Genomic DNA, 115,343 nt, shown 5'->3' with positions numbered 1-115,343 from the left:
CAGGACTCCAGCGAAGCCCTGTCTGCAAGTGAAATCATAAAAAGTGAATTAATGGCAGACGTGGAAATTCCTGAAGAATTCCGTGACAAGTATTGCCATGAAGATAGCCAATCTATCATTATACCGGCACATCCGCTTCAGGCAGAGCATCTTGTCGAAAAAGATGAGGTCAGGCGATTAATCGAGTCGGGTCAGCTTATCCATGCAGGTCCGCTTGGGAAAAAGTTTACCGCAACTTCTTCATTCAGGACGGTCTATAGTGCCTCATCCCGGTATATGTATAAGTTTTCAGTGCCGGTCAAGATCACGAATTCATTACGAGCGAATCTGCAAAAAGAATTGGATCGCGGTGTGGAAATAGCTAGACTGATGGATTCGAAATTGGGCGGTGATCTCAAACAACACCATCCGGCCTTCCGTGTCATAAAGGACCCTGCGTACTTAACGATTAAAACAGAAGAACATGACTCAGGCTTCGATGTAGATATAAGAGAAAATCCTTTCTTTGAAGACGATAAACAAACCAGTCTGATTGCCGGCCTTTGCCAGGATAATGCCTTTGGAGCACCTTCCAGGCTCTCAGCCATCATCCATAAATTGGCCATAGATGAAAACCGGCCGACAGAAGAGGTGAGCATCGATTGGTTCACTAGTTATCTGTCCATGACCGTAAAACCAATGCTTTGGTTATTTGAAAAATATGGAATCGTCCTGGAGGCCCATCAGCAAAATTCCATCATCCAGCTTCAAAACGGGTACCCTTCCACATTCCATTACCGTGATAACCAAGGATATTATTATTGCCAATCCAAGGTGGACCGCTTGTTTAGCATCCTTCCCGAGCTTAGCAAAAAAAGCTTCACCATATGTTCCGATGAAGTTGCTGAAGAAAGACTGCAATACTATTTTTTCTTCAATCATTTATTGGGATTGATCAATAATTTCGGTACAGAGGGATTGGCATCCGAAAAGGAACTATTGCAAATCGTTCAGGAACAATTGGAATCGATCAACGCAATGAGCGATGATGAAGGGCTGAATCGAGTTGTTTCCAGGCTGCTCCAAGAAAGAAAACTGCCTTGTAAAGCGAATTTACTGACACGTTTTCATGACTTGGACGAGCTTGTAGGCTCACTTGAGACACAATCCGTCTATACGATCATCGATAATCCATTTGCGCAAGGGGTCTTGGCTGTCAATGAAAAATAGTTATGAAGAAATGTTGAAAGACCATAAACAATTACTATCATTTGTCAAAGTTGAATTTGATCGGGATATCGATATGTTGCATGGTTGGATGCACGAAGAACATGTGATACCCTATTGGAATTTGAATTTCACTAAGGAAAAATTTGCGCTCCATTTACAAAAGGCATTGGCTGATTCACATCAAACACTCTATTTAGGCTGCCTCGATGAAACACCAATGAGCTATTGGGAGTCGTATTGGGTAAAAGGCGATATCATTGAAGACTATTATGAGGCCGAGGAGGGTGACCAGGGAATTCATTTGCTCATTGGCAATCCTGGATACCTCGGAAAAGGACTGGCTTTGCCATTTTTACGGTCGATGGTGAAATACCAACTCCTCACTTCCCATACCAAAAAGGTGATGGCCGAACCGGATATTAGAAATGAAAAGATGATTCATCTGTTTGAAAAATGCGGGTTCACACCAATGAAAGAAATTGAACTTCCAGATAAGACCGGTTTGCTTATGGCTTGCACGCGTGAGAACTTCGAAAGGAAGTGGAAATATGGAGAAGCAACGATTTACCTATGATGTGATCGGGATCGGGATCGGTCCTTTCAATCTTGGGCTAGCCGCCCTATTGGAGAAAACTCCAGAACTGAATGCTCTCTTTTTTGAAAGGAAGCAGGAGTTTAATTGGCATGAAGGGATGCTGCTTGAGGGGACGACGCTGCAAGTCCCGTTCTTCGCTGATCTGGTCAGCATGGCGGATGTGACAAGTAAATATAGCTACTTGAATTATTTACAGCAGCATGACAGGCTTTATCATTTCTACTTTCTTGAAAAGTTCCTGATCCCGCGGAAAGAATATAACGACTATTGTCGCTGGACTGCCAATCAGCTCGATACCTGCTGCTTTGGAAAAACGGTGGAATCGATAGAGTATAGAAACGATCAAAAAGAGCCCGTTTACCGTATACACGTAAGGGATGAACAAACCCGGCAGGTAGAGGTGTTTCATAGCCGTCATGTGGTACTGGGTATCGGAAGTGCCCCGGCGGTGCCTGCTGCATTTAGTCCATTCATAGGAGAAAGCATCTTGCATTCTGCCGATTATTTGCGGAATAAGGAAAGGATCCTGAATAAAAAATCGATAACGGTGGTCGGTTCGGGCCAGAGTGCAGCCGAGGTGTTCGAGGATCTGTTGAATGAGCAAGAGAATCATGGGTACCAGCTGAACTGGTATACAAGGTCAAAAGGGTTTTTCCCAATGGAATATTCAAAACTAGGTTTGGAATACTTCACGCCGGATTATCTCGATTTCTTTTATCGTCTGCCCCAGGAGAAGAAGGATGAAATCCTGCCGAAGCAGGACCTCTTGTATAAGGGGATCAGTGCGACGACGATTGCATCGATCTTCGACAAAATATATGAGAAATCGATTGGAAATGCCGAACTTGCCATTGAACTTAGGGCCATGACGGAAGTGTCAGCATTAAAACCTTCCGATCGTGGATGGACATTGAAATGTCATCAATGGGTCGAAGAAAGCGATTTTAATGTGGATACTGAGGCGATCGTATTCGGAACAGGGTATAAATCAACCGTCCCGACCTTTCTTGAAGGAATGGAAGACCTTCTTGTCCGAGATGAGCTTGGCCGTCTGGACATAACCAAGGACTACCGGATTGGTACGACTGTCCCGACTTCCAATCACCTTTTCATTCAAAACGGAGAGATACATACGCATGGTGTAGGTACACCGGACTTAGGGCTGGGGGCTTTCAGGAATTCGATTATCATTAACCGAATAGCGGGCAGGGACGTATATCCAGCTGAACCAAGAGGAGCTTTTCAATCATTCCGTGTAAAAACGCCGGTCACGGCCCATTAAATAGAGTGAAGGGGAGTCAGTGTATGCAATTCATAAATGAAGTGGAAAAGGCGGCTACGAAAAAAAATTGGTCGATCGTAAACCGAAACCTGCTCGCCAAAATGATTTCCGAATATATGTATGAGGATATGATCCATCCAGTTCTCTTGATCGAAGATGCAGCAGGAAACTTATATGAGCTGAAAATAAATGAAGATCTATCGTATCGATTTTTAGCGAGGCCGCGCCTATTCGATAGCTATGAAGTCCAGGCTGATTCGATTTCAGTCTATGAAACCGCAACTGGAGAAGCTACACAAGCGGATGATGCGATTCAATTCATTTTGGATCTTCAGCCGCTAATTGGAATGACGGCAGAAACAACCGGCCATTTGATTAAAGAATTCAATCATACATTGCTGGCCGACCTGCAATTGCTAGCCAAACCAGGACAAAGCGCTGATGAGTTGGTCGAGCTGGACTATGCATGGCTTGAGGGAGAAATGAGCGGGCACCCTTGGATCGCTTATAATAAGGGGAGAATTGGATTCGGTTATGATGATTATTTGAAGTTTGCTCCGGAAAACCAGGAGAAAATCCAGCTATCATGGATTGCCGTCCATAAAACAAGAGCCGCTTTCAATTCAATCAAAACCTTGGACTACAAACAATTGATGGAAAATGAACTGGATATGGAAACCCGAAAGGATTTTTCCGATAGATTGGCAGAGAAGGGCTTAGAAGAGAAAGACTATTATTACCTGCCGATTCATGAATGGCAATGGAAGAATGTCATCATCCAGAATTTCACCGATGATTTGGCCAAGGGGCTGATCGTGGCATTAGGTAATGGCCCTGATGAGTATCTGCCGCAGCAGTCGATTCGGACCTTCGTTAATCTGTCCAATAAGAATAAGCACCACGTCAAGCTGCCAATGAGCATATTGAATACGCTCGTCTATCGCGGATTGCCAGCAGAACGTACGGTCATTGCACCAAAGATCACGGAGTATATTAAGAATATTTACGACAATGATCGTTATTTAAAAGAAGAATGCAAAGTGGTGCTTCCCGGTGAAATCGCCAGTCTGAATGTCGATCATCCCTATTTCTCCAGGTTGAAAAATGTACCCTATCAATATTTAGAGATGCTGGGCGGCATTTGGCGGGAAAGCATTTACAGTTATATGGAGGAAGGCGAGAAGCCGATTACGTTAGCGTCGCTCCTGCATGTGGACCAAGAAGGCAAGCCGTATGTGGAAAGTCTGATCGAAAAATCAGGGGTAACCGCTGCAGAATGGACGGACCAACTATTCGAAGTCATCCTTTCTCCGTTATTGCATTTCATTTATCAATATGGTGTCGTTTTTTCGCCACATGGCCAAAATACGATTTTAGTATTGAAGGATTACAAGCCGCATAGGCTGGCAATCAAGGATTTTGTCGATGACGTCAATATAAGTGATCAGCCGCTTCCTGAATTGAGCGAACTTCCTGATGATCTAAAAAAGGTTTTAAGGTGCGAGCCGCCTGAAGGACTTGTTCAATTCATTTTCACGGGACTCTTCATTTGTCACTTCCGTTATTTGTCCACGCTCCTGATGAAAAGGAAATTATTGAATGAGAATCGCTTCTGGGAAGGCGTCACGAAAGCGATCCTTGCACATCAGCAAAAGTTCCCGCAGCTGCAGGACCGTTTCGACCTATTCAATTTCTTCGCCCCGAAATTAACAAAGCTCTGTTTAAACAGGAACAGGATGCTTCAATATGGATACAGTGATGGTGAAGATCGACCGCACGCATCAGAGTACGGATATGTCAATAATGCTCTGTACGAAAAGCTACCTGCCAAATCCATTTAATTGTTGCTAAGCTGGCTCAATTTCATTGAGCCAGCATTTTATTTTGTTATTTTTCGGCAGAGGGTGATAGTCTTGTTCTGCTTATTGATAGAAGAAGAATCGTTCAAACATGACGTGCCTGATGATCACCATCTTTTGAGTTAGTCCTGCGATATGGTTCCGATTACCTAAAAAATATCTTAACAATAAAGCTTGCCGTGCAGATAGATTGGTGATAAGCTATTTGTGTAAACGGTTACAGAAAATTATTGAGGTGGATATAGTGGCAACTATTCGGGAGGTTGCAAAGGAAGCAGGCGTTTCCGTGGCAACGGTTTCTAGAGTCATGAATGGCAGCGGGTACGCACATGAAGACACAAAGAAGGTCGTCATGGCGGCTGTTGAAAAGCTGAATTATAAACCGAATGAAGTGGCAAGGTCCCTCTATAACCGTAAATCCAAATTGGTGGGCTTGATCTTACCGGACATTACGAATCCTTTCTTCCCGGAAATGGCAAGGGGTGTCGAGGATTACTTGCAGCAATTTGGCTATCGGCTGATATTCGGAAATAGCGATGAGAAGAGAGATAAGGAAATAGAATATATCGACACCTTTCTACAGAATAATGTAGTGGGCATCATTGCTTCGACAAGCGAAGAAGCCAATGAAAATTTTGACAATCTGGAAATTCCAGTCGTCCTTCTCGATCGGACGGCAGAGAACTTGCCAGCCGTTTATTCCGACCAAAAGACGGGCGGCAGGTTGGCAGCACGGGTATTGCTCGATAGGGGCAGTACAAATATCGTCCTGATCAGGGGACCCGTGGAAATAAAGCCTGTATATGAACGGTACACGGCTGCAATGGAGGAATTGACACAGGCGAAAGTGAATGTACAGGTCATGGACTCGTCCCTCACTCTACAAGGAGGACAAGTATGTGTGCGGCAGCTATTCGAGCAATATCCAGAAACGGATGGAATCATCGCTTGTAATGATATTGTCGCAGCTGCGGCCCTTCAGGAAATCTTGAAACGGGGAATCCGGATTCCGGAGGAGATTCAATTGATCGGCTATGATGATATCGCCTTCACGGCCTTATTGCACCCGCCGTTATCGACCATTCGCCAGCCTGCCTATGAGATGGGGGCGCAAGCTGCGGAAATGTTGATTAGGAAAATCAATCAGGAAAAAATAGAAGAAACACATAAGAAGCTGCCTGTTTCTTTTGTGGAAAGACAAACAACGAGAAGAAAGGTGGAAAAGCCGTGATCAAATTGGCAGTAGTGGGAAGTTCATCGATGGATCTGGTGGTGACATCAGCAAAGCGTCCAAAAGCAGGGGAAACGGTTTTAGGAGAATCCTTTATCACGGTCCCGGGTGGAAAGGGAGCGAATCAGGCAGTGGCAGCAGCCCGCCTTGGTGCGGAAGTATCGATGATTGGATGTGTAGGAGATGATTTTTATGGGGAAATCATTTTAGAAAACCTGAAAAAGAATGGTGTAAATACGGAGTATGTGGAACCGGTTACAGGTTCTGCCTCAGGTACGGCACATATCATCCTTTCGGAAGGCGATAACAGCATTATTGTCGTGAAAGGGGCAAATGATTTCATTACTCCCGATTATGTCCAAAAGGCGCAAAAAGCCATCGAGGAAGCGGACATCGTCATGGTCCAGCAGGAAATACCCGAGGAAACGGTCGAATACCTGGCTGAGCTGTGCAAAAAGCTCCAAAAAAGACTGCTATTGAACCCCGCTCCCGCCCGCAAGCTAAGTGAGGATGTGATTCAACAGGCAGCATTCCTGACGCCTAATGAACATGAGTTCGAAATACTTTTCAATGGGAGAGATCGAGCGGAAGTCCTGACGGAGCATCCCAATAAATTATTCATTACGGAAGGAAAAAATGGTGTCCGATATTTTGACGGCCATGAAGAAAGGGTCGTTCCTAGCTTTGTAGTGGAAGCGGTGGATACGACAGGTGCAGGCGATACATTCAATGCTGCCTTTGCGGTGGCCGTTGCAGAAGGCAAAAGCTATGATGAATGTTTGATTTTCGCCAACCGGGCAGCGTCCATTTCCGTGACGAAGTTGGGGGCCCAAGGCGGCATGCCGGTTAGGGCGGAAGTCGAAAGGGGCCTTGAAGCATGAAGAGGCAAGGAATCATCAATAGTTCGATAGCCAAGGTCCTTGCCGACCTTGGTCATACGGATTATATAGTTGTAGGTGACGCCGGTCTGCCGGTGCCGCCGGGAGTCATCAAGATAGACTTAGCCTTGACGCCTGGAACCCCATCGTTCCAAGCTGTCGTGCGTGCCGTTCACGAAGATATGGTCATTGAAAAGGTCATCGCCGCCACTGAGGTGATAGAGAAAAATCCAGGCCAGCATCAATATATGGTGCAGCAGTTCGGCGAAGCGATCGAATATGTTTCACACGAAGATTTCAAGAAGCTGTCAAGTAAAGCGAAAGCCGTCATTCGGACGGGGGAGACGACGCCGTATTCGAATTGCATTCTGCAGTCTGGAGTATTCTTTTAAAGAAAGAGGTGAAGAGCCATGCAAATCGAAATGAACGACATATATAAGGCATTCGGTCAAAACAAGGTATTGGAGGGCGTTCATTTTTCGTTGGAGGCTGGAGAGGTACACGCGCTCATGGGGGAAAATGGAGCAGGGAAATCAACCTTGATGAACATTTTGACTGGTCTTCATAAGCAGGATCAAGGAACGATCGTGATTAACGGCAATGAAACCTCATTCAAGGATTCCAAGGAAGCAGAAGAAGCGGGGATGGCCTTTATCCGTCAGGAATTGAATATTTGGCCGGAAATGACCGTGCTGGAGAACTTATTTATCGGCAAGGAACTGGTAAATAAGTTAGGCGTCCTAAAGACGAAACAAATGAAAGCGCGTGCAAAAGAAGTTTTTAAAACACTTAATATTTCCCTTCCCTTCGATAAGGAAGCCGGCCTTTGTTCCGTAGGTGAACAGCAAATGATCGAAATTGCCAAGGCGCTGATGACGGAGGCCGAAGTCATCATCATGGATGAACCGACCGCTGCGTTAACCGATAGGGAAATCGAAAAGCTATTTGAAGTGATGAAGGGCTTAACCCAAAAGGGTGTATCACTTGTTTATATCTCGCATCGGATGGAAGAAATATTCGCCATTTGTGACCGGATCACCGTTATGCGTGATGGTAAAACCGTCGATACGAAAAGAATCGTCGATACGAATTTCGATGAAGTCGTACAAAAAATGGTCGGACGGGAGCTGGAGGATCGGTTCCCCCATCGTGATGCAAAGCTTGGCGAGGTAGTCCTTGATGTAAAAGGATTGACGAAAAAAGGGATGTTTGAAAATATCAATTTCGCAGTCCGGCAAGGCGAGATAGTAGGTGTAGCCGGATTGATGGGAGCAGGCAGAACGGAAATCATGCGCGCCCTTTTCGGTGTCGACCAAATAGATCGCGGGGAGATTACCGTTGAGGGCAAGAGGGTTTCCATTCGAAAACCGACGGATGCAGTGCGGCACGGTTTGGCTTTCATTACGGAAAACCGTAAAGAAGAGGGGCTGATCCTCGACTTTTCAGTAAGGGAAAATATCGGTTTGCCGAATTTGAAGAGCTTTGCACCAAGCGGACTCGTAAAAACGGACGATGAGAGAAATTTTGCAGATATGATGATCAAACGGCTTCACGTGAAGACTTCCTCTGCGGAAACGATCATCGGCAACCTATCCGGGGGCAATCAGCAAAAAGTGGTCATCGCGAAATGGATCGGCACCTCCCCGAAGGTTTTAATTATGGATGAGCCTACGAGGGGGATCGATGTTGGCGCAAAACGTGAAATTTATGAATTGATGAATGAACTGACGGAGCGGGGAATCGCCATCATCATGGTTTCGTCTGAGCTTCCGGAAATCGTGGGGATGAGTGATAGGATCCTTGTAGTGCACGAAGGTGCAATTGCTGGAGAATTATTAAAGCAGGAAGCGACACAAGAAAAAATCATGGCATTGGCGACAGGGGGGAACTAGGATGAAACTTGAGGCTACAGGAAAAAGCGGGATCTGGCAAAAATTCGGGCCGTTACTCGCCTTGGTTCTATTATTTATCGTAATAACCGTATTAAATCCATCATTCATGGAACCGAACAATATTTTGAATCTATTGCGTCAAACCTCCATCAATGCACTTATTGCATTCGGGATGACCTTCATCATACTGACAGGCGGCATCGACTTGTCCGTCGGTTCGATTCTGGCACTGTCCAGCGCGCTTATGGCTGGCATGATGGTTTCGGGAATGGACCCGATCCTTGCCATATTGGTAGGTATATTACTTGGTGCAATTATGGGTGTAATCAATGGAATTCTCGTATCAAAAGGTAAAATGGCTCCTTTCATCGTTACATTGGCTACGATGACGATTTTCCGAGGCCTGACGCTCGTCTATACGGACGGGAAGCCGATCACGGGTATTGGTGACTCGGTCGCGTTCCAAATGCTTGGGAGAGGGTACTTCCTAGGCTTGCCGGTACCGGCGGTCGTGATGATCATCGCGTTTTTCATCCTATGGTTCCTGCTTCACAAAACATCATTTGGCCGCAAAACGTATGCCATTGGCGGAAATGAAAAGGCTTCCCGTATTTCCGGGATCAAAGTCGATCGCGTGAAGGTGGCCATATATGGGCTGGCAGGTACGATGGCAGCCATTGCCGGTGCGATCTTGACCTCGCGTCTGAATTCGGCACAGCCAACGGCGGGGCAATCCTATGAAATGGATGCCATCGCAGCCGTGGTGCTCGGCGGGACAAGCCTATCAGGCGGTAAAGGCCGATTGTTCGGCACGCTCGTGGGGGTCCTGATCATCGGTACCTTGAATAACGGAATGAATTTACTTGGTGTATCCTCTTTCTACCAGCAAGTGGTGAAAGGTGCAGTTATATTAATCGCGGTCTTACTTGACCGTAAAAAATCATAAGCAGGGGTGTAATTTATGAAAAAAATCGTATCGATCATCATGATCCTATCATTAATGGTCTTGGCTGCATGCTCAATGGATTCGGGTCTGAAAGATGATAAAAAAGAAAAGAAAGACTCTGTAAAAGGATTGAAGATCGGTGTCAGCATTTCAACTTTAAACAATCCTTTCTTCGTTTCATTAAAAGATGGGGTTGAAAAAGAGGCAAAAGAAAAAGGCATGAAAGTCACTGTTGTTGATGCCCAGGATGATACGGCTAAACAAATCAGCGGAATTGAGGATTTAATCCTGCAAAAGGTGGATGTCCTTCTTGTAAATCCAACAGACTCAGCGGCAATATCTTCAGCCGTTCAATCTGCAAATGAAGCTGGCATTCCTGTCATTACGATAGACCGCTCATCCGATGAAGGCGATATCGAAACATTCATCGCCTCCGATAATGTCGCTGGTGGGGAAATGGCCGCGGAATACCTAGTCAAGGAGCTTGGCGAAAAAGCAAAGGTAGTGGAGCTTGAAGGTGTATCAGGAGCGTCAGCAACTCGCGAACGCGGAAAAGGCTTCCATAATCTTGCGGACAAGCAATTGGATGTCGTGACAAGCCAGACGGCAGAATTCGACCGGACAAAAGGCCTTAACGTAATGGAAAATATCCTGCAAGGCAATAAAGATATCCAAGCGGTATTCGCTCATAATGATGAAATGGCATTAGGTGCCATTGAAGCGATCAAGGCAGCAGGCAAAGATATCATCGTGGTTGGCTTCGATGGCAATGATGATGCATTGAAGGCAGTCGAGAACGGTGAACTACAAGCGACAATTGCCCAGCAACCTGCCCTTATCGGCGAAGAGGCGGTTAATGCAGCGGAAAAGATCTTGAAAGGCGACAAAGTGGACGAGACCATTTCCGTACCGCTGAAATTAGTCACGAAAAAATAAAAAAACAAATTTTGAGAGTGCCGGAGCTAATCCGGCGCTCTATTTTTGAGAGGTTTTCTGCGTCTCGGAAACGCTGCATACGTGTCTTTCAGATGCCGCTGGGCCTACTAACGCTTAGTAATTTCATAAGGGCTATATGATGTGAATGTACATTCCTATGTGGGGAGAATGAGCGGGCGCGGTGAAAAGACGGACATTATATTGCAAAAGTAAAGCGGCCCATGTGCAGGACCGCTTCATGATTTAGCTTAAAGCTAGAGTACCCCTTGAGTAAGCATGGCATCCGCCACTTTAAGGAATCCAGCAATATTGGCACCAACAACCAAGTTACCAGGCTCACCGTATTCTTCTGCGGCTTCTATACTGTTTTTATAGATGTTTTTCATGATGCCGTGTAATTTTGTATCGACTTCTTCAAACGTCCAAGGCATCCTGGCACTGTTTTGAGCCATTTCAAGGGCAGACACAGCTACTCCGCCTGCATTTGCCGCTTTTGCAGGCCCAAAAAGAATGCCATTATTAAGGAATACATCAATTGCCTCAAGCGTTGAAGGCATGTTGGCACCTTCACCGACTGCTTTCACATTATTTTTGATCAATAGCTTTGCCGCTTCTTCATCAATTTCATTTTGTGTGGCACAAGGAAGGGCGATATCACAAGGTACGGACCAAATGCCGTAGCTGCCTTCATTGTATTCAGCTTCCGGATGTGCATGGACATACTCACTCAACCTTTTTCGGCCCACTTCTTTTAAATGTCTAATCGTATCAAGGTCCAGGCCATTTTCATCATAGATGTAGCCATTGGAATCACTGCAAGCAACAACCTTAGCTCCCAGTTGTGCAGCTTTTTCCATTGCATAAATGGAGACATTTCCAGATCCGGAAACGACAACCGTGCTGCCATGGAATTGTAAGCCTTTGTCCTTAAGCATCTCCTCGACGAAGTAAACCGTCCCATAACCAGTCGCTTCGGTACGGGCCAAGCTTCCGCCGTAGCTTAATCCTTTTCCGGTTAAAACTCCAGCATGGTAGCTGCCTTGCATCTTTTTATATTGACCAAAAAGATAACCGATTTCCCTGGCGCCGACCCCGATATCTCCAGCTGGTATGTCTGTGTCCGGCCCAATATAGCGACCGAGTTCCGACATGAAGCTTTGGCAAAAGCGCATGATTTCCGAATCTGATTTGCCTTTCGGATCGAAGTCCGACCCGCCTTTTCCTCCTCCAATCGGCTGGCCTGTAAGAGAGTTTTTAAAGATTTGCTCGAAACCAAGGAACTTTATGATACTTGAATTGACTGTGGGGTGGAAGCGCAGACCGCCTTTGAATGGACCGATTGCACTGTTGAATTGAACACGAAAACCACGATTGACTTGGACATTGCCTAGGTCATCGACCCAGGAAACGCGGAAGTTGATCATTCTTTCGGGTTCGACCAATCTTTGTAATATTCCATTTTTCATATATATGGGGTGTTTTGCAAATACGGGGACAAGTGAAAGGAATATTTCTTTGACCGCTTGATGGAATTCACTTTCATGTGGATTACGCTCCTTAACCTGTGCGTATACGTGCCTTACATATTCTTTTGCTGCCTGTAATTCTTCATGATCGACTGTTAGTGAAGTTGTCATTGATTTCGCTCTCCTTATCGGTAATTGGGACATCTGATAGTATAAATGAATGAATGAAACGATCTGCCTTTGGGTGATTCTTTCATGATATACCTAAAAATCGCAACGAACAATCTGAATATTAGATCGATTATTACCTGTTTTGATATGAAAGATGGAGCTTAAAGTGAAAAAATACACATAGAACATATACTAGAATAATACAAATCATGATATTACTTGGTTAAAACCCTACGAAAATCATACAATTGTAAGCGTTTTTATTTTATTAGTATATAAATACATCTTACATTGTCTGAAAATTCATGTTATTATACGGAAAGTAGCCAGTGAGTTGTGAATCATTGATCACAATTGATATTGTTGTTTTTATTTATAAGGTAAATTCAGATAAATGATAAGGAGTGAATATAGTGAGCAGGAAAGCATATATCAACGAGCGAATGTACAAAGCCTCAACAGGAATAGCTAACGCCGTATTGGTTACATTAGGGATCGGGTTATTGTTCGAATCGGTAGGCGGGTATTTAGGGTGGGAGGTCTTCCTTGCCATAGGCGGAGCCGCAAAGGTCTTGCTTGCGCCTGCGCTGGGGGCTGGCATCGCGTATCAGCTTGGCGGGAATTCGTTAATTATTTTTAGTGCCATGGCTTCTAGTGCCGTTGGCGGCGCTGCAATTCACAGAACGGCCGAGGGGGCGTTCACGATCGCTACGGGGCAGCCGTTAAGTGCCGTCCTGGCAGCAGTAGTGGCAACGTATGTAGGTAAGCGGCTAATCGGCAAAACAAAGTTGGATATCATGGCCATCCCATTGGGGGCGGTTCTAGTCGGCGGAGTGGCTGGATATGGCTTGGCTCTAGTCACGACGCCATTCCTAACATGGTTAAGCGGTCAAATTACCGCTGCCGTCGGTGGGTCGCCTTTAATCGGCTCCATGGTCATCGCTTTGGTATGGAGCATTTTATTGATGACCCCGGCGTCATCCGCGGCGCTTGCGATCGCCCTGCAATTAGATCCCGTTTCCAGTGCGGCAGCTTTAATCGGATGTACCGTACAGTTTGTCGGATTCACTGTCATGTCTTATAAAGATAATGATATGGGCGGGTTCCTGGCCCAGATGGTCGTTACGCCAAAAGTCCAGTTTCCTAATTTAATCAAAAAGCCATTATATGTCGTCCCGCCTTTCATTGCGGCAATCATTTGCGCCCCGATCGCTACCATGGCATTTGATTTTCAGGTGCCGTATGAGCTTGGAGGGATGGGGTTAAGCTCAATGATTGCCCCGATTGCCATCATTACCGGGCAAGGATTGTATACGTTCTTGGTTTATGTCGCAGTCGGCATGGTCTTGCCAGCCGTGATCACCCTTGTCCTGCATCGAGTATTGAAAATGATGGGTAAAGTGAAACCGGGCGACCTGCATTTAGAGGTATCATGAGCAAGGATTTTCGTGAAGCCAGCCCGTGTTACGGGCTGGTTTTTATTTATAAAGCGATTAGGGTAAAATGGAAAGGAAAGCATTTGCATAGATAGGATGATAAGGATGGGAAAAGAAATAGATATAAAAGTGAAAGCTAAGTTTGCAAGCAAAATCGGCAAGGGCTTTCCGTTGATCGCTAAAGAGTCGATCGCCAATCTCGATGACCTCCAGGAAGAGGGGTCTCTAGTACGTCTGGTCGATGAGAATAAGCGATTCCTGGCAAAGGGATATTACGGGAAACAAAATAAGGGCTACGGCTGGGTATTGACCAAAAGCGAAAATGAAAAAATCGACAAAACCTTCTTTAATGGAAAAATCGGCGCGGCCGTTGAATTCCGTAAACCGTATTATGACGATCCCGAGACGACCGCTTTCCGATTGTTTAATGGAGAGGGCGATGGAATTGGTGGTTTAATCATCGATCATTATGACGGTCACTATGTCATCAGCTGGTATAGCAAAGGGATTTATTCGTTTAAAGACACCATTATCAAGGCATTGCAGGATACGGTCGAGGTCAAATCGATTTATCAAAAGAAACGCTTTGATACGAAGGGGCAGTATGTCGATGAAGATGATTTCGTCATGGGTGAACAACCGGAATTTCCCCTTCTTGTTAAGGAAAATGGAGTCCAGTTCGCCGTTTATTTGAATGATGGCGCGATGGTCGGTGTCTTCCTCGATCAGCGCGATGTCAGACGGAAAATCCGCGATGAATACGCAAAAGGAAAAACGGTGCTGAATATGTTCTCCTACACGGGGGCATTTTCCGTGTTTGCCGCTTTGGGCGGTGCGATTAAAACAACAAGCGTCGATCTTGCGAATCGGAGTTTACCGAAGACGATCGAACAGTTCGGCGTGAACGGAATAGATCCTGAAACACAGAACATCGTGGTGATGGATGTATTCAAGTATTTTAAATATGCAGTGAAGAAAGAGTTGAAATTCGACTTGGTCATCCTCGATCCGCCGAGTTTTGCCAAATCGAAGAAGTTTACGTTCAGCGCTGGCAAAGACTATACGAATCTATTGAAGGACACCATTGCAATTACTGAAGACGACGGGTTCATCATCGCTTCGACTAATTGCAGCACGTTCGACATGAAAAAGTTCAAGAGCTTCATCGATGCAGCCTTCAGGGAATGTAACGGGAAGTATGAAATCGTCGAGCAATTCTCATTGCCGGCTGATTTCAAGACAAGTCGGGAATATAAGGAAGGCAACTATTTAAAAGTGGTCTTCATCAAGAAAATCATGGGTTGAAAAAAAGGGCAATCACCGCTCATTTAGAGCGGTGATTGCCTTTCTTCATTGTTTCATGTGGAACGGAATCAACATCATCCTGTCATGTGCTGGGCGTTTCATTTTTCAGTCCGTTCGCAAAACCGAAAGAAGGGTCTTTGCGAATGCTGGCAGCGATGAAAAACTGGGCGGCATAATAGGTAAGCATGATCAGTGGACCAGAGAAGGCAATGACGTCGATGAATTTGTTCCAAGCTAGGATGGAATCGGAAATCACAAACAGCATCCCGCCGATGATTGCAACGGCATTTCTGGTCATCATCGCCGTCCAGCCCATGAGCGAAATGACCGTCACATAACCGATTACAGGGATGATGAGGCCATTTTCACCCGTTTCTATCAAGGAAAGGATAATTTGCCGACAAATCACGGTCGAGTAAGCGGCAATCGGCAGAATCGTTGCGAATCGAAGCCAGGAAAAGTTCCATGATTTCAGGAAGGCCGCAATATAGAAAAGGTGGCCGATCAAGAAGGCGGAAAGGCCGATAAGAAACCAAATCAACAAGCCATCTCCAATCAGGCAAAAGAATAGTCCAAGGAGGATCGGAATTTGATATCGATTCCCTCGTCCTCCTTTTTTGCTCGCATAAAGCAAAATCAATAACATCGGAATCACTTTACAGCTGATTTTCAGAAGCAATGGCTCTTCAGGTATGACGAATATATAGGCTAGTCCCGTAATAAGGATCGCCGCAGGCAACCACTTCGTTAACATCGGAATCCCTCCTTTACAGTTACATTCTATGCATCGGCATGGAACACCTTGCTCCAAAAAAAAGACGCCTGGAAAACCAGGCGTCCATTCGATCATAAGGCCGATTCTTCTTTAATGAAAGCTTGCTTTAACCAGTTCTTGCCCTCGACGAGCCGTGACACGAGCATGGCACAAACTGTGTTTCCTGTTGAGTTCAACAGTGTAGCAGGTGCATCGATTATCGTCGATATAACGGCAATGATCGGCAAAACTTCAACCGGGAAGCCGAATACGCTGAGAATCAGCATTTCCCCGATCATCCCTCCTCCAGGAATGGCACCCATGACAGCACCAACCAAAAAGGCAACGGCAAGGATGCTCAATATGCTTGAAATGCTGGTCATATCCTTACCGAATAAGCTGAATAGGAATACGATTTTCAGAATTCCGCCAAATACGGACCCATCCTTATGAGTGTTGGCTCCGAGTGGAATGACCGTTTCCGCAATATCCTTTGGCACGCCCATTTTCTTGACTGATTCCAGATTGACTGGAATGCACGCGGCACTGGAGCACGTAGCGATGGCTGTAATTGATGGCGCCAAGGCATTTTTCCAAAATAATTTAACGCCATCCTTCCCACCTGCGATAAAGGCATACAAAGTGAAGAAGCCAAAATAATAAATTAAAGCTAAGACGAGATAAAGAACGAAGGTACGGGCATAGCCCTCCAAAATCTGCGGCCCGAGCTGTCCGATGATCGTCGCAAAATAAGCGCCAAGTCCAATGGGTGCATAGTACATGACGATCTTCACGACCTTCATCATGACAGCCGTTCCAGCTGTTAAAAATTCGGTGATCGGTCTAGCCTTCTCGCCGACAAGTGCAGTCGAAAGTCCAATTAATACCGAGAAAACGATAAGCTGGAGCATATTGCTCCTGGAGAACAGTTCGGGAAAATCGGATACGGTTACAGTGTTGACCAGTTGACTGAAGAAAGAAACATCTTCAACCTTTTCCTCAGGGGAACTGTTTTCCATCAATTCTTTGATGGCTGTCGTATCTGTGCCCTCCAAAGGGTTGATGATGGTTGTCCCAATGAATCCAATCACGGCAGCCAATGCGGCTGTCGTCAGGAAAACGATCACGATGCTGCCCATGATTTTTCCGAGGCGGTTCATTCCACTCATATTGGCAATGGCCGAAGCGATGCTGAAAAATACCAAGGGAACGATGATCGTGAACATCAGATTTAGGAATAAATCTCCCAGCGGTTGGATGACCGAGGTTTTCTCACCGAAAACGACGCCTGCTATCCCACCGATAATGATGGCAGTGAGTAGGATCAATGAGGATCGATAGTTTTTAAAAAAGCTCTTCATGAAAAAATCCGTCCTTTCAGGATGAAGATAATCAATAAAAATATACTTCATTATCAACTTTAGATGAAGGTTTGACAATATATTTTTAAAGGAAGGAATGTTAAAAGCCGAAACGCAATACATAATAAGAAGAATGGATGAAAAGCGTGGGTAAGGAGGAGTAATATGACATTTTTTGATGTGGAAGAGGGTGTCCGGCTATTTTATGAAGAAAAGGGGCAGGGCCGGCCAATCATTTTTATCCATGGAGTATGGATGAGCAGTCGCTTCTTTACAAAGCAACTTCCCTACTTCTCCCAAAATTATCGCACGATATTGCTTGATTTAAGAAGTCATGGAAAATCAAACCAAGTTCATTACGGAAATACGGTTTCCGTATATGCAAAGGATCTCCATGCGTTCATTACTGAACGGGGATTGAAGGATGTCATCCTTGTCGGCTGGTCGATGGGGGCTTTTGTTGTCTGGGATTACCTGAAGCAATTCGGCGGGGGGAATGTCCATTCAACCGTGATCGTCGATGAGCTGGCTTCTGATTTTAAATGGCCTGACTTTGATATTGGTGCTTTTGACATTGGCACATTGATCGCCTTCATGACGGAGATCCAAACGAATCGCACGCCTTTTTTACAAACCTTCCTATCCTCCATGTTTAAAAACGAATTATCCGCGGAGGATGCAAATTGGATGCTCGGGGAAGTAACGAGAATGCCTGAATCCATTGCCAGCAGCATTCTATTCGACCAATCAATTGTTGATTATCGTGAATTCCTGCCCCAAATTACCGTTCCCACGCTTCTTTGTTTTGGAAGGGAGGAAAAAGTGATTCCTGTTGCTGCAGGGGAGCATTTGCATGAACATATCCCGGATTCCCAACTCGTAATCTTCGAAGATAGCTGCCATTGTCCTTTTTTGGAAGAAAGCGATTTGTTTAACAAAACCGTCGATGACTTTATTCAAAAAGGAATGGGAAGGGCTGGAGGATAAGCATTTTCCCGTTTCCGATGGCTAAGAAATTCGGGGGTGCGAAAGGAAGCGTATCGCTAAGCGGGATTTTCGCACCTTCCGTAACGATCAGGAGCTGATTACAGTGGAAGGCAAAAGTAAAAGGACCGGTCCGGTTCAATGCCGAATACGATCCTTGAAAGTGGTAGCTAAAGTTCACTTTTAACAGTGGGCCTTTATCATTCGGCAATGCTGGATGGAGCGGATTCCTGCCCATATTCATTAACGGCTGTTACATAATAATGAGCTTTTGAGGCATTTTTATCTACATAACTTTTACGTTCGTACTCCGAGATGCTTCCAATGTGCATGAATGTCCCTCCAGGCACTTTTTTGTATATCCGGTAGCCAATAATATTTCCTTCTCGTACGGCATACCAGGATAACAAATCACCGCTTATTTTTACGTTCGTTGGTGCATCTGGCAGCTTCGCTTCATTTTCAAGCTGCATCGCTTCTTCTTCCTTTAATTCTGCATATACGACCAATCGTTCCTGATGCGTGCCTTTTGATCGGTCGAAGGTGCCTGTGCATGTAATTAAGTTCAAATGGCGCCCTTTGCTATATCCGAAGATTTCGTTAAGAGGGGCTTTGTCCCGTGGGTAGCTTTGTTTCTTTTTCACCACAAATGTGAGTTTTGTTCCTTGTTTGTCCTTAACCGTAATTTCATCGCCTTTTTCGAGGTCTTTCAAATGATAAAAAATGGCGGGTCCTGTCTTGCTGTCTACATGCCCTGCCAATACTGCATTCCCTTTCACCCCTGGTTTTGACCCGGGTTCAAACCAAGCGACACCGTCTTCAGTGGAAGGGGCATCCATTTGCCCTGTTTCCAATAAACCGACTTGCTCGATTGAAGCATTCACATCAATGGAAGGAATGGCTATATTCGTTGGGATAATGCCAGTGAATTTTTTATTGAGCGGTTTTTTTTCTGTCTTATGCTCCTTTAATACCGTGAATTCTTCTGCAAGTGTGACGCGGTTTTTTAAATTTTCCTTTTGTATTTCTTTAACTTGTTTCATATCCTGCTCTTTCGTTTCTGATGCTTGAACCATTAATTGTTTCACATAAATCGTTCCACTTACTAGAATAATGGCTATTAAGATAAAACAAGCGAAATGAATTAGTTTATTCATATCATGACCTCATTTCAATCACTCAATTTGAAAAAAAAAGAGAGATTACACTCTCTTTTTTTCATTATTATATAGGGTAAGGAAAATTTGGTATTTCTTATTTAGACAGTTTTCTTTTACGTACGACCACTATTGCCATTAACGCGGCTAATGAACCTAACGCTGTCCAAATGACCGTTAGTGGGTTCGTTGTTTGTTCGGAAGCACCGCCCATGCCCGTTTTAGGCATATCGGATGGCATCGCCGTTCCGGCAAACTTGTCTGGGTTTTGCTTTACAATCGCATCGCCAAGCGCTTGACCGACACCAAACATTAATTTGTACCCTTCACGGTATGTGTCATAGCTTCCAGCATAGTCGCCCGCTACATATTGTTCAAACGTTTTGATGACAGTATCTTCATGCGCTTTAACCGCTTCTTGAGCTGCCAAAGTTGGCAGATTCTCTCCTGTTGCACGACCTAGGAATGTACCAAACTCTTGTGCAAATTTATGGAGCTTATCTTTTGCGGCCTGTTCGCCTGCTTTATCGTCTTTTATTTGTGCACTTACGAATTCAGCTTGGGCATTGATGTGATCTCCCTGCCAGATTTTTTCGAATTGGGCGGCACCTTCATCACCATATACGGAACCGATCGCTGCTTTGAAATCAGCTGTATTGGCATTTTCAGACCATCCAATATAATCATAGTCCTTTGCCCCTTCGAAGCCTTTTTGCATGCCCATTGTTGCTAAAGCAAAGTGTTCAGCTGCCAAACTATTCAATGTAGACCGTAAATCAGCGGCAGGTGTGTCCGCTTTTGAATTTTCAAATTTATCCGGCATTTGCGTTACAATGGAAGTGGATAACGCTTTACTGATGTCGAACATATGTTGGAAGCCTTCACGATATGTTTTGGCAGCACCTTCATAATCGCCTTCTACGTAGTCTTCAAATGTTTCTTTTACTTGGTCTTCATGCATGCGAAGCGCTTCTTTGGCTGCAGCTTCAGGTAGTTTACCTTCAGTCGCTGTACTTAAAAACTTGGCAAATTCGTTTACGAATTGTTCCACTTCTTTATCTACTTCAGCCATGGCAGCTTCATCATTATCCTTTGTCGCTTTCACAAAATCATCTGTATAGTTGTTATGCTCCCGGAAGATTCTCTCAAATTCAGCTGCGCCTTTCTCTCCATAAATGGAGGCAATGGCTGGTTCCATATCGACTGCATTTTGATCCAGGGCCTTGAATGCTTCGTCTGCATCTTTAGAGCCTTCGTAAGCCGTTGTCATTGCTGCTACTGCCAATGTGAAGTGCTCAGATAATAAGTAGTCCAGGTCAGCCCGTAAATCGGCTGCCGGTGTCACCGCCGTTGGTTTCATTTCTGCAGCACTTACGTTGGCCATCGTTGGCATTAGTAGTGAAGCACCTAATACAGGAATAATAAATTTTTTACTCAATCTCATTTTATCCACTCTCCTCATTCATAATGTTTCACTCCGTTTTTCTTTACACCTAATAAACGGGGAGAGGGATGGGTTTGGATCACTATTTTTAAAAATAAATTTTTATTTTCTATTTTCTTGGTCTAAAGAACAGGTTTTTTCGCCTGTTATAAGGAGGAGAAAGGGGAGGATTCAGTCAGCTGGATTAATGAAAACCGTACTATTCCTTATCTCTAATTTCTTCTAAGATCTCTATTACACGGCTATTTTGTTTTTCTATATTCTTTAATCTTTTTTCAATGATATTTGAAGAAAAAAATACGATTAGTATAAGAGCCATTCCAATTAGAATTTCCATATTTCCCTCCTTTGAAATCGAAGCCAATGCTTGAAGGATATGTATATACTTACTGTATAAAAGCTTATCACTTTCAAAAAATCTTGATTAACAAGTAAAAAAAGAGAAATTAATAGTAGTAAATAGATGGAATGCGGAAAATGAGTCCACTTAAACCCATCTTTATTTTACTACAATTATCCAAACTGAACCTTTGTAAGAGAGATTTGTTTCCATTGCTTCCGGAAGCTCTCAATTTCAACAATTTAAGTGATTTCAGCATGCAATAAAGGGAATACTGGAACTAATGCAAGTCCTGCAGGAACATTTTTATATCCTTTTCACGGGAATTGGGCTATTATGAGGTGGATTTAAGCTGGTAAGTTCGTGATTCTTAGAATGAGAGAAACTTACAGGGAAAGTGATGGAGAGGATAAAATGGATGAACAGTTGCCATACAATGAAATTATAGATGTTTGTTTACTTGCGGGGAAAATCATGCTCCAGAACGGGGCGGAAACCTCACGTGTGGAAGATACGATGGTCAGGATTGCTGCAGCGTTTGGATGTGGGGATTCACACAGCTTCTCGACCCCTACGGGAATCATTTTTTCCTTGGATGGCATGCACCCGGCTTCCAAATTGATCCGGGTTTCCACGCGATCTACGGATTTACACAAGGTAACCTTGGTCAATAGCATTTCCCGGAGCATTTCGAGCAAGGAAATGACACCAGCGGAGGCTTTTTTACGGTTAAAGGAAATTGAAAGGGCGGGAATGGGTTATCCCCTTTGGGGCCAGATCTTTGCTGCCTTCATAGCGAGCGGATGTTTCTTGATCATGTTCCAAGGACAATGGAATGACTTCATCTGGTCCTGTATAGCGGGTGGCATGGGCTTTTCCTGTCTGCTTTATTTACATAGGTTACTGGAGGTTCGTTTTTTCGCTGAATTCATTGCCTCATTAGTGGTGGGCTTGGCGGCCATATTCTTTGTGTACATTGGCGTAGGAAGTCACTTGGATACGATCATCATTGGTGCGGTGATGCCGCTTGTTCCAGGGCTGTTAATTACGAATGCAGCCAGGGATTTAATCGCAGGCCATTTAGTTTCGGGTCTATCCAAGGGAGCCGACGCAGGTTTGACTGCTTTAGCGATCGGGGCAGGAATATCGGCTGCGTTTGTTTTCTTATGAGTTTTGGGGAGGAGAAAGGATGTTAGCACAGCTTATAACAAGTTTCATTGCCTCTGCCGCCTTTGGAGTCATCTTTAATGTACCGAAAAGTTCATTGTTCCAGTGTGGCTGTGTAGGGATGATCGGATGGATCTTATATTATTTCTTGGTTGAAAATGAGATAGACAGCATCATAGCGACTCTTGCCTCTGCCTTTGTCGTAGCGGTCATCAGTCAATATTTTGCTAAAAGGTTTAAAACACCGATCACCATATTCAATGTATCGGGAATCATTCCCCTCGTGCCGGGCGGCCTGTCTTATAATGCCATGAAGCATTTTGTCGTGAATGACTTTTATGTAGCGGTTCAATTGGCCGCTAAGGTTTTCATGCTGGCGGGAGCCATAGCGATGGGACTGATCTTTGCGGAAGTGATGAACCAACTGGTAATCAAGTACAATAGAAGAAAGATGAGATTAAGAAGGTAGGCAAAAAAGAGAAAGGAGAGTTGAGCTCCTTTCTCTTTTTAATATTTTAAAATAAGATTCGCACTTACAGAGGATCTTTCATTCCCGTGTTGGCCGTCACCAGGATCTCGTCATATTTTTTGGCATCGGCTTTCTTGCTTGACAGCAATGTTCCGGCGATGGCGGCGATGAAGCCGATCGGAATCGAAACGATGCCTGGATTGGCAAGCGGGAATACTGGGTCGCCTACGAATATGGCGGCTCCCTCGATGGGTGACCAGACATTGGGGCTAAGGAAAACAAGAATCAAGGAACTGGCCAGCCCGACGACCATCCCCGTAACAGCGCCGGCGGTGTTAAAGCGTTTCCAGAATACCGTGAAGATGATGATGGGCAGGTTGGCACTGGCAGCGACTGCAAAGGCAAGGGATACAAGGAAAGCGACATTCATGTTTTGGGCAAACAAGGCAAGGATGATGGAAAGGACCGACACCCCGATTGATGCCCAGCGAGCCGCAACGACTTGTTCTTTGTCCGTGGCCTGGCCTTTGCGAATGATATGGCCATAAAAATCATGGGCAAAGGCAGAGGCAGCCGATAGAACGAGTCCGGCCACAACCGCCAAGATGGTAGCGAAGGCAACTGCAGACACGAAGGCGAACAGGAAGTCGCCTCCGATGGCATCGGCAAGCAGCGGAGCCGCCATATTGCCGGCAGCATTCGCCGCGATGATTTTGTCATAACCAACAAAGGCCGCGGCTCCAAATCCAAGGAAAATGGTCATGATATAAAAGATTCCGATGATCCATGTGGCATAAACGACGGACTTCCTGGCAGTGATGGCGTCTTTTACCGTAAAGAATCGGATGAGAATGTGAGGCAGTCCCGCTGTACCGAGGACGAGAGCCAAATTAAGGGAAAGGGTATCCAATGGATCCTTGAATTTATTCCCCGGATTGAGGAAATCGCCCCCTAAAGGGGTTGCTGTTTTCATTTGCTTGAACATCTCGATCACACTAAAGTCGAATTTAGCCAACACGATCAGCGAGATGATGAACGTACCTGCCATCAATAATACGGCTTTGACGATCTGGACCCAGCTGGTGGCCGTCATCCCGCCGAATACTACATAAACGGTCATTAAAATGCCTACGATGATAACGGAGTACAGATAATCGATTCCGAGTAAGAGTTTTATAAGGGCACCTGCACCGACAAGTTGGGCGATCATATAAAAAGTGGATATGGATATGGTGTTAAGGGCAGCGACCCCGCGCACCTTCTTTTCATTGAAGCGGGCAGCAATCATATCCGCCAGCGTATATTTCCCAAGGTTACGCAACGGTTCGGCCACGATATAAAGAACGACCAGGTAAGCGACAAGAAATCCTATGCTATAGAAAAAACCATCAAAACCGGACAGTGCGACCATCCCCGCGATCCCGAGAAAAGAGGCGGCAGACATATAATCGCCTGCAATCGCCCAGCCGTTCTGCCAACCAGACAGGCTGCTGTCCGCCGTATAAAAGTCGGCGGTCGTTTTTGTGCGCCGAGAAGCAAAATAGGTAATCACCAATGTTAAGCCGACGATGAGTAAAAATAGTATAAATGCGAGCATATTCATGATTATTTCACCCTTATCCTTTCGCTTCTTTAACGATTTTTTCAACCAATTCGTCAAAACGGGCCGCTTTTCTGGAATAAAGGATGCACAAGGTCCAGGTCATGATGAATTGGGCAAAAGCAAAGACCCATGCCCAGCTGATGTCCCCGAATGCATTGGAGTTAAGAACTTTCGAATAGGAAGTAAGGATGGGTAAGGTGAAATAAAAGACCATGAAAAAGATGGATAGCGGGACGATGAAATTGCGTTTTTTCCTCAGCAGCTCTTGAAAAGAATGGGTTTGGACGATTTTGCTGTAGTCTGCGGAAGCGCTTACTTCCGCTTGTTTTGCAATGGAATCGTTTGTTGCCAAAGTGGTTCCCCCTTCATTCATTCGAATTTGGTGTAGATTTCCAATTTTTGTGGTACCAGCCTTTAGTATATATTTATCTGAATATATTGTAAATTCAAAATTTACAAATCGTCCCTTTTTCATTCGACATCAAAGACCGGAAAAAGTCGGCCAATGGCCGGAATATCGGTGAAAAAGGCCGGATTATTCCATTACGATAAAACGACCCTTAAGGAAAAATTAAGCTTCGTTAGCGATACTTCTTTCAGCAAAGGAAATCTGAAGGGAGAAAAATGATGAAAAAGTGGATGATGCTAAGCGCGGTATTGGTGCTAGCCATTGGGGGTTCGTTTTGGTTTTTCATGAAGGAAAAAGCGGAGCCAGCTGTGGCTAAGTCGGTGACGGCCCAGGTTGAAAAGGGAGACCTTGAAGTCGAGATAAGTGGTTCGGGTTCTGTTGCTGCAATCAATAGTGAGGACGTCACTTCCTCGGCCGCAGCCGAGGTGGATGAGGTGCTTGTAGGGAAAAATGAATTGGTTGAAAAGGGTGATGAGCTCATTACCTTCACGGATGGAAGTGACCCGGTAACGGCCCCATTCGATGGTACGGTAACCACGTTGGATGTAGAGGCGGGCGACAGAATATCAGGCAGTGATGTGGTGGCACATGTTACGGATTATAAAAAATTGAAAACAACGGTCAGTGTGGATGAATTGGATATTCCAAGCGTCAAAAAAGGACAAACGGTCGAGATAAAAGCGAGCGCCTTCGAAGATGAAACGTTCACGGGGAAGGTGACCAGTGTATCAAGGGAGGGTACGTATGAAAATGGCGTCTCTTCATTCGATGTCACGATTCAAATCGATAAGCCTCGCGATATTAAAATTGGGATGTCGACCGAGGTGAGCATTTTGACGAATCGTGCGAAAGATGCCTTATATGTTCCAATTGAAGCAGTCCAAATGGATGGTGATCAGAAATATGTCAGTGTCCAGGAGGCTGGTGCAACGGATGCGGTAGCCAGTTCAAAGACGTTGGTCGAGACTGGAATCAGTAATGATAGGTATATTGAAATAACTTCTGGGCTGGAAGAGGGACAGGAGGTTTCGTTACCGATAACGATCTCCAATGAAAACCGGACAGGCAGCGGCTTCAATGGAATGAGGGGCGGAGGCGGAATGCCAAGCGGCGGGGAAATGCAAATGCCAAGCGGAGGCGGAATGCCAGGCGGTGGCGGAATGCCGAGCGGCAAGGGAGGTCAGTGAAATGGTGAAACCCATCATCAAAATCCAAAATATGTCCAAATCATATGAACTGGGCGGTGAAACCGTTAAGGCGCTTCAGGATGTATGTCTTACCATCGATAAAGGCGATTTCATTTCCATCATCGGTCCATCCGGATCAGGGAAATCGACGTTCATGAATATGATAGGGTGCCTCGATAAGCCTGACACAGGTGAATATCTTCTTGACGGAAAAGAAGTTGAAAAAATGAAGGATAATGAGCTAGCGGCAATTCGCAATATTAAAATAGGGTTCATCTTTCAAAATTTCAATCTGTTGGCGAAGTTGACAGCGCTGGAAAATGTCGAGCTTCCCCTTGTCTATAGAGGAGTGAGCGTGAAGGAAAGAAAAGAGGCCGCCGTTGCCTGTCTGGATAGGGTAGGCCTGGGTGACCGGATGAACCATTTGCCGAATCAACTTTCCGGCGGACAGCAGCAAAGGGTGGCAATCGCAAGGGCATTGGCGGGCAACCCTCCCGTTTTATTGGCGGATGAACCGACGGGGGCACTTGATAGCAAAACAAGTAAAGAAGTGCTGCAGATGCTAAAAGATTTAAACGAAAAGGGGCAAACCATCATCCTTATCACCCATGACATGGAAGTGGCAAAGGAAGCAACTCGTGTCGTTCGGATTCAGGATGGACAGCTTTTTGAAAGCGGAGGTGATTGGATTGAACTTGAGCGAATCGATGAAGATGGCCATACGCTCTATCAAAACCAATAAGGTCCGTGCTTTTTTAACCATGCTTGGCATCATTATCGGCGTTGCCTCCGTCATTGTCCTGGTTTCGATTGGGCAAGGGTCCTCACAGTCCGTTCAAGATGAGATAAATAGCCTGGGAACGAATTTATTGACGGTAAGTGTCACGGATACGGATTCAGTGGAGCCGACGGAGGACACGATTGATCAGTTTAAGGAACTAGACGGGATAGCCGGTGTGGCGCCTGTGGTCACTGGCCGCGTTTATGCAAAAAACGGTGAAAATTCGGCCCAGGTCTCCATGACAGGTGCCACTTCAGCTTATTTATCGGTTCGGGACCTTGAGCTTAGTCAAGGGCGATTTTTGACGGACCTGGAAACGGAATTACGCTCCAAGGTCGTTATCCTAGGGTCTGATACAGCAAGCACGCTTTTTGAAGATCAAAACGCGGTGGATCAAAACGTTCTTATCGGCGGTGTTTCCTATCGAGTGATCGGTGTGCTGAAATCAGTAGGAACCTCCATGGGCTCGAGCGGCGATGATGTAATCATTGCACCGATCACCACTGCCGAACGGGCGACGGGCAGCACGACGATCGGGACCGTTTATGTAAAAGCCAAGAACGAGAACATCGTGGAACGGGTCATGTATCAAGTGCAAGGTGTGATGACCGCTTCATTTCCTGGCCAAAGTGATAATTATTCCGTATCCAATCAAGAGGATTTGATGGAAACAATGAGCTCCGTATCCGATACGTTCACGCTCATGCTTGGCGGCATTGCCAGTATATCGCTGCTTGTGGGCGGGATAGGCATCATGAATATCATGCTGGTATCCGTCTCGGAAAGGACGAAGGAAATCGGGATCCGAAAGGCAATCGGGGCAAACCGGAAATCGATCCTTCTGCAATTTTTAATTGAAGCGGTCGTCTTGAGCTGCCTAGGGGGATTGTTGGGAGTGGCAATTGGATTCGGAATCGCAAGGTCGATTTCAGATTTTTCAACATTAACGATTAGTTATTCATGGTCGGTGACAGTGTTTGCCTTCTTATTCTCGATATTGATCGGGATTGTCTTTGGCGTATTCCCTGCCAATAAGGCATCGAAATTGAATCCAATCCAGGCACTGCGGCACGAGTGAACATACAAATTATAAAGAAAGCGGCTAGGAATATGCCCGCTTTCTTTTGTATATGAAAAAGGATAAAATCAACATAAATAGCAAGAGAAACGGTCAGGGGGGACTCTTCATGAAGATTTTGGTGGTGGAAGATAATGCTTCATTATTGGAATCGATCCGGCAAATTTTGGCGGATGAATATGAAGTCGATACGGAGACTAACGGGGAGGATGGGCTGTTCATGGCCCTGCAAGGCATTTACGATATCATTTTATTGGATGTGATGCTTCCGGGAATGGATGGCTTCGAAATCGTCCGAAACATCAGGGAAGCAAAAATCGATACAAGCGTTTTGTTTTTGACGGCAAAGGATGGTCTTGAGGATCGTGTCAGAGGGCTTGAGATGGGCGGTGATGACTATTTAGTCAAACCGTTCCAGGCACCGGAGCTTAAGGCAAGGATTCGTGCCCTCCTTCGCCGAAGCGGCATCATAACGCTTTCGCAGCATGTGAAGTACCGTGGAATCGAATTGCTGGAAAAAGAAAAGGATATTTCGGTCGATGGGAAGGTCATCAAGATGACCGTGAAGCAGTACGAACTATTAGAGTACCTCATTCAAAACAAGGGGAAAATATTGACCCGTGAGCAAATTTTTGACCGTATTTGGGGATTCGACTCGGATACGACGATTGCGATAGTCGAAGTGTTCATCCATCATCTCAGGAAAAAGCTGGAACCTTACAATTACCATAAGGACATTCAAACCGTCAGGGGCATTGGTTATATGCTCAAACAACCATAAGGGGATCATTATGTTCCAAAAAACAAGACTTCAACTAACATTATTGAATTCTATCGTCTTTATTGTCTTGATAGCCATATTAAGCCGAACGATTTATTTTTATACGGAAAATCAAATCTATAGGGATGTCAATGATTCGCTGAAAAAGGATTACAGGGGCTTCATCAATGGGGGCATGCCCGGAGGCCGGCCGCAAGGCGAGTTTCTCTTGGGACCGGGTCCGAGCGTCATCGTATGGGGACCTGAAGATACGATCATCGAGCCTAGACTTAGCGTGGACGATTACTTCAAGGTCAATGAATCGAAATTCCACCCTGAAAAATTTGACGAGATCGAAGAAATCCCGGCGAATGGCTACACGTATCGCGCCCTTTCCACCAAGGTCGATACGGATTATGGGGAGTTGATCGTACAATTCATCAGGAATGTCGATTCCGAAAAAGATATGCTCGATCGCCTGCTGCTCATATTGTTTGTTGGCGGGGGCATTGGCAGCTTGGTGGCAGTTGGGGCCGGTTATCTATTGGCAGGACGGGCCCTTATTCCGGTAAAACGCTCATGGGATCAACAGCAGCAGTTTGTTTCGGATGCTTCGCATGAAATCCGCACACCGCTTGCCGTCATACAATCAAGGGCTGATTTGTTATTCCAATCACCGAACGCGACAATCGAGGAAAAAGCCGTCGATATATCGATCATTTCAAAGGAAGTCCGCCGCCTGAATAAGCTTGTTAACGGACTTTTGACCTTGACCAGGACCGATTCGAATCAGGTGCAGGTGAATAAAGCGAATTTTTTTCTCGACGACTTACTTATGGATATCGTGGAACAGTATACTGATATAGCTTCTTTTCAAGAAAAAACCATCATCAGCCATGCTCCTGAACAGGTGGTGTTTCATGGGGACAAAGAAAGGATGCATCAGCTCTTGGTGATTCTGGTCGATAATGCGATGAAGTTCACGGAGAAAGGCGGGGAGATTTCGCTTTCCTGCATCAAGAATGCAGCGTCGATCATCCTTGCCGTTGAAGATAATGGAATAGGAATGCCACAGGAAGAACTCCCCTTGATTTTTAACCGGTTTTATCAAGTGGAGCAATCTCGTTCAGCAAATGAGGGCTCCGGTTTAGGGCTATCCATTGCCAAATGGATTGTACAAGCACATCAAGGGAACATCAAGGTTACGAGTGAACAGAATGTACGCACTCGTTTTGAAATCATTTTTCCGAGAAACCAAAAGAAAATGTAAGACGGCTGAAATATCTAACCCATTCCGTGTTGCTTAAGGAAAAATTAAGGGTCTTTTTAGATAATGTCTATCAGTAATCCATTTCTTTTGGCAAAGGAGAATCATCAATGGTGAATAAACTTGGTAAAATGCGTTTTTTAATTTCGATCGTGGCATTTTTTCTTTTAATCGTTCAAGCGGTAATGGGGATCATGATGTTTGTCGACAGTAGCGACAATGTGCCCATGAATGGCCAAGCGATGGCGGGGCAGCCTGCGGATCGCGGCACGGGGGCATCTGGAGATTCGTCCAAGAGCAGTGAATCCGCAGGTGAGGCTGACGAAACCGCACCAAATGATGCAAGCGGCAATTTGGGGACGCCTCCACAAGGGTGGGCTGATGGCAGCGGAACAAAAGAAGAGATGCCAGGCGGCGGAGGCTTCCAGCGCGGGAATTCTCTAGCTCGTGAATACATCGATTTTTATCAAGGGGCAGGCGGCTTGGCAACATCCATCATCATCCTTCTGATCGGGGGAGCTGGAATTGCGACGGCGATAATGACGAGAAAGACGGCAGCCTGAAAATGGTAAAGAAGTTCATAAACAGGGAGGCTCCTCGAGAAGGGACCTTTCTTTTTGTTTTGAGAAAATCACACATGTAACTAATTGCCATTTTTGAATGAGAAATAATGATTGCACTTCAAAATAAATTAGTTTAATATATAGTTCTAAAGAGGTACGTACAACTATTTTGGATGAAAGAGAAAACGTTTGCATAAATTTTTTGAGGGTACCCTACTATTAATGCACGAACATTAAATTCACCTTAGTGGAGGCAGAATATGAAATTTCTGATTGCTATTTTAGGACTGCTTATTGTTTTTGGACTAGCCTTATTAGTGAGTAGTGACCGGAAGAAGGTTAAAATTAAACCGATTATCTTCATGGTGATCATTCAGCTAATTTTGACTTATCTTTTATTGAATACGAAGTTCGGGTTAGTGATTATCAACTCGATTGCCGATGGCTTTGGAAAACTCCTGGAATGGGCAAATGAAGGGATTAGCTTCGTATTTGGCGGCATTGCAAATGAAGGAGCAGCACCGTTCTTTTTAAATGTTCTTCTTCCCATCGTATTCATCTCGGCATTGATCGGGATCTTACAGCACTTTAAAATCCTTCCATTCATCATGAAATGGATCGGTTTACTGTTAAGCAAGATAAATGGAATGGGTAAATTAGAATCTTACAATGCGGTCGCATCCGCAATTGTCGGACAATCCGAGGTTTTCATAACCTTGAAAAAACAACTTGGTGCCATTCCGCCAGCACGGATGTATACACTTTGTGCATCAGCGATGTCAACCGTATCGATGTCGATCGTCGGAGCATACATGACAATGATCGAGCCAAAGTATGTCGTGACGGCAATTGTCATCAATATGTTTGGCGGATTCATCATTGCATCGATCATCAACCCTTATACCGTTACGGATGATGATGATATCCTCGTCGTTGAAGAAGGGGCAGAAAAGCAGTCATTCTTTGAAATGCTTGGCGAATATATCATGGATGGCTTTAAAGTCGCCATGACGGTTGCAGCCATGCTAATCGGGTTCGTGGCATTGATTGCAGGGATCAACAGCTTATTCGATATGATCATCGGCATCAGCTTCCAGGACATCTTGGGCTATATCTTTGCACCATTTGCGTTCATCATGGGTGTTCCGATTTCGGAAACCGTGACGGCTGGCGGAATCATGGCGACAAAGCTAGTGACGAATGAATTCGTTGCGATGCTGAGCTTAGGGGATGCCGCAAAAACATTGAGTGACCGTACGATTGGAATCGTTTCCGTTTTCTTGGTTTCCTTTGCGAATTTCTCTTCCATCGGGATCATTGCAGGTGCAGTCAAAGGCCTGCATGAGAAGCAAGGGAATGTTGTTGCTCGTTTCGGGCTGAAGCTGCTATATGGTGCGACACTTGTCAGCATCCTATCAGCGATCATCGTCAGTGTGATCATTTAAGTACCACATCTTTGAATTGAAAGCGGATTTATCTTGAGAGGCACTTGGATATACTTCTAAGTGCCTCTTTCATATTTTGTTACAAGAATTTTATTGAAATGGAAGGGTATCGGCATACCGGCATATAATACATCTTGTCATGAAGGGAATGATGGTGGAAAATGAATGAGAATGAAACGGCCATTTTTGCAGGAGGTTGTTTTTGGTGCATGGTCGCTCCCTTTGATGAAACAGATGGAATTATTGAAGTGACATCAGGCTATACGGGAGGTATTGCTCCCAACCCGAGTTATAAACAAGTGATAGCCGGATCGACTGATCATGTTGAAGCGGTTCAGGTGATATTCGATCCATCGATCATTTCATATAAGGAATTAGTGGAGATATTTTGGCGCCAAATCGATCCTACAGATGACGGCGGCCAATTCACCGATAGGGGACAGCCATATAAGGCAGCCATTTTCTATCGTGATGAACGCCAGAAACGGGAAGCCGAGCGATCAAAGGAAGAATTGATGATGAGCGAACGGTTTAAAAAGCCGATTGTCACGGACATTTTACCATCGGGAACATTTTATGCAGCTGAAGAGTATCACCAACAATTCCATCGGAAAAATCAATTTCGGTATGCATTATATCGCAAAGGCTCAGGTCGGGAATCCTTCATAAAAGAAAATTGGCCTAAGGATAACGCCCATCTTAGAGATAGGTTGACCGAGACCCAGTATCATATCACCCAGGAAAATGGTACCGAGCCACCTTTTGATAATGCCTATTGGGATCACTTTGAAGAAGGCATATATGTGGATGTCGTTTCTGGTGAGCCTCTATTCTGTTCAAAGGATAAGTATGATAGCGGATGCGGCTGGCCGAGTTTCACGAAGCCCATCATGTCGGCAAGTGTCCATGAGAAAGTAGATGTAAGCCACAGAATGACCCGCACGGAGGTGCGCAGCAGGGAAGCCGATTCCCATCTGGGCCACGTATTTCCTGACGGACCAGGCCCCAAAGGCACAAGATATTGCATGAACTCCGCCGCCCTTCGCTTCATTCCAAGGATGGATATGGAAAAAGAGGGATATGGGGATATATTGTTGCTTTTTAAGATGAAATAACTTTTTTGAGATAGGGGAACGAAAATGGAAAAAGTAGACGGGATTTTATATCGGTATATCCTTGATCATTCATCAACGATTACGGATAAATGGCTGGCTTTAAGGGAAAAGCAGGTTGGTTCGATCTATTCCGTGGATACCGATGCGGAAGTGGAGGAGCTCCTGAGGAAACAAAATACGTTGACGATCAAGACCGTGACCAGTGCATTACTAGAAGATAAAAGTTCTTTTATTGAAAATATGGAGCATTGGGCGACTATGGTCGCTAAAAGCAGGGTTGAATCTGACACACCGATATACGAGGTATTGGAAGCGCTTAATAAAGTGAGGGAAACATACTGGGACTTCATCACTGACCATATGCTTAAGGATGATAATAAAATTCCGAAGGATACGATCATTCGCTGGAGCCGGCTAATTAACCAAGCATTCGATCAATTGAACCGTGAGTTCACTGAGCAGTATTATCTATTGACCCAAAAACGGTTGCTGGCTCAACAGGATTTGATCACGGAATTAGGTTCACCGGTCATTCCGATCGTTGACGCCATGGCGGTGTTGCCTTTGATAGGGGAAATCGATACCCATCGGGCAAAGGAAATCATGGATACGACTCCAAGCAAATGCATCAGCAAAAATATTTCTCATCTGTTCATCGATTTATCGGGGGTCACACTCTTGGATACGATGGTTGCCCAACAAGTCTTTGAATTGATAAGCACCCTTAAATTATTGGGCATACAATCGACCATTTCCGGAATACGTCCGGAGGTAGCCCAGACGTCGATTCAGCTCGGCCTCGATTTCAGCCAGGTATCGACCTATAGCACGTTAAAGCAGGCCCTTTCCAAGCAAGGGGTCAAACTATACGCTTGAAAATAAGCAAAGAACCAGTGCCCACGGGGGCCTGGTTCTCTTTTTTGATTACAGCTTGAATGAACTTTTCAATCCGACGATTTGGTTGAACACCAAGCGATCGGCTTTCGTAAGCTTGGTATCGACATTATAATAGCCATGCCTGAAGAATTGGAATTTATCCTGAGGCTGTACGTCTTTCATATTGGGTTCGACGAATCCTTGTAAAATTTCAATCGAATCCGGATTAACCCGCTCCAAGAATGATTTTTCTTCTTCATCTTCCGCTGCGGAATCCAAGATCAACGGTTGGTAATTGCGGAATTCCGCTGAAATCGCTTGTGAAGCCTCGACCCAGTGCAATGTCCCTTTTACCTTGCGTCCAGTGAAGCCTGATCCGCTTTTCGTTTCCACGTCATACGTGCAGCGAAGCTCAATGACGTTGCCGTTGTCGTCTTTTATCACTTCTTCACATTTAATGAAATAAGCGTGCTTTAAACGGACTTCATTGCCCGGGAAAAGACGGAAATATTTTTTTGGCGGATTTTCCATGAAATCGTCTTGTTCGATATAGATTTCACGAGAGAATGGGATTTTGCGCATGCCCATTTCCGGAACTTCCGGATTGACTTCAGCATCCAGCCATTCAACCTCGCCTTCCGGATAATTGGTGATGACCACCTTAAGCGGGTTCAACACAGCCATCGTCCGTGGGGCCTTCAGCTTTAAATCCTCCCTTACGAAATGATCGAGCATTTGGGAGTCCACGACACCGCTTGTTTTCGCGACGCCAATCTCTTGGCAGAATGCACGAATGGCTTCAGGAGTATACCCGCGCCTGCGCAAGCCTGAGATGGTTGGCATCCGGGGATCGTCCCAGCCGTCCACGAAGCGTTCGTCGACCAATTGTTTCAGTTTTCGCTTGCTCATTACGGTATTGGTCAGATTAAGGCGGCCAAATTCATATTGCTGCGGTTTACTTTCCATTTCACAATGTTCGACGATCCAGTCATAAAGCGGACGTTGATCCTCGAACTCAAGAGTACAAATCGAGTGGGTGACTCCTTCGATCGCATCTTCTATTGGGTGGGCAAAGGCATACATCGGATAGATGCACCACTTATTGCCGGTATTATGGTGCTCGGTATGGGAAATGCGGTAGATAACCGGATCGCGCAAATTGATGTTCGGCGAGCTCATATCGATTTTGGCACGCAGCACCTTTTCACCGTTTTCGAACTCACCGTTGCGCATCTTTTCGAATAGTTCAAGGTTTTCCTCAACCGTACGATTGCGGTAAGGGCTGTCTTTTCCAGGCTCTGTCAGCGATCCGCGATATTCCCGGATTTGATCGGCATTAAGGTCGTCCACGTATGCCAGTCCTTTATTGATGAGCAGCACAGCTCGTTTGAACATTTCATCGAAATAGTCGGAAGCGAAGAAAAGATTATCCCAATCGTAACCAAGCCATTTTACGTCTTCCTTGATGGAATTGACATACTCGATATCTTCCTTCAGCGGATTCGTATCATCGAAGCGCAGGTTCGTTTTGCCGTTGAAATCATCGGCCACCCCAAAATTCAAAATGATTGATTTGGCGTGCCCGATATGCAAATATCCATTTGGCTCAGGAGGGAAGCGTGTGATGATATGATCATGTTTTCCGGTCTCCAGATCATCTTTTATGATCGTTTTAATAAAATTCGAAGCGTTATTTTCCAACTGAATTCGACCTCTTTCATTTATATACTTCTTTTACTTTTACCTGTATATATACCATAAATACAGATATTTTTCCATGTTCGAGCCGGGAACAAGGTTTAGAGGCGCATTCTTAAACCATTCATCAAGTATATCGTTTTTGCCTCCAAAAAGAAAATATCCTTGAATCGTTCATTTTATGGGTCGAGTATGATCTTTACCTGGCAAATAAAATAAGCAATACAGGAACTTACGCCTGTATTGCTTATAATGATGTCCTGGCTTCAGGCCGGAAAATCGGCAATGAAGGACGAATTCTCCCTGCCAAATCAAAAGACTGTCGTTTGCAGGAATTCCTTTGTCCGCTCTTCTTTTGGGTTCGTGAAGAAATCTTTTGGCGGGCCGCTTTCGACAACCCGGCCATCATGCATGAAAACGATCCAGTCGCCAACATCACGGGCAAAGCTCATTTCATGCGTTACGACCACCATCGTCATGCCTTCCAGGGCAAGCTCCTTCATCGTAGTTAGAACCTCGCCGACCAGCTCGGGATCGAGGGCGGAGGTAGGCTCATCAAAAAGCAGGATATCAGGCTTCATGGCAAGGGCACGGGCGATGGCAACACGTTGTTTCTGCCCGCCTGAGAGTTTGCTGGGATAAACATCGGCTTTATCTGATAAGCCGACTTTGGCAAGCAATGCCTTTGCTTCTTCAATCGCCTGGGCCTTAGGCACCTTTTTAACATGAGTGGGTGCTTCAATGACGTTTTCAAGGACCGTCATATGCGGGAAGAGATGAAAATGCTGGAAGACCATTCCTACCTTCGCGCGGATTTCATTGATATCATGGGTGCCTGGCTTGACCTCGGTCCCCTCAATGAGGATTTGCCCGCTGTCTTTCTTCTCCAAGTAATTCAAGCAGCGAAGCAGGGTGCTTTTACCGGAACCACTTGGCCCGATCAGACATACCACATCGCTATCCAATACCTTCATATCAATATCTTTAAGAACATGCAGGTCGCCGTACGATTTATTTAAATTCCTGATGCGAATCATTTCTTTTTGTTCCATTTCAATTCCTCCTATCGATCACTGATGGACAGTTTCTTTTCGAATAAATTGACGACAATGGTCAGGAATGCCACAAGAATCAAGTAGTAGACCGCTACAATCAATAAATACGTCATCTCATCGAAGTTATTCGAGCCTAGAGTGGTGGCTACGTTAAACAGCTCATTCATGGAGATGAAGGCTGCTAGAGAAGAATCCTTCAGTCCGATGATGAATTGGTTGCCTAGCGGCGGCAATGCGCGGCGGAAGGCCTGTGGCAGGATGATTCTCCTCAATGCGAGTGAATTGCTCATTCCAAGGGAACGTCCGGCTTCCATTTGGCCTTTATCGATCGATTGAATCGTACCTCGCAATATTTCGGAGATATAAGCTCCGTTATGGAAGGCGAGGGCAAGAGACGCCGCCCAGAAGTCCGGCAATAAGAAGAGATTGCTGATACCGAAGTAGAGGATGAAGATTTGGACGATCAGCGGTGTACCCCGTACGAGGAATACATAAGCATCAGAAATCCAGGCAAGGACCTTTATATTGGAAATTTTTAAAAGTGCAAAAAGCAAACCGATGACGATCCCTACAATAATGGAGACTACCGTCAGTTCCAATGTGAGGAGCATGGCACGGATGAACACGTCCGACGAGCTAAATAATGTATCGAAAAAATGTGAAAAACTTGGCAATGTAATGACTCCCTTTCTATCATTCTTTATTCAGGCTTAGTAGTGATGTCCTCACCAAAGTACTTTTTGCTGATTTTCGCAAGCGTTCCGTCTTCCCGGAGGTTCTCTAGCGCCTCGTTGATGCGTTTAAGCAGCTGGGGATTGTCGCTTGGCAGGACGACCGCCTGCTCGCTGCGTTCGATCAATTGCCGGCCCTTGACATCGAAACCTTCCTTGGCTGCTTCCTTGCCGGTGACGAAGTCGGTGATGACGGCATCATGACGTCCTTCGCTCAACGCTTTAAGCGCGGTGATATCACTGTCATACGTTTTTACATGATTTGTATATTTTTCTGCAGTGGTTGCATATGTAGAGCCTTTCGAAGCCGCAACTTCCTTTCCCTTTAAATCATCAACCGTTTTAATATCGCTATCGGACCTGACGAAGATTTGGGGCCCCGAGTAATAATAGGGGGTCGAGAAGGCAACATGTTTACTTCGTTCTTCATTGATCGTATGGCTGGCAACCGCGGCATCCGCCCGGCCGGTTTTAACACCCTCGACGATCCCTTTGAATTTAATCCGCTTAGGGACTGGCTTAAGGTTAAGTTCCTTGGCAATGGCATCGCCCACTTCGATATCGAAACCTGTTACGGTCATGTCATCATTGACATAACTGAATGGCTTGAATTCACCTGAGGCAGCGAAAACAAACTGGTCCTTATCAATCAGCTTACTCCCATCCTCTAGCTGATCCTTTTCGGCACAGCCGGACAAAAGCCCGAGAATAACCAGTATGGATAGAATGAATGTAACGGATGATTTCATGATAATCTCATTTCTCCCTTCAAAAAAACTAATCGAAAGGTCTATACCCTTCCGAAGTAGTGGATAACCTTATTTTATCAAAAATATAAACTGAATATTCAAATACTTTGTGGTGTCATATGAGTTAAAGGAAGGGGGGCTACCTAAGAGGAAGGCCTATGATTTTAGAAGTGTTACTAAAGGGAAAACTAGTGACTTTAATTCATTTCATGCTCTTTGATTGTTTAAAAATGAAACCTAGTGTTCCAATGTTGGAACGCGTAAAAGTTTACTTATATATATAATTAATTCCAAAGAAGGTGACATTAGCACATATGAACCATTACATGAGTCGAGGATGTGTCTGGCTGGAAACGTAAGATTTTATAATTAAATAGGAGGATTATTATGAAGTTCAAAATTATAGGTATTATTATTTTAACCTGCATTATTCTTAGCCCGTTCAATACATTGGCGCAAGAAAGCTTGTCAGAAAGGAATACTATTATAAAAGAATTAGAAAAAAAGATTGCAATTTCATAATCCCCAGCATAGAACCTTGATCATTACTATTTATACCCTTAATAATCCAATTAAAGAGTTTATTAACAATAATAACTATGTTAGTAAAAAAAAGAAAAGGTAGGGGATTTATTAAATGGAAAATTAAGATAAATCATTGTAGGGAATATCTTCTTATTACGGGTGGTGAGATCTTGGCTGGTATTACTCCTAGTAGTTATTCTGAGGGCTAGAACAGCTACTCTTTCGTCAGGACTTACAGAACGTATTTGGAACCCAAGGGATTATCAGTAAAAATTAAAAGTGAAATTTTAGGAGGAAAAGAAATGAATAGAATATTGTTGTTATTGTTATCATCTTTATTATTTTTATCGTTGAAGATAGATGCTGTATTTGCAGAGGAAGAAGATTTCACTTATGATCCGTATCATACTTCGGAGGTTGATCCTTTTGATTATCTTGAGGGGGGAACTCCAGCGACACTAGAAGAAATGTCACCACTTCGCGCGATCCCGATGCCTAGAGCTTCACAAGACAAAGGATATAATATACCTGGTAATCAAGGGAAATTAACGTCTAACGTTTGGCGATCACAAATTGGACAAACTTCTGGAAACACTTTGCAATGGGATTATCAAGTTTCTGCAGTTTATTCAGGATCTAAAAAGGTGGAATCTATTAGAACAACTTGGAAAGCTTCTGCATCAATGAGAAATTCAGCGAATATATCATTAGGAATATCCGGCAGTGGAGTTAATACTGGTGGAGGTTCAGCATGGACTACTACTTCAACGAAAACTAAGTACTGGGAAAATAGCAGTGGAGCTAAGGAATCTCATATAGATCCAATGTAATTATTTCACCTAAAGGAGACTATAGAACTGGGACTATTTCAGTAACTAATACTACTAAAGTGAAATTATCAGGAGATAAAAAGTCTTATGAGATTTCAGCAGGAGCATAAAAAAATATACGTTGTATTATCTTTAACCATAGTAATTATTTTATTGTTTAGTTTTATTAAATTTAAGGGTTCTTTTGAAATGAAAAAATATAGAGGCGAAAAAAATATAGAAGAACTATATGTTTTGGATTATTGGGATCAAAAACTGAAAGTATATAATCAAGATACTTATAAGTTTATTAGATATTGGAAAGATACTGAAAATGAGTTTCAATATAATTTTAAAGAATATAGCGATGTTTTGACGAGTGGAAACAGTATAACAAATAATTTCTCGATTATTCGTTATACTGAAAAGGGAGTTAGGACATTATTAAAATTACCCGAAAACGAAGCGTTGTTTCCACTAACAATTGATGATAAAGATAATATGTATTTTTGTAGAATTTATTATAATGATGATAAAACTGAGAAAAAAAGAGTTATATCAAAGTATAATGAAAAGAGTAATCAATTGGATGATTTAGCTATTGATGTTGGTAAACTTATGGATGTTAGTGTTATAAAGAAAAAATTATTTTTTACTTCTTATAATGAAGAAAAACAAAAGTATGACTTGTATGAATCAAATTTAACAGAAAGAAATAAGATTGAGTTGATAAAAAATAATATAGATGGTTCCGAGATTTATAATATTAATGACGAATTGTTTTTAAAGTTTTCAGAGGGGAAATTAGTTTCAAATAAAGAGAAGGAATATCCTTCTGCAGAGATAACAATTGTTTATAAAGATTGGTTATTATTTTTGGACGTTAAAGAAGACAGTTCTCAAAACCTACGTATCTACTCAACTAATAACAAAAGGTATGTTTATAAAATTAAAAATTTAAAGGGCTATAACTTAAATGGATATACAATTACGATTTTTAAAGACGACTTTATGAAAAAAGTAGATTTAAAATCATTAAATTCAATATAGTTTTATTCTGATTATATAGGTACAGATACATGTAATAACTTATCATAGACCTTAGCGGATATGTTTTTGGGCATTAATCCTTGCTTTAGTGGACATATGCTCCATTGTTGGATAAATCGGCAAAAAAACAGTATCTTCAAGGGTTCATCAATGTCAGCTAATGCTTGTAATAGAATTTTACAGGTATCTCGGTCGTACCCTATCTATGACCTTCGAGTAAGTTCACTTAATCAATCTTATAAACACATATTAGCAAATTTAAAATCCATATTAACAGTTTTTCATTCTCTGTGGGTGAAGCGCTGATTTTTGCGCTTCATGGATGGCTAACCGGTGCGTTTGTTCACTAAGAAGAAGTAAAAAGTCAATTCCTTAACGTAAAGGAGATCGGCTTTTTACCTCTTTCGCTTTGGCGTAAAAATTAATAAAAATTAATAATGGTTTGCCTCATGGCCCCTTTAACCTATTATTCCAATGTTGGAACGCGTAAAAGTTTACTTATTAATATAATTAATTTTAAAGAAGATGATATGGGTGCATCTTAGTTGATCCCTTACAATGATCTTTGCCGAGGATGTTGGCCTTATTTAGAGAAAAAAGCATATAAAGAGGCTGCAAAATTACTTATTAAGATTGGTATTGGAGGAAACGTTGTAGGTCTTACTGCATTCTTATCATGGTATGGTGTGACTTGTGTTGGTAAATAAAGTAATACACATATGTAAAAAAGGAGTGTTACATTGACAAACAAATTAAAACTTACTTATATCGTATTATTCGTATTACTTCCTGTTTTATATCTAGTTAGTTCATTTATTATAAGGTATCTTCTACAGGGTGGAGAATTCTCATTATTATTTAGTGATAACTTCGGCATTCTAGGTATTTATTATGTTTTAGTCAGTATCATCTTTATGATAGCTACAAACATTAAAAATGTAAGTCTGAAAGATATGTAATCTAAATTGTATCTCATTTAAATGAAAAAAGGACAATTTCAAAACCAACCTTCTATATAATTGTTGATCAGCAGGACTTTGATTGGTTGTTCAATAGCGGCGTTGGTTCGAATAATGTTGCCACGACTAAAAAGCTGGTTGGCTCAAGTTTTGGAGTGCTATTGCCTACTTCCGCCTTGCTTTGGAGCATACTGGTTATTGTACCGTGTTCTTGCCATTAGTTAAATTTTTTAGATTTTTTATAAAAAAAAGGGAGGTCTACTGGTGGGAGATATTATTTGGCAAGTGTTGAATTTTGGAGGACTTTTGTTATTTATATATTTATTAGTTTTTGTGTTTAAAAAGGTAAGAGGTAAGGAGAAACAGAAATGAAGGAAAGTATGGATGTTTTGTAGGCCAGTTGCGCGACATTGTAGGTGTACGATTACGATACCTTTTACATAAAGATGAGGTAAATATATGCTGCTGCGGTACATAATAATATTTATAATAGGCTTCTTATCGACTTTCATTATTCAAGATGATTTTTTCAACCAGTATAACCTTATGCTAAATATATTTTTTAGAATTACTTGGGCGTTATTTTTCTTACTGATTATTTGGTTGCTGCAAAAAAATCAAAAGAAAAGCGATTTATGAGCCAGTTTATATTTTTTACTGTTAGTTATTTTAGCGATTTTATATTTAGTTTACTTTGCGATCATCATAAGTACTATAAAATTAAACTCTCTAACTATAAGTACTTTAACAATATCTTTCATTACTTATTTGTTTGTGGGATTCTATATGGCGGGAAATGGTTATTATATGGATGAACATCCAGATTATAACTTAGTGTTTCATGGTTATGGATTTCCGGATTTAATTTTATTGGCTTTCCCATATATATTTTTATCTTTAGCGGCATGTTTAGGTGAAAAAAAATAAATAATATAACAGCATAAAGACACGTCGTTAGCTATTTATATTTAAACTTCTTGCTGTCTCAAAAGGGTAGTAAAACCGGAAGAGAATAAATAGAGAGAGGCTGTAAATGCTGATTTAGCCTCATTTACAGCCTCTTTTTTAGATCTTCTTCCACTGTGAGTTACGGAAGTTCCGCCTCTACATCTCCAAACTGGATATTAATAGTTAGATTTTTTATTACGCTTTTTTCTTTTTACCAAATGGATAATGAAAGAAATTAAAGCAACCAATAATATGAATATAGTAATTTGATATCCTACATCAAACCAATTCACAATTGTTTCATTCATGTTATGCCTCCTCAATCATTGCATTAACTAGGTGATTTAAGCGTTTTCTAGATTTTTAGTCAATTTGAAGTCATTCCAGTACTAAATTCTTTAGGAGTTAAACTTTGTTCAGGGATTGATCTTAGATGGGTTAAAACCGAGGAATGTGTTTGATTTGTTTAAACGTTTACCCTGAAAAACCCCTGTGTTATCTTCTTTTTAATACAATAGCTAATATTAAAGAAAGCTGCAGTGAAATGATAATTAAAAAGGAGATAATAAATTGTTCATCTAAAGGCGCAACAAAGATAAAGATATAAAATAACAATACAGATACGAATAGAATGGATATGAAATAAATAATGGTTTGCCTCATGGCCCCTCCCTTTCTAACAACCAATCAATAAGACAGAGTTAATCCATATGGCCTTGTATCTGTTATACTAGTGGGTGTAATGGATAAACCGGCTGGATAAACGGACACAGTAGGTGTACCACCAACTCTTCTATGCCCATACTCTATTTTTATGTTTATTTTACCATTTTTAGATGTTGGAACATATACGTATTGTCCGATATACCCTTTATGCTTAGTTTTACTAGTAGAAGCTTTTAAATCATACGAACCAGCCACACCAGCACTTGGTTCCCAATTACTTGGAGAATATTTGATGGCATAATCAATCCATCGCCCATTTCCTTGTTGATCTTGGGAATATCTGTGTTGGTGTTGTGTTACTTTTCCTCCGCTAGTTGGTAAATAGAGCCCTGAACTTGAAGGGAAACCAATAGTCATCTTGTCAACTAAAGTATACGAAGGTGTCTTTAACCATTGAAAGTTACCGTACACATAAAATTTATCTTCTTTTGATCGATCACTAGTTACTTTATATACCGTTCCGCCTAGTTTTAACGTTGAAGCAGCGATAGTTGCAAATGGTCTAATTTGCACTTGACCAGGCTTGTTGAATTCTGGCAGATATATATCCATGATTTCTGATCCAGTATCAATAACTTGAGCTTCCTCTTCAATTAATTGTTTCGCAATTTCAACAGGTAAATCCTCGGCTTCTTCTTCAGTATTACCAACTTCATTTACAAGATAATCTAACTCTGTATTTGTTAGTCTCTCTTTGCTAACATTTGTACCATTTTCCTCGGCAAAGCCTTCTGTGGCAAAACCAAAAGAAAATAAAAATACTGCTACTATTGATAAATATTTCATTTATTCCTTCTCCTTTTTTCATTTCATACTACTATTCGGCCGATTGAGTTTTTCGATGAAAACCTCAACTTGTACTAAAATTAACATGAATATTGCTTTTTTGAATTCCAATATAGAGATGATAAATTCCAATTTTGAAACAATATCATTTAGTAAATATGGTATATATTTCGGAGAGGAGAGAAAAAGCTGAAAGGAAGAATTGATCAGCTATTTGTATGCAAGTTTCCTCCTATATTCAACTGAACGGCATGCTGCTGTTTGTATGAAAAATGTAGAATACATTGTAATGAGAAGCTGTATTTATGCTCGTATTGTTGGACCGACTTTAATTCTGCCCATGACATGAAGTATAATGTAGCAAAATAGTAGAAGGGCAGTTGGGAAAATGGTGAGCAACTTTGTGCAAGGGCAATTAGAGGAATTTCGCGAAAAAAATCAAGATAGGGGCCGTTTGATTATTAAATGTCCGGATCAGCCAGGGATCGTTTCGACAGTTACGGCGTTCCTTAAACAATATGATGCAAATATCGTCGAGTTAAGCCAGTATTCGATGAATCCTGAGGGTGGTACTTTTTTTACGCGGATTGAATTCGATTGCCCAGGATTAAAGGAGAGGGCAGCGGAAATGGAATCGGCTTTTGAAGAGGTTTCGGCAACATTTTCGATGGAATGGACGCTTACGCATGTGAGTGATTTGAAGCGGACGGCGATTTTCGTTTCCAAGGAGCCGCATTGCCTGCTTGAATTGCTATGGGAATGGCAAAGCGGGGATTTGTTGGCCGATATAGCGCTCGTCATCAGTAATCATGAAGATACGAGACAAATTGTCGAATCGATGGGCATTCCTTTTTATTATATTCCTGCAAATAAGGATATTCGTAAGGAAGTGGAGACGAAGCAGCTTGGCCTTCTCGAGGAATTCAATATCGACCTGATTGTGTTAGCGAGGTATATGCAGATCCTGACGCCGGATTTCGTAGCGGCCCATCCGAATAAAATCATCAATATCCATCATTCCTTTTTACCTGCATTCATCGGGGCACGGCCTTATGAACGGGCATATGACCGGGGTGTCAAGCTGATTGGGGCGACCTCACATTATGTGACGAATGACTTGGATGAAGGTCCGATCATCGAGCAGGATATCGAACGTGTCGATCATCGTGATTCGGCAGGGGATATGAAGAAAATCGGCCGTTCGGCTGAACGGAGGGTGCTCGCCCGTGCCGTTAAATGGCATTTGGAGGATCGTGTCCTTGTCCATGAAAATAAAACGGTAGTCTTTTAAAGTGAAGTGCCCCCCTTGGCAAACCAAGGGGGGGTTTAGCATGGAAGAAGGGGTGTTTTAGTACGTGTATTCGACCCTTACGGAGGCAGTGATGTTCAATTCCCCAGGCTGGATCGGGGTGGCAGCCATTTTTGCAAAGGAACTCGACTGGTAAAGCATGGGAGCTGCCGTTTCGGATACCTCTTCAACCTGATTGGGGATGGGATTCAATGAGATTCCTATCGTTTGGGCCATGGAGAGCGCTTTTTCGTAAGCATTATTTAATGCGAGCGAAAGTGCTTGGTTATAGTAAGCTTCTGGATTTGATAAGGAAAAGCGAATGCTCGTGACCGTATTGGCGCCGCTTTTGACAGCTGTGTCAAGTAAACTTCCGATTTTTTCGATGTCGGTCGTTTGGACCTGGATGATATGCTGGACTTTATAATTCTTGAACAATTCCTTTCCATCGATATAATCATATTGCGGATCGATTCTGTATTCACTCGTTTTCATATGTTCTTCGGGAATGCCCGCGGATGTAAGGGAGGCGATGACATTCGCGATCGCTTGGGAATTGGCCTGCTGTGCCTGCTGCGGGTCCTCATTCTCCGTCATGACCCCAAGGGTGATGGTGGCTTGATCGGGAGCTGCTTGCAGCGTTTCCGAGCCGGAAACCTTCAATGTATGTTCATCATTGCGGGCAAAAGATTGTTGATTCATTATGACACCAGCCTTTTTAAAGAGATACATAACCCTATTGTACGAAGTATGGGCGGGAAACATGATTGAAATATCGCTGTCATTCCCGTTTGCTTGAAAAATTAAAAAAACACTCGGCCTGGACCGAGTGCGGTTTACTTATGGATGACTTGGACCCTGCCAACCTGGCCATCGGTCAATCTTACTTTTATTCCATGTGGGTGACTGCTGGAGTTGGTCAAAATATCCTTTACCGTTCCGTTTGTCAGTTTACCGCTGCGTTGATCAGCTTTCAGTACAATATCTACAGACGTACCTGGTGTAATATCTTTCCGGTTTTTACCGTTCATGCTCGATCCCATCCTTTTTGAGGTATTTGCAACGATTCGTTCATGCAGTAACTTCAGTATAAGGAAAACAGCGGGCCTAGTCGACCATTAGGTGAGGACCATTATTGTATTTTCTTCAAAGGCTCGACAGCTGGGCCATTCAGCACCTCTCCTGTGATGGAGAACCGAGAGGCATGGCAAGGGCAGTCCCATGTACGGTCACCGCTATTCCAGACAACCTCGCAGCCCATATGGGTACACGTGGAGTCGACGATATGAAGCTGGCCGTCATGATCGCGGTAACATCCCGCCTTGTCTCCGTCGACTTTCACGATCGCTCCTTCATCGATGCCTACATCCTCTGGAGTTTTTTGGATGACGGCCAATTTCCCCTTAATCATATGCTTCGCGACATCGGCATTGTCTTCGACCATATTCATCAAACCCTTTAAGCGGGAAGGGTTATACAAATCGGCATACCGATTGTCCTTTTGTAAAATATGGTCGGTCATGATCTTTGCAGCGATCGATCCATTGGTCATGCCCCATTTAGCATAACCAGTAGCAATCAGGACGTTTGGATGATTGGGGGTCACCGGACCGACGAAGGGAATCTTATCCGGTGTCACGATATCCTGTGCCGACCAGCGATAAGGAATATCCGTAACATCGAAATAGTTCGAGCTGAAGTCTTTCAAAGCTTCATAATGCTCGATCGTCGAGACTCCCTGCCCCGTTTTATGGCCATCGCCGCCGACAAGGATCAGCTTCTCGCCATCTTCCCCTTCCGTGTAGCGGAGGGAGCGTGAAGGGCTGTCGGCACAATAATACATGCCGCCGGGATACTCCTTCTCGGTCCTGATTGCCAGTACATACGACCTTTTTACATGCACACGGGCGAAATATAGGCCCGTTTCATCATTGAAAGGGAAGTGGGAAGCCACGATTACTTGCTTGCTTTTGATGCTATGTCCCGTATCAGTCAAGACGGTCGGTGGATCGCCGTCTTCAATTTTCATTGCCGTTGTATATTCGTGGATTGTGCCGCCAGCCTCCTGGATTGTGGAAATCAGCGCCTTTAAATATTTCAACGGGTGAAACTGGGCTTGATCCTTCATGATCACGGCAGCTCTACAAGGGATGGAGAACGGGATTTCATCGGTGTAGTCACCCCTGATGCCAAGCTTTTGATAGGCTTTCAGTTCTTTTTGGATTTTGTTTTTATATTCATCCGTATTCGCGTAAACATAGGCATCCTGTGCGGTCAGGTCACAGTCGATGGAATGTTTGGCGACCAGGTCTTTGATTAGCTGCATTCCTTCAGCATTCGCTTCATAATAAAGCTTGGCCTTCTCTGCTCCATGGTCCGTGATCAATTGATCGTAAATGAGGCCATGCTGGGCCGTGATTTTCGCTGTCGTGTGTCCTGTCGTTCCATTCAGGATTTTGCCTGCATCAATGAGTGTGACCTTTACCCCCTGTTTCGCTAGAAGGTAAGCAGAAGTGATTCCGGTAATTCCGCCGCCCACGATTAAGATATCGGTGGTGATATCCGAATCCAACTTAGCAAATGAGGGAAAATCCAATGCATTACGCCAATAAGGTTCCGGGAATTGAGGAAGATCTGTATTTTTCTCAGTCATGTAATTACCTCCATTACTCTCCAATAGTGAATTGTCCATTTATTACCATACCCAAAATCACTTTTTATACGCTTGTTTTTTGAAGGAGGGGGGAGATCTGGAATACATTATATGGGTGTTTACAAAAACGTATACAAGTAAACAAAAATAGATAGATTGTACACTAATATGTAAACATGTTTACAAACATGTACACATGGCTATATATAAGGTGTGTACATATTTGTTCCTATTGTAAACAATTTGAAAACATTTCGACAAATATAGCTACAACTAATGAAGGATTGACTATCGTGGCAATTTTTTCTATCCTTGAGAAGAATGCTTCACTTAAATTTTTTTCTATGAAAAAGGGGATGTTTTTAGATGAGTTCTAGAATCGCAGCAGTAGACGTAGGTAATGATGCTATCAAAGCTATTTTTGGAAAGCTAGAGTCAGAGCTATATATACCAAACGTCATTGCAAAGGACATAGAAGATCGCCCGGTTATCGGGATTGAAGAACTTGATGAAAAAAACCCGCTCGAAGGGATTCATATCAGAGTTCATTCACCAGCCCTGCAAGATAATAATGCCATCTATCGCGTCGGGAATCTGGCAACAAAGAGTGATAACCCTACCGAATTGGATATGGGAAGCAGTAAATCGGAAGAAGATCAAACATTGGTCATGCTTTTTGCAGCCCTGGCTTTGGACGCTGCCAAACAAGGGAACAATGATACATTCAAAAAAGTGAATAATGTTGTGGAAGCCAATTATACACTTGGAACCGGCTTGCCCCTTCGTGAGGTTAAAGAAGGAAAAGACGTCGGGTACCGCTCGAAGTTACTAGGTTCGGTCCATCAGGTGGAATTCCTGATTACCCCTAAATACCAAGGGTTGAAGGTCAATATCAAATTCGATGAAGTGAAGGTCTATCCAGAGGGCTTTGCTGCTTATATCAATTTGGTCATGGACAATGACTTGAATATCATCAACCGTGAATTAATAGATAGAAGGATACTGATTCAGGATATCGGCGGACTTTCGACGGATATCGCGGTCATTAAAAACCGTAAAGTAGACGACGATAAGGCACAAGGTTTCAACTTGGGAGTGGCTGAAGCGCTTGAGTCGATCCGTGAGGAAATCAGGAAAAAACATGGTGTCGAGCTGGACAGCAGGCGCGATGTCGTTGAAATCATCACGAAGAAAAATGATCGCAATCATATCATGGTCCGCGGAAGCCGGACAAGCGTGCATGATATCGTCGACCGTATTTTAGGTGAGCTTGCCAAGAAACAATATCGCCACCTGCGCAACGTCTGGCAAAAAAATTCCCAAACGGAAATTTGCTACTTTGTTGGCGGGGGATCGATTGTCCTGAAAGATTACTTGAAAACATTGAACCAAAATTTCGATGGCTACAATATCGACTTTTTCGAAGACGAGCGGGAAAGCGTTTGGATGATGGCAAACGCCTATTATAAATTGATTTCGGACTTCAATCGCCGGAATGCAAAAAAGGAACAAAATCAAGCCCATCCAAAGAGGAAAGAGCAAAGAACAGGCTCCATTAAATAGGTGGGAGAATGAAAAAAACAGCTTCTTCTGAAATTAAGAGAGGACAAGCCATCACTTTTCGTATCCCTTCGGATGTATCAGATTATACGTTAAGGCTGCTGCAGAAATTGAAGGAAACGGAAAGAAGGAATTTTTCCAGTAAAATTGCCGAGTATGTTCTCGATGGAGTCGGGCAAGCCACCCATCAGGATCGGGAAATGATCGCCTTGCCGATGCCGAATAAGCTAAGCAAATCGCAGCGTGATTGGCTCAAGCATTCCCACTCGGAAGCTATGCTCGGAACGATCATGTATCACCTTTTATCCGATCCTTTACGCGCTACGGCGTTGCTTGCGTCTTTAAACGGCAATGTATTGAATGAGGAACCATATTTACAGGCCGAACCGGAGGAAGACGATCCGATCATGGAAGTCCAGGAAAACTTGCCCAAGAAGGAACTGGATGACTTTGACTGGGGCTTGAATGAATTGGAACGGCAAGAGGAAGAACCGGAGACGGAAGAGGAGAACCTCGACGATCTTCTTGGAGATTTTCTCGATCAAATGAATCAATGAATGAAAGAGAAGGATATCCGACGGCAAGTTGGATATCCTTCTTTTTTTTTGAAAAAAAAGGGACCCCTTGGGCCCCTCTGGAAACGATCAAGCTAGGAAAATCAGTTGATAAAGAAATAGGATGGCAAAGATGTACACGAAAGGATGCACTTCACGAAACTTCCCTCTGGCCAATTTCAAAATCGGGTAGGCGATGAATCCAAGCGCTATCCCGTTTGCGATGCTCGACGTTAACGGCATGGCGACAATCACCAAAAAGGCTGGGAAGGATTCGTCAAAGTGTGTCCAATCAATTTCGTTTATGCTTTTGATCATCATGCTTCCGACGATGATCAAGCTTGGTGCCGTGATGGCCGCTACATTTGAAACAGCCCCTATCAGTGGGCTGAAAAAAGCGGTTATCAAGAAAAGGATCGCCACTACAAGTGCGGTTAAACCTGTCTTGCCGCCGGCTCCCACCCCAGCGGAGGATTCGACGGATGCTGCCGTCGGGCTAGTACCGAACATGGCGCCGACGGTCGTGCCGACTGAATCCGCAAAAAAAGCACTGCCCGATTTCTCAAGCTTATTATCCTTGAGCAAACCAGCCTGACGCACGATTCCCAAAAGGGCTCCCGTCGTATCGAAAAGCATGACAAGCAGGATGGAGAAGACGACGCCGTAAAGTCCATAGTTGATGACATCCGCAATGGACGTGATGGGATTCGCGACGATGATTCCTTCTGGCAGCGAAGGGGTCGACACAAGACCATCGATTTTCAACTGACCTGTAAAGAAAGCGATGATGGCCGTCAGGATCATGCCGATGAATATCGCTCCCTGTACATTACGAACGATCAGCACGATCGTGATGACCAGACCAATCAGTGTGAGCGCTACACTCGGCTCCCTGAAGCTTCCAAGCGTTACAAGGTTCGATTCATGCTGTGTCACGACACCTGACAGACGAAGCCCGATGAACGTGATGAAAAGGCCGATCCCGGCACTGATTGCATGCTTTAAATTGTTGGGGATGGCTTCGATCAACTTCGACCGGAATGAAGTGAGCGATAAAAGGATGAAGATGATCCCGGTAACAAAAACTGCCGAAAAGGCGACAGTGTATGAGATATCATGGGTCCCGAGAACCGAATAGGCAAAATAGGCGTTCAATCCCATTGCCGGCGCTATGACGATCGGGTAATTGGCTAAAAGGGCCATGCATAGGGTCCCGACTATTATGGCAATGACGGTTGCCGTGAAAGCCTGGTCGAAAGGAACACCGGCATCGGAAAGGATCATTGGGTTTACAACGATGATATAAGCCAGCGTTAAAAAGGTTGTAAGCCCCGCAAGCACTTCCGTCTTGATATTTGAATTCCGTTCTTTTAATTTAAACATGCGGTCACTCCCTTTTTATATACAAAAAATCCTTGCAAAGCACTACAAGGAGGAGATGCTTACCATTTTCTCAAGTAAGTAGCTCGATCTATGATTCGGTAATAAAATCTTATAAATTATATTAGAAAAATAATTAAAGTACAATAGCATGAAAAATTTTATGTGACGGGTTTTCTCGAAATTAGATAATGATATACTTACAAATAGCTCAGAATAAGAAAAATGATCAGAAGCGAAGGAAGATACATCCACAATTTCAAGTTGATTTACCATTGAATAAAATGAAGAAATTCAGAAAGTAGGCAATAACATGAAAAATTTCATCGACCTTGGCGTCAGCCCGGCGATTCATACGATATTAAAGCAAATAGGAATAGCCACTCCAACTCCGATCCAGGAAAAAGCGATACCTGATATCCTGGCTGGAAGGGATGTCATCGGGAAGGCGCAGACAGGGACGGGGAAAACCCTGGCATTCTTGCTGCCAATCCTGGAAAAAGTCGATCCCGCGGCCTCCCACATCCAATCGCTGATCGTCACGCCGACAAGGGAGTTGGCTTTGCAAATCACTGCGGAATTGAAAAAATTCGCCAATGAAATCGAGGAGCTTCAAGTGCTTGCCGTTTATGGCGGACAAGATGTCGAGCAGCAAATGAAGAAGCTGACAAGGAATATATCGGTGGTCGTCGCCACACCAGGCAGGCTATTGGACCATTTGCGAAGGGGAACCATCGACCTTTCCGAAACGCGGACGCTCGTGCTCGATGAAGCTGATCAAATGCTCCATATTGGCTTCTTACCTGAGGTGGAGGAGATCATGGGGCAGCTTCCCGAGCAACGCCAAACTCTGCTGTTTTCGGCCACGATGCCTGAACAAGTGCATCAGCTGGCTAAACGGTACATGGAAAAACCGTTGACGGCCGCTGTAAAGGCAGAGCAGGTGACGGTCGAGCAAATCAGGCAGCTTGTCATCGAGACGACCGACCGTGCCAAGCAGTCATCATTGATGAACATGCTTAAGGAAGAACAGCCATATCTGGCCATTATATTTTGCCGCACGAAACGCCGTGTTTCCGTATTGAATGATGCCCTAAAGGCCGCTGGCTTCAATTCCGAAGAACTGCACGGCGACCTCTCACAGGCCAAGCGTGAACGTGTCATGAAAAACTTCAGGGATGCAAAGCTGCAATACTTGGTTGCCACCGACGTTGCGGCACGGGGGCTCGATGTAGAAGGCGTGACGCATGTATTTAATTATGATGTCCCAGAGGATGCGGAAAGTTACATCCATCGAATTGGCCGTACAGGACGGGCGGGCGAGAATGGCCTTGCTGTAACCTTCATCGCGACGAAGGATCTTCAGCTTTTAAGTGAAGTGGAAAAAGGGATTTCCATGAAAATCGAAAGAAGGACGATTGAAGGCGTGAAAATGTTCCAGCCTGATGAAGTGGCACATAAAAAGAAGCGTTATGAAGATTCCGCTGAAGACGGTGCCCGCCGGCCGCGTACTGGCGGGGGAAGACGCCATCGGGAGCGAATAGATACAAGAGGGCCGAACAGGGGCAGCCACCGTTCCGTGAACCAGGCGGACAATCGGGAATTGGACAAGGAGAAACCACGCGGTGGCCGGCCTGAGCGTGAGGATTCACGGGGGAGGCGCCCTGAAAAAGGTAAGGCACAAACTCGCGAAAATCCACGAGGCGGCCGCCAAGAAGGACGCGGTTCCAAAGGGGCGCGTGCACAAGGACCAAGCAGCCGAAGGGGCGGTTCCGGCAGCAGCTCCAACAGAGGGAGAAACCGGTAAAAGGAGGAGACGGAGTGGAAAAGCCTTGGGTGGCAGAATATCCAGTTTCACTGGAGCTGGCAGGGAAATTGATCATGCAGCAGTTTCCGGAAATTGAATGGAAAGAAATCAAGCAGCTAGGGGAAGGGTTCGATAACACCGTCATGCAAATCAATGGTGAATTTGTATTCCGTTTCCCGCGCCGTCCGCTTGCCGTTACGTTGATTCAGGTGGAGAATCGCCTTTTGCCTTCCATTGCCGGAACTTTACCGCTCACTATCCCTGAACCGATCTTTTTTGGGGAGCCTAGTGCCATCTATCCGTATCCCTTTACCGGCTATAAGATGGTAAAGGGACATCTGCCTGCAGAAGGATCTGTTGCAAACGAGGTTGAATCCGCAAAAAGATTGGCCGGTTTCCTGAAGATCCTCCATAGCTTTCCGCTCGGTAAGGCCAGGCGGTCAGGTGTGGAGCCTGATGGGTTGAGAAGGCTCGATGCAGCCTTTCGCCGAGAATCGCTGTTTGCGCATGTCGCAACGCTGGAAAAGCTGGGATATATGGAACGGGCTCGTTCGGTTACATGCTTTGTTGAAAGGCTGGGCGACATGGACGTGCCGCGGCCCTCAACACTCGTTCATGGAGATATTCACGTCAGGAATGTCTTACTGGATGACGACGGCATTCTGGCTGGCATTCTAGATTGGGGAGATGTCCATATCGGAAGTCCAGCCATAGATATCGCCTTTTTATACAGTTATTTCCCAAGGAATGCGCGCCAAGCATTCTTTGAAGTTTATGGGAACATCGATAAGGAAACGGAGCGGTTAGCCCGCTTCAGAGCCGTATATATGCTCGTTACATTGCTCGTCTATGGCATTGATCGCGAGGATGAAAAGCTGGTCGCGATCACGGAAAAAGGATTGGCATTGGCGATAGAAGAATAACAGGTAAGTGCTTTTGATGATTAGGAGGTTACTATGAAGGCAAGCTATTATCATGCAATCACATTAATGGGGGAAATGCTGGACGAGGCCGATATTCCTTATCAATTTACAGGCCGTTCAGCCCTATTTGTCCAAGGAGTGGATGTCGATGTCGAGGGCATCGACCTGGACGTGCAATGGGACGTGTTCCAAGAGGCCTTGTCCCATTTCGGCGCATACTCCCCGACAAGTCCTGAAAGAAATCCTGAGCGTGCCTCCTTTACAATGGAAGTTGAGGGTGTTTCCGTCAAAGTTGGCTGCAGGTATAACACGACCATAAAAACCGACCCCTACCGCTTATCGATACCGCTTGGAGGGGCAGCTGTCTGGTGCCGGTCGCTATACAGTTATTTCTATGATGATGAAATGAAAAGATACAGTGCCGAGATCCATGCTTACCTATCTGCCGAGCAGCAGGGTTTCACAGCCGAAAATGAACAGGCATGGAATCAGAATAATTATTTGGCGCTGGTCAATCGGTATGGCGAGCCTGTCGAAATTGCTGCTAAAATCAAGCAAAATCCAAAATGGCGTTTGCATCCATTTTATAAATATATAGGCGAGGCCAAGGATAAAAAAATCACACATTTGATGGGATCGAACGGTGTTAAAGCGGTGGCCTTGGCGATATTGGGTGCCTCCGTGAAGGTCGTCGACTTTTCCAGGGAAAACGCGGCCTTTGCTATGGAGCTCGCAAGCGGCGCCGGTGTCACCATCGATTATATCGTTTCCGACGTCCTTTCCTTGCCGGAAGAGCATGCATCAGGGAATCAGGATTTGGTACTGATGGAGCTGGGCGTGCTGCACTATTTGATTGATCTGCAGCCATTATTTGCAAAAATCAAAGAGATGCTGAAACCGGGAGGCCAATTCATCCTCCATGAATTTCATCCAATTTCAACCAAACTGATTACCTCCAATGGTAAGAAACATAAGGTTGCAGGCAACTATTTCGCCCCGGAAATCGAAAACAACGAAGTCGCTTTTTCCAAGCATATGCCGGATGAAGAAAAAGGGGGCCTTTCAAAGGTTGTCCAGCGTAAATGGACAATCGGCGAGCTTATCACGGCAATAGGCCAATCAGGTCTTGTCATTAAAGTGCTCGAGGAAGAACCGAATCATAAAATTCACGATATCGGCATTCCAAAGACCTATACATTGGTGGCTGAACGGGTATAAGGGTACAGTCACAATTAAAGACATAAAATGTTAAACAATCAGGAGGAACCTTTTATGAGCAAAGCGTATATCATTCATGAAAACGAGGAATGGACGGCCCATTTAACCAAAAGAATGAATGAGTTGGAGCTTCCCTATGAAGAATGGCATCTTGATCAAGGTGTGGTCGATTTAACGGAGGAGCCGCCAGAGGGCGTTTTTTATAGCCGTATGAGTGCAAGCTCACATACTCGCGGGCATCGATTTGCGCCTGAAATGACGGAAGCCGTGCTAGCGTGGCTTGAACAGCATGATCGTACGGTCTTCAATGGGTCACGGGCGCTGCGGTTGGAGGTCAGCAAAGTCAATCAATATACGGCACTGACAAAGGCCGGAATTAAGACACCGAAAACGATTGCAGCTGTAGGCAAGGAAAATATCATCAAGGCAGCAGAGAAATTAAATGTCGCTTCGTTCATCACGAAACATAACCGTGCAGGTAAAGGACTCGGTGTTCAATTATTTCAATCAGTAGAAGCGTTGAAACAATATGTGGATGGTCCGGAATTCGATGAGCCGGTTGATGGAATTACGTTGATTCAGGAATACATAAAAGCCCCGGAGCCATTCATAACTCGTTGTGAATTCGTGGGTGGCAAGTTCATTTATGCGGTGGAGGTTGATACATCCGAAGGCTTCGAGCTTTGTCCGGCAGATGCATGTCAAATCGGTGACCTATTCTGCCCGATCGGTGAAGAGGTGGAAGAAAAACCGAAATTTCAAATTGTGCAAGATTTTCATGATCCGATCATCGAGAAATATGAAGCATTTCTAAAAGACAATGGAATTTCGATTGCCGGAATTGAATTCATTCGTAACAGCGCTGGTGAAATCTATACATATGACATCAATACCAATACGAATTATAACAGAGACGCTGAGGAAGCGGCGGGCCAATATGGCATGCTTGAATTAGCGAAATTCCTGGGATCTGAATTGGCGAAAAAAAAACTTGTGCAAATGAAATGAGTATCTGACTGAAAGGGAGATTCTTTATGCCCCTTCAGTCTTTTTTTATATGAAAAGAAGGTGCCCGGTTTCTAAGCGGACACCCTCTAAATAAACGTGATTAATTATTGCCCGACCACTCTTCGACATCCCATACCTTCGTGACCCAATCTTCATAGAAATCAGGTTCATGACATACGAGGAGGATCGTCCCTTTATACTCTTTCAATGCACGCTTCAGCTCTTCTTTGGCAACGACATCCAAATGGTTCGTCGGTTCATCGAACAATAGCCAGTTGCTCTCGGTAAGCATAAGCTTACATAGACGCACTTTGGCTTGCTCACCACCGCTTAGATGGCTCATTGGACGTGTGATATGCTCGTTTTTCAAACCGACACGGGCAAGGATTGCGCGTACCTGCGGTTGGTCGAGATGCGGGAAGGCGTTCCAGACCTCATCGATAGGTGTCGTATTTCCTGCCTTCACTTCCTGCTCGAAATAAGAAGAAAAGAGGAAATCGCCAAGTGATCGTTTTCCGCCAAGAGGATCGATCTTACCTAGAATCGTTTTTAACAGCGTCGATTTCCCGACTCCGTTACAGCCGACCACGGCGATTTTCTCTCCCCGCTCGATGGTCATCGACAGCTTCGGAAGCAATGGACGGTCATAGCCGATCTCCAAATCTTCCCCTTCAAAGACATAACGGCTGCTTGCACGTGATTCCTTGAAATCGAAGGTCGGTTTCATGGCCGTTTCCGGACGATCGATCCGCTCCATGCGATTCAATTGCTTTTGACGGCTCTTTGCCCGGCCTGTCGTTGAGTAGCGGGCTTTATTTTTCGCAATGAAATCTTCCTGCTTTTTAATGAATTCACGCTGTTTTTCGTATGCGTTGATATGCTGGTTCTTATTCAACTCAGCAAGCTCAAGGAACTTTTCGTATGTTGCCGTATAACGGGTCAGCTTGGAAAACTCCAGATGGAAAATGACATCAACGACACCGTTCATGAACTCGGTATCATGCGAAATCAAAAGAAATGCATGCGGGTATTCCTTTAAGTAGCTGCTCAGCCAGCGGATATGCTCCACATCCAAATAGTTCGTCGGTTCATCAAGGAGCAGTACTTCAGGCTGTTCCAAAAGTAACTTAGCCAGTAAAACCTTTGTCCGTTGTCCGCCGCTTAGCGCCGAAACGTCGCGGTCCAGCCCGATTGCATCCAAGCCCAGTCCGCGTGCCGCTTCTTCAATCTTGATATCCAGATTGTAAAAGCCGCCCGCTTCAAGCTTGTCCTGTATTTCCCCCATTTGCTCCAAAAGCTCTTCAAGCTCTTCGGGAGTTGCCGTACCCATTTTCTCGGTTACCTCATTAAGTGCCTTTTCCTGCTCGAATAAAGGTAGGTAAGCATCCCTTAGGACATCGCGGATCGATTTTCCTTTTTCAAGGATCGTATGTTGGTCAAGGTAGCCATATTCGACGCCGGGAGTCCATTCGACCCTGCCTTCATCATGGATAAGCTGCCCTGTGATGATATTCATCATCGTTGATTTTCCGACACCATTCGCCCCGACGAGCCCGACATGTTCACCAGCCATCAGGCGGAAGGAAACATCCTTGAATAAGGTGCGATCGCCAAAGCTGTGTGCCAATTTATCTATAGAAAGTAAGCTCATGTATGTTGAACCTCCCAGTTAATTTGAAAAAATCCCTACGTTTCATCATACTAAAAACTGTGATGGATTGCTATCTAATCTATTCATTTACATATATGTGGGTCGGGGGAGCACTTTTGAGCGGAAGCCGTAATTGAATTAAGGTATTTTTGTCGATAGATGTCCCTGTTGATCGTTTAGACATGTATTATGTGATATCAGTTATGGATTCGAAGCAAAAATGGACATGTAATATGAATCACGAACATGAATGTGATCCTGACTCTAACCTCGAATGTGTTCATTTTTTATAAAAGCTTCGGTTATTCAATGCTCTGTACATGTGAAAATTTTATAAAATCTCCTTTTCTGCAAATGGTTGATACTCTCTACTACATATCATTAAAAGGACTATATTAAATTTCAAAAAAGACACAAGGAGTTTTAAAATAGAAACTCCTTGTGTCTTTAATTCATATAAAATGAAGTTATAACAAGATTACATCCAGATTGTTAGTGGGTAATCATTTCTATTGTCACTACGTATTCTATGAGGACATTCCATGCTTAGTTTATGAAGCTTGATTGGGGATATCGCATTAACCTTCAAAAATCAGGGAAAAGCTGATATGAAATACAATTATTAAGGCCTTTTTTTTTGACAAAATTATTCAATTGAACAAGCTGGTTTCTGATTTTAACGGCTCTAGCGGTTCATCGTGGGTTTTCATTCGTTGTATGTCTTAAAGAGTAGTGTCTTTAAATTGGCGCCGTTAGAGTACTATTATTTATGTGAATATAGATTATTGCAATTAACGGAATGTTAAAAACTTCGTTGATTACAAAATAAACATTTAAGGAGATAAATATGACTATTTCAAGAAAATCAAATTTTTTAATGTTTGTATTGATTATCGCCTCAATTTTTAGTATTGGTACAAGTGTCTTTGCTGCTAACAATACGGGTGATGATAAAAGTTTCCGTTTTACTGTTCCTGCATCTAGCAACCCAGATAAGGGCACTATTTACGATAATGGTTACTCACAGACGCAATCAAGGTCAACCGCAGAAAAGAATGCTCCATGGTATTTGAATCTTGCCTATTCTTCAGAAGGTGCAGGAACAATTACAACGATGTGGCTTGCTAAAAGTAGTTCTGTCTACTCACATCCCAATAACTATTACCAAGGAAAGAAATATACAATAAAAGTTAAAAGTGCTGTCAGTGGTTCAGTACGTATTGGCGCTGAAAATAACAATCTTACTTCAAAATCACACACCGTATCAGGATATTGGGATCCAGCAGTACGTTAACAGGAAGATAGCATATCCATATTCATGTATGTTAGACACCCCCCTTTTTACCATCTTGAAAGATACGTAAGAAGGGGGCCTTTATGTGCCTTTAAAATGAATAACTAGGAGAAAAAATGAAAAGTCAATTTAGTAGAGTATTAAGAAATAAATTAAGCTGTATTGGAATTTTAGCTATCGTGCTAATACCTTGTATAGAGATCATTCAGTTATTATCATATGAAAAAGTCTATTTGGCGGAGGCCTTTTTTCTTTCAGGGTCGACGATTGGACATGTAACACAAATTATTTTACTGTGGTTTCTCCCACTTTACTTACTGGTGATTTGCTCAGACGATCCTATACAAGATAAGAAGACAGGCGTTAGAGACATTTGGATTTCTAAATTAGGAAAAAAGAAATACTTCTTTGTTAAGCTTAAAACTTCTTTTATTGTATCATTTTCTGTAATTTTTTTAGCCTTAACAATAAATTTTCTAATCAACTCTCTTTTTTTTGATATGGCTGGTTTCAGTTCAGCAAGCAATTATGATGGAGTATCAGGCGAAGCTTTTTTAAAGAAGCAAGTGGAAAGTCCTTATCTTAGTATCTTTTTATTTTCTTTAACAACCTCTTTTTTTGCGGGTTTGATAGGAGCTGCTGGTACATGCTTTAGTATGCTGACTTACGATAAGAAAATAACGTATCCAGTAACGTTTGCATTTTGGTATATCCTTATTTCTAATAAGGGGTCGGTGATGTATCTATTACAACCGTTTGCCGAGTACGGGTTAGAGACTTTAACACCCATTTTTATTACATCAACCCTTGCTTTTCTTGTTCTGTATATTCTGACGTACCTCCATGAGGTGAAAATAAATGAAATCTAAACGGTTGCTTCCAACTCTCTGTTTATTCCTATTTATGGTGGTGCTTTGGTATAAACAAACCAGTGACTTTGTTCATCTTCAACCACTTTATAACAGGTTTCTCTCAATGAACTCTAATATGTATTCGCCGAATTCAATCGAAGCACATGTGCTATTTTTCACTTATCCTTTTTTGATGTTCGTAAAAAGCACTGCAACTCCAAGTCATGCAGCAGCAACAGTTAGATATGTAATGCGCGGTGCAAAATATCGGAAGGATGTTCTACATGCTTTCTATGCCGTTCTTATTTTCGTTACCATCCACCTTTGCCTGTTAAGTGGCTATAACTTTTTCTATTTGGGAAGTGTTTTTTTAAAAGATGTAAGTTTTGTTCAGATCCTATTATGTGAGTTTCTTGGTCTTATTTTTTATTATTTCTCGCTAGCTCTTCTTTATATAGCGATTAAAACAATCCTAAATTCAGATATATTATCTTACTCTTTTGTGTTTTTTATTGTGACATTGACTTTCTTTTTCAATAAGTTAGTCATGCAAGAGCTGTATACACCGATCCGAGATCTAGCAAATATCGTTTTATTAGTAGTAGCTTCTGGTGACATGTACAGTATAGTAACGATTTATTTGCGGCAAATAACGATTGTCGTAGCCCTGCTTGTTTTTGGGTGGAGCATGTTTCAAAGGAAGGATTACCTGAAAAATGACTCACTTTAGAAATGAAGCGTTCATCTTGTTTATTGTTGTACTTGTCCAATATGTATATTTCATGAATGATAGGTTAGCTCATTCTTCCTTTCCGTTTTTGGATGGCGTACCGACACCAGTTAATTATCCTCACTTAGTTACCTATTTAATGGGCTGGTATATATCGATAGCTGCAAGTAGCTTCATTTTATTAGGGCACATCTCGGATTCACTAGTTGATTACGGAAAATATATCATTTTAAGGGGAAAAAGTAGGTTTTCATGGCTAATGTCTAAAGTAATCCATATGTGGAGGGTTGTATTGGTTTTAGTTTTTTCACAATTAATCGTTACAACTTTTTTTCAAACAATCTTGGATTCTGATCCTGTACTTGAATTGACACACCTGTTTGAAGGTATATTGTTTTATGTGTTAACAATCATGGCTATTTTATCCATACAAATGATATTGGAACTGTATATGAAATCCCAATTGGCGTTTATATTAACCAATTGTTATGTGCTTCTATCGATAACGATTGTTGAAGGTTTCGTTCAAAAAAATGTGCTCTTTCATGTGTTTTTCCCGAACCTTTCAATGAGTTTTCGCAATGGCATGATTGTTAATCCTTCCTTGCAGGAAACGATAGGCCAATTAAATGAGCCGGGGCTTTTTTTAGTTGTTATTATTTTGTTTTTGCTTTGTCTTTCCGTAATAAGAATCAAAAAAATAGAATTAATGTGAGGAATTATAATGATTGAAGTCCATGACTTATCAAAGAAGTTAAAAAAAAATAATGTTTTACAAAGCATCTCGTACACCTTCGAAAAAGGGAGAATTTATGGTTTGGTTGGAAAAAATGGATCTGGTAAGACCATGTTGCTTCGGGCGCTAGCTGGACTTATCATTCCAACTGATGGCAGTGTAACCATTGATGGTAAGATATTGCATAAGGATATTTCATTTCCTCCGAGTATTGGCATTATTATTGAAAATCTCGAGTTGCTTCCCCAATTCGATGCCGAAACTAATTTGAAAATTCTTGCTGCGATTAAGAAAACAGCATCGCTCAAAGATATACAACACGCCATAAAGAGACTTGAGCTGGATCAGTTCGGTACATTGAAAGTAAGAAAATATTCTCTAGGTATGAAGCAGCGACTGAATATAGCACAAGCTATCTTTGAGAAACCTGACATTATTTTATTGGATGAACCGACTAATGCAATTGATGAAAAAGGTGTGGAACGAGTTCTTGATATTTTACAAGAAGAACGGGAGAGGGGAGCAACCATCATAATTGCCACTCATAATAAAGATGATGTTTTCCCGATTTGTGATGAAGTTATAGAAATTAGTAATGGACGGTTAACATGATGAGAAAATCTCAAATGATTTTTTTGGTTATCACATTTGTATGTTTACTCACCATCATATCCATACCGGAATTCATAAAATCTCTTACGCCAAATGAACACCTTGAAACAAAAAAAATCAAGGGGGGAGGTATCGAATACAGACTCACGCAAGGCAACTTCCATATAGGAAACGATATTCCAGAGGGATATTATGACGTGACAAGCGATGGTGATAATTATTTTAATGGGACTGAACTTTCCGATGGTGATCATTTTTTAGGTTTGAGACTTTATGATAGCAATATAGCACAAGTTACTGGGAAAGGAACAATCAAGCTTAAAAAATCAGCTTTTTCGCCAGTTAGTAAAGAGGGTGATTCCTATGAAATACATCATTCCGGTTTCTATACAGTCGGTAAACAAATACAAGCCGGAGAGTATATCATCACTTATGAAACCAGGAATGATGAAGTGTTAAAGGAAGATCCATGGTTCCAAATCATATCTGATGATTTGCAAAAAATTATAGGAGGGGACTCCTTTGGAGATGCCAATCAGTTTGAAGTTGACCTGAAGGAGAATACATGGTTGGAACTTAACCAAAGTGGATTTTCGACTAATAAAAATGTTTCTTTCTTCTTAAGGCCTGTAAAATAGGCGTAAACTGACACTTTGTAATTATAATTTTCATCTTTTAACCTGTTCCACACCGTACGTGCAGCTTTCACCTCGTAGAGCTTCCATATCACTCTTTTACGAAGGTTATATACTTTCTTTATCTCAAATGGACTTAGACAGGGCATTTTAAAATTGGTTATCGTCTCGTTTTGGTTGGGGAAATTAATTTGGATGTTTTTGCCCCCCTCTCCCTAAATTCGCATTTTCGGGGGAGGAGGGCAAAAAATGATTATTTATCTAAATTAAACCCTTTTAATAAATCCGCAAATGGATTATTAATCGGTTCCGCTTCTTTTTCCTGCTCTTTTAAGTACTTTTGTACGGAACGTTTATCCACTTTTCCGCCAGTTTCTTTCTTCCGTCTTGCTTCAAAAGCAGACAGTTTTTCGCGATATCCGCATTTACATGTGAAGATTTGACCGTCGCCTTCACCACGCAATTCCATTTTCTTTTTACATTGCGGGCAGCGTGCATTCGTTACACGGGCGACGTTCTTTTTATGGCCGCATTCACGATCTTGGCAGACGAGCATTTTACCTTTTTTACTATTCACTTCAAGCATGGGCTTACCACAGTCTGGACAAGATTTCGTTGAGATATTGTCGTGTTTATATTTTTTGTCACTCGTTTTGATTGCACTGACAATCTCTTTTGTGTAATTTTTCATTTCATTGATGAACACGTCTTTTTTCAGTTTCCCTTTTGCGATTAGCTCGAGCTTTTGTTCCCATTCAGCTGTTGTCGCAGGAGATTTCAGCTTTTCTGGCACTAAATCCAAAAGCTGACGTCCCTTGGATGTGATATGGATGTCCTTGCCGCCGCGTTTTTCGAATAAGAACGAATTGAATAGCTTATCGATGATATCGGCACGAGTGGCGACTGTTCCAAGTCCGCCCGTTGATTTCAACGTGTCTGCCAGCTTCTTATCGTTTGTTTTCATGTATTTCGCAGGGTTTTCCATTGCTGATAGTAAAGTCGCCTCCGTAAAGCGTGCTGGTGGCTTTGTTTGGCCTGACGTTTGAGTGATTAATTTTGTCTTTAATACATCGTCTTTTTCCATACGAGGCAATAGCTGCTCTTTTACATCCTCTGTTGATTCTTCATCATCAAAGTGGTTTGCATAAACTTCTTTCCAGCCGGAATGAATCACGGATTTTCCTCTAGCGATAAACGTTTGATCGCCAATTTTCGTTTGCACCGTCAATTGCTCATATTCAAACGCAGGGAATAAAACTGCCAAGAAACGTTTCACGACAAGGTCGTAGATTTTGCGTTCTTTGTCAGTGAAGGCTGAAAGATTCACATAACCCTCGGTCGGAATAATGGCATGGTGATCACTGACTTTACTATCATCGACAAATGCTTTTGACGTCTTAATAGGCTTATTCAACACCTTATTTGCAAGAGGACGATATTCACCTATGGCACAGGCTTTTAAACGCTCCGGAAGCGTACCGACGATATCGGATGATATATATCGTGAATCTGTACGCGGATAAGTCAAGACCTTGTGATGCTCATACAATTTTTGCATGATGTTCAATGTTTCTTTAGCAGAATAGCCAAAGAGTTTATTCCCATCACGTTGTAACTCTGTTAAATCATATAGACCAGGTGCGAATGTTTTCTTTGCTTTGCGGTCAATGGAAACAACAGTCGCATCTTTACTTCCAAGCGATTTCACGATTGCATCGGTCTTTTCTTTATTAAAGCTGCGGCTATTTCCATTTTCATCTTGCCACGTTAATTTAAGTCCATCCGTTTGGGCTTCGATTCCATAATAGGTTTGCGGTTTGAAATTCGCAATTTCCTCTTCGCGTGCTGCAACCATTGCAACCGTCGGTGTCTGAACGCGTCCACAGTTTAATTGCGCATTGAATTTTGTCGTTAAGGCACGGGTTGCATTTAAACCGATATACCAATCCGCTTCCGAACGTGCTACTGCAGAAGTATATAAGTCTTCATACTCTTTACCAGGCTTTAAGTTATTGAATCCATCCTTAATTGCTTTATCCGTTACGGAAGAAATCCAGAGACGTTTGATGGGCTTATTCACTTTTGTTTTCTCGATGATCCATCGTGCAACTAATTCTCCTTCTCTCCCCGCATCAGTCGCCACGATTATTTCATTCACATCATTGCGAGTCAATTGCGTTTTAACTGCGTTGAATTGCTTTCCGGTTTGTTTCATGACAACTAGCTTCATGCTTTCAGGAAGCATAGGCAGGTCTTCCAGCTTCCATGTTTTATATTTCATATCGTATGCCTCTGGATCTGCTAGAGTAACCAGATGACCTAATGCCCACGTAACGATATACTTATCGCCTTCTAAAAATCCATTTCCTTTTTTATTACACTTCAATACATTCGCAATATCACGTGCAACTGAAGGCTTTTCAGCAATTACCACACTTTTTGACATTTGTTCAAACTCCCTTACTAACTATTTCCGTCTAATATAACATAATTTCAAGGCAGGAATGGCCTATACAGTTCATTTGAGCCCTTGAAACGAAGCCGCCGGGATCGGGACAGTGGCAACTGTTCGAAAGCTTCTTGGTCGAAAAGAGAGGGAAGGGCCTTCACGTAAATTCAAAAGGAAAGCAACTCCTCGAGTTGGCGCCTGAAGACCTGAGGTCGCCTGCTTAGACGGCACAGGAGGAGCAAAAGCTAACGGCGATTGCAAAAGGAATTCTTGCCAAACAGGTTTTCATTGACGATATGCGCCAGAAATGCAAGCAAGATCATGTGGCAGGCTGATGCGTGTAGTGAATAATGAAAAGGGGGAAATGCTTGTCTGTCAGGATCGTGAATGCGGCCACAAGGAAAGTGTTTCACGTGTAACAAATGCGCCGTATGCCTGCAGTGCGCACAAGAAAAAAGGATGGAGCATTCGCTCCATCCTTTTTCTGTATATTACTGCTTCGACTAAATTTCATTCAGTACGGTGCCATGTCATTCATATTCAAGTGTGTTGTCCATTTTTTTTGTGTGTTTTTCGGAATCTACTCGTATGAGCGTACTGAATGGCTGCTGATCACCTGGACTGAAAATCGCTTCATCATTCTCTGGATTCCATCGGCTGTAAATACTCATGATCAGTATCTTCCTCCTTTGGATGAGAAGAGTAGTAATTCCCATTTTGATTAGCATCTAACGCTTCAATTGACTCTAACGCTGATCACCGGGACTAAACACCGCTGCGTCATTCTCCTTGTTCCATTGGCTTCTGATTGTACTCATGCACATCATCTCCTTTGGTTGAGAATGTCTTACAGTATTTATATACCCGGGTAGGACAGGGTGAAACATTTTTTTTAAAAAAGTATAAACATATACTGCCTGTAATGAGTTTCCCCAACTTTTATGATGATATGTAAATAATCATAAGCTCTTTTTATCTGACAGCATCTAAAGAATATCCACGCAAATAAGGTTTCATTTCAAGACAATATGAGAATTGAAGTGCCGGACAAATTTTTGAACAATAAATTATTAATTATATTTCGAGTAACAGTATATTCTCTTACGCGATCTGTTGAATGTATTAATAATTCTCTTAAGCTTGAGATATAAAAATGATAAAGCATTCCGGATATATTTATTTGAAGAATACTCTAAATCTATGAACCTCACGTTACTTAGAAATGATTCCTCCAATATCTTTTCTCTTATTCCTTTGTAACTAATATTCATTTTTAATTCAAAAACCAAATAAAATAAAAGCTGTTAAGTTTATTGGGATTATAATTGAAATTTAGGTAAAATATATCATTTATGTAACAATTTATTGTAAAATATGGTACTATATACCTGTTGGGTGGTTACATGTATATTTTGGTAGTTTCTTATGTTGCTAACATAAGACTTTATAATTTTTGGAGTCTTTAAATTTATTTATTCATTAATCTACTTACCAAAATAATTAATGAACTGTCACAACAAATCTAATTGAAAGGAGGGAAAAAATGTTATCTACTCTAAATTTCGCTAACAATTTATCTATGCAGTTATATCTTTTGGTTATGAATTTTTTTCAAAATGTCGCTCATTCACAAGAAGAGTTAAAAAAATCTGTGACTACTCAAAAAAATGCATTTTGGATTGTAGTTCTTTTAATTATTTTAGGAGTTGCTAGTGTGGCAGCATTAATCTGGGCGTGTAAAACCTATGGAAGTGGCTCGAAATTTTTAGGTGAATTTAAAATGTCAGGACTTTATATTAAAATCAAATGTGGTTAAGTGGAGCCTTAGGGTTGTCGAGTGTTTGACAATCCTAAGGTTGAAACAATAGCCTAAATAGGGGAGAATTTATGATTTCATTATATATAAAAGAAAAAAGGTTTGAATCATTTGAATTAATTGATATTCCTGTTGAAATAAAAAAAGGGGAAGCTACCCTTCTTTTAGGTCATAATGGTGCAGGAAAAACAACAATCATAAAATCTCTATTTGGATTATTAAATATTAATGGAAATGTTAAACTGGATGATCACAAAATTTGTTTTCAATTACAAGGTGATGTAGATCTTTTTAAAAAGAATATGGCTTATATACCCGATGATATTTCATTGTTGAATTATTTAACACCAATGGAGTATTTTGATTTAGTACAAAGTTCTTTTAATCAAAGTGAAAACAAAGAATTTTTGAATCAATTAATTAGAATATTTGAGCTAGATAAATATTTACATATACCCATTATCCAATTATCACATGGAAATCAAAAGAAAACACAGATAGTATCTCAACTGTGTAGAAAAAGCGAATATGTTGTATTCGATGAACCTACAAATGGACTTGATCCAGATATGATTATTATTTTAAAGAGGGTATTAGGAAAACTAAAATCGCAAGGTGTTGGAATCCTTCTTTCTACACATAATTTGGACTTCGGCCAAGAATTATTTAATAGGCTCATAATCTTAAGAGATGGAAAAATAATCATAAACATGAACAGGGAGGAAGTTGAAGAACGTTTCACAGGTTTGTCTTTAGAAGAAGTATATAGAGGCGCTAATAAAGAATACTATCAGTATATAGAGGAGATAATAAATGACATGGATCATTCAAGTAGTACAGAAAATAGAAACTCCAAGAATTATACATAAGGTAAAAGAGTTAATACAAAAGTATACCACATTAATTTTGGCAATTGTTATAGGCCTACTTTTGATGTATGCAGTATATGTTACATTAACTATAAAAACATTAATAGAAATTGATTTTAATATAGTAACTATGTTTATAAATGTTATTAAGGTTTGGACAGTCGTTATTTGTTTTTGTTTGGTATTTACAAGAAACAAATTGAAGCATGGAAATTATATCTTTTTTTATATGAACACTTCTATTAAAGCATATGAGTTGGTATTGGGCAGCTTAGTGCATACATATCTTTTCTCCATATTAATCATGTTATTTTCCTTTTTTCCATTATTATTGGCTATGGTGATTAAAGGTATGACAATAAATCTTTCTTCCCTATTATTACTGTTATTAACAATATCCTTCTTATTTATTTTTGCTATGACTGTTTGGATGCTCGCTAATTTTTTATTAATGAAGTATTTAAATAAAGATAAAGAAAATTTATATGGAAGTTCAATAGCATTAATTACTATCCTTTTTGGTTCTATAAGCCTAGGAGAAAGATATTGGAAAAATTTTCTCGAGGAACATCTCGGTTTTTATTTTTCTCTTTTATTATTCTTGAGTTTTATCTTACTAGTTATATTTAGAAGGATTTCAACTGGATATTTGATGAGTATTTTAAAACAAAAAAATGAAAGTAGATTAGTTAGAAAGTATAAAAGTAAAAGTATTTTTACTAATAATGAGTACTCACTTCAGATGAATGTTGAATGGATAAACTTTACTCGCAATCAAATCTTTAAAGAACAAGGATTGGTATTTTGTATCTTAATTGGGATGGCTACGGGTACCTACTTTATATTTGATGCAAATAACTTCTTTTTGGTTTTTTCTTTTATTACACAATTTGGGCTAAAAGAAATCTTGGTTATGATACCGTTAACGGTTGGAATGCACTTCAAAGAGTATAAAATTGCAATATATAATTTAAATATCCAAAAAAACCCTTACTTTACTACAAGAGTAATAATTAGTTATATTGTTAATTGCTTTAGCTATTACCTTTTTCTATTATTATCCTATTTCCTATTTGGAGTAGAAATGGGAAATCTATATGGTGCCCTTTTTTCAATCATGTTTATTACAATGTTCTCCATTCTAGTAAGTTTTCTTATCAAGATTGATGATTTTAATAAAATTTTCATTGTTATATTTTTATTAGCATGTGTAAATATTTTCGACTTTATTATTCAGCAAACTTTCATATTAGAAATTTATATTCAATTAGTATATACAGGATTTTCTATTATAATATTTTTGATTATTATGGGACTCTATTTAAGGAAACCTATTCTTATATGATTGAGTTTATCTGTGCTTTTTTATTAGTGTTTCTTATACATGAACTAGGTCATATTGTTGCTATTATGATATTTAATGTGACAGAGTCTAAACCTTTTTATCATTTAAGATTCGAATGGAATATTAAATACTTCTACGTTGTTCATGAAAAATTCACAAAACAGTCCAAAAATATTTTAGTTGCAGTTTCAGGTCCGATTCTTCCTGTATTGCTATCACTCATTTTAATATTTATTATAAACAACCAATTTACAAAATTATTTACATTACTAAGATTTGTAAATTTAACTATGCTTCATCCTAGATTTCCTGATGGTAGAAATATAATTAATGCAGTTAAAGAATGGAAGGGGAATTAGATGATAAATATTTTAAAATCAATATCGAGTGGGATTGTTTTTGCGTTTTTATATCTATTTATTGTATTTGTAAGTCCAATAATTTTGATGCTAATGGGTTATACAAATATCTTTTCAAGTCCTGCCTTGGTCGGAGAGTACTTATACATAATAGAGATAAAGAATCAAACATTTTCATCTGAAGCAACTATATTTGGGTGTATCCTTAGTTTCGTAGTTGGGTTAATCATACACTTCTTTTTAAACCTCCTTATAGCATCTTTTAAAAAAGGGAGAAAGTAGATAGGTTATATCAACTTTTGAAGGGAAAAGGAAGATGGTAATGCATCAGAAAAAACCTAAAACATGAGGCAGCTATTTTAGAAGAATCACTTGCAGGAATTGCGCCTCCAAACATCTCATTGCGAATTTCCGCTACGATAGGCATATGGGTGATGTCAGTAAGATACCAAGTTGTTTTTACTACGTCTGCTAAGGTAGCTCCTGCTGCTTCCAGGATTTTTTCCGAATTCTCGATCGTTTTGCGCGTCTGTTCACGAATATCTCCAGCACCAACAACATTCTAATCCTCATCAAGTGCTGTGATCGTCCCTGTATAGATGGTGGTTCTGCGTTCACTTACTTTAATCGCCTGTGCGTACGGACCACGCGGAGGTGTGACCTGTGGATTAAACACAATTTCTTTTGACATGCTGCATCTTCCTCCCAATTCATTCATGAACTATTGTATAAGGTATCGAAAACTACTTAAATAAAAGAAAACCCATTGGATTAATATACTATACGAGAAGTATTAAGAATAGTCAAATAACTAACTTGGCGTGACGGATGGCACTGGTGACTGATTCAGGTAATAGTAACCATCCTGTATTTTGTGAAACTTTCATCATGAATAATTTCAAATTCGAACTTTAAATAAAAATATTTAAAAACAGGCAAAACCCCTTGATTCACAAGGGGTTTTGCCTGTTTCTATTTAGCGTCCCAGATAGGAATCGAACCTACGACCTACAGCTTAGGAGGCTGTCGCTCTATCCTGCTGAGCTACTGGGACATATAAAAAGGTCGACGACTTGTTTATTATATTTGTTATAGGCAAACTTTTCAAGTGAGTAGCTTATAATTATGAAAAAAAATGCCTGGCGGGTCATATAACGATGATTTTTACCTTTTATTGCGTTAATTGGGATACTTTATTATTCGCTGATTTTCTGGTACTATTATGCTAGAAAAAAATAGGAGAATGATAGTGGGAAAATACAGATTGGTATGGATGGCAGCAGTGTTTGTGGTTTTCATTTTAGCTGGCTGTTCACAAGGTGTTTTAGAGAAAATAGGTAAAAAGACGGCTGCGCCGATTGTGGAAGAGAATATCGAGGTGGCTGCAGCAGAGGAGAATGAGGCCGAAATCGATTCGGAGGATGGAGCAAATCCTGAACGAATCGACACGAGTGGCTGGATAAGGGCCGAGTCCGCGGTTAGGCTTCCGATATTGATGTATCACAGCATATCGGAGGGGAATAACCTTCGGGTGCCGAAGGAGGAATTCCGGCTGCAAATGGCTTGGCTTCGGGAAAATGGCTACCAGACTTTATCGCCTAATGAAGCCTTTCTCGTTTTAAGCGAAAATATAATGCCAAGTGAAAAGTGTGTCTGGATTACTTTTGATGATGGCTATACAGATAACTACACCGAGGCTTTTCCTATATTGAAGGAATATGAGTTGAAAGCGACCATCTTCATGATCGGGAAGTCCATTGGTAAAGCTCATCACCTGACGGAAGATCAAATGATGGAGATGAGTGCGAATGGGATTTCCATCGAGAGTCATACAATCAACCATCTTGAGCTGAACCGGATGACTTCCGGACAGCAGGAAGCTGAAATGGTCCAGTCCAAGGATTTATTCGATCGCATTCTGAACCAGGAGACGACGGTACTTTCGTATCCAGTCGGCCGTTATAACGAGGAGAGCCTCAGGTTATCGGAAGAAGCCGGATACAAGATGGCAGTCACCACCGAACCTGGCGGGGCAACAAGTGATCAAGGGATGCATGCCCTGCATCGCGTTCGGATTTCACCGGGATTATCCGTAGGGGGATTTGCATCACTGATTGAAAATGCGTCCAATCGCTGAAGCTGGACAGGCGTTTTGTGAAAAATCACCCAATAATCGCTTCTTGCATGGTGTATAATGATAAGCAGTGAAAATTATATACATATGAACGATTTGGTGTCTAAATGACTTAAAAGGGAAGCTGGTTCAATGCCAGCGCGGTCCCGCCACTGTATATGGGAGCTGACGGCTGTATGCCACTGTTTGGGATATGGGAGATGCCGTTGACGATGACCATGAGCCAGGAGACCTGCCAAGATTCGTACACCTGTGACCCACGCGGATGGGGAGGTGTGTGGCAGACCGTAAAGAGTCCGTAATGATATTGTTGCCATACAAGCATCTTCCGTTTGACGGGGGATGCTTTTTGTCATGAGGTCCTCGCTTAAGGCGGGCTAAAACTAAATGAAATGATTGTGGGGAATGAACGTGAAGAAGATTTTTGGCCTGATACTGGTGATGGTGCTGACGGCTGGCATGATGGTTGGCTGCAGCGGCACGGCCGATGAAGGAAAAGGAAAGCAGCAGACGAATCAGGCTACACAACAAGCCTTCCCGGTTACGATTAAAGATGCAACGGGCGAAAAGGTGACGATAGAAGAAAAACCGAAGAAAATCGTTACGTTGATACCAAGCAATACGGAAGTGGTCTTTGCGCTTGGTTTAGGTAATAAGGTTATTGGCGTGTCCGACAATGATAATTACCCGGAAGAAACGAAGGATATCGAAAAAGTGGGCGGCATGGAGATGAACACGGAATTGATCGTATCCTTGAAGCCCGATCTTGTTCTTGCCCATGCATCGAGTGCCCATAATTCGAAGGAGGGGCTCCAGCAGCTTAAGGATGCGGGAATAGATGTGCTTGTAGTCAATGATGCCCAAAGCTTCAATGAGGTGTACAAATCCATTGATATGATCGGGATGGCAACAGGCGAGCAAGCTAAGGCAAAAGACATCATCACGGACATGAAAACGAAGCTGAAGGTTATTTCCGAGAAGGCCAAATCGGTAACGGAATCGGAAAGAAAGACCGTTTTAGTGGAGGTTTCGCCGTCCCCGGATATCTATACACCTGGTAAAAATACATTCATGAATGAAATGCTTGTGATGATCTCAGCTGATAATGCTGCAGCGGATGTGGATGGCTGGGCCAAAATGGATGAAGAGTCGATGATTGCAGCCAATCCGGATGTCATCATTACGACTTATGGTTATTACACAAAAGACCCGGTAAGTGGAGTGACGGGCCGAAAAGGGTGGCAAGACGTAACGGCGGTTAAGAATGCCCAAGTCTTTGATGTCCATTCCGACTTGGTGACCCGTTCAGGTCCACGTTTAATAGAGGGAGTAGAGGAACTTGCCAAATCAATCTATCCGAACGTATTTGACAACTAAATGGGCGCTTGCTTATTTGCTTGCGTCATTGTTTTTACTTTTTGCCAGTACGATCGGCATCTCATTCGGTTCGGTGTCCGTACCGATCCCCGTACTTATGCAAATAATCGGCAAGGAGATTTTTCATTTGCCGATTTCCGCTGATCCCGATGTGATGCTGACGAATATCGTGATGAACATCCGTTTGCCGCGTGTATTGCTTGCTGGTTTGGTCGGGGCATGCTTGGCGATCGCGGGTGCGGCATTTCAGGGGCTGCTCCGGAATCCGCTTGCCGATCCCTACACGCTCGGGATATCGTCAGGAGCATCAGTCGGGGCAGTGGTGACGTTATTCCTGAATATATCACTCCCGTTCATCGGCTTATATACGCTTCCTGCATTGAGCATCTTATGTTCCGTGATTACGATTTTTTGTGTGCTGACATTCGCAAAAAAAATGGATCGATCGATGAAGGTCGAAACGATCATTTTGACCGGAATCATCTTCAGCTCGTTTTTAAGCGCCTTCATATCCTTGATGATTGCGTTGACGGGGGAGGAATTAAGACAAATCATCGGCTGGCTCATGGGCAGCGTGTCCATGCGCGGGTGGAATTATATCGGAATCATTCTGCCGTTTTTCATCATTGGCTCGTTGATTCTGATCATGAATACGAGGGAATTGAATGCGATGACCTTCGGGGAGGACCGGGCAAAACATTTAGGTGTCGACGTGCAGAGGCGGAAAATGTGGATCCTGATCGCGGGCTCGATATTGACGGGCGCAGCGGTTGCCGTTTCAGGCACGATCGGCTTTGTAGGGCTGGTGATTCCCCATTTGGTCCGGAGGATATGGGGGCCAGATCATAGGCATCTGCTTCCGTTATCATTGCTGGTAGGAAGCGGGTTCTTGATTTTGGCAGATCTTGTGGCACGGACGATCATCGCCCCGTCGGAACTGCCGATCGGGGTCATCACCTCACTGATCGGGGCACCTGCATTTGCCCTCATTTTATTAAGGAGACGGAGAGTGGGTAGGACGGATGCTTGAAGTTAAAGGGTTAACAGGTGGATATGATAACAAAAGCGTTTTGGATTCCATCTCTTTCGACGTTCAAAAAGGAGAACTATTCGGGATCCTCGGTCCAAACGGCAGCGGAAAAACGACGCTGTTGAGTATGCTCAGCGGGGTGCTCGCTTACAAGCAAGGAAGCATACGGATCAAAGGAAAAGATTTGCAGGATTATTCGGCAAAACAGCTTGCACGGGTCATTGCGGTGCTTCCTCAACATTCCTCGTTAGCTTTTTCGTATACGGTGAAGGAAACGGTCTCGCTTGGGAGGTACGCCCATCAAACAGGCTGGTTCCACAGCTGGTCTGAGGAGGATGAAAGGATTGTCCAACGGGTGATGAAACAAACGGGAGTGGCCGAATTCCAGGATCTTCATTTCGAACGGCTATCAGGAGGGGAGAGACAGCGGGTCTTGCTGGCCCAGGCGCTGGCCCAGGAGCCTGAAGTACTTTTTTTGGATGAGCCGACGAACCACTTGGATCTATCGTATCAAAAGGAACTTCTTGATTTGATGAGGAAGATGGCAAAGGAGCAGGAATTGACCGTCATATCGATTTTTCATGACTTGAATCTGGCTGGATTATATTGTGATCGGCTCTTGCTGCTTGCAAAAGGGAAAATCCAAGCCCTTGCTGCCCCTCATGAAGTGCTTCAACAGGACCTGATCCAGGAAGTCTATCGTACGACGATCGAAAAGCATCCGCATCCTGCACTTCCGAAGCCGCAAATGTTCATCGTTCCCCAAAAGCATGGCAGCGATTACGAACCATTCGAAATCAATGAATCCCATTTGACGGTCGGGCGGGAGATGATCCGGTTGAATGCCCCCAATCCCCTTAGAACGATGTCTTCTGGAGTGACTGGATCGGGGATGGGCTGGCATCGATATTTCGTGAATAGGCACGTCCATCACGATTATGATTGCGCCGACCATCTTGCGGAAATGGCGGATTATTTAAAAGCCAATAACATCGATCCGCAGGAAACGGTAGGGATGATGACGGCAGTCTTCCTTGATACGGCTGCCTTCCAATTAGTAAAAGCGGAAGGTTTCTCGGTTTTCATCATCGTGACGGCTGGAGTCGGCAATGCGATCGACGCTTCATTAGCGGACCGCCACTCCTGGAGTTCTGCGCCAGGGACCATCAATACATGGATATTCGTAAATGGCCACCTGGCAGAAGAAGCGTTCATTCACAGCATCGTTACCGCGACCGAGGCAAAAGTAAAAGCGCTTCATGATTTGGAGGTTCTGGACAAGGTGACGAACACCTATGCGACAGGGACATCGACCGATAGCATCTCGATTGCAGCGACACAAAGAGGGGAGAAGCTTCAATATGCAGGAACCATCACCCCGCTAGGGAAGCTGATCAGCCGCGGAGTATATGATTGTACCGCCGAAGCAATAAGGAATAGTCGTAAACGGAATGAGGCATTATGATCTATCATCACCTTTTTGCCGTTACGCTGGCGTTTTTCCTTGATTCGATAATAGGAGATCCGCCGAATTGGCCGCATCCAGTCAAATGGATCGGAACGATGATAAGCAAGCTCGATCGCACATTCAATGAAGGCGTACATAAGAAACGAAATGGACTGTTCATGCTGGCTTTCGTCTTGACGACGGTACTATTGCTTACAGGTCTGTCGGTTTATTTGGCCTATCTTATCCATCCGCTGGCGGGAATCATTTGGGAAGCTGCCGTGATTTCCACTACGATTGCCCAAAAGGGTTTGAAGCAGGCTGGAATGGAGGTGTGCCGTCCGCTGAATGAAAGGGATTTTCCTGAAGCGCGGCTTAAGCTTTCCTATATCGTCGGCCGTGATACCGACATGCTTGATGAGTCCGAAATAGTCAGGGGCACTGTTGAAACCGTAGCTGAAAATACGAGTGATGGAGTAACGGCCCCGTTGTTTTGGGCAGCGGTTGGCGGGGCGCCGCTTGCGATGGTATACAGGGCAATCAATACGTGTGATTCGATGGTTGGCTACAATAATGATAAATATGGCCAATTTGGCTGGGCTTCGGCAAAGCTCGATGATATCGCGAACTACCTTCCCAGCCGTCTCACTGGATTTTTGATGCTAGTATGCTCGAAGTCTAGCCATCATGATCTTCAGGCCAGATGGAGGATCTTATTCAGTGATGCGAAGAAACATCCAAGTCCGAATAGCGGCTGGTGTGAAGCAGCCGTAGCGGCGATTTTGGGTGTGCAGCTTGGCGGGCTCAATATGTACAAAGGAGTAGTTTCTGACCGGGCGCGCATGGGTGTTCCGCTTGTTCCGCTGGAGGCAAAACATATACCAAAAACGATTGCCATCATGCATCGATCGTCTTTTCTATTTTTACTGATGCTTTGGCTGGGGGGAATTGCATTTGAAATTACCATCTCATGGTTCTAATCCACATTATCTTTACGAAGCGCTGGAAATCGAAATGCCTGGATCGATCATCGATTTCAGCGCAAACATCAACCCATTGGGACCGCCTTTGCGAATCAAGGAACGATGGTCCGGTTTTTTTGAAGGGGTCATGCATTACCCGGACCCCCATGCCGTTGAACTGACAAAAGCGATTGCAGAGAAAGAAGCGCTTCCCATGGCATCGGTTTTGGTAGGGAACGGTGGTGCAGAGATCATCATGTTGGTGGCCAGCATTTTGACCGATCGGAAGGTGTTGATCATCCAGCCGGCTTTTGCGGAATATGAGCAAGCTTGTTTGGCAGCTGGTTGTGAGGTCGACTTCCACCAGCTTGATGCTCCTGATTGGCAGCTGGATGTGGCTCGCTTGATTCCGAGATTACGTGAATATGATGCGGTTTTCCTCTGCACTCCCAATAACCCGACGGGCGTGTCATTTGAACGTGGGGCTGTGATGGAATTGATCAGCGAATGCCAAAAAGCGGATTGCCTGGTTGTCATCGATGAGGCGTTTTATGATTTTACCGAGGACGCCTTTACGTATGCGCCATTAATCAACCGATTTCCACATTTGCTTGTTCTAAGGTCGATGACGAAAATCTTTGCGATTCCGGGCTTGAGACTAGGCTATTTACTTGCCGAATCGAACATCATCAAGACGGTGAAAAGCTATAAACCGCATTGGAGCGTCAACCAAGTCGCATTGGAAGTGGGCAGAATCTGTCTAGAAGAAGAGGCATATATAAGTGAAACAAGAGAATATATTCAATCACAAAAACAGAAACTATCCCGGTTTTATCGGGAGCTTGGAGTAACAGTCTCCGACAGCACGGTCAATTTTTACTTACTGAAAGATGAAACGCTCTCTTTGTTTCCCTTTTTGCTGAAAAGAGGAATCGTCCCGCGTCATACCGATAATTTTCCCGGGGTGGACGGAATGTGGCTCAGGTTTGCAGTGAAGGATGAACGTGATAACGAGGCGCTGATGGAGGGGGTAAGGCAGTGGAAAAGGCAAGGCTCTGCTTTGTAACTGGCGGTGTCCGCAGCGGGAAAAGCAGTTTTGCAGAAAGAAAAGCGCTGGAATATGCACGCCTGATGGAGGGGAACTTGCATTACCTCGCCTGCGGGCGTGGCAGTGATGCTGAAATGGGGGAACGCATCCTAAGGCACCAAAAAGACAGGCAAAGAAGCCCGATCGCTTGGCAGACCTCTGAATATGCAACGGATATTACTAGAATCGCAGCGAAAATAGATTCCGATTCCATCATCCTGCTCGATTGCCTGACAACCTTGCTCGATCATGAACTTTTCGGTCCTGGAGTTCCGCTTGAAGCGGAATTTTTACATAGCATTCAGGCAAAAATCATCAGCGCCATCGATGAGCTAAGACAACAATCGGGCTGCTTGATCATCGTCAGCAATGAAGTGGTCCAGGAACCGATTTTCCAAAATGAATTGCTGCATATATACGGAAGGATGCTTGGCAAGCTCCATCGAACGATCGTAGGACAGGCGGATGAGGCGTATCTTGTTGAATCGGGGATTCCGTTGCAGATGAAGGGAGGAAAACAGGCATGAACGGATGGATCGGATTTTTAATCAACCTGCAGTTCTTTACGGTTTTTCCAATCAAAAAGCAGCTTCCGATGGAAAGGAAATATATGCACCGGGCCATTCAAACCTTTCCCTTGGTAGGCCTTTTACTAGGTGTGATCATGGGCGGAGCCTTATATGTGCTAGTGGAGTGGACGCCGTTTTCATCCCTTGCGATTGCCTTTTTCCTTTGGTTTTTGACAATTGCGTTATCGGGCGGCCTGCACCTTGATGGTTGGATCGATGCTAGCGATGCTTTTTTTTCCTATCAGGATAAAGAGCGCAGATTGGAGATCATGAAGGATTCGAGAACAGGTGCATTCGGTGTCATCTCCGTCATCGTACTTTTGGCCGCGAGATTTCTCTTCATCTATGAAATCGTCGAACGGGCCAATGAATGGACTTACTTCTTGATCATCGCTCTGCCGCTCTTGAGCAAATGCGTGATGGGTTATTTACTGATCCGGATGCCGCTTGCTAAAGAAGAAGGGCTGGGCGCATTTTTTCAACAGGCGGTAAAGAAGAGCAGTTTACCCATATACGGACTGTATCTCCTTGCGAGCCTGGCCGCGGCCTTGGTCATCGATGTTAAGCTTGTTGCCCTACTTGTTATCATGTGCTTGGCAGCGCTACTTTTCCTGCTTTATCTCAAACGTAAAATCAACAGCTGGTTCGGCGGGATAACCGGGGATGTCTTGGGGGCATCCGTGGAAGGGGTTGAGCTTTGGTTATGGCTGATTCTGTGGCTATTACACTACTTCGCCATGGGCTGACAGTAGCGAATGAGCGAAGAGCCTATCTAGGCTGGAGCGATTCACCTTTAAGTGCAGAAGGAGAGAAGCAAATTCAGGCTTTAAGGGGTTCTTACCCCATGTACGAAAAAATCCATACGAGCGATTTACCTCGTTGTGTGGAAACGGCAAGGCTGCTGTTTCCGGATGCTGAAATTATCAAAAACCGCTCCTTCCGCGAAATGAACTTCGGTCATTGGGAAGGGCGGACATACGATGAATTGAAGCGTGATGGCAACTATCTGGATTGGCTGGAACACCCGATGGAGGCCATGGTGCCTGGCGGGGAAAGCTACCCGGAATTTTCGGAACGGGTCCGAAATGGCTGGAACGAATGGATGGCCGATGAGGAAGGCCCTTATGTTTTAATGACCCATGGCGGGGTGATCCGGGATTTATTGGTCCGCTTTGCCCCGGTGGAGAAGGCTTTTTTCGATTGGGGCATATCCCACGGCAGGGGCTATGAGCTGATTTGGGAGGACCGGAACAGTTTAAGGAGGGGTGAGCGATGCACTTTGTTACAGGCGGTGCCTATAATGGAAAATCTGAATGGGTAAAGCGGGTGTATGAACTGGAGAGTGAGGTCCTGTGGCTTTCCGGTTATCAAAAAGAACAGCCCCAACGATTCGATTTCCAAGGCAAGACCGTCGTATTGCAAGGCTTGGATGGCTGGATTCAGTCGGATGCCAGAAAGATGGCGGCTGATGCAATTCGCGAAAAATGGCAGGAAATCATCGCCGACTGGCGAATATGGGAGAAGGTAAGGGATGAACGCAGCTGCATCGTCATCGGCTCTGACCTATCCAAAGGAATCGTGCCGATGGAAGCAACCGATCGTCGCTGGCGTGATGCCTGCGGCTGGGTCTATCAGGATGTGGCATCCTTATCGAGCCGGGTTGATATCATCTGGTATGGAATTAACCAGCGAATAAAATAGAGGAGGCAATTGGAATGAAAATCTATACACGTACAGGAGATAAAGGACAAACGAGCGTTATCGGGGGGCGCCTTGACAAGGACGACATCCGGGTCGAGTCATATGGAACGGTCGATGAGGTGAATAGCTATATCGGCCTTGCGGTGGCTGAATTGGACGCAGCGCTATTTGCCGATGTACTGGCAGATCTCGAGAAGATCCAGCATGAGTTATTCGACTGCGGCGGCGATTTGGCGACGGTCTCCGAGAAGGCCCCGCAAAAGCTGACGGATGAGGCGATTACGTATTTGGAAGAGCGGATTGACGCGTTCATCGCCGAAGCGCCGGAATTGGAAAAATTCATTTTGCCAGGCGGATCGAAAGCGGCAGCAACCATCCATATCGCCCGTACGGTTACTAGAAGGGCGGAACGATTGGTCGTTTCCTTGATCAAGTCGGGCGCAGCCGTCTCCCCTTTATCGCTTCAATATTTAAACCGTTTATCGGATTACTTCTTTGCGGTAGCACGTGTCATCAACTTCCGGCTAGGTGTGAAAGATGTGGAATACATCCGCAGTGCAAATGTATTCCGTGGAGGGAAAAGAAAGGAAAAGGAGTAACATGGACGTAAGAAGAATCAGTGTGATCGCTTTATTCATTGCCTTATCCGCCGTGGGGGCGATGCTCAAAATCCCTTCCCCGATCGGCAGTATCGCCTTGGACAGTTTTCCGGCCCTTTTGGCGGCTGTCATCCTCGGCCCGGTATCGGGAGCGCTCGTAGCGGGACTTGGACATATCATTTCAGCGTTCATCGGCGGCCTGCCATTGGGGCCATTTCACTTTTTGATCATGGCTGAAATGGCCGTGCTCGTATGGATGTTTGGCGTTTTATTCATACAAGGAAAAAAACTGTCCGCCTATTTCCTCTTTTTTATCGGCAATTCATTCATTTTGGGCCTGCCGTTTGTGTTTCTGGTCAGTCCCGGATTCTATATGCTGACAGTGCCGGGATTAACAGCTGCATCGGCGATAAATATTGCCTTGGCGGCCCTTTTACTGCCCCGCTTGCAGCCTATCTTGAGAAAATCGATTCTTAAAGATGGATCGATATCATGAGTGATTCCTTGGTTTTGCCATTCTCCGAATCGGAATCATTGATACTATCAAGTGACAATAGTGGCGGAATAGGACTGAAGGAAAACGATTTTGTTCAGGTTCCATATGAAATCGTCGGCTATTATTCCTTCAGGGTGGCCGTCATGGAATGCTTAAGCGTTGGCGGAATTCCCATATCGGTCGTCCTCCATAATTTTTGCGGCGATGAAGCTTGGGAGGGCTTGAGCAAAGGTATCATGCAAGGCTTGGACGAATTGGGTCTGGATCTTCCGATTACGGGAAGCACGGAAACGAACATGCCGCTGCTTCAATCGGCTCTTGGTCTCATCGTCCTTGGCAAGCGAAGGAATGACCTGGCAATGCAACCAAACCATTCACGGAAAATGGCCCTCATCGGCAGGCCGCTCGTCGGGGAGGACGTGCTGAAACAGCAAGAATGGGTTGCCCCTCTATCCTTATATAAAAGTCTTTGTGAGCTTGAAGGAGTGGAGGCGCTTCCAATCGGATCGAAGGGAATCGCCTATGAATGGAAGCACCTGGACCGAAGCGGGGAAGGTGTTCCCGATTGTATAAGCAATAGAGTCGATATCGAAAAATCATCCGGCCCATCCACCTGCTTCCTTCTTGCTTATCCCTTATATTTGGAGGAAGAAATCAAGCGTAAAGCAGGGCCTCTTTTTATTGGTGAATGACAGCACTTCAGAATAGATGGGGCATCGGGTTTAGTTCATCATGAACGGATTCACTGCTCCTTTTTTCATTGAAATTGCGAGCCGCCTCTAAAAAATGATAGATATGGATACTCTAGTAAAGCGGTTCAGGGATCACTCATCGTGTTATCCAGATCGGATCCGTAATGCCCGTCCTTCTGCAGCGTGTGTTAAGATGAAATTATTGGTATTAAATGAAGGATATTTCACAAATGAAAAAAATCTTAATGGTTGTGGACTCGATCATAGCAATCGTTCCACAGCTTCCATTTTTACTATTGAATTCAATCGTTTAAGAGGAAGGAGCATGATGTTAGTATGGCAGGTTATATGATGGGCATCGATATCGGCACGACAAGTACGAAGGTCGTTCTTTTTTCAAAAGGGGGGGAGGTCGTCCAATCATGTTCGAAAGGATATCCCCTTCATAGCCCTACCCCGTCCGTTGCTGAACAAGACCCCGAGGAAATATATAAAGCGGTCATCCTGGCGATAGCCGAAGTGATGATAGCAAGTGAAGTGGGCAAGGACGAACTGGGCTTCCTATCATTCAGTTCAGCGATGCATAGCTTGATCGCCATGGGGAAGGACGGCAGGCCGCTGACGAATAGCATGACTTGGGCAGATAACCGAAGTGTTGCTTATGCAGAGCAATTGAAGGCCTCGGAACAAGGGATGCAATTGTATCATCGGACAGGGACCCCCATTCACCCGATGTCCCCGATTACGAAAATCATGTGGTTAAGAAACGAGCATCCGGACATTTTTGAAGATACATACAAATTCATCGGAATCAAAGAATATATCTTTTATAAATTCTTCAATGAGTATGTGATGGATCACTCGCTAGCTTCCGCAACGGGTATGTTCAACTTGAATGAGCTGAAATGGGATGAAGAGGCACTTAGCATTGCCGGAATCGATGCGGACAGGCTGCCGGCGCTTGTCCCGACAACACAGGTCCTTTCTGGCTTAAGTACGGAATTGGCCGCAGCCATGAACATTCAGGAAGGCACCCCGTTCGTGATCGGTGCGAGTGATGGCGTACTTGCCAACTTAGGGCAAAATGCCATCAAGCCAGGGGTCCTGGCAATCACGGTCGGCACGAGCGGTGCAGTAAGGACCGTCAGTGATCGCCCGCTTACTGATCCAAAAGGCAGGACCTTCTGTTACGCTCTTACTGAAAATCATTGGGTGATCGGCGGGCCGGTCAATAACGGGGGCATCACCTTCCGCTGGGCTCGAGATCAATTTGGCCGTGTCGAAATTGAAAAAGCGAAGGCTTCCGGACTGGATTCTTATGAAATTTTGACGGATATGGCCTCGACTATTGCACCTGGATCGGATGGGCTCATTTTCCACCCGTATATGGCTGGGGAGCGTGCGCCATTATGGAGTGCCGATGCAAGGGGCTCCTTCTTTGGATTGGCCCTTCACCATACACGTGATCATATGGTCCGGGCGGTACTCGAAGGCGTGATGTATAACCTCTATAGTGTCCTCCTTGCTGTAAGGGAACTGGCTGGCGCACCCGAGAAGATCCATGCAAGTGGCGGGTTTGTCCGCTCGAAGCTGTGGCGTCAAATCATGGCTGATGTCTTCAATCAGAACGTGACGATCCCTGAAAGCTTTGAAAGTTCTAGCTTAGGGGCAGCCGTGCTTGGGCTTTATGCTTTAGGGGAAATCGAAAGCCTCGATGAAGTGGAAGGGATGATAGGCGATACGGATGAGCTTGTGCCGATCGAGGCTAACGTTAAAGTTTACGAAGAGCTGATGTCGATCTATTTATCCGTGAGCAGGCAATTGGAGGCTGACTACAGCCGCATTGCCGAATTTCAAAGACGCCATTTGGAATGAACGTGAAGGAAAGGCACAGCTGCATAAGCACTGTGCTTTTGTTTTTGATAAGATGGTAAAAAAGATAAGGGGAATGTCATATGGGAGCCAGTAAAACGAATGCAATGCGAATTCTTGATAACCATTCAATCGAATATGGGATGATGAGTTATGATGCACGTGATGGAAAGATCGATGGAATTACCGTCGCCGAAAAAATCGGAAAGGCGCCTGGAAGCGTCTTTAAAACGCTCGTTACCCATAGCGGGCCGCAGCAGCTTTATGTTTTTGTGATTCCAGTAGCGGCCGAACTGGATATGAAAAAAGCGGCCAAGGCGGCAGGAGCGAAAAAAATGGAAATGCTCGCCGTCAAGGACCTTCAAAAAAACACCGGCTACATACGGGGGGGCTGTTCACCGATCGGCATGAAAAAGCAATACCCGACCTTCATCGATGAAAGTGCATCGAACTTGTTTGAAATCATCGTAAGCGCGGGGAGGATCGGCACCCAGATTGTCCTGAATCCGGCAGATTTCCTCGAAATCACGCAGGCGGAGTCCGTCGCTCTTATCAAATAGGACAATGGCATCCTTGGGCATTCACCTATTTGATTTTTGCCGCATACGCTGTCTTGAAGATCACATTTCTATTGTGAGGGAGAGTGTGGAAGTGACGGGAAAAGTGATGCATTATTTCGCCGGCGGCAATACCGCTAAAGGTTTTTATAGTTTATATGATTCGAATTTGGCAGGTTTGGAAAGATTATTCATTTTAAAAGGCGGACCTGGTTCGGGAAAATCGACCATCATGAAAAAAATCGGCCAGGAATGGCTGGATAAAAACTTTGATATCGAGTATTTACATTGTTCTTCCGATAATGATTCCATCGATGGGGTCATCATACCGGCTTTGAAAATCGGTCTTGTGGATGGGACCGCTCCGCATGTGATTGAACCGAAGGCACCAGGGGCTGTAGAGGAATATGTCAATTTGGGGTCAGCCTGGAATTCACAGCAGCTCGCTTCGGAAAGAGCGTCCATCATAAGGCTGACGAATGCGAGAAGCAAAAGCTTCGAGAAGGCCTATGCCCTTTTCTCCGAAGCATTGAAGATACATGATGAATGGGAGGACATCTATAAGGCAAACATCGACTTCGCTAAATTGAATGGGCTGACCAATAAATTGATAGAAGGCTTTTATCGAGATATCGTCCTTAATAAGAAGGCGGATGTTCGTCATCGTTTTTTAGGTGCCGCCACGCCAAAGGGAGCGGTCGATTTCATACCGAATATCACGGAGGGCGTACAGAAACGCTACTTTTTAAAAGGGCGTCCCGGTTCGGGAAAATCGACGATGCTGAAAAAGATTGCAAAGGCTGCGGAGCAAAGGGGCTTCGATGTGGAGGTGTATCATTGCGGTTTCGATCCGCATAGCCTGGACATGGTCATCGTCCGCGAGGTAGGTATCGCCATATTCGACAGCACAGCTCCTCATGAATATTTTCCGAGCTGCGAAGGTGATGAGATCATCGATATATATAAAACGGCGATCCTGCCGGGAACGGATGAAATTTATGCCGATCAGATCAAGGATGTTTCCTCCAGGTACAGGGAGAAGATGAATGAAGCGACGGCAAGCCTGGCCAAAGCAAAAGAGCTGCATGACGAACTTGAAAAAATTTATGTGAAAGCCATGGACTTTACTGCGATAGATGACATTCGTAGTGACATTCATGAACAGATCATTGAACGGGCGCAGGCGATTGACAGCCAAACGATCCTGCATTAAAAAATTGAACTGCACCTCTCCTTATCAGGTGCAGTTTATTTATATTTTTTCGATCAATATTCACTGCAAGGTTGTAAAACGTGTTTATCGACGCTCTTTCGGTTAGAATAGGGATTATATTGTAATAAAGGAGCCGGTTAAATTGATAAAGACGATTGCGATTGACATGGACGGAACATTATTAAACAAAATGCAAAAGGTCAGTGTGGAAAATAAAGAGGCGATCCAGAAGGCACAAAGAGAAGGGGTGGAAGTGATCATCGCCACTGGGAGATCATACGTCGAAGCAAGGTTCGCTTTAGATGAAGCGAATATCGATTGCCCTGTCATCTCTGTGAATGGGGCGGCCTTGTTCACAAAGGAAGGAAAGATTGCCGCTTCGAATCCAATGTCTGCTGCCACTGCAAAAATGGTCGCTGAAATCCTTGAGGAACAAGGGATTTATTTCGAAATTTATACGAGCCAGGGGATTTATTCCAAAAATTACGAAAAATCAATATCCGTTTTGGTGGACATATTCGTAACGGCCAATCCCGAGATGGATGCCGAGAGAATGAGGAAATTCGCAGAGGAGCGCTTGCAGCTTGGACAAGTTACATCGATCTCCGACTATTCCGAGCTATTCAGCCATTCTAATGTGGAATATTATAAAATCCTCAGCTTCTCCAAAGATTTAGATTTATTGAATCAAGTTGCTTCGAAATTGAACGGGCAAGGTGGAGTCACCGTCACCTCATCAGGACGTGAAAATGTGGAAATCATGAGTACGGAAGCCCAAAAAGGTACGGCGCTCGAAGCATATGTGAAGGAAAAATCCGGTTCCATGCAGGAAACGATGGCCATCGGCGATAATTATAATGATGTATCCATGTTTGAACGGGTAGGCTTGGCTGTCGCCATGGGAAATGCCCCGCTCGACATTCAAAAACTGTGTGATGAAGTGACAGGAAAGAATGATGAATCAGGTGTAGCGCAGGCAATATTGAAGGTGCTCAAACAGTCAGCCTATTAAACTCACGAATCGAAGGGGGAAAGGCGTTTGAAAAGATGGCTTCTATATTTCCTTATGGCTGCATTGACTCTGGCAGGTTGTAATGGCAAAGAAGAGGACAGCAAAACCGATCCAAAGCCTGATAAAGAAGTGGCGGGCACGCTTGGTCAAGATCCTGAAGTACTCGTGACGAATCTGCATTCTCCATGGTCGATCCAAAAGGTTGGGAGTGCGATGTATGTTTCAGAACGGACAGGCTCCATCGTGGAATGGAACAAGAGCAAGCTGACACGGCAACCGGTCGAGCTTAAGAAAACATTATCTTCAAAAGCGGAAGCTGGATTGCTTGGTTTTTTATTGACGCCCGACTTTTCTGAAAGCAGGCGAGCCTACGCCTATTATACGTACGAAGATGGCAGTGGGAATTCCATCAACCGAATCGTCTCCCTGCAAAAGGACAATGATAAATGGCTGGAGCGAGAAACGTTAATCGATGGAATACCAAGCGGTGACTACCATCACGGCGGACGCCTCAAGCTTGGCCCCGATGGCATGCTATACGCAACAACAGGGGATGCCAAGAAACCGGAAATCGCACAAGATACTGTTTCATTAGGCGGGAAGATTTTGCGCATGAATCCAGACGGCACCATTCCTAAAGATAATCCTTTCGCAAATTCGTACGTCTATTCGTATGGCCATCGCAACCCGCAAGGACTGGCCTGGGATGATGCCGGGAAGTTATATGAAAGCGAGCACGGAGAGTCCGCTCATGATGAAATAAATGAAATTGATCCAGGCAAGAACTATGGCTGGCCAGAGATTGAAGGTGATCAGCAAAAACCGGATATGATCAATCCATTGATCCACTCAGGCGAAAACACTTGGGCCCCCTCCGGACTGGCCTATTTTGATGGGAAGCTATTTATTGCAGCCTTAAGAGGTGAATCGCTTAAGCAGTACGATATCAAGAGCGGCAAAATGACGGATATCATCACGAATGCCGGGCGGATTCGCGACGTCTTCGTGGATGAAGAATTCCTATACTTCATAAGTAACAATACGGACGGACGAGGAAATCCCGATGAAAAAGATGATAAACTTTATCGTCTGCCCCTATCCCAATTAGAAGGAAATATGCCCTGAAGGATTCAGGCCCCCGCTAATAGAGGCAGCGAAAAAATGCCCGCAGTTGTGCGAACGCTTACCTACACCGATTTTTATTGTTACACGTGAAGCCCTCGCCCAATGGCGGGGGCTCCTGCTGCTGCATGAATCGGTGAGTAACGCGCTGAAATCGTGAAAAAAAGCAGTAGTCATGCGGAGAAACCGCGTCAAATTGATGAGCAACGCCAGAAATTGGCGCGAAACAGCAAACGTGTTAAAAGCGATATCTTTCCGAGAACCCGCCTCACATTTCGAGGCAACGCCCAAATTGGCGAGTAAAAGTCCCAAATTCGCCGAGTGAATTCCCGATATTCGCAAGCAACTACCCTGAAACCGCCCCGAACCGACAATGGTTATCGTCTGCCGAGTAACCATCCCGAATCATCCGCAATCAGCCTAAACGAACATTTGATCACGAACCTGCTGTTAAGTTGTGTTCAGGGCTCGGATTCTTCGTTTGGAGGCTGGACTTTAATAAAGAAATATTGTATAGTTACCTAGGTAACTACTTTACAGGAGGAATACCTATGCCCTTCCATGATGGGTTTTTTCATCAAAATTTACAGTTCTCGAGGTCATTTACAAAAAAGTTGAACGAACAATTGGCTAAGGTTGATCTTTTTCATTCTCAGTGGTTGATTGTTTTTTATTTGAATCAATATGGGAGTTCGACGCTTGTGGAAATCAGCAACTATCTCGATGTGGAGAAGCCGACGGTTACACGGACGGTGAACCGTTTGGAGGAACGTGATTTAATCGAACAAATACCCGGGAAAGATAAGCGGGAACGGAGAATACAGTTAACGGAGTCCGGTAAAAGGACTTTTCAAGAGGCCAAAAAAGTGGTGGAGGAATTTGAGCACCAATTATTGAGTGGTATGGCCGAAGAGGATCTTGAGGTAACGCAAAAAACCTTGAAATTCTTGAAGGAAAAATTAAAACAATTGTAAGGAAGAAGGATTTTACATGAATCAAAAACCAAAGCTGTGGACGAAAGATTTTCTGATTGTGTCGTCAGCGAACTTTTTTCTCTTTTTAACTTTTTATGTGTTGATGGTGACATTGACGATTTACACGATCGATCAATTCCATGCGTCTCAAGCCCAGGCGGGACTCGCTTCAAGTATTTTTGTCCTTGGGGCTGTGCTGGTCAGACCGGTTGCCGGGAAGAAAATTGACCAGGTCGGCCGCAAAAAAATGCTTTTTGGTTCCTTGATTTTATTTTTGTTAGCTTCGATTGGCTATTTCATGGTCAATGGTTTGTTTCTTCTATTGATCGACCGGCTTATTCACGGTTTCGCTTTTGGTCTTGCGACGACTGCAACCGGAACGATTGCCGCAGATATCATTCCGAATGAAAGGCGTGGGGAGGGGACAGGGTATTTTGCGATGAGTACAAACTTGGCCATGGCTTTCGGTCCGTTTATCGGTTTGCTGATCACCCAGCATTTTAGTTATTCAATCATCTTCTATGCTGCCTCGGTGTTTGCCGCATTTGCTTTAGTCGCTTCGTTGTTCATGAATGTGCCAGAAGGCGAAAAGGGCAAAGTTTCATCACGAAAAGGGTTTAAGATCAGTGATTACTTTGAAAAAAGTGCCCTGCCGATTGCCATTTTCATCGGATTTGCCGGATTTACTTATTCGAGCATCTTGTCTTATTTAACATCGTTTGCAAAGGAAATGAATTTGATGGATGCCGCAAGCTTTTTCTTCGTCGTATTTGCCGTATTCCTGCTTGCGTCGCGACCGTTTACAGGACGGATGTTTGATGTGAAGGGGGAGAATGCGGTGATTTATCCGGCCTTGATTTTTTATGCGGTCGGCATGGTCATCCTCAGCCAATCCCATCATGGAATCACGCTTCTGGTAGCCGGTGCTTTTATCGGTGTTGGGTATGGTACGTTCCAATCAAGCTGCCAAGCGATTTCCATCAAGGAGGCACCGTCAAATCGGATGGGTTTGGCCACTTCCACGTTTTTCACCATGTATGATTTCGGGATTGGGGTTGGCCCGTTCCTATTGGGTTTCCTTATCCCATTTACCGGATTCAAAGGGTTATTCATCGGCATGTCGATTTTCTCATTCATACTTATCGGAATTTATTTCTTGGTACATGGTAAAAAAGCCTCGAGCAGAAAGAAACTGCAGGCGGAAGAGCGGATGTCTGCTTAAAGTATAAAATGAAAAAATGGGGGCATGCTAGTTATATGATTGATTTTCCAAAGTATCCCCCTTTCTCCGCCTGTATATAACAGGCGTTTTTTTTATGCCATAAACAAAGAAACCGCCTAATGGGCGGTTTCTTCAAAATTTATAGGTCCATAATCGTTCTTTGCGTATCCACTCTAGGAAATCGGCATCCTGATTTTCGAATTTTTCCTTCCAATCAAGTACCATCGCCTCCGTTTGGGAACGGTGAGCCGTAACGGCAGCAACTTTTTTCTCTTCGACCGCAGTGATATCATGGATGATGTCAGGTTGCCCTAACTCTTGGATGCAGTTGTTGGAGAATGCGACACAATGAAGTTTTGGACGTTTCGTTTCCTCGATTCTTTCCACGGCACGAACCACGGCCCTCGCCGTCGCTTCATGGTCAGGATGGACGCTGTATCCTGGGTAAAACGTGATGATCAATGATGGATTCAATTCATTGATGGCATCGGTAAATATGGACGTCAGCTTTTCATCATCCTCGAATTCTATCGTCTTATCACGCAAGCCGAGCATGCGTAAGTCTTCAATGCCGATCGCATTTGCTGCATCGATCAATTCCTTTTTACGGATTTTGGGGAGCGATTCTCTCGTTGCAAATGGCGGATTGCCTAAATTACGTCCCATTTCTCCTAGTGTTAAGCATAAATAGGTAACAGGTGTGCCCGCTTCTCTATGGATGGCAACCGTACCGGAAACCGAGAAGGCTTCATCATCGGGATGTGGGAAAATGACTAAAACATGACGTTCTTTTTCCAAGGTATATTTCTCCTTCCGTTTACTTACATTGAGTATGGTTAAAGGTAAATGGGAATGGGATTAAAGGTATGTCAGGATCATTCAAAGGGTGTGGGACTGAGCTGCATGGAGACGGCAAGCTTTCCGGAAAAATCAAGACCTGCGACTAGCAACCTTCCTTGTTCATCCACTTCGAAGTGGTTTACGCCTTCTGCATATACCCAGCCGATATTGAGCTTTAAGCCGATGCGGTAGGGGCCGTCCCCAACGATCTTGCCATGTTCATATTGTATAAGAGCGTTACGAATATAAGCACCTGCCGAAAAGAAGGCTTCATCTACATGAGTGGCATAGGCACCATTTGTCGTTTCCAGGTGAAGATATACATCTTTTCCGGCGAAAGAATCAATAGCATTTTGCACCTCGGTGCGGTCTATAGGTTTCATTCTATAATTTCCTCCTTAACTGGGCGGCTAGATAAGCTTTTCCTTCTTCCCATTTTACTAAATAAAATCAAAAAAAGCGAAAAAGGCCGCTCGATGAATTGGAGCGGCCCGTAAACGTGATGATTTATTTTTGTGTGGTTTGCGCATTTCCATATTTATGGTATGCCCCATGGTTGACCGGTCCTACATAGTCATTCATCTTCCAGGAATGGCGAACCGCTTCTGTAATGAAGTCTTTCGCGATGTGGATGGCCTCTCGCGGGCTTTTTCCTTCAGCCAGCTGCGCTGTAATCGCCGCTGATGATGAACAGCCGGCACCATGTGTATTGGTTGTTTCGATTTTCTCGGATTCAAGGATTTCAAATTCTTTTCCATCATAGAGAAGGTCGATGGCTTTATCAAGATCAAGCTTATTTCCACCCTTGATCAAGACATATTTTGCACCAAGTGCATGTATTTTTTCGGCGGCAGCCTTCATATCATCGATCGTTTTGATAGGCGCCGTCCCTGCTAATTGGGCAGCCTCGAAAAGGTTAGGCGTCACTACCGTTGCACGCGGAACGAGTAGATCACGCAGAGCCACGGCTGTTTCAGGGTGCAATACTTCATCCTCACCTTTGCATACCATAACTGGGTCGATTACGACTTTGTCCAATTTCAACTCGTCAATTTTACGGGCAACGAGTTCGATGATTTCAACTGAACCGAGCATACCTGTTTTCATGGCGTCAATTCCGATTGATAGAATCGTTTCGATTTGGGCCTCCAAAACATTTACTGGTGTAGGGAATACATTATGGGACCAGCCATTCTTAGGGTCCATCGACACGATTGTCGTTAAAGCGGACATACCGTAAATGCCGAATTCTTGAAATGTCTTTAAATCAGCTTGAAGACCTGCTCCGCCGCTGGAGTCAGATCCAGCAACTGTCATAGCTTTTTTCATAGTCATTATGTGACCTCCTCAGGAGAATTAGATATCGATATTATCATCATACCAGGTAATATCCTATTTTTAGAATATACCAAAATTTATTTTATGTAAAACTTAGTTGTTTCCCCGTCTGCGGGCCTGAAAATGAGGTAAAGTGTGTGCCTCTGATGGGCACTTTTCATAAGTGTATCATATCGCATTCCGTTTATCGGAAACCAGGATTCCAAGATGTGATCCAATCAATCTATGGTGTCATTATTCTCGAAGTTGCATTAAACTATTTACATACAATGGATGCTTTTTTGGGATACATAGTAGGTATAGCATTACCGTAGTAGGCTCGATTAAACCGAAAAAAGGGAAGGATGATGCGGATGGAATCGACGATGTTGCTTCTAGCTGGTGGAAAATCAAGCCGGATGGGCGAGAATAAGGCATTACTGACAATAGCTGGCGATGTGAACATTTCAAGAGTGGCATCCGAACTGAAAAAGGTGTCCGATAACGTGTTGGTCATTACGAATACATTCGACGATTATCGTTTTCTGCAACTTCCGTTAATTGCTGATTTACATAAAGATCATGGACCGCTTGGCGGCTTGCATGCAGGTATGACTGCCTCGCAAACTCAGCTGCACTTCCTTGCAGCCTGTGATATGCCCTTTGTGAGTGCCACTGTCATTCATGAATTGATGGCCAATTACGAGCCTTCATTCGATGCGGTCATTCCGGAGATAAATGGGCGGCTCCAGCCTCTTTTTGCGGTTTATCACAAAACCTGTCTCCCTGTACTGACGGAGTGTTTGATGAGCCGGGAATTGAAAATGAGCCGTTTTCTGGAGAAGATCTCGGTGAAAATCATTAGGGAAAAAGACTTTAAGCTATATCACGAAAACCCTGAATGTTTTCAACACGTATTCTTCAATATGAATACGAGGGAGGACTATCAAGAAGCTGTCCATATTAAGCAAACGGAATGGGATATAAAGGGTGGTAGAGATGAATTATAAAATTTCAAAGGATCCGATCGTCATTCAGGAAGTGATTGATAAAGTAGTAAAACGAAATGCAGGTGCCGTCACGACCTTCATTGGGACGGTACGGGAAATGACCAAAGGCAAAAAGACCTTATTCTTAATTTACGAAGCCTATGAACCGATGGCGATCAAGAAATTAGAGCAAATCGGTGCGGAGATCAAGGAACGTTGGCCTGAAGCGGAAACGGCGATCACCCATCGTGTAGGTAAACTCGATATTACGGATATCGCAGTCGTCATTGCCGTCAGTACGCCGCATCGAAACGATGCATATGAGGCGAATCGGTATGCGATTGAAAGAATCAAGGAAATTGTCCCGATTTGGAAGAAGGAACATTGGGAAGATGGGGAGACGTGGGTCGGGAACCAGTTGGAGACCTTACCATATCCATCAGGAAAACCGAAGGAGATGGACATCCATGATTAACGTGCTTTTATTTGCCCAATTGAGGGATGAATCAGGAAAAGAGTCCATTTCTATAGAAGGAAATGGCTGGAGTGTGGACGAGCTGAAAAGAAAATTGAAGGCGGACTATCAATTAGGGAGCCTTGAAACCGCAATGACGGCAGTCAATGAAGAATTTGCCGATGATGACACGATCTTATCGGACGGGGATACAGTGGCCTTCATTCCGCCTGTAAGCGGGGGCTGAGCGAATTGGATAAGGTGGGCGATGTGAAAGAACGATATTCCAGGCAAACGTTATTTGCCCCGATCGGTGAGCGGGGTCAATTGGAAATCCAAAAGAAGCATGTTTTACTCCTGGGGGCAGGCGCATTGGGGGCTGCAAACGCCGAGGCCCTTACCCGTGCGGGAGTAGGGAAAATCACCATCGTGGATCGGGATTATGTGGAGCTTAGTAATTTACAGCGCCAGCAAATGTATACGGAACGGGATGTCGAAGAGAGGCTGCCAAAGGCTGAAGCCGCAAAGCGTCATTTACTCGAGATCGATCATGGAGTGGAAGTGAATGCCCTCATCATGGACGCAACCGCGCAAAACCTGGAGCAGCAGCTTGGCGGGGTTGATTTGATATTGGACGCAACCGATAATTTTGAAACTCGGATGATCATTAACGATTTGTCACAAAAGCTTCATATTCCATGGATTTATGGGGCATGCGTCGGCAGTGTCGGCATGGCCTTGACGATCCTTCCCGGAAATACGCCTTGCCTGCACTGTTTGCTTAAAACGATCCCCATTCAGGGCATGACCTGTGACACGGGGGGCATCATATCACCGGCGGTCACGATGGTGGCGGCCCACCAAATGGCCGAGGCTTTGAAAATCCTTTCAGGGAATCGGGAAGCGATTCGTCCGGCACTCGTTATCTTTGATCTGTGGCGAAGTCAATACCAATCTGTGAAATTAACAAAAGCGAAAAAGAAAGATTGCCTTTCTTGCGGCGAGCAGAGATCTTATCCTTTTTTAACCGGAGATAACGCAACGAAAACAGCGGTCCTTTGCGGAAGGGATACTGTGCAGGTCAGACCGCCCAAGCCAGTTAAGCTCCAGCTCGAGAAGCTGGCAAAAGGTCTGGTTGGAAGTGGCTATGCAGTGAAATTCAATCCTTTTCTCCTCTCCTGCGAAAAAGAAGGAGTGCGGATGGTCATTTTTGAGGATGGCAGGGCGCTGATACACGGTACGAAGGATATGATCCAAGCAAAGGCAGCCTACCAAAGTATACTAGGATAATGAATAGCAAAAAACGGGGCCCGTTGATGGGCCCCGTTTTTTATATATAGGGTAAATGCTACCTTATGTCTGTTGAATTATTTAGAAGCGACGATGACGACTTTTCCTTCGTCAAGCACTTCCTCGTAACGTTCTGCTTCCATGTCGCTAAGGCCGAGGTTGCTCATGCGGTTACGAAGCTCGTCTCCACGTGATTTAAAGAGATTGCCAACCGTATCGAGGAAGCCCTGTTCCTTCATTCCTACATCTTCCGTATTCGTATTCTCGGTAAGGTGCTTCGAACGGGTTTTGTCATGAGCGAACAAGTAAACATCGTCCTTCGTATATCCTGAAGTGACTAACTCGTCGATTTTTTCCTTTGCTTGTAAACCGTTTTCTACTACATGTACTTGATACATATAAACTCCTCCTTGAATTATAATGTAAGATTCTCCGGAATATAGGTAAATGGAATCTTGTTTATCGTGATTGTTAATTAGCTATAGTAGTATATAACCTTATTTACGAGTGCCTAAACATCTTATGACAAAATAATTTAATAGGTGGTGAAGCGAAACACCTTCTGGATGCGGTAGGTTAAATATTTGAAAACGGGAAGGTCCTTCTGATATTCACTATAATCGGCCGTGTATGTTCCGTTGCGATTTGTCCAAAGTCTTTGGAAATAGTCAGCGACATCATAAGAAATGTCCGCATCTTTTGGTGCATGGATTTCAACATTCGCTTCAAGGTTAAAGTCATCGAGATTACGTGAGGTGTAATTGGCTGATCCGCCAAGAACGATCGTTTCCTTTTCCTTTTGTATCATCATCAGCTTTGTATGGAACTGTTCTTTATCGGTTTTGTACCAGCGGATTGAAATATTTTCATCCCCCAGCTTCTCAAATTCGGCGGCAACCGGGAGATTCGGGAGGCCGATTTTTTCACTTCCGAAGGCGTTTTGATTCGGGTCCAAGATCATCTGAATCTTCACGCCCCGTTTAGCGGCGTCCGTTAACGCTTCGACCACCTCACGATCGGCAATGTAAAACATGGCAAGGTGGATTTTGTCCCCTTTCCTCGTTTCTTTTATCGTTTTAAGGACATGCGTATTGATTTTTCCTTCCGTGAGCAATTGCACCGAGATCGGTCCTCTATCTTCAGCCGCCTCGTTGAATTCCGGGAATGCCTTTGGACCGCCGGAGAAATTCGAAGCCGCTTCCTCCGCTTTAATGAAATCACCGATGATATTCCCCTTCATCTGAAACGCGATATTGGAATGGAATCCGCTTGCGTCATGGGGGTTGGCAGATGAAATGATCGCCGTTTTTTCGGTCGCGACCACTTTTCTGTGGTTGGCTTTAATATTCATCAGCCTAAGGTAAGAACGAAAGGTGACCTTTGGTGCTGTCTTAGCCATTGGATTCACGATCCAGCCTTTTCCCTCTTCGCCAAACCATTGGAAAAAGGTCCGATATACGCCGGAATAAAGAGGGTTCGGGTCGCGAAGTCGGTCTAAATTGGTCACCACGACATCGATGCCATTTTGCTTCATGGTTTCTAGCGCATCCAACTTGTAAGCATTATAGGAAGTATTCACTTCATCGGTAATGAATATCACCTGGAGTCCGGGTTTCTTTTTCTTTTGGGCAACCAGTTTATCCGTCAGTGTCTTGGTTAGCTTTGGGAAGTTTACCTTTTCATCATAAAAATCATTAAACAAAAACATATCGATTATGATATAAGAATCCGCCTCTTCGATGGCATTATTGATGGTTTGAAAAATTCGTTGCTCATGTTTAAGATTCCCTTGTTCATCGTGGTAGGAAAGGTCATAGATGAAGTCGACATCCTCGACATGATGAACCTTTCCTTCATAGGAAATGCCCTTGGGAAGGGGCTTGTAGCTGTTATAGACGATCACTGCCGTAATGACAAGCAAAATGCCAACCAGCAGGTAAAATCGTTTTCTTTTGTACCATTTTTTCATAGGGAATCCTCCAACATGGTTAAATTGCTTGCTAACTATCTGTTTTCCCAATTAAGGGGTATAAAGAAACATATATCATGGTCTATCAAAAAGGCGAAGGCCGTTCGTTTGTTATAATATAGTCTAAAAGAAGAAAGGGGCTATGCATATGGAAAAGCAAATATTAACAAATGATTGGTGGCCTCTATTGAAAGAGGAATTCAAAAAAGAATATTACCAGGAGCTAAGGGAATTCATAAAGCGAGAGTACAAAGAGCAGGTCATTCATCCGGATCAGGACGATATTTTCAATGCACTTCACTATACGGCCTATGAAAACGTGAAGGTCGTCATTCTTGGGCAGGATCCTTACCATGGGCCCGATCAAGCGCATGGCCTTAGCTTTTCCGTTAAACCGGAGGTGCGCATTCCGCCTTCATTAAGAAACATCTTTAAGGAACTGCATGCTGATTTAGGCATTGACATTCCAGATGAGGGATACCTTGTTGAGTGGGCAAAACAAGGTGTGCTTCTTTTGAATACCGTCTTGACTGTCCGTGAAGGAGAAGCGCACTCACACCGGGGAAAAGGGTGGGAAAACTTTACGAATCAAGTCATCCGCCTGCTGAGTGAGCGGCAGAAACCGATCGTTTTTATCTTATGGGGGAAACCGGCACAAACGAAGATCCCTTTGATTGATGAAAGCCGCCATAAAATCATTACATCCGTGCATCCGAGTCCGCTCTCGGCTTCCCGTGGGTTCTTTGGCAGCAAACCGTTTTCCAAAACCAATCAATTTCTTATGGAAATGGGGGAATCGCCCATTGATTGGGAAATCTCGGGTGCGATGAGTCGAAAAGGAACATGAAGCGGGTGAATTGTATGTCGTGCCGTCATTTTTACGTCACGTGGGATCCCAACTTTCCAAAAGGGTGCCGCGCCTTTCCATTCAAAACCGCAAACCTGCCGTCTCTTGATGTGTTTAGATCATCGGGGCAGGTGTGCCTCGAATTTACAGCCAAGAAAAATATGAAGTAGTAGGTTTTACAAAGGTGTTTTCTTGCTTGATTTTTGCTATGCTAGTGATGAAAGTTTTGACCTGTATATGGACGAGGTGGAAAATTTGGATATTTCTTCAAGAAAAATGCTGGATAAAATCGAAGAGCTTGCTTCGAAGGCAAAGCAGGCAAACTCAGAGGATAAGGTGCAGGGATATGTCATTGCCATTAAAGCCTTATGTGAAGTAATGGTTGATGAAAAAGTGGGAAGCGGCATTTCGAAGCCAATCACATTGTCTCAGCCCATCATGACGGCTACACCGAATGTAGAGCCGGTCAAAATGGATGAAGCCAATGGAGAGTCTTTATTCGATTTTTAAAAGCAGCGAAGGGAAGCGAAATCATAGTGAAACTGTTCATCATTTTAGGTGCAATCAATGGGTTCATTGCTGTCGCACTAGGTGCATTCGGTGCCCATGGGCTCGAAGGGAAGATACCCGATAAATATTTGGAAACATGGCAAACGGCCGTTCAATATCAAATGTTCCATGCGGTCGGTTTATTAGTAATCGGTTTATTGGCTGGAAAAATCTCAAGCCCGTTAGTCAATTGGTCTGGCTGGCTTATGTTAATCGGAATCATCCTCTTTTCCGGAAGCCTGTTCGTTCTAAGCGTCACGCAGATCAAGGTGTTAGGCGCCATCACACCGCTTGGCGGAGTGTCGTTCTTGGCAGCTTGGGTATTGATGGTCATTGCTGCCTATAAGTACTTGTAAGGGCAGGATCAAAAAACATCTCCATGAAAAAGGGCCTCAAAATCGATACGATTCTGAGGCCCCTTTTTTATCATCTCATTCACCTTGGCGAATAGGTGGCAAGCCCTGCGCCTCCATATGGATAGTCGTATTCGATTTCTTCATCAAAGGTAATGTAGTCCAAGTACACCATCGGGATTAAATACCGTTTGCCGGTTTGCGGGTCGCTTATGATCAAATGGTCACGTCCTGCAGCTTCGATGATTCCTTTGAAGATCTTTGCATTCCATTCCTTATTATTTTCAAATGTTGTATAAACGGTCGCTAATTTCCCTTTGTTCAAACGCAGGATGTTTTCGATGTATGATGCTTCGACTGGAAGCATGCCAGGTACCTGTGGTCCGGATGTCGATTGATTCATCGGCATCGGGATCTGCTGCGGCGTGCCGGCTATGGTTGGCTGTTGTGGCTGGTATGCCGGCTGTTGATAGGCTTGCTGCGGAAAAGACTGTTGTTGCTGGTATGGTGTCTGCTGCCGCTGGCTGGACTCATTGTTTTCATTCGGGTAATAGGGGCTTCCACCATACGGGTAGTTACCATAAGGATTATTTTGTGACATTGCATTCCCTCCTAAAGTTCAAGGCTTTTTGATTTTGGTGGCGAAAATCCGAGTACTTGAAGCAACAGTGCGATTTATAGCGACCGCTCGATACAATCCCCGGCAGCTTAAAAACCCACAATGAATTTTAAGCGATACATAACGTTGCCTTTCCTGGTTTACGCGGGTAAAGTGATATCCGCTAAACGTAATCTAAATAGAAGTAACGTTCCTTCACCTCGCTGGATTTAGGCGTTGCCTTGTTTTCTTTTCCTGAAACGTCGAATGAGCCGGTAAAAATTACATTCATCACTATTGAAAATGTATGGGATGTGTGTTGGATTTATTCCATAGCTGGGGAAAATAAAAAGGAGGGAGGTGAAAAAAGAGAAAAGCTTCCGGAAGCCGGAAGCTAAAGTATCCTATACGTAGAGGAAAGAGGCTATGTTTTCTTCAGGCAGAATATTGCCTACAAAGAAAGAGCCGAACGCAGCGTAACGGGCGCTCACTTCATCAAAACGCATTTCATAAATTAATTTCTTGAATTGAAGGACGTCATCCGCGAAAAGTGTTACGCCCCATTCATAGTCGTCAAAACCGACCGAGCCGGAAATGATTTGTTTTACCTTGCCAGCATAACTGCGGCCGATCAAGCCATGTGAACGCATTAAGCCTTTGCGTTCTTCCATGGAAAGCATATACCAGTTGTCATCGCCTTCACGGCGCTTGTCCATTGGATAGAAGCAAACATGTTTCGCCTTTGGCAGGATCGGATACAGTCTGGAACGTACATGAGGGTTCTGATAAGGGTCCTCACCATCTCCTCCTGCAAGGTAATTGCTTAGCTCCACCACTGAAACGTATGAATAAGCCGGAATGGAATATTCGGCAAGCTTCGTTTTATTGAATTCATTTTCGATTGCATTCAATTCTTCCATTGTCGGGCGGGCAAACATAAGCATGAAGTCCGCTTTCTGGCCAACGATGGAATATAGGGCATGGCTGCCTTCGTTGTCGCTTTGGGTCATATTCCATTTATCGAGTAAACCTTGGAACTCCGAGATGGCTAGTTGGCGTTCGTCACTTGATAACGTTTTCCAAGATGCCCAATCGATCAGGCGGAAATCATGTAAACAATACCAGCCGTCCAGTGTTTGTGCTGCTTCACTCATTACGATCACTCCTAAGTCTTATTATAGCTTTAATATAACATAGTTTCAGTATAAGGAAATTTAGGTCAACCCGCAAACGCCATCACTGTTTTCGGTGCTGAGATGTGGCTGGAATTTAGCGGGCCGCTGGAGTATTCTAAAAAAGGCAGGGTAGGAAAGAATGGTTCAATGATTAAACATAGTGCAATCAGGGGAAACGTATCTAAAAAGGAGGAAGCGCCAGTGAGCAATTTATTTGAAATGTTGGAATCAAAAGTTATGGGTCATAATTTAAAGATCGTTTTTCCAGAAGGTTCGGATGAACGGATTTTGGGAGCCGCAGGCAGGCTTGCCAAAGCAAAACTGGTTACACCTGTATTGATCGGGGATATCGAATTGATTTCCGAAAAGGCCAGGGGATTGAAAATCGCCCTTGATGCAATCGAAATATATGATCCGAAGAATTACATCATGATGGATGAAATGGTAGAAGCGTTTGTAAAGGTCCGTGCCGGTAAAGCGACAGTCGAACAAGCACGTGAAATGTTAAGGGATGAGAACTATTTCGGAACGATGCTCGTCCACATGAAACTGGCACACGGAATGGTAAGCGGTGCGGCGCATTCCACGGCCGACACGGTTCGTCCCGCACTGCAGATCATTAAAACTAAGCCAGGCGTCCAAAAGACATCGGGAGTCTTCATCATGGTCCGTGGCGAGGAAAGATATGTGTTCGCTGATTGTGCAATTAATATAAACCCCACTTCCCAAGATCTTGCCGAAATTGCCATTGAAAGTGCCAAGACTGCTCAAATGTTCGATATCGAACCGCGCGTGGCACTGCTGAGCTTTTCGACGAAGGGATCTGCCGTTTCGCCTGAAACACAGAAAGTCGTCGATGCTGTCGATTTAGCGAAAGAAATCGATCGGGAAATCATCCTCGACGGTGAATTCCAGTTTGATGCGGCGTTCGTTCCTTCGGTGGCAAGACAAAAAGCGCCGGATTCCCTTATTCAAGGAGATGCCAATGTTTTCATTTTCCCAAGCCTCGAAGCAGGGAACATCAGCTATAAGATGGTCCAGCGTTTAGGTGGCTTCGAAGCGGTCGGCCCGATCCTTCAAGGTCTGAACCGGCCTGTGAATGATCTTTCAAGGGGATGCAATGAAGAGGATGTATATAAACTGGCCGTCATTACAGCGGCGCAGGGGTTTGCGGCCCAGTACCAATAAGCGGTTCCTTAGATAACATGTAAAGGGAGATTTCTATGAGTGAAACAGGTTCATTATTAATGCAGCAAGAGTGGCGGGTGATAGATCAATCTTCCGTTGGTCCCCAGTTCCCGGCTCTGGAATCCTTTGCAATGGATGATACATTATGTGCTTCCGTCGGTTCAGGTAACTCAGTGCCCGTAGCTAGGGCGTGGGTGCACCATCGAACCGTCGTCATGGGCATTCAGGACACGAAGCTGCCTTTTCTCAAGAAGGGTTTGGGTCATTTAGAGGAACACGGTTTCCAGGCCATTGTCCGCAATTCCGGGGGGCTGGCCGTCGTGTTGGACGAGGGGGTCCTTAATCTCTCGCTCATTTTCCCTGAAAACGAGCAAAAAATTGAAATCAATCGTGGCTACGATGCGATGTGGGAGCTTGTTCAATTGATGTTCGCCGATTTCCCGGTCAAGATGGAGGCAAGGGAAATCGTCGGCTCCTACTGTCCGGGAAGTTATGATTTAAGCATAAATGGGCAAAAGTTTGCTGGCATATCCCAACGCAGGATCCGCAATGGGGTAGCGGTGCAAATCTATTTGTGCGTCAATGGAAGCGGGGCCGAGCGCGCCAGTCTCGTGAAAGGTTTTTATGAGGCAGCGAAAGGCAATGCGGAAACGAAATTCGCTTATCCGGCTATCGTCCCTTCTGTAATGGCGTCCCTTTCGGAATTGCTGGATGTGCAATTGAGTGTCCAGGATGTGATGCTCAGGTTCCTCAATGTATTGAAGGAGCATAGCGGAAGGATATTCTCGGACACGCTTTCCCCAGGGGAATGGCCGTTATATGAGGCCTACTTGACAAGAGTGTTGGAGCGGAATGACAAAGTATTTGCTTCATTGAATGTTTGAATGTTGAAAGCCGTCCCTGTAAGTTCAGGAACGGCTTTGTTCACTTCATACGATTTTATCATTCACTGAAACTTGGATAAGGAGAAAAAGAGCCTTACTCCAGACTCCTTTTCCGATCGATTTATTTAGTATCGGCCATCCTCATGTGGTCGGGCAAACATGCGCTCCACATTATTTCATCATTCAGCCATTTTTTCCAAATTTCCATTCCGATCCATTTTGAATTTCGTTGCCGGGCGCTCCTCTTCCTCTAACAAAACGAGTTTTCTTGCCCGATTCATGATATTCATCAAAGTCTCATAATCTTCCTGCATCAAGCCACTATTTTGTTCGAGATGGCTGATTTTATTCTCGAGCTCTTCATTTCGTTTTTTCAGACCCTTGATTTCAAGCTTCAATCTTTCATTTTCGGTTTTTAATACTTCTGCCTGAAGCGTACGCCCATTCATAGATTCAAGGTAGGCGATGACGGTATCGAGGTTCAGGGCCCTTTCCGTGGATACTGGCGCATTGTGGACCCTAGGCGCCAAGGCTTCGGCCACCACGAATTCTTCAGCAGCCTCATAACTGCTAGCATCGGCTTCCATTTCCAACTCTAGCTCCTCTTCTTGCACTTGGGGAACCATTATGTCGGATATGGTAGGGGTAGGCGGTGTATAAAGAAGCCGTTTTTTCGCTGCTTGATCCTTTCCAAGGATCCTTTGCCGCTGCTTCCGCTGTTTCTTGGCAAGGGATAGCGCTTTATCATAATTATGGCGGACCACCGCATTCCAGCGGAATCCGCAGGCGGCAGAGGTGCGATTCAGCTTATCTCCTACTTCTTCAAATGCATTCAGCTGAGTGCTTCCTTCCCGCACATGGCGCAATACCGTTTCTGCCAAAAGCAAATCATCTTCTTCTGTCCATGCGTCTTGACGAACCTTCATTTCTACATACTCCCTTTCTGGTAACTTTTCAAATGAATAACTATATAAAAGATCGTGTGGCCATGATTTAAGCTGTGTTCTACTAGCATTTTGGACAAATTCTGGATTTTTTATACAAAAAGGTTGAAAGGATACTAGTTTTTTGACTGATTACGTCTTTTCCCATCCTTTTCGCTCATCAAGTCCACTTGATATTCATAGGTAGAAGCGGTAAAATACCTTTTAGCCATATAATTGGATGAATAAATAGTTTGTTATGGGAAGGATGGTGACCGGAGGATGTCCAATGAATTCAGGGTGTGCGATGATTGCTTGGCGGTGAATATTAAGACGTTGATCCCCCGTCTTGAAAAGCTTGATCCCGACGCGAAAATTGAAGTGGGCTGCCAATCCTATTGCGGTCCAGGCAGAAAGAAATCATTTGCCTTTGTCAATAACCGTCCGGTTGCTGCACCGACAGAAGACGAGTTACTAGATAAAATCAATAAAAAACTAAAGTAGGATCCATGCAGGATTGCTTTTTTAATAAAATGAACAGGCTGACATCACCCGGATTGAAACAAACTGCGGTGATTTTTTATTTCCTTATTTTTGGGGCAAAACCAAATGGAATCTTCCGTTTTCTTACAGAATGCCCCCGCTTGCTAGCAAGGGGATAGTTAGGGTTTTTTGTCAAAACGCGATATAATGGATGCATCGAGACTATGAAAAAAGAGGGTAGTTCATGGAATATTCCCGCGAGAAATTACAAGAAGAAAAAGTATTCAAGGACCCGGTGCACCGATATATACATGTTCGTGACCGGGTTATATGGGATCTGATCGGAACGAAGGAATTCCAGCGCCTTAGAAGGATCAAACAGCTGGGAACGACGTATTTGACCTTTCATGGTGCGGAGCATAGCCGGCTCAGCCATTCGCTTGGAGTTTATGAGATTGTCCGGAGGATCGTCGATGATGTCTTCGAGGGAAGGCCGGAATGGAAGCCGGAGGAACGTTTACTATCATTGTGCGCGGCCCTGCTGCATGATTTGGGTCATGGACCTTTCTCTCATTCTTTTGAAAAGGTATTCGACCTCGACCATGAGCAATTCACCCAGCAGATAATCGTCGGTGACACGGAAGTGAATAAGATCCTCCTTAGGGTAGGCCGTGATTTTCCTAAAAAAGTGGCTGAGGTCATCGCAAAAACCTATAAAGGCAAATTAGTAGTCAGCCTGATTTCCAGTCAGATCGATGCTGATAGAATGGACTATTTACAGCGTGATGCCTACTTTACCGGCGTGAGCTATGGACACTTCGATATGGAAAGGCTGCTTCGGGTCATGAGGCCGAGGGAAGAGCATGCCGTGATCAAGCAAAGCGGGATGCATGCAGTGGAAGATTATATCATGAGCCGCTACCAAATGTATTGGCAGGTTTATTTCCATCCGGTCACGAGAAGTGCAGAGGTCATTCTCACTAAGATCTTACATAGAGCAAAGCATTTATACGAAGCGGGTTATGAATTTGCTCAGGAACCGCATCATTTTTATTCATTGTTCAAGGGGGAAGTGACCTTGGCTGACTACTTGAAAATGGATGAAGCGGTGATGCTCTATTACTTCGAGGCTTGGGAAGAGGAGAACGATGCGATTTTAAAAGATTTATGCACGCGCTTCGTTAACCGGAAACTATTTAAATATGTGGAATTCCATCCTTCGAACAATCAGATGAACAGATTGATGGAATTAAGGACGCTTTTCAAAAAGGCAGGGATCGATCCGGATTATTATCTCGTCGTCGATTCTTCTTCAGATCTGCCGTATGATTTTTACCGTCCTGGTGAGGAAGAGGAAAGACTGCCGATTCACTTGCTGAAAAATAATGGCGAAATTCGTGAATTGTCGCGTGAATCCGAAATCGTCGACGCCATATCAGGCAAAAGAAGAACGGATCATAAGCTGTACTATCCAGCAGATATATTGCGTGATGAATCGACGAAGAAAAATTTAAAAAAACAGATCCGTGAGCTTTTGGAGCTATCGGATTGAAGTGGTACATTTATGGTGAGGAGTGACGAGCCTTGTTTAAGGATCATGCAAATATTATCAATGCAATTTCTACTGCCGGTGAAATCTCAGGGCGGAAAAAATTACAAAAAATCGTGTATATCGCGAAAAAGCTTTCATTTCCGTTCCACGAGAAGTTTCAATTTCATTTTTATGGACCGTATTCGGAGGAGCTGACCTTACGGATTGAAGAGCTTTGCGAGATGGGCTACTTGAATGAGGTAAGGGAAAAAAAGGCAGGCTATTATCAATATTGCTATTCCATAACGGATGCGGGCCAGGATTTCCTATCCATACAGGAAGTGGAGATGCCTGCCCTCGAGGCATGCTTACATGATATGAATGAGCAGAATGCCCGATTCTTGGAGCTGGTTTCAACGGTGTTATATTTCGACACGCTTGAAAAAGAGGAAGTCACCGAGAAGGTATTCACACTGAAAAGCAAACAAAAATACACACCTGAAGAAATTGATGAAGCATATGCATATATTGATCAGCTAAAAACAAAAGCTAAGCCGAATTGAGCTGCCTTTTGTAAAAGGCAAAAAAAGCTAGGCACCATGAAGGGGAGGCTGTCTGTATTTTGCAGGCGGCATCTTTTTTAGGTTCCATTGCATGAATAAGGCGTGAAACTTATGGGGGCATATCCCGGCAGTTTTACCTTGGTGTGACATGGATTGACCCCTTTTCATTTTCTTCACCGACGAGATGTGGTTGGTAGAGTGAAACCTCTAAATGGAATGATTAAAGCCGATGTAAGTCATTATGGAAGGCGTCCTTGGCCGATTCTTCATAGATTTAAATTCACCGCTTTGTCAACACTGCAGGCAAAGGGGCTTTACCGCATGTGAGGAGAGATCACGGGATCGCCTGCAGTGATGAAACGGATAAAGTACAATGGTAACTCTATCTGCCTTTTATGCATGAACAGACCAGCAAAGAAACATCGTTCAAATATTAACTCGTTCAATCGACGTGATTTTCCCCATTTTAAACAAAAGTGCCCTGCAGGATGGATCTTTTTTAAGGGTCCATCCTGCAGGGTACATTTTAAATGAATGACTTAGCTTTCCCCGTTATGTAAAAACTCATAGGTCGCTTTTACGGACACCGGCTACTGCCAAGTGGTTTTTTGACATTTCTTCAATGAAAATCGTCACGGCTTCCGCTGGTGCTCCGGTTGTTTCCGTAACCGCGGCGGTCACCTTCTCGACTAGAGCTTTTTTTTGTTCGTCCGTACGGCCTTCAAGCATTTTGACTGTTACATATGGCATCATGATCCCCCCTTTCGTTCTTATCTTGTAGTGTTTCACAATGAAAAAAGAATTGCAAGACACGGAAGTCAGAGTTTTTTTCACTTCTTGGTCTTTTGATGTATACTAACGGTAATATATATTGGGGGAGAAGCTATTGGATCAATTAGAACGGTTTTTGGCTTATGATTTGGAACAACTTCCATATGTCATTGTGTCATTGTTGATCGCATTTACGGTTCATGAATTTTCACATGCGTATGTCGCCTATAAGTTCGGTGACCCGACTGCAAAGAATGAAGGGCGAGTGACGTTGAATCCGATATCCCATTTGGATCCGATCGGGACTTTGCTGATACTGATCGCCGGGTTTGGCTGGGCAAGGCCTGTCCCGGTCAATCGTTTTCATTTCAAGAATCCAAAGCTGGCCGGAGTGCTCGTCTCTTTTGCGGGTCCGTTCAGTAACTTGATCGTTGCCATTTTGGGTTATTTGATTTTTTACGGGTTGCTTGCAGCAGGAGCTGGACCTGATTTACCTTTTTTCGTCCAGCCCTTCCTGAATGTGCTCATAAATTTGAACGTCCTTTTATTTGTATTCAATCTGATCCCGCTGCCGCCGCTCGATGGTTATCGGATCATACAGGATCTTGTTTCAGCGGATTTGCGGGCAAAGATGACCCAGTATGAGCAGTATGGGTCGCTGATTTTTTTGATTTTGATCATTACGCCGCTTAGCAACTATACAATTAGACCGATTATGGATACGGGTATTAAATTTGTAGGAAGCAGTTTGAGTCAATTTTTTTCACTATTATTTTTTTAACAAATAAGAAATGACAAACCATAAAGGGGGATATGAAACATGGAAGAACAACCGAAGAAAAAGGTAGGCTTCAATATCATCAAAAATGATCCTACTGAGGGGCATGGCGGATACGGGGCTGGGGTTTTGACGCTCGATAACATTTCACCGGTCATCATCGATGTCGATGCAGGGGAAGCCGAGGTGGATATCGGTGCGATGCACGCCAGAAGTGTCGTGGAAAAGGGGATCAAATTCCTGAAAACCAAAGAAGAGGTCCCGAATGCAAAGCCGTACTGGCTTGTTTGGGTGACGATCGAAGCGACTCAAAACGGCCCTCAATATGCAGGTGTGACTGCCTGTGAAATGTTGGTCGACCGTTCCATCAGACGCGGCTACAAATCCCTTCCGGAGCATGTTAACCGGATGGATAAGTCGCTTAAACGTCATATCATCGTCGAGGACATGGATGATAAATCAAAGCGTGTACTGGCAGACTTCCTGAAAAACCATGATGCGGGAATGTGGGAGCGTTCTTCAGTGAAGCTCAAGGAATCATTGACGGTATAATTGTGATTTTCATGCTGAATTATGAAGTTTAGTGAAAATTGCACTTGTAGGAAACGGATAAAATCAGTAAACTTAAAGACAGCAGTTTAGACACTGTGGAACTAGGACAGAAAAAACCCGAAGCCGCTTGCGGTTTCGGGTTTTTTCGTTATTGCCAAGGCTTCAGGACCTTTTTGTACCAGGGGGTCTTTTTTTGCTCGGCTTCATCTGGAACCTGCACAGGTTTTTCGCCTTTAAAATGCTCGGCACAGTATTCGATAGGTTCTGTACCTTTCACATAATAAGTCAATCTAGAGACAGGGCAATCCTTTGTTGCCAATTTACCGCTTGCAGGATTCACGTTGACTCCGATGACGTTTTTCGTTTCCTTGAACGGTTTGGCCGGTGTTCCCTGCAGGCCCTTTTCCATATAGGCCGCCCATATTTTTTTTGCATAGCCTTTTTCAGCAGGATTCTCGATTTTTTTACCTTGATCGTAGCCAGTCCAGACCCCTGCCACAAGTTCAGGCGTGTATCCGATCATCCAGCTATCTGTCGGGGTGGACCCTGATTTACCTGCATACGGGCGGGTCAGTTCGGAGCTGATGGTGCTGCCGGTCACTTTCGTATAGCCATTTAAGGTTTCATCGAAAACCCCGGTTAGCATCTGTGTCATGACGAACGCTTTATCCGCATCGAGAATTTGTTCCGGTTTCTTATTTTGTGCATAGATGACTTCCCCTTTTTGGTTTTCAACCTTTTTGATGAATACGGGCTTCACCTTCTTGCCGCCGTTAGCGAGAATGCTGTATGCATTGACCATTTCTATCGCCCGTACACCAGAGGTGCCGAGTGCCAGCGATGGCACGGCAGCCATTTTTGCGGTTATGCCAAAGCGGCGCGCCGTATCGGCCAAGGTTTGTTCTCCTAGGAACAAGTGTGTTTTTACGGCGAAAATATTATCTGAAAGAGCAATGGCCTGGGCCATCGTGATTTCTCCTTCCGCATATTGATGGTTGTAATTATGCGGTGTATAGGAGGAGTGACCATCGTCGAACGTAAAGGTGGTCGTCTCGCTTTTTAAGGTGGTCGACGGTGTGAAGCCATTCTCCAGCGCCGAATAATAAAGCAGTGGCTTCATGGTGGAGCCAGGCTGGCGGACGGCCTGTGTGGCCCTGTTGAACGGTGACTCCGCATAATCCTTCCCGCCGACCAATGCCCGGACTTCCCCAGTAGCCGGATCCATTGCCACGATCGAGGCTTGTATGCCTGAAGAATCGGGTATGGTAGTGGAAACAACATCTTCGGCGACAGCCTGCTGGGATTCGTCGAGTGTGGTAAATACCTTCAGGCCGCCGAGCTCGATCGTCCTGTCATCCAAATGAAGCTGGGATTTCAAAGCTTGCTTGACCGCATCCTGAAAATAGGGAGCGGTTTTATTGGTGACCGTTCCATGCTCGCCTTTTAATGTCAGAGGGTCTTGCAGGGCTTCGGTGATTTTTCTTTCTGAAATGTAGCTTTTGTTTTTCATGGCCTGCAGGACAACCTTCTGCCTGGATTTCGCTTTTTCAAGGTCATCCAATGGAGAATAATTAGAGGGCCCTTTCGGTATCCCGGCCAGCATGCTGGCCTCTGCGAGCGTAAGATCCAAGGCATCCTTGCCAAAGTAATACTGGCTCGCGGCCTGGGCTCCATATGCGCCATGGCCATAGTAAATCGTATTTAAATAGCCTTCAAGGATTTCCTTTTTGGAATAGTTCATCTCCAGGCGTATTGTATAAAAAGCCTCATTGAACTTGCGTGACCACGTTTTATCATGACCGAGAAACAGGTTCCGTGCATATTGCTGGGTAATGGTGCTGGCACCCTGGACCTTGGACATGGCCTGTATATCCGCAAGAATGGCTCCGCCGATCCGCTTTATATCAAAACCATTATGCGTGTAGAATTGGCGGTCCTCAACAGCGACAGTTGCTTGGATGAGCTGGGGTGAAATGGCATCCATTCCGGCCCAATAGCGTTTCTGGCCATTATCCGTTTCACCGATCACATTTCCATCATTGCTATAATAGAGGGTGGATTGCGGCACGACCAAAGGCGGCGGACCTAATATTTTGGCATAAATCAGTAAAGAGAGAAGCAATACAAAGAGTATGATGAGCCCGATTGTGGCAAGGATAATGATGGCCCGTACATATTTGGTCGTCCTTTTAAATCGTTCGCTTGGAATCAATTCCATTGCTTTCACCTCTCTTGAATCTAGTATCTATTACTATTATGGAAAAAAAAGAATTTTTTAAACATAAGAAAGGCAATTAGGAAATTTATCTTGCAATTCTGCTAGATTCGTCTATAATTTTTCTAGCTAATGACTATACCGAATTTGGGGAACCTATTAGGTGACTGACAATATGAAATGGAAAAGGAGCGTTAATAAATGAGCATTTGGTTTACTGAAAAACAAACAGAGAATTTTGGTATTACGATGAAAGTGAATCGTACTTTACATACGGAGCAAACTGAGTTTCAAAAGCTGGATATGATTGAAACGGAAGAGTGGGGCAATATGCTATTGTTGGATGACATGGTCATGACTTCACAGCGCGATGAATTCGTTTACCATGAAATGGTAGCCCATGTTCCTTTATTCACTCATCCTAATCCAGAAAACGTTTTGGTTGTAGGCGGAGGGGACGGAGGCGTTATCCGTGAAATCCTTAAACACCCAAGCGTAAAAAAAGCCACGCTGGTGGATATCGATGGGAAAGTCATCGAATACTCGAAGAAGTTCTTGCCTGAGATTGCCGGCATGCTTGAAGACCCACGTGTGGACGTACAAGTGGGGGATGGCTTCATGCACATCGCCAAAAGTGAAAATGAATATGACGTGATCATGGTTGATTCGACTGAACCGGTCGGACCTGCTGTCAATTTATTCACGAAAGGTTTTTACGCGGGAATTTCCAAAGCGTTGAAAGAAGATGGGATATTTGTGGCACAATCAGATAATCCTTGGTTCAAAGCCGATCTAATCCGTGATGTACAACGTGATGTAAAAGAAATATTCCCGATCACCAGCCTTTACTTAGCGAATATCCCGACGTATCCGAGCGGCCTTTGGGCGTTTACGATCGGATCGAAAAAATATAATCCATTGGAAGTTGCGGAAGAACGCTTCCATGAAATCGAAACGAAATATTATACAAAAGAACTTCATCAAGCAGCTTTCGTTCTGCCTAAATTCGTTCAAGACTTAGTGAAATAAGGAGGCGTCGACCATGAGATTCGAGGAAGCCTATTCAGGCAATGTATTCATTAAAAGCCATCCCGATTTCGAGGAATCGGAAGCTGTGCTTTACGGCATGCCAATGGACTGGACAGTAAGCTTCCGTCCGGGTTCCCGCTTTGGCCCGACCAGGATCCGCGAGGTTTCGATCGGTTTGGAGGAGTACAGCCCGTACTTGGATCGTGAATTGGAAGAAGTGAAATTCTACGATGCGGGCGATATCCCATTGCCTTTCGGCAACCCGCAGCGCAGCATCGATATGATTGAAGAATTTGTCGACGGTGTGTTGGATGCCGGTAAATTCCCATTGGGGATGGGCGGGGAGCACCTCGTCACATGGCCTGTCATAAAAGCCATGTACAAAAAGTATCCTGACATGGCCATCATCCATATGGATGCCCACACAGATTTACGTGAGGATTATGAGGGGGAACCGCTTTCCCATGCCTCGATCATTCGTAAATCCGCAGAGCTTATCGGTCCGAAGAATGTATACTCATTCGGCATTCGCTCCGGTTTGAAGGAAGAGTTCCAATGGGCAAAGGAAAATGGCATGCACATCTCTAAATTTGAGGTTCTGGAGCCGCTGAAAGAAGTATTGCCACAGCTGGCAGGGCGTCCCGTCTATGTAACGATTGACATCGATGTCCTGGACCCTGCACATGCGCCTGGAACAGGCACGGTAGACTGCGGCGGCATCACTTCCAAAGAGCTTTTGGCTTCGATACATGAGATAGCTCGTTCTGAAATTAATGTCGTCGGCTGTGATTTAGTGGAAGTTGCACCGATTTATGATCCATCCGAGCAAACGGCGAACACGGCAAGCAAGCTGATACGCGAAATGATTTTAGGCTGGGTTCAAAAAGGCTAAGGATCGAACTTTAATAAAAAGTACCCTATGGAATGGACACGTTGAAAAAAGTCTATCCTGTAGGGTACTTTTGTTTATGAGTAGAGTGCAAAATGTCCGCAGTGTTGGAGAAATTTGCGGAACATGCGAATCACGGGAGACCCTGCAGGCTGAGAGCCGAGTAGGCTCGGACCGCCGCCCTCTGGATAAGCGCGATCGCCTGCAGTGGATTGAAACGGTCTAAGGTACAGTTACTCGTCAGTTTGTGCTTTGCATTGAATTTAAAGCGGGGTTCCGTATAATTTACCCTTTTCACACGCAATTGGGGCCGTTTCTATTGTATTTCTTGCGTTACTCACGTTTTTAACCCGGGTTCCCCGTATAATCACTGCTTTCTTTCACCATTTCGGAGCTTTACTCGCGAATTTTGCCACTTTATTCGTGAGTTTGGCAGTTTTATTCGTGAATTTCGTGCTTTTATTCGTAAATTTGGCGCATTTACTCGCGAGTTTGGGCTTTGCTACTTATTTGAGGAGGTTTCTCATAAAAATCGCGCTTTTCACACGCTTTTAGTACCGTTTCTCTTCAGCTACATGTGGACAATCTGGATGTCATCTTCATTTTCACGCAACGTGAAATGAAACGGAAAGCAGCGAGACTCTTATGGTAAATACGAGACACGGGAGAACCCGCGGGCTGAAAGCCGAGGAGGCTCCCGGACCGCCCGCGGTGCAATGAAGCGATTGAATTTGAAATTACCAAAACTGTGGGAAATTAGAGATAGTTTTGTTCGGATGAAGTAGAAAGGAACTGTCGGTCAAATTCTTACTAATTCTCTCCCTTGTTTTTAAAAAAAGTGTCTTTTCCATAGGGTGCATTTCCAAACCCAAAAGAAAACTTTCACTGAAAATCACTTTCCAGGCTATTTCCTTCTATCCCTTTCTGGATTTGCACTTTATTTTCCGATGCAAGTTGAAACTTCCTTGAAGAATATTTATACTTATGAAGTTAAGGACGACGTGATGAAGGAAGTGTTGAGTTGACTCTTCATGATATAGATAAGCATGCCATTAGAGTGACCTTGCAAACAAAAATCAAGCATGGCGCTGAAACGGACACGTATGAGCTGGTCACATTTGGTACAAAAATGTACAAGGGTGCCGATTTGTATTTGCAATATAAAGAAGAAAATGAAACTGGTCAAATACAAACGACCATCAAGCATAAAATGGATGAAACGATCCTGCTAAGGAACGGTGCCATTAAAATGAGGCAGCTTTTCCGCTTGCAGGAAGCGACAAATGGACATTATGAAAGTATATATGGCAGGTTGGGACTACGGACGACCACGAAAAAAATCGATCATCAATGGGATGAGCAGGCCAAACAAGGGAAACTTGTCCTTAAATATACATTACATATGCAGGGAAGCGAACCCGGTCAATATGAAATGACGATTTCCTACAAGGAGGAAGCATAGCACATGAATATAGTTAATGAGGTACAGGAAAAACTGAAAGAAGAAATTAAGGCTGCGGTTATCAAGGCAGGCCTGGCAGCAGAAGAACAGATTCCGAATGTAGTATTGGAACTGCCAAGGGAAAAGTCGCACGGAGATTATTCGACGAATATGGCGATGCAATTAACGAAGATTGCGAAGAAAGCGCCAAAAATGATTGCTGAAGCGATCATTGAAAACTTCGATAACTCAAAGGCTTCCATTGAAAAAATTGAAATTGCAGGGCCAGGTTTTATAAACTTCTACATGAATAATTCATATTTGACCGAATTGATCCCTGCCATATTGAAAGCCGATGGGTCATATGGGGAAAGCGATTTTGGAAAAGGTGAAAAAATCCAGGTGGAATTCGTTTCCGCAAACCCGACAGGTGATCTTCACCTCGGTCATGCGCGCGGTGCAGCAGTAGGCGATACGTTATGCAATGTCCTTTCCAAAGCAGGCTATGATGTTTCACGTGAATATTATATCAATGATGCAGGTAACCAAATCAATAATTTGGCCATTTCGATAGAAGCACGTTATTTCCAAGCGCTTGGTCTTGAAAAGGAAATGCCGGAGGGCGGTTATCACGGTGAGGATATCAAGGGCTTCGGTAAAAAGCTTGCCGAAGAATATGGCGATAAATTCGTAAATGCCGATGAAAAAGTGCGTTTTGATTTCTTCCGTGAATACGGCTTGAAATGTGAGATGGAAAAACTGAAAACGGACTTGGGCAATTTCCGTGTCGGATTCGATGTATGGTACTCCGAGACGTCCCTTTATCAAGATGGCAAAATTGACGAAGCGCTCAATGTATTGAGGGAAAGGGGCCATGTCTATGAGCAAGATGGGGCAACATGGTTCCGTTCAACGGAATTGGGTGATGATAAAGACCGCGTGCTCATCAAACAAGACGGGTCTTATACCTATTTGACACCGGATATTGCCTATCACCGTAATAAACTGGAGCGTGGCTTCGAAACATTGATCAACATATGGGGTGCCGACCACCACGGATATATCCCTCGTATGAAAGCGGCGATTGAAGCTTTAGGCTACAAACGCGAGCAGCTTGAAGTGGAAATCATCCAGCTCGTACATCTGTATAAAGATGGCGAGAAAATGAAAATGAGCAAGCGTACGGGTAAAGCCGTCACGATGCGTGATCTTATTGATGAGGTTGGCCTTGATGCAACACGTTATTTCTTTGCGATGAGAAGTGCCGATACGCATATGGATTTTGATTTGGATCTTGCCGTATCGCAATCCAATGATAACCCGGTTTATTATGCACAATATGCACATGCCCGGATATCAAGTATTTTGCGCCAAGGTGTGGAGCAAGGAGTCAGCTATGAAGGAATCACTGATTTTTCTGCCCTTTCCACTGAAAAAGAGGTCGAGCTGTTGAAAAAACTGGGCGAGTTTCCTCAGGCGATTGCTGAAGCAGCCGAAAAACGGATGCCTCACCGCATGACGAATTATATCTTCGACCTAGCTTCCACTTTCCATAGCTTCTACAATGCAGATAAGGTTCTGGATGTGGAGAAAATGGAACGAAGTCAAGCGCGCCTTGGACTGGTCAAATCCGTTCAAATCACTTTAAAGAACGCATTGGCTATAATCGGCGTTTCAGCACCGGAAAAAATGTAATCAGCAATAGCGACTGTTCCTAATGGGAACAGTCGCTTCAGACTGTAGACAAACTCGATGAAATCGAGTTTGTCTATTTTTATGGCCTGTACAATTTAGACGTTGATTTCCACTCCAGGCACTCGCTTTCCGCGGGCGGTCGGGGAGCCTCCTCGGCTTTGCCTGCGGGGTCTCCCCTAGACGCGCTTTTCCCGCAGGAGTCTCGAACACCCGC

General features: G+C 43.9%; 114 protein-coding genes, 1 tRNA gene, 2 pseudogenes and 1 riboswitch (1 of these 118 cut by a window edge). Of the genes and pseudogenes, 83 read left to right on the top strand and 34 right to left on the bottom strand.

Annotated features, from left to right (window positions below):
• The 10 genes from AS888_RS06820 to rbsB all read left to right on the top strand — a co-directional run.
• Positions 1-1,209, top strand: the 3' portion of a protein-coding gene (locus AS888_RS06820; protein ID WP_061141411.1) for an IucA/IucC family protein. 594 nt of this gene lie to the left of the window's left edge; the window shows 1,209 of its 1,803 coding nt (coding positions 595-1,803); its start codon lies beyond the left edge, outside the window; its stop codon occupies positions 1,207-1,209.
• Positions 1,199-1,783, top strand: coding sequence for a GNAT family N-acetyltransferase (locus AS888_RS06815; protein WP_061141410.1), 585 nt, complete (start codon positions 1,199-1,201; stop codon positions 1,781-1,783). The genes AS888_RS06820 and AS888_RS06815 overlap by 11 nt, the downstream gene beginning before the upstream one ends.
• Positions 1,758-3,086, top strand: coding sequence for a lysine N(6)-hydroxylase/L-ornithine N(5)-oxygenase family protein (locus tag AS888_RS06810; protein ID WP_061141409.1), 1,329 nt, complete (start codon positions 1,758-1,760; stop codon positions 3,084-3,086). The genes AS888_RS06815 and AS888_RS06810 overlap by 26 nt, the downstream gene beginning before the upstream one ends.
• Positions 3,087-3,109: 23 nt before the next feature.
• Positions 3,110-4,927, top strand: coding sequence for an IucA/IucC family protein (locus AS888_RS06805; protein WP_061141408.1), 1,818 nt, complete (start codon positions 3,110-3,112; stop codon positions 4,925-4,927).
• Between the two features lie 262 nt (positions 4,928-5,189).
• Positions 5,190-6,176, top strand: a complete 987-nt coding sequence (locus AS888_RS06800; protein ID WP_061141407.1) for a LacI family DNA-binding transcriptional regulator — start codon at positions 5,190-5,192, stop codon at positions 6,174-6,176.
• Positions 6,173-7,057 carry a ribokinase gene (rbsK, locus tag AS888_RS06795; RefSeq protein ID WP_061141406.1) on the top strand — a complete coding sequence of 295 codons (885 nt, stop codon included), beginning with the start codon at positions 6,173-6,175 and terminating at the stop codon, positions 7,055-7,057. The genes AS888_RS06800 and rbsK overlap by 4 nt, the downstream gene beginning before the upstream one ends.
• Positions 7,054-7,446 carry a D-ribose pyranase gene (gene rbsD / locus AS888_RS06790; RefSeq protein ID WP_061141405.1) on the top strand — a complete coding sequence of 131 codons (393 nt, stop codon included), beginning with the start codon at positions 7,054-7,056 and terminating at the stop codon, positions 7,444-7,446. The genes rbsK and rbsD overlap by 4 nt, the downstream gene beginning before the upstream one ends.
• A gap of 18 nt (positions 7,447-7,464) precedes the next feature.
• Positions 7,465-8,946, top strand: coding sequence for a sugar ABC transporter ATP-binding protein (locus AS888_RS06785; protein ID WP_061141404.1), 1,482 nt, complete (start codon positions 7,465-7,467; stop codon positions 8,944-8,946).
• A gap of 1 nt (position 8,947) precedes the next feature.
• Positions 8,948-9,892, top strand: coding sequence for an ABC transporter permease (locus AS888_RS06780; RefSeq protein WP_061141403.1), 945 nt, complete (start codon positions 8,948-8,950; stop codon positions 9,890-9,892).
• Between the two features lie 15 nt (positions 9,893-9,907).
• Entirely contained in the window at positions 9,908-10,828 is a 921-nt protein-coding gene (gene rbsB / locus AS888_RS06775; RefSeq protein WP_061141402.1) for a ribose ABC transporter substrate-binding protein RbsB, read from the top strand.
• 254 nt (positions 10,829-11,082) lie between these two features.
• Here the strand turns inward: rbsB and gdhA are convergent, their stop codons facing one another.
• Complete coding sequence (gdhA, locus tag AS888_RS06770) at positions 11,083-12,465, bottom strand: NADP-specific glutamate dehydrogenase (protein WP_061141401.1); 1,383 nt, start codon at positions 12,463-12,465, stop codon at positions 11,083-11,085.
• A 443-nt stretch (positions 12,466-12,908) separates the two neighbouring features.
• Here gdhA and AS888_RS06765 point away from each other — a divergent pair, with 443 nt between their 5' ends.
• The gene (locus tag AS888_RS06765) at positions 12,909-13,901 is read left to right on the top strand and encodes a PTS sugar transporter subunit IIC (RefSeq protein ID WP_061141818.1); all 993 of its coding nucleotides are present in this window, start codon (positions 12,909-12,911) and stop codon (positions 13,899-13,901) included.
• 105 nt (positions 13,902-14,006) lie between these two features.
• A complete protein-coding gene (locus AS888_RS06760; protein ID WP_061141400.1) occupies positions 14,007-15,206 on the top strand; it encodes a class I SAM-dependent rRNA methyltransferase in 1,200 nt (399 codons plus the stop codon).
• A gap of 82 nt (positions 15,207-15,288) precedes the next feature.
• Here the strand turns inward: AS888_RS06760 and AS888_RS06755 are convergent, their stop codons facing one another.
• Positions 15,289-15,960, bottom strand: coding sequence for a lysoplasmalogenase (locus AS888_RS06755; RefSeq protein WP_061141399.1), 672 nt, complete (start codon positions 15,958-15,960; stop codon positions 15,289-15,291).
• 92 nt (positions 15,961-16,052) lie between these two features.
• Positions 16,053-17,321: a dicarboxylate/amino acid:cation symporter gene (locus tag AS888_RS06750; protein ID WP_061141817.1), complete on the bottom strand. Its 1,269-nt coding sequence runs from the start codon at positions 17,319-17,321 to the stop codon at positions 16,053-16,055.
• A gap of 165 nt (positions 17,322-17,486) precedes the next feature.
• Here AS888_RS06750 and AS888_RS06745 point away from each other — a divergent pair, with 165 nt between their 5' ends.
• Entirely contained in the window at positions 17,487-18,308 is an 822-nt protein-coding gene (locus tag AS888_RS06745) for an alpha/beta fold hydrolase (protein WP_061141398.1), read from the top strand.
• Here AS888_RS06745 and AS888_RS26340 read toward each other — a convergent pair.
• From AS888_RS26340 to AS888_RS26100, 4 genes are all read right to left on the bottom strand, one after another.
• Positions 18,274-18,516, bottom strand: coding sequence for a hypothetical protein (locus AS888_RS26340; RefSeq protein ID WP_061141397.1), 243 nt, complete (start codon positions 18,514-18,516; stop codon positions 18,274-18,276). The genes AS888_RS06745 and AS888_RS26340 overlap by 35 nt on opposite strands.
• The gene (locus tag AS888_RS06735) at positions 18,506-19,462 is read right to left on the bottom strand and encodes a class F sortase (RefSeq protein WP_061141396.1); all 957 of its coding nucleotides are present in this window, start codon (positions 19,460-19,462) and stop codon (positions 18,506-18,508) included. Before AS888_RS06735 ends, AS888_RS26340 begins: the two co-directional genes overlap by 11 nt.
• 97 nt (positions 19,463-19,559) lie before the next feature.
• Positions 19,560-20,906: a hypothetical protein gene (locus AS888_RS06730; RefSeq protein WP_061141395.1), complete on the bottom strand. Its 1,347-nt coding sequence runs from the start codon at positions 20,904-20,906 to the stop codon at positions 19,560-19,562.
• Between the two features lie 199 nt (positions 20,907-21,105).
• Positions 21,106-21,243, bottom strand: a complete 138-nt coding sequence (locus tag AS888_RS26100; protein ID WP_185113042.1) for a hypothetical protein — start codon at positions 21,241-21,243, stop codon at positions 21,106-21,108.
• Between the two features lie 417 nt (positions 21,244-21,660).
• Between AS888_RS26100 and AS888_RS06725 the strand changes: the two genes are divergently transcribed.
• Together AS888_RS06725 and AS888_RS06720 are read left to right on the top strand one after the other, a co-directional pair.
• On the top strand, positions 21,661-22,416 hold the full coding sequence (locus AS888_RS06725; RefSeq protein WP_061141816.1) for a threonine/serine exporter family protein: 756 nt from the start codon (positions 21,661-21,663) through the stop codon (positions 22,414-22,416).
• Positions 22,417-22,435: 19 nt separating this feature from the next.
• On the top strand, positions 22,436-22,882 hold the full coding sequence (locus AS888_RS06720; RefSeq protein WP_061141394.1) for a threonine/serine exporter family protein: 447 nt from the start codon (positions 22,436-22,438) through the stop codon (positions 22,880-22,882).
• Positions 22,883-22,946: 64 nt separating this feature from the next.
• Here AS888_RS06720 and AS888_RS06715 read toward each other — a convergent pair whose 3' ends face one another.
• Complete coding sequence (locus AS888_RS06715; protein ID WP_061141393.1) at positions 22,947-24,485, bottom strand: solute symporter family protein; 1,539 nt, start codon at positions 24,483-24,485, stop codon at positions 22,947-22,949.
• A 13-nt stretch (positions 24,486-24,498) separates the two neighbouring features.
• Entirely contained in the window at positions 24,499-24,837 is a 339-nt protein-coding gene (locus tag AS888_RS06710; RefSeq protein ID WP_061141392.1) for a DUF485 domain-containing protein, read from the bottom strand.
• Between the two features lie 272 nt (positions 24,838-25,109).
• Here AS888_RS06710 and AS888_RS06705 point away from each other — a divergent pair, with 272 nt between their 5' ends.
• The 9 genes from AS888_RS06705 (at position 25,110) to AS888_RS06665 (ending at position 33,966) form a co-directional block, all read left to right on the top strand.
• The gene (locus tag AS888_RS06705) at positions 25,110-26,081 is read left to right on the top strand and encodes an HlyD family efflux transporter periplasmic adaptor subunit (RefSeq protein ID WP_061141391.1); all 972 of its coding nucleotides are present in this window, start codon (positions 25,110-25,112) and stop codon (positions 26,079-26,081) included.
• Between the two features lies 1 nt (position 26,082).
• The gene (locus AS888_RS06700; protein ID WP_061141390.1) at positions 26,083-26,823 is read left to right on the top strand and encodes an ABC transporter ATP-binding protein; all 741 of its coding nucleotides are present in this window, start codon (positions 26,083-26,085) and stop codon (positions 26,821-26,823) included.
• Entirely contained in the window at positions 26,738-27,940 is a 1,203-nt protein-coding gene (locus tag AS888_RS06695) for an ABC transporter permease (RefSeq protein WP_260320140.1), read from the top strand. Before AS888_RS06700 ends, AS888_RS06695 begins: the two co-directional genes overlap by 86 nt.
• A gap of 109 nt (positions 27,941-28,049) precedes the next feature.
• A complete protein-coding gene (locus AS888_RS06690; RefSeq protein WP_061141388.1) occupies positions 28,050-28,721 on the top strand; it encodes a response regulator transcription factor in 672 nt (223 codons plus the stop codon).
• 10 nt (positions 28,722-28,731) lie between these two features.
• On the top strand, positions 28,732-29,970 hold the full coding sequence (locus AS888_RS06685) for a sensor histidine kinase (RefSeq protein WP_061141387.1): 1,239 nt from the start codon (positions 28,732-28,734) through the stop codon (positions 29,968-29,970).
• A 107-nt stretch (positions 29,971-30,077) separates the two neighbouring features.
• The gene (locus tag AS888_RS06680) at positions 30,078-30,530 is read left to right on the top strand and encodes a hypothetical protein (RefSeq protein WP_061141386.1); all 453 of its coding nucleotides are present in this window, start codon (positions 30,078-30,080) and stop codon (positions 30,528-30,530) included.
• A gap of 260 nt (positions 30,531-30,790) precedes the next feature.
• Positions 30,791-31,975 (top strand): NupC/NupG family nucleoside CNT transporter, encoded by a 1,185-nt coding sequence (locus AS888_RS06675; protein WP_061141385.1) that lies wholly within the window; start codon positions 30,791-30,793, stop codon positions 31,973-31,975.
• A 161-nt stretch (positions 31,976-32,136) separates the two neighbouring features.
• Positions 32,137-33,090, top strand: a complete 954-nt coding sequence (gene msrB / locus AS888_RS06670) for a peptide-methionine (R)-S-oxide reductase MsrB (RefSeq protein ID WP_061141384.1) — start codon at positions 32,137-32,139, stop codon at positions 33,088-33,090.
• A gap of 24 nt (positions 33,091-33,114) precedes the next feature.
• Positions 33,115-33,966 (top strand): STAS domain-containing protein, encoded by an 852-nt coding sequence (locus AS888_RS06665; RefSeq protein ID WP_061141383.1) that lies wholly within the window; start codon positions 33,115-33,117, stop codon positions 33,964-33,966.
• A 48-nt stretch (positions 33,967-34,014) separates the two neighbouring features.
• Here the strand turns inward: AS888_RS06665 and AS888_RS06660 are convergent, their stop codons facing one another.
• The 4 genes from AS888_RS06660 to AS888_RS06645 form a co-directional block, all read right to left on the bottom strand.
• A complete protein-coding gene (locus AS888_RS06660; RefSeq protein ID WP_061141382.1) occupies positions 34,015-35,667 on the bottom strand; it encodes a glutamine--tRNA ligase/YqeY domain fusion protein in 1,653 nt (550 codons plus the stop codon).
• Between the two features lie 308 nt (positions 35,668-35,975).
• Positions 35,976-36,716, bottom strand: coding sequence for an amino acid ABC transporter ATP-binding protein (locus AS888_RS06655; RefSeq protein ID WP_061141381.1), 741 nt, complete (start codon positions 36,714-36,716; stop codon positions 35,976-35,978).
• An 11-nt stretch (positions 36,717-36,727) separates the two neighbouring features.
• Positions 36,728-37,393 carry an amino acid ABC transporter permease gene (locus AS888_RS06650; protein WP_061141380.1) on the bottom strand — a complete coding sequence of 222 codons (666 nt, stop codon included), beginning with the start codon at positions 37,391-37,393 and terminating at the stop codon, positions 36,728-36,730.
• 26 nt (positions 37,394-37,419) lie between these two features.
• Entirely contained in the window at positions 37,420-38,199 is a 780-nt protein-coding gene (locus tag AS888_RS06645) for a transporter substrate-binding domain-containing protein (RefSeq protein WP_061141379.1), read from the bottom strand.
• Between the two features lie 387 nt (positions 38,200-38,586).
• Here AS888_RS06645 and AS888_RS26725 point away from each other — a divergent pair, with 387 nt between their 5' ends.
• The 3 genes from AS888_RS26725 (at position 38,587) to AS888_RS06635 (ending at position 40,583) form a co-directional block, all read left to right on the top strand.
• A complete protein-coding gene (locus AS888_RS26725) occupies positions 38,587-38,721 on the top strand; it encodes a hypothetical protein (RefSeq protein ID WP_260320139.1) in 135 nt (44 codons plus the stop codon).
• 305 nt (positions 38,722-39,026) lie between these two features.
• The gene (locus AS888_RS06640) at positions 39,027-39,554 is read left to right on the top strand and encodes a hypothetical protein (RefSeq protein ID WP_061141378.1); all 528 of its coding nucleotides are present in this window, start codon (positions 39,027-39,029) and stop codon (positions 39,552-39,554) included.
• Between the two features lie 87 nt (positions 39,555-39,641).
• The gene (locus AS888_RS06635; protein ID WP_061141377.1) at positions 39,642-40,583 is read left to right on the top strand and encodes a hypothetical protein; all 942 of its coding nucleotides are present in this window, start codon (positions 39,642-39,644) and stop codon (positions 40,581-40,583) included.
• 2,083 nt (positions 40,584-42,666) lie between these two features.
• Here AS888_RS06635 and AS888_RS26720 read toward each other — a convergent pair.
• Together AS888_RS26720 and AS888_RS06620 are read right to left on the bottom strand one after the other, a co-directional pair.
• Entirely contained in the window at positions 42,667-42,798 is a 132-nt protein-coding gene (locus AS888_RS26720; protein WP_260320138.1) for a hypothetical protein, read from the bottom strand.
• Positions 42,799-43,177: 379 nt separating this feature from the next.
• Entirely contained in the window at positions 43,178-44,002 is an 825-nt protein-coding gene (locus tag AS888_RS06620; RefSeq protein WP_061141374.1) for a hypothetical protein, read from the bottom strand.
• 391 nt (positions 44,003-44,393) lie between these two features.
• Between AS888_RS06620 and purU the strand changes: the two genes are divergently transcribed.
• On the top strand, positions 44,394-45,293 hold the full coding sequence (purU, locus tag AS888_RS06615) for a formyltetrahydrofolate deformylase (protein WP_061141815.1): 900 nt from the start codon (positions 44,394-44,396) through the stop codon (positions 45,291-45,293).
• Between the two features lie 57 nt (positions 45,294-45,350).
• Here purU and AS888_RS06610 read toward each other — a convergent pair whose 3' ends face one another.
• The 3 genes from AS888_RS06610 to AS888_RS06600 all read right to left on the bottom strand — a co-directional run bounded on the left by AS888_RS06610 (position 45,351) and on the right by AS888_RS06600 (position 47,943).
• Positions 45,351-45,992 (bottom strand): SIMPL domain-containing protein, encoded by a 642-nt coding sequence (locus tag AS888_RS06610; protein ID WP_061141373.1) that lies wholly within the window; start codon positions 45,990-45,992, stop codon positions 45,351-45,353.
• 134 nt (positions 45,993-46,126) lie between these two features.
• The gene (locus AS888_RS06605) at positions 46,127-46,321 is read right to left on the bottom strand and encodes a YwbE family protein (protein WP_061141372.1); all 195 of its coding nucleotides are present in this window, start codon (positions 46,319-46,321) and stop codon (positions 46,127-46,129) included.
• A gap of 101 nt (positions 46,322-46,422) precedes the next feature.
• Positions 46,423-47,943: an FAD-dependent oxidoreductase gene (locus AS888_RS06600; RefSeq protein ID WP_061141371.1), complete on the bottom strand. Its 1,521-nt coding sequence runs from the start codon at positions 47,941-47,943 to the stop codon at positions 46,423-46,425.
• 366 nt (positions 47,944-48,309) lie between these two features.
• Here AS888_RS06600 and AS888_RS06595 point away from each other — a divergent pair, with 366 nt between their 5' ends.
• A complete protein-coding gene (locus AS888_RS06595) occupies positions 48,310-49,506 on the top strand; it encodes a ParM/StbA family protein (protein ID WP_061141370.1) in 1,197 nt (398 codons plus the stop codon).
• A gap of 8 nt (positions 49,507-49,514) precedes the next feature.
• Positions 49,515-50,060, top strand: a complete 546-nt coding sequence (locus AS888_RS06590) for a hypothetical protein (RefSeq protein WP_061141369.1) — start codon at positions 49,515-49,517, stop codon at positions 50,058-50,060.
• Between the two features lie 87 nt (positions 50,061-50,147).
• Here AS888_RS06590 and AS888_RS06585 read toward each other — a convergent pair whose 3' ends face one another.
• Positions 50,148-51,440, bottom strand: a complete 1,293-nt coding sequence (locus tag AS888_RS06585) for an NCS2 family permease (protein ID WP_061141368.1) — start codon at positions 51,438-51,440, stop codon at positions 50,148-50,150.
• 310 nt (positions 51,441-51,750) lie between these two features.
• Between AS888_RS06585 and AS888_RS06580 the strand changes: the two genes are divergently transcribed.
• The 4 genes from AS888_RS06580 to AS888_RS06565 are packed head-to-tail and all read left to right on the top strand — an operon-like array spanning position 51,751 to position 56,393.
• A complete protein-coding gene (locus AS888_RS06580) occupies positions 51,751-53,244 on the top strand; it encodes a DEAD/DEAH box helicase (RefSeq protein ID WP_061141367.1) in 1,494 nt (497 codons plus the stop codon).
• Positions 53,245-53,258: 14 nt separating this feature from the next.
• Entirely contained in the window at positions 53,259-54,167 is a 909-nt protein-coding gene (locus AS888_RS06575; protein WP_061141366.1) for a phosphotransferase, read from the top strand.
• Between the two features lie 33 nt (positions 54,168-54,200).
• Positions 54,201-55,385, top strand: coding sequence for a class I SAM-dependent methyltransferase (locus AS888_RS06570; protein ID WP_260320137.1), 1,185 nt, complete (start codon positions 54,201-54,203; stop codon positions 55,383-55,385).
• A 54-nt stretch (positions 55,386-55,439) separates the two neighbouring features.
• A complete protein-coding gene (locus AS888_RS06565; protein ID WP_061141365.1) occupies positions 55,440-56,393 on the top strand; it encodes an ATP-grasp domain-containing protein in 954 nt (317 codons plus the stop codon).
• A gap of 100 nt (positions 56,394-56,493) precedes the next feature.
• On the opposite strand, the gene AS888_RS06560 is transcribed toward AS888_RS06565, so the two are convergent.
• The gene (locus AS888_RS06560) at positions 56,494-58,044 is read right to left on the bottom strand and encodes an ABC-F family ATP-binding cassette domain-containing protein (RefSeq protein ID WP_061141364.1); all 1,551 of its coding nucleotides are present in this window, start codon (positions 58,042-58,044) and stop codon (positions 56,494-56,496) included.
• Between the two features lie 847 nt (positions 58,045-58,891).
• On the opposite strand from AS888_RS06560, the gene AS888_RS06555 reads away from it, so the two are divergent.
• From AS888_RS06555 to AS888_RS06530, 6 genes are all read left to right on the top strand, one after another.
• Entirely contained in the window at positions 58,892-59,338 is a 447-nt protein-coding gene (locus AS888_RS06555) for a DUF2712 domain-containing protein (protein WP_061141363.1), read from the top strand.
• Between the two features lie 116 nt (positions 59,339-59,454).
• Positions 59,455-60,207 (top strand): hypothetical protein, encoded by a 753-nt coding sequence (locus tag AS888_RS06550; RefSeq protein WP_061141362.1) that lies wholly within the window; start codon positions 59,455-59,457, stop codon positions 60,205-60,207.
• Positions 60,197-60,919: a WxPxxD family membrane protein gene (locus tag AS888_RS06545; protein WP_061141361.1), complete on the top strand. Its 723-nt coding sequence runs from the start codon at positions 60,197-60,199 to the stop codon at positions 60,917-60,919. Before AS888_RS06550 ends, AS888_RS06545 begins: the two co-directional genes overlap by 11 nt.
• Positions 60,906-61,634, top strand: coding sequence for a DUF2705 family protein (locus AS888_RS06540; RefSeq protein ID WP_061141360.1), 729 nt, complete (start codon positions 60,906-60,908; stop codon positions 61,632-61,634). The genes AS888_RS06545 and AS888_RS06540 overlap by 14 nt, the downstream gene beginning before the upstream one ends.
• A gap of 9 nt (positions 61,635-61,643) precedes the next feature.
• On the top strand, positions 61,644-62,267 hold the full coding sequence (locus AS888_RS06535; RefSeq protein WP_061141359.1) for an ABC transporter ATP-binding protein: 624 nt from the start codon (positions 61,644-61,646) through the stop codon (positions 62,265-62,267).
• Entirely contained in the window at positions 62,267-62,905 is a 639-nt protein-coding gene (locus AS888_RS06530) for a hypothetical protein (RefSeq protein ID WP_155645405.1), read from the top strand. Before AS888_RS06535 ends, AS888_RS06530 begins: the two co-directional genes overlap by 1 nt.
• A 250-nt stretch (positions 62,906-63,155) precedes the next feature.
• Here the strand turns inward: AS888_RS06530 and AS888_RS06525 are convergent, their stop codons facing one another.
• Positions 63,156-65,348, bottom strand: a complete 2,193-nt coding sequence (locus AS888_RS06525) for a DNA topoisomerase III (protein WP_061141357.1) — start codon at positions 65,346-65,348, stop codon at positions 63,156-63,158.
• 116 nt (positions 65,349-65,464) lie between these two features.
• Between AS888_RS06525 and AS888_RS26715 the strand changes: the two are divergent.
• Positions 65,465-65,808 (top strand): annotated as a pseudogene (locus AS888_RS26715) (DNA topoisomerase III); the annotation flags it as partial.
• Between the two features lie 73 nt (positions 65,809-65,881).
• On the opposite strand, the gene AS888_RS25555 reads toward AS888_RS26715, so the two are convergent.
• Positions 65,882-66,022: a hypothetical protein gene (locus tag AS888_RS25555; protein WP_155645404.1), complete on the bottom strand. Its 141-nt coding sequence runs from the start codon at positions 66,020-66,022 to the stop codon at positions 65,882-65,884.
• Positions 66,023-66,894: 872 nt separating this feature from the next.
• On the opposite strand from AS888_RS25555, the gene AS888_RS06520 reads away from it, so the two are divergent.
• The 3 genes from AS888_RS06520 (at position 66,895) to AS888_RS06510 (ending at position 69,381) form a co-directional block, all read left to right on the top strand.
• The gene (locus AS888_RS06520; RefSeq protein ID WP_061141356.1) at positions 66,895-67,167 is read left to right on the top strand and encodes a hypothetical protein; all 273 of its coding nucleotides are present in this window, start codon (positions 66,895-66,897) and stop codon (positions 67,165-67,167) included.
• A 71-nt stretch (positions 67,168-67,238) separates the two neighbouring features.
• On the top strand, positions 67,239-68,036 hold the full coding sequence (locus AS888_RS06515) for an ATP-binding cassette domain-containing protein (RefSeq protein ID WP_061141355.1): 798 nt from the start codon (positions 67,239-67,241) through the stop codon (positions 68,034-68,036).
• Positions 67,981-69,381, top strand: coding sequence for a hypothetical protein (locus AS888_RS06510; RefSeq protein ID WP_061141354.1), 1,401 nt, complete (start codon positions 67,981-67,983; stop codon positions 69,379-69,381). The genes AS888_RS06515 and AS888_RS06510 overlap by 56 nt, the downstream gene beginning before the upstream one ends.
• A 651-nt stretch (positions 69,382-70,032) precedes the next feature.
• On the opposite strand, the pseudogene AS888_RS27115 reads toward AS888_RS06510, so the two are convergent.
• Both AS888_RS27115 and AS888_RS06495 read right to left on the bottom strand, forming a co-directional pair.
• A pseudogene (locus tag AS888_RS27115) lies at positions 70,033-70,284 on the bottom strand (RidA family protein); the annotation flags it as partial.
• Between the two features lie 436 nt (positions 70,285-70,720).
• Positions 70,721-70,794: transfer RNA gene (locus AS888_RS06495), tRNA-Arg, on the bottom strand.
• Positions 70,795-71,013: 219 nt separating this feature from the next.
• On the opposite strand from AS888_RS06495, the gene AS888_RS06490 reads away from it, so the two are divergent.
• The 20 genes from AS888_RS06490 (at position 71,014) to AS888_RS06395 (ending at position 89,806) form a co-directional block, all read left to right on the top strand.
• Positions 71,014-71,877 (top strand): polysaccharide deacetylase family protein, encoded by an 864-nt coding sequence (locus tag AS888_RS06490; RefSeq protein ID WP_081092360.1) that lies wholly within the window; start codon positions 71,014-71,016, stop codon positions 71,875-71,877.
• Between the two features lie 77 nt (positions 71,878-71,954).
• A riboswitch (cobalamin riboswitch) is annotated at positions 71,955-72,128 on the top strand.
• Between the two features lie 157 nt (positions 72,129-72,285).
• A complete protein-coding gene (locus AS888_RS06485) occupies positions 72,286-73,251 on the top strand; it encodes an ABC transporter substrate-binding protein (protein WP_397251020.1) in 966 nt (321 codons plus the stop codon).
• Positions 73,214-74,281 carry a FecCD family ABC transporter permease gene (locus AS888_RS06480; protein WP_061141349.1) on the top strand — a complete coding sequence of 356 codons (1,068 nt, stop codon included), beginning with the start codon at positions 73,214-73,216 and terminating at the stop codon, positions 74,279-74,281. The genes AS888_RS06485 and AS888_RS06480 overlap by 38 nt, the downstream gene beginning before the upstream one ends.
• The gene (locus AS888_RS06475) at positions 74,274-75,746 is read left to right on the top strand and encodes a heme ABC transporter ATP-binding protein (RefSeq protein ID WP_061141348.1); all 1,473 of its coding nucleotides are present in this window, start codon (positions 74,274-74,276) and stop codon (positions 75,744-75,746) included. Before AS888_RS06480 ends, AS888_RS06475 begins: the two co-directional genes overlap by 8 nt.
• Positions 75,743-76,708, top strand: coding sequence for an adenosylcobinamide-phosphate synthase CbiB (gene cbiB, locus AS888_RS06470; RefSeq protein WP_061141347.1), 966 nt, complete (start codon positions 75,743-75,745; stop codon positions 76,706-76,708). The genes AS888_RS06475 and cbiB overlap by 4 nt, the downstream gene beginning before the upstream one ends.
• Positions 76,683-77,756 (top strand): threonine-phosphate decarboxylase CobD, encoded by a 1,074-nt coding sequence (cobD, locus tag AS888_RS06465; RefSeq protein ID WP_081092334.1) that lies wholly within the window; start codon positions 76,683-76,685, stop codon positions 77,754-77,756. The genes cbiB and cobD overlap by 26 nt, the downstream gene beginning before the upstream one ends.
• A complete protein-coding gene (locus tag AS888_RS06460) occupies positions 77,729-78,304 on the top strand; it encodes a bifunctional adenosylcobinamide kinase/adenosylcobinamide-phosphate guanylyltransferase (RefSeq protein WP_061141346.1) in 576 nt (191 codons plus the stop codon). Before cobD ends, AS888_RS06460 begins: the two co-directional genes overlap by 28 nt.
• Positions 78,301-79,092, top strand: a complete 792-nt coding sequence (gene cobS / locus AS888_RS06455; protein WP_061141345.1) for an adenosylcobinamide-GDP ribazoletransferase — start codon at positions 78,301-78,303, stop codon at positions 79,090-79,092. The genes AS888_RS06460 and cobS overlap by 4 nt, the downstream gene beginning before the upstream one ends.
• Positions 79,062-79,667 carry a histidine phosphatase family protein gene (locus AS888_RS06450; RefSeq protein ID WP_260320136.1) on the top strand — a complete coding sequence of 202 codons (606 nt, stop codon included), beginning with the start codon at positions 79,062-79,064 and terminating at the stop codon, positions 79,665-79,667. The genes cobS and AS888_RS06450 overlap by 31 nt, the downstream gene beginning before the upstream one ends.
• Positions 79,619-80,047 carry a bifunctional adenosylcobinamide kinase/adenosylcobinamide-phosphate guanylyltransferase gene (locus AS888_RS06445; protein WP_061141343.1) on the top strand — a complete coding sequence of 143 codons (429 nt, stop codon included), beginning with the start codon at positions 79,619-79,621 and terminating at the stop codon, positions 80,045-80,047. The genes AS888_RS06450 and AS888_RS06445 overlap by 49 nt, the downstream gene beginning before the upstream one ends.
• A 14-nt stretch (positions 80,048-80,061) precedes the next feature.
• Complete coding sequence (locus AS888_RS06440) at positions 80,062-80,646, top strand: cob(I)yrinic acid a,c-diamide adenosyltransferase (RefSeq protein ID WP_061141342.1); 585 nt, start codon at positions 80,062-80,064, stop codon at positions 80,644-80,646.
• A gap of 1 nt (position 80,647) precedes the next feature.
• Complete coding sequence (locus AS888_RS06435; protein WP_061141341.1) at positions 80,648-81,142, top strand: ECF transporter S component; 495 nt, start codon at positions 80,648-80,650, stop codon at positions 81,140-81,142.
• Positions 81,139-81,834: a hypothetical protein gene (locus AS888_RS06430; RefSeq protein ID WP_061141340.1), complete on the top strand. Its 696-nt coding sequence runs from the start codon at positions 81,139-81,141 to the stop codon at positions 81,832-81,834. Before AS888_RS06435 ends, AS888_RS06430 begins: the two co-directional genes overlap by 4 nt.
• Before the next feature lie 336 nt (positions 81,835-82,170).
• Complete coding sequence (gntK, locus tag AS888_RS06425; RefSeq protein WP_061141339.1) at positions 82,171-83,709, top strand: gluconokinase; 1,539 nt, start codon at positions 82,171-82,173, stop codon at positions 83,707-83,709.
• Between the two features lie 80 nt (positions 83,710-83,789).
• The gene (gene ybaK, locus AS888_RS06420; RefSeq protein WP_061141338.1) at positions 83,790-84,266 is read left to right on the top strand and encodes a Cys-tRNA(Pro) deacylase; all 477 of its coding nucleotides are present in this window, start codon (positions 83,790-83,792) and stop codon (positions 84,264-84,266) included.
• Positions 84,267-84,357: 91 nt separating this feature from the next.
• Entirely contained in the window at positions 84,358-85,476 is a 1,119-nt protein-coding gene (locus AS888_RS06415) for a PRK06851 family protein (RefSeq protein WP_061141337.1), read from the top strand.
• A gap of 142 nt (positions 85,477-85,618) precedes the next feature.
• A complete protein-coding gene (locus AS888_RS06410) occupies positions 85,619-86,488 on the top strand; it encodes a Cof-type HAD-IIB family hydrolase (RefSeq protein ID WP_061141336.1) in 870 nt (289 codons plus the stop codon).
• Between the two features lie 27 nt (positions 86,489-86,515).
• Complete coding sequence (locus tag AS888_RS06405; protein ID WP_061141335.1) at positions 86,516-87,613, top strand: PQQ-dependent sugar dehydrogenase; 1,098 nt, start codon at positions 86,516-86,518, stop codon at positions 87,611-87,613.
• 548 nt (positions 87,614-88,161) lie between these two features.
• Positions 88,162-88,584 carry a MarR family winged helix-turn-helix transcriptional regulator gene (locus tag AS888_RS06400; RefSeq protein ID WP_061141334.1) on the top strand — a complete coding sequence of 141 codons (423 nt, stop codon included), beginning with the start codon at positions 88,162-88,164 and terminating at the stop codon, positions 88,582-88,584.
• Between the two features lie 16 nt (positions 88,585-88,600).
• Complete coding sequence (locus tag AS888_RS06395) at positions 88,601-89,806, top strand: MFS transporter (RefSeq protein ID WP_061141333.1); 1,206 nt, start codon at positions 88,601-88,603, stop codon at positions 89,804-89,806.
• Between the two features lie 132 nt (positions 89,807-89,938).
• On the opposite strand, the gene bshB2 is transcribed toward AS888_RS06395, so the two are convergent.
• From bshB2 to pdxK, 3 genes are all read right to left on the bottom strand, one after another.
• A complete protein-coding gene (gene bshB2, locus AS888_RS06390) occupies positions 89,939-90,604 on the bottom strand; it encodes a bacillithiol biosynthesis deacetylase BshB2 (RefSeq protein ID WP_061141332.1) in 666 nt (221 codons plus the stop codon).
• 77 nt (positions 90,605-90,681) lie between these two features.
• Positions 90,682-91,029, bottom strand: coding sequence for a YojF family protein (locus AS888_RS06385; protein WP_061141331.1), 348 nt, complete (start codon positions 91,027-91,029; stop codon positions 90,682-90,684).
• Positions 91,030-91,153: 124 nt separating this feature from the next.
• A complete protein-coding gene (gene pdxK / locus AS888_RS06380; protein ID WP_061141330.1) occupies positions 91,154-91,981 on the bottom strand; it encodes a pyridoxine/pyridoxal/pyridoxamine kinase in 828 nt (275 codons plus the stop codon).
• A 356-nt stretch (positions 91,982-92,337) separates the two neighbouring features.
• Here pdxK and mobA point away from each other — a divergent pair, with 356 nt between their 5' ends.
• The 4 genes from mobA to AS888_RS06360 are packed head-to-tail and all read left to right on the top strand — an operon-like array spanning position 92,338 to position 94,696.
• Positions 92,338-92,973, top strand: coding sequence for a molybdenum cofactor guanylyltransferase (gene mobA, locus AS888_RS06375; protein ID WP_061141329.1), 636 nt, complete (start codon positions 92,338-92,340; stop codon positions 92,971-92,973).
• The gene (locus tag AS888_RS06370; RefSeq protein ID WP_061141328.1) at positions 92,963-93,427 is read left to right on the top strand and encodes a molybdenum cofactor biosynthesis protein MoaE; all 465 of its coding nucleotides are present in this window, start codon (positions 92,963-92,965) and stop codon (positions 93,425-93,427) included. Before mobA ends, AS888_RS06370 begins: the two co-directional genes overlap by 11 nt.
• Positions 93,420-93,653 (top strand): molybdopterin converting factor subunit 1, encoded by a 234-nt coding sequence (moaD, locus tag AS888_RS06365; RefSeq protein WP_061141327.1) that lies wholly within the window; start codon positions 93,420-93,422, stop codon positions 93,651-93,653. Before AS888_RS06370 ends, moaD begins: the two co-directional genes overlap by 8 nt.
• 23 nt (positions 93,654-93,676) lie before the next feature.
• Positions 93,677-94,696, top strand: a complete 1,020-nt coding sequence (locus AS888_RS06360; protein ID WP_061141812.1) for a ThiF family adenylyltransferase — start codon at positions 93,677-93,679, stop codon at positions 94,694-94,696.
• 77 nt (positions 94,697-94,773) lie between these two features.
• On the opposite strand, the gene AS888_RS06355 is transcribed toward AS888_RS06360, so the two are convergent.
• Together AS888_RS06355 and AS888_RS06350 are read right to left on the bottom strand one after the other, a co-directional pair.
• Positions 94,774-95,094: a YflT domain-containing protein gene (locus AS888_RS06355; protein WP_061141326.1), complete on the bottom strand. Its 321-nt coding sequence runs from the start codon at positions 95,092-95,094 to the stop codon at positions 94,774-94,776.
• A gap of 137 nt (positions 95,095-95,231) precedes the next feature.
• Positions 95,232-96,665 (bottom strand): phospholipase D family protein, encoded by a 1,434-nt coding sequence (locus AS888_RS06350; protein WP_061141325.1) that lies wholly within the window; start codon positions 96,663-96,665, stop codon positions 95,232-95,234.
• 148 nt (positions 96,666-96,813) lie between these two features.
• Between AS888_RS06350 and AS888_RS06345 the strand changes: the two genes are divergently transcribed.
• The 3 genes from AS888_RS06345 (at position 96,814) to AS888_RS06335 (ending at position 98,417) form a co-directional block, all read left to right on the top strand.
• The gene (locus AS888_RS06345; protein WP_061141324.1) at positions 96,814-97,512 is read left to right on the top strand and encodes a uracil-DNA glycosylase; all 699 of its coding nucleotides are present in this window, start codon (positions 96,814-96,816) and stop codon (positions 97,510-97,512) included.
• A 255-nt stretch (positions 97,513-97,767) separates the two neighbouring features.
• Positions 97,768-98,022 carry a YwdI family protein gene (locus AS888_RS06340; RefSeq protein ID WP_157805546.1) on the top strand — a complete coding sequence of 85 codons (255 nt, stop codon included), beginning with the start codon at positions 97,768-97,770 and terminating at the stop codon, positions 98,020-98,022.
• Positions 98,023-98,048: 26 nt separating this feature from the next.
• Positions 98,049-98,417 carry a DUF423 domain-containing protein gene (locus AS888_RS06335; RefSeq protein WP_061141322.1) on the top strand — a complete coding sequence of 123 codons (369 nt, stop codon included), beginning with the start codon at positions 98,049-98,051 and terminating at the stop codon, positions 98,415-98,417.
• 79 nt (positions 98,418-98,496) lie between these two features.
• Here the strand turns inward: AS888_RS06335 and gerQ are convergent, their stop codons facing one another.
• Positions 98,497-99,015, bottom strand: coding sequence for a spore coat protein GerQ (gerQ, locus tag AS888_RS26705; RefSeq protein WP_061141321.1), 519 nt, complete (start codon positions 99,013-99,015; stop codon positions 98,497-98,499).
• Between the two features lie 401 nt (positions 99,016-99,416).
• Positions 99,417-100,166 carry a hydrogen peroxide-dependent heme synthase gene (gene hemQ, locus AS888_RS06325; protein WP_061141320.1) on the bottom strand — a complete coding sequence of 250 codons (750 nt, stop codon included), beginning with the start codon at positions 100,164-100,166 and terminating at the stop codon, positions 99,417-99,419.
• Positions 100,167-100,388: 222 nt separating this feature from the next.
• Here hemQ and pta point away from each other — a divergent pair, with 222 nt between their 5' ends.
• Positions 100,389-101,375, top strand: coding sequence for a phosphate acetyltransferase (pta, locus tag AS888_RS06320; RefSeq protein ID WP_061141319.1), 987 nt, complete (start codon positions 100,389-100,391; stop codon positions 101,373-101,375).
• A 35-nt stretch (positions 101,376-101,410) separates the two neighbouring features.
• Entirely contained in the window at positions 101,411-102,259 is an 849-nt protein-coding gene (gene lipL / locus AS888_RS06315) for an octanoyl-[GcvH]:protein N-octanoyltransferase (protein ID WP_061141318.1), read from the top strand.
• A gap of 179 nt (positions 102,260-102,438) precedes the next feature.
• Here lipL and AS888_RS06310 read toward each other — a convergent pair whose 3' ends face one another.
• A complete protein-coding gene (locus AS888_RS06310) occupies positions 102,439-103,185 on the bottom strand; it encodes an RsfA family transcriptional regulator (RefSeq protein ID WP_061141317.1) in 747 nt (248 codons plus the stop codon).
• A gap of 279 nt (positions 103,186-103,464) precedes the next feature.
• On the opposite strand from AS888_RS06310, the gene AS888_RS06305 reads away from it, so the two are divergent.
• From AS888_RS06305 to AS888_RS06295, 3 genes are all read left to right on the top strand, one after another.
• Positions 103,465-103,686, top strand: coding sequence for a YuzB family protein (locus AS888_RS06305; protein WP_048683566.1), 222 nt, complete (start codon positions 103,465-103,467; stop codon positions 103,684-103,686).
• Positions 103,687-103,909: 223 nt separating this feature from the next.
• Entirely contained in the window at positions 103,910-105,217 is a 1,308-nt protein-coding gene (locus AS888_RS06300) for an HD domain-containing protein (RefSeq protein WP_061141316.1), read from the top strand.
• 32 nt (positions 105,218-105,249) lie between these two features.
• Positions 105,250-105,759 (top strand): YwgA family protein, encoded by a 510-nt coding sequence (locus AS888_RS06295; RefSeq protein ID WP_061141315.1) that lies wholly within the window; start codon positions 105,250-105,252, stop codon positions 105,757-105,759.
• Positions 105,760-106,323: 564 nt separating this feature from the next.
• Here the strand turns inward: AS888_RS06295 and AS888_RS06290 are convergent.
• The gene (locus AS888_RS06290; protein WP_034315897.1) at positions 106,324-106,509 is read right to left on the bottom strand and encodes a 2-hydroxymuconate tautomerase; all 186 of its coding nucleotides are present in this window, start codon (positions 106,507-106,509) and stop codon (positions 106,324-106,326) included.
• 136 nt (positions 106,510-106,645) lie between these two features.
• On the opposite strand from AS888_RS06290, the gene AS888_RS06285 reads away from it, so the two are divergent.
• Together AS888_RS06285 and AS888_RS06280 are read left to right on the top strand one after the other, a co-directional pair.
• Entirely contained in the window at positions 106,646-107,311 is a 666-nt protein-coding gene (locus tag AS888_RS06285) for a site-2 protease family protein (protein ID WP_061141314.1), read from the top strand.
• A 39-nt stretch (positions 107,312-107,350) separates the two neighbouring features.
• Entirely contained in the window at positions 107,351-107,860 is a 510-nt protein-coding gene (locus AS888_RS06280) for a YwhD family protein (RefSeq protein WP_061141313.1), read from the top strand.
• A 148-nt stretch (positions 107,861-108,008) separates the two neighbouring features.
• Here AS888_RS06280 and AS888_RS06275 read toward each other — a convergent pair whose 3' ends face one another.
• Positions 108,009-110,078 (bottom strand): transglycosylase domain-containing protein, encoded by a 2,070-nt coding sequence (locus AS888_RS06275; RefSeq protein WP_061141312.1) that lies wholly within the window; start codon positions 110,076-110,078, stop codon positions 108,009-108,011.
• A 198-nt stretch (positions 110,079-110,276) separates the two neighbouring features.
• On the opposite strand from AS888_RS06275, the gene speE reads away from it, so the two are divergent.
• The 5 genes from speE (at position 110,277) to argS (ending at position 115,129) form a co-directional block, all read left to right on the top strand.
• Positions 110,277-111,104, top strand: a complete 828-nt coding sequence (gene speE / locus AS888_RS06270; protein WP_061141311.1) for a spermidine synthase — start codon at positions 110,277-110,279, stop codon at positions 111,102-111,104.
• Between the two features lie 13 nt (positions 111,105-111,117).
• Positions 111,118-111,996, top strand: a complete 879-nt coding sequence (gene speB, locus AS888_RS06265; RefSeq protein WP_061141310.1) for an agmatinase — start codon at positions 111,118-111,120, stop codon at positions 111,994-111,996.
• A gap of 76 nt (positions 111,997-112,072) precedes the next feature.
• Positions 112,073-112,219, top strand: coding sequence for a hypothetical protein (locus tag AS888_RS25545; RefSeq protein ID WP_155645402.1), 147 nt, complete (start codon positions 112,073-112,075; stop codon positions 112,217-112,219).
• A gap of 795 nt (positions 112,220-113,014) precedes the next feature.
• Positions 113,015-113,455, top strand: a complete 441-nt coding sequence (locus AS888_RS06260) for a YwiB family protein (protein ID WP_061141309.1) — start codon at positions 113,015-113,017, stop codon at positions 113,453-113,455.
• A 3-nt stretch (positions 113,456-113,458) separates the two neighbouring features.
• Positions 113,459-115,129, top strand: a complete 1,671-nt coding sequence (argS, locus tag AS888_RS06255) for an arginine--tRNA ligase (protein WP_061141308.1) — start codon at positions 113,459-113,461, stop codon at positions 115,127-115,129.
• The last annotated feature ends 214 nt before the right edge of the window (positions 115,130-115,343 follow it).

The sequence above is a fragment of the Peribacillus simplex genome, assembly GCF_001542915.1.
GTDB classification, from domain to species: domain Bacteria; phylum Bacillota; class Bacilli; order Bacillales; family DSM-1321; genus Peribacillus; species Peribacillus simplex_B.
This window is presented reverse-complemented; position numbering and strand designations above follow the sequence as displayed.

Bases quoted from the DNA above. Each gene is read 5' to 3' on its own strand.
- AS888_RS25555 (WP_155645404.1), bottom strand. From the start codon at position 66,022: ATGAGTATTTACAGCCGATGGAATCCAGAGAATGATGAAGCGATTTTC.
- AS888_RS06520 (WP_061141356.1), top strand. From the start codon at position 66,895: ATGTTATCTACTCTAAATTTCGCTAACAATTTATCTATGCAGTTATAT.
- AS888_RS06445 (WP_061141343.1), top strand. From the start codon at position 79,619: ATGCACTTTGTTACAGGCGGTGCCTATAATGGAAAATCTGAATGGGTA.
- AS888_RS06785 (WP_061141404.1), top strand. From the start codon at position 7,465: ATGCAAATCGAAATGAACGACATATATAAGGCATTCGGTCAAAACAAG.
- AS888_RS06370 (WP_061141328.1), top strand. From the start codon at position 92,963: ATGAATTATAAAATTTCAAAGGATCCGATCGTCATTCAGGAAGTGATT.
- AS888_RS26725 (WP_260320139.1), top strand. From the start codon at position 38,587: ATGAAGTTCAAAATTATAGGTATTATTATTTTAACCTGCATTATTCTT.
- AS888_RS06765 (WP_061141818.1), top strand. From the start codon at position 12,909: ATGTACAAAGCCTCAACAGGAATAGCTAACGCCGTATTGGTTACATTA.
- AS888_RS06580 (WP_061141367.1), top strand. From the start codon at position 51,751: ATGAAAAATTTCATCGACCTTGGCGTCAGCCCGGCGATTCATACGATA.
- AS888_RS06725 (WP_061141816.1), top strand. From the start codon at position 21,661: ATGGATGAACAGTTGCCATACAATGAAATTATAGATGTTTGTTTACTT.
- AS888_RS25545 (WP_155645402.1), top strand. From the start codon at position 112,073: ATGAGTAGAGTGCAAAATGTCCGCAGTGTTGGAGAAATTTGCGGAACA.
- AS888_RS06700 (WP_061141390.1), top strand. From the start codon at position 26,083: ATGGTGAAACCCATCATCAAAATCCAAAATATGTCCAAATCATATGAA.
- AS888_RS06490 (WP_081092360.1), top strand. From the start codon at position 71,014: ATGGCAGCAGTGTTTGTGGTTTTCATTTTAGCTGGCTGTTCACAAGGT.
- AS888_RS26720 (WP_260320138.1), bottom strand. From the start codon at position 42,798: ATGAATGAAACAATTGTGAATTGGTTTGATGTAGGATATCAAATTACT.
- AS888_RS06690 (WP_061141388.1), top strand. From the start codon at position 28,050: ATGAAGATTTTGGTGGTGGAAGATAATGCTTCATTATTGGAATCGATC.
- AS888_RS06590 (WP_061141369.1), top strand. From the start codon at position 49,515: ATGAAAAAAACAGCTTCTTCTGAAATTAAGAGAGGACAAGCCATCACT.
- AS888_RS06560 (WP_061141364.1), bottom strand. From the start codon at position 58,044: ATGAGCTTACTTTCTATAGATAAATTGGCACACAGCTTTGGCGATCGC.
- rbsB (WP_061141402.1), top strand. From the start codon at position 9,908: ATGAAAAAAATCGTATCGATCATCATGATCCTATCATTAATGGTCTTG.
- AS888_RS06440 (WP_061141342.1), top strand. From the start codon at position 80,062: ATGAAAATCTATACACGTACAGGAGATAAAGGACAAACGAGCGTTATC.
- lipL (WP_061141318.1), top strand. From the start codon at position 101,411: ATGAGTGAAACAGGTTCATTATTAATGCAGCAAGAGTGGCGGGTGATA.
- AS888_RS06730 (WP_061141395.1), bottom strand. From the start codon at position 20,906: ATGAGATTGAGTAAAAAATTTATTATTCCTGTATTAGGTGCTTCACTA.
- AS888_RS06345 (WP_061141324.1), top strand. From the start codon at position 96,814: ATGGAAAAGCAAATATTAACAAATGATTGGTGGCCTCTATTGAAAGAG.
- AS888_RS06635 (WP_061141377.1), top strand. From the start codon at position 39,642: ATGAGATTTCAGCAGGAGCATAAAAAAATATACGTTGTATTATCTTTA.
- AS888_RS06645 (WP_061141379.1), bottom strand. From the start codon at position 38,199: ATGAAATCATCCGTTACATTCATTCTATCCATACTGGTTATTCTCGGG.
- gerQ (WP_061141321.1), bottom strand. From the start codon at position 99,015: ATGTCACAAAATAATCCTTATGGTAACTACCCGTATGGTGGAAGCCCC.
- AS888_RS06695 (WP_260320140.1), top strand. From the start codon at position 26,738: ATGGACAGCTTTTTGAAAGCGGAGGTGATTGGATTGAACTTGAGCGAA.
- AS888_RS06705 (WP_061141391.1), top strand. From the start codon at position 25,110: ATGATGAAAAAGTGGATGATGCTAAGCGCGGTATTGGTGCTAGCCATT.
- moaD (WP_061141327.1), top strand. From the start codon at position 93,420: ATGATTAACGTGCTTTTATTTGCCCAATTGAGGGATGAATCAGGAAAA.
- AS888_RS06275 (WP_061141312.1), bottom strand. From the start codon at position 110,078: ATGGAATTGATTCCAAGCGAACGATTTAAAAGGACGACCAAATATGTA.
- speB (WP_061141310.1), top strand. From the start codon at position 111,118: ATGAGATTCGAGGAAGCCTATTCAGGCAATGTATTCATTAAAAGCCAT.
- pdxK (WP_061141330.1), bottom strand. From the start codon at position 91,981: ATGACTATGAAAAAAGCTATGACAGTTGCTGGATCTGACTCCAGCGGC.
- AS888_RS06570 (WP_260320137.1), top strand. From the start codon at position 54,201: ATGAAGGCAAGCTATTATCATGCAATCACATTAATGGGGGAAATGCTG.
- AS888_RS06585 (WP_061141368.1), bottom strand. From the start codon at position 51,440: ATGTTTAAATTAAAAGAACGGAATTCAAATATCAAGACGGAAGTGCTT.
- rbsD (WP_061141405.1), top strand. From the start codon at position 7,054: ATGAAGAGGCAAGGAATCATCAATAGTTCGATAGCCAAGGTCCTTGCC.
- msrB (WP_061141384.1), top strand. From the start codon at position 32,137: ATGAATGAGAATGAAACGGCCATTTTTGCAGGAGGTTGTTTTTGGTGC.
- AS888_RS06760 (WP_061141400.1), top strand. From the start codon at position 14,007: ATGGGAAAAGAAATAGATATAAAAGTGAAAGCTAAGTTTGCAAGCAAA.
- AS888_RS06815 (WP_061141410.1), top strand. From the start codon at position 1,199: ATGAAAAATAGTTATGAAGAAATGTTGAAAGACCATAAACAATTACTA.
- AS888_RS06720 (WP_061141394.1), top strand. From the start codon at position 22,436: ATGTTAGCACAGCTTATAACAAGTTTCATTGCCTCTGCCGCCTTTGGA.
- gntK (WP_061141339.1), top strand. From the start codon at position 82,171: ATGGCAGGTTATATGATGGGCATCGATATCGGCACGACAAGTACGAAG.
- AS888_RS26100 (WP_185113042.1), bottom strand. From the start codon at position 21,243: ATGGAAATTCTAATTGGAATGGCTCTTATACTAATCGTATTTTTTTCT.
- AS888_RS06805 (WP_061141408.1), top strand. From the start codon at position 3,110: ATGCAATTCATAAATGAAGTGGAAAAGGCGGCTACGAAAAAAAATTGG.
- AS888_RS06745 (WP_061141398.1), top strand. From the start codon at position 17,487: ATGACATTTTTTGATGTGGAAGAGGGTGTCCGGCTATTTTATGAAGAA.
- AS888_RS06750 (WP_061141817.1), bottom strand. From the start codon at position 17,321: ATGAAGAGCTTTTTTAAAAACTATCGATCCTCATTGATCCTACTCACT.
- AS888_RS06675 (WP_061141385.1), top strand. From the start codon at position 30,791: ATGAAATTTCTGATTGCTATTTTAGGACTGCTTATTGTTTTTGGACTA.
- gdhA (WP_061141401.1), bottom strand. From the start codon at position 12,465: ATGACAACTTCACTAACAGTCGATCATGAAGAATTACAGGCAGCAAAA.
- hemQ (WP_061141320.1), bottom strand. From the start codon at position 100,166: ATGAGTGAAGCAGCACAAACACTGGACGGCTGGTATTGTTTACATGAT.
- AS888_RS06610 (WP_061141373.1), bottom strand. From the start codon at position 45,992: ATGAATCAACAATCTTTTGCCCGCAATGATGAACATACATTGAAGGTT.
- AS888_RS06530 (WP_155645405.1), top strand. From the start codon at position 62,267: ATGAGAAAATCTCAAATGATTTTTTTGGTTATCACATTTGTATGTTTA.
- AS888_RS06430 (WP_061141340.1), top strand. From the start codon at position 81,139: ATGAGTGATTCCTTGGTTTTGCCATTCTCCGAATCGGAATCATTGATA.
- AS888_RS06640 (WP_061141378.1), top strand. From the start codon at position 39,027: ATGAATAGAATATTGTTGTTATTGTTATCATCTTTATTATTTTTATCG.
- AS888_RS06400 (WP_061141334.1), top strand. From the start codon at position 88,162: ATGCCCTTCCATGATGGGTTTTTTCATCAAAATTTACAGTTCTCGAGG.
- cbiB (WP_061141347.1), top strand. From the start codon at position 75,743: ATGATCTATCATCACCTTTTTGCCGTTACGCTGGCGTTTTTCCTTGAT.
- AS888_RS06300 (WP_061141316.1), top strand. From the start codon at position 103,910: ATGGAATATTCCCGCGAGAAATTACAAGAAGAAAAAGTATTCAAGGAC.
- AS888_RS06685 (WP_061141387.1), top strand. From the start codon at position 28,732: ATGTTCCAAAAAACAAGACTTCAACTAACATTATTGAATTCTATCGTC.
- AS888_RS06305 (WP_048683566.1), top strand. From the start codon at position 103,465: ATGTCCAATGAATTCAGGGTGTGCGATGATTGCTTGGCGGTGAATATT.
- AS888_RS06715 (WP_061141393.1), bottom strand. From the start codon at position 24,485: ATGAATATGCTCGCATTTATACTATTTTTACTCATCGTCGGCTTAACA.
- AS888_RS06620 (WP_061141374.1), bottom strand. From the start codon at position 44,002: ATGAAATATTTATCAATAGTAGCAGTATTTTTATTTTCTTTTGGTTTT.
- AS888_RS06565 (WP_061141365.1), top strand. From the start codon at position 55,440: ATGAGCAAAGCGTATATCATTCATGAAAACGAGGAATGGACGGCCCAT.
- AS888_RS06510 (WP_061141354.1), top strand. From the start codon at position 67,981: ATGACATGGATCATTCAAGTAGTACAGAAAATAGAAACTCCAAGAATT.
- AS888_RS06310 (WP_061141317.1), bottom strand. From the start codon at position 103,185: ATGAAGGTTCGTCAAGACGCATGGACAGAAGAAGATGATTTGCTTTTG.
- AS888_RS06780 (WP_061141403.1), top strand. From the start codon at position 8,948: ATGAAACTTGAGGCTACAGGAAAAAGCGGGATCTGGCAAAAATTCGGG.
- argS (WP_061141308.1), top strand. From the start codon at position 113,459: ATGAATATAGTTAATGAGGTACAGGAAAAACTGAAAGAAGAAATTAAG.
- AS888_RS06665 (WP_061141383.1), top strand. From the start codon at position 33,115: ATGGAAAAAGTAGACGGGATTTTATATCGGTATATCCTTGATCATTCA.
- AS888_RS06280 (WP_061141313.1), top strand. From the start codon at position 107,351: ATGGAAGAACAACCGAAGAAAAAGGTAGGCTTCAATATCATCAAAAAT.
- AS888_RS06290 (WP_034315897.1), bottom strand. From the start codon at position 106,509: ATGCCATATGTAACAGTCAAAATGCTTGAAGGCCGTACGGACGAACAA.
- AS888_RS06680 (WP_061141386.1), top strand. From the start codon at position 30,078: ATGGTGAATAAACTTGGTAAAATGCGTTTTTTAATTTCGATCGTGGCA.
- AS888_RS06545 (WP_061141361.1), top strand. From the start codon at position 60,197: ATGAAATCTAAACGGTTGCTTCCAACTCTCTGTTTATTCCTATTTATG.
- AS888_RS06535 (WP_061141359.1), top strand. From the start codon at position 61,644: ATGATTGAAGTCCATGACTTATCAAAGAAGTTAAAAAAAAATAATGTT.
- AS888_RS06655 (WP_061141381.1), bottom strand. From the start codon at position 36,716: ATGGAACAAAAAGAAATGATTCGCATCAGGAATTTAAATAAATCGTAC.
- AS888_RS06350 (WP_061141325.1), bottom strand. From the start codon at position 96,665: ATGAAAAAATGGTACAAAAGAAAACGATTTTACCTGCTGGTTGGCATT.
- cobS (WP_061141345.1), top strand. From the start codon at position 78,301: ATGAACGGATGGATCGGATTTTTAATCAACCTGCAGTTCTTTACGGTT.
- AS888_RS06385 (WP_061141331.1), bottom strand. From the start codon at position 91,029: ATGAAACCTATAGACCGCACCGAGGTGCAAAATGCTATTGATTCTTTC.
- AS888_RS06475 (WP_061141348.1), top strand. From the start codon at position 74,274: ATGCTTGAAGTTAAAGGGTTAACAGGTGGATATGATAACAAAAGCGTT.
- AS888_RS06600 (WP_061141371.1), bottom strand. From the start codon at position 47,943: ATGACTGAGAAAAATACAGATCTTCCTCAATTCCCGGAACCTTATTGG.
- AS888_RS06595 (WP_061141370.1), top strand. From the start codon at position 48,310: ATGAGTTCTAGAATCGCAGCAGTAGACGTAGGTAATGATGCTATCAAA.
- AS888_RS06555 (WP_061141363.1), top strand. From the start codon at position 58,892: ATGACTATTTCAAGAAAATCAAATTTTTTAATGTTTGTATTGATTATC.
- AS888_RS06435 (WP_061141341.1), top strand. From the start codon at position 80,648: ATGGACGTAAGAAGAATCAGTGTGATCGCTTTATTCATTGCCTTATCC.
- AS888_RS06735 (WP_061141396.1), bottom strand. From the start codon at position 19,462: ATGAATAAACTAATTCATTTCGCTTGTTTTATCTTAATAGCCATTATT.
- AS888_RS06550 (WP_061141362.1), top strand. From the start codon at position 59,455: ATGAAAAGTCAATTTAGTAGAGTATTAAGAAATAAATTAAGCTGTATT.
- mobA (WP_061141329.1), top strand. From the start codon at position 92,338: ATGGAATCGACGATGTTGCTTCTAGCTGGTGGAAAATCAAGCCGGATG.
- ybaK (WP_061141338.1), top strand. From the start codon at position 83,790: ATGGGAGCCAGTAAAACGAATGCAATGCGAATTCTTGATAACCATTCA.
- AS888_RS06810 (WP_061141409.1), top strand. From the start codon at position 1,758: ATGGAGAAGCAACGATTTACCTATGATGTGATCGGGATCGGGATCGGT.
- AS888_RS06755 (WP_061141399.1), bottom strand. From the start codon at position 15,960: ATGTTAACGAAGTGGTTGCCTGCGGCGATCCTTATTACGGGACTAGCC.
- AS888_RS06515 (WP_061141355.1), top strand. From the start codon at position 67,239: ATGATTTCATTATATATAAAAGAAAAAAGGTTTGAATCATTTGAATTA.
- AS888_RS06605 (WP_061141372.1), bottom strand. From the start codon at position 46,321: ATGAACGGTAAAAACCGGAAAGATATTACACCAGGTACGTCTGTAGAT.
- AS888_RS06525 (WP_061141357.1), bottom strand. From the start codon at position 65,348: ATGTCAAAAAGTGTGGTAATTGCTGAAAAGCCTTCAGTTGCACGTGAT.
- AS888_RS06540 (WP_061141360.1), top strand. From the start codon at position 60,906: ATGACTCACTTTAGAAATGAAGCGTTCATCTTGTTTATTGTTGTACTT.
- speE (WP_061141311.1), top strand. From the start codon at position 110,277: ATGAGCATTTGGTTTACTGAAAAACAAACAGAGAATTTTGGTATTACG.
- AS888_RS06395 (WP_061141333.1), top strand. From the start codon at position 88,601: ATGAATCAAAAACCAAAGCTGTGGACGAAAGATTTTCTGATTGTGTCG.
- AS888_RS06355 (WP_061141326.1), bottom strand. From the start codon at position 95,094: ATGTATCAAGTACATGTAGTAGAAAACGGTTTACAAGCAAAGGAAAAA.